This is a genomic window from Arthrobacter sp. Edens01 (assembly GCF_001307035.1).
Taxonomy (GTDB): Bacteria; Actinomycetota; Actinomycetes; order Actinomycetales; family Micrococcaceae; genus Arthrobacter_B.
Genome location: NZ_LKIU01000005.1, coordinates 367,567 through 480,575, shown reverse-complemented (window position 1 = coordinate 480,575; position 113,009 = coordinate 367,567). Strand labels below are relative to the sequence as shown.

At 65.4% G+C, this 113,009-nt stretch carries 104 protein-coding genes, 3 tRNA genes, 1 pseudogene and 1 riboswitch (1 of these 109 running past the window's edge); of the genes and pseudogenes, 24 read left to right on the top strand and 84 right to left on the bottom strand.

The window, feature by feature from the left end; translation table 11 throughout:
* From AO716_RS08345 to dapA, 3 genes are all read right to left on the bottom strand, one after another.
* Nucleotides 1–2,525, bottom strand: partial view of an FtsK/SpoIIIE family DNA translocase gene (locus AO716_RS08345; RefSeq protein WP_082413591.1) — the 5' portion only. 328 nt of this gene lie to the left of the window's left edge; the window shows 2,525 of its 2,853 coding nt (coding positions 1–2,525); the start codon lies at nt 2,523–2,525; its stop codon lies beyond the left edge, outside the window.
* Between the two features lie 111 nt (nt 2,526–2,636).
* Nucleotides 2,637–4,328 carry a ribonuclease J gene (locus AO716_RS08340; RefSeq protein WP_055240457.1) on the bottom strand — a complete coding sequence of 564 codons (1,692 nt, stop codon included), beginning with the start codon at nt 4,326–4,328 and terminating at the stop codon, nt 2,637–2,639.
* Nucleotides 4,329–4,334: 6 nt separating this feature from the next.
* Entirely contained in the window at nt 4,335–5,255 is a 921-nt protein-coding gene (gene dapA / locus AO716_RS08335; RefSeq protein ID WP_055240456.1) for a 4-hydroxy-tetrahydrodipicolinate synthase, read from the bottom strand.
* Between the two features lie 90 nt (nt 5,256–5,345).
* Between dapA and AO716_RS08330 the strand changes: the two genes are divergently transcribed.
* Complete coding sequence (locus AO716_RS08330; RefSeq protein ID WP_055240455.1) at nt 5,346–6,518, top strand: heparan-alpha-glucosaminide N-acetyltransferase domain-containing protein; 1,173 nt, start codon at nt 5,346–5,348, stop codon at nt 6,516–6,518.
* Nucleotides 6,519–6,531: 13 nt separating this feature from the next.
* Here AO716_RS08330 and AO716_RS08325 read toward each other — a convergent pair whose 3' ends face one another.
* Genes AO716_RS08325 through AO716_RS08290 form a run of 8 tightly spaced genes read right to left on the bottom strand, consistent with a single transcriptional unit; the run spans nt 6,532 to nt 12,902 of the window.
* The gene (locus AO716_RS08325; RefSeq protein WP_055240454.1) at nt 6,532–7,017 is read right to left on the bottom strand and encodes a hypothetical protein; all 486 of its coding nucleotides are present in this window, start codon (nt 7,015–7,017) and stop codon (nt 6,532–6,534) included.
* Between the two features lie 10 nt (nt 7,018–7,027).
* Nucleotides 7,028–7,786 (bottom strand): 4-hydroxy-tetrahydrodipicolinate reductase, encoded by a 759-nt coding sequence (dapB, locus tag AO716_RS08320; RefSeq protein WP_055240453.1) that lies wholly within the window; start codon nt 7,784–7,786, stop codon nt 7,028–7,030.
* A gap of 16 nt (nt 7,787–7,802) precedes the next feature.
* Nucleotides 7,803–8,243 carry a molybdenum cofactor biosynthesis protein MoaE gene (locus tag AO716_RS08315; RefSeq protein WP_055240452.1) on the bottom strand — a complete coding sequence of 147 codons (441 nt, stop codon included), beginning with the start codon at nt 8,241–8,243 and terminating at the stop codon, nt 7,803–7,805.
* On the bottom strand, nt 8,233–8,730 hold the full coding sequence (locus tag AO716_RS08310) for a molybdenum cofactor biosynthesis protein B (protein ID WP_152969916.1): 498 nt from the start codon (nt 8,728–8,730) through the stop codon (nt 8,233–8,235). Before AO716_RS08310 ends, AO716_RS08315 begins: the two co-directional genes overlap by 11 nt.
* Entirely contained in the window at nt 8,727–9,221 is a 495-nt protein-coding gene (moaC, locus tag AO716_RS08305) for a cyclic pyranopterin monophosphate synthase MoaC (protein ID WP_055240450.1), read from the bottom strand. The genes AO716_RS08310 and moaC overlap by 4 nt, the downstream gene beginning before the upstream one ends.
* A 24-nt stretch (nt 9,222–9,245) precedes the next feature.
* Entirely contained in the window at nt 9,246–10,493 is a 1,248-nt protein-coding gene (gene glp, locus AO716_RS08300; protein WP_235472037.1) for a gephyrin-like molybdotransferase Glp, read from the bottom strand.
* Between the two features lie 45 nt (nt 10,494–10,538).
* Entirely contained in the window at nt 10,539–11,348 is an 810-nt protein-coding gene (locus tag AO716_RS08295; RefSeq protein ID WP_055240448.1) for a tyrosine-protein phosphatase, read from the bottom strand.
* A 27-nt stretch (nt 11,349–11,375) separates the two neighbouring features.
* Nucleotides 11,376–12,902 (bottom strand): molybdopterin-dependent oxidoreductase, encoded by a 1,527-nt coding sequence (locus AO716_RS08290; protein WP_055240447.1) that lies wholly within the window; start codon nt 12,900–12,902, stop codon nt 11,376–11,378.
* A gap of 144 nt (nt 12,903–13,046) precedes the next feature.
* On the opposite strand from AO716_RS08290, the gene moaA reads away from it, so the two are divergent.
* Nucleotides 13,047–14,165 carry a GTP 3',8-cyclase MoaA gene (moaA, locus tag AO716_RS08285; protein ID WP_082413438.1) on the top strand — a complete coding sequence of 373 codons (1,119 nt, stop codon included), beginning with the start codon at nt 13,047–13,049 and terminating at the stop codon, nt 14,163–14,165.
* Nucleotides 14,166–14,426, top strand: coding sequence for a MoaD/ThiS family protein (locus tag AO716_RS08280; RefSeq protein WP_055240446.1), 261 nt, complete (start codon nt 14,166–14,168; stop codon nt 14,424–14,426).
* A gap of 100 nt (nt 14,427–14,526) precedes the next feature.
* Here AO716_RS08280 and AO716_RS08275 read toward each other — a convergent pair whose 3' ends face one another.
* From AO716_RS08275 to truB, 8 genes are all read right to left on the bottom strand, one after another.
* Nucleotides 14,527–15,921, bottom strand: coding sequence for a M16 family metallopeptidase (locus AO716_RS08275; protein WP_082413437.1), 1,395 nt, complete (start codon nt 15,919–15,921; stop codon nt 14,527–14,529).
* Nucleotides 15,922–18,144: a polyribonucleotide nucleotidyltransferase gene (locus tag AO716_RS08270; RefSeq protein ID WP_055240445.1), complete on the bottom strand. Its 2,223-nt coding sequence runs from the start codon at nt 18,142–18,144 to the stop codon at nt 15,922–15,924.
* A 325-nt stretch (nt 18,145–18,469) separates the two neighbouring features.
* Nucleotides 18,470–18,739 (bottom strand): 30S ribosomal protein S15, encoded by a 270-nt coding sequence (gene rpsO, locus AO716_RS08265; protein ID WP_055240444.1) that lies wholly within the window; start codon nt 18,737–18,739, stop codon nt 18,470–18,472.
* A 133-nt stretch (nt 18,740–18,872) separates the two neighbouring features.
* A complete protein-coding gene (locus AO716_RS08260) occupies nt 18,873–19,862 on the bottom strand; it encodes a bifunctional riboflavin kinase/FAD synthetase (RefSeq protein WP_055240443.1) in 990 nt (329 codons plus the stop codon).
* A 97-nt stretch (nt 19,863–19,959) separates the two neighbouring features.
* The gene (locus tag AO716_RS08255) at nt 19,960–20,616 is read right to left on the bottom strand and encodes a DUF4345 domain-containing protein (protein ID WP_055240442.1); all 657 of its coding nucleotides are present in this window, start codon (nt 20,614–20,616) and stop codon (nt 19,960–19,962) included.
* A 94-nt stretch (nt 20,617–20,710) separates the two neighbouring features.
* A complete protein-coding gene (locus AO716_RS08250; RefSeq protein WP_055240441.1) occupies nt 20,711–21,154 on the bottom strand; it encodes a hypothetical protein in 444 nt (147 codons plus the stop codon).
* On the bottom strand, nt 21,151–21,525 hold the full coding sequence (locus AO716_RS08245; protein WP_152969915.1) for a hypothetical protein: 375 nt from the start codon (nt 21,523–21,525) through the stop codon (nt 21,151–21,153). The genes AO716_RS08250 and AO716_RS08245 overlap by 4 nt, the downstream gene beginning before the upstream one ends.
* On the bottom strand, nt 21,526–22,446 hold the full coding sequence (gene truB, locus AO716_RS08240) for a tRNA pseudouridine(55) synthase TruB (protein WP_082413436.1): 921 nt from the start codon (nt 22,444–22,446) through the stop codon (nt 21,526–21,528).
* A 107-nt stretch (nt 22,447–22,553) separates the two neighbouring features.
* On the opposite strand from truB, the gene AO716_RS08235 reads away from it, so the two are divergent.
* On the top strand, nt 22,554–23,702 hold the full coding sequence (locus AO716_RS08235; RefSeq protein WP_055240440.1) for a pyridoxal phosphate-dependent aminotransferase: 1,149 nt from the start codon (nt 22,554–22,556) through the stop codon (nt 23,700–23,702).
* 86 nt (nt 23,703–23,788) lie between these two features.
* Here the strand turns inward: AO716_RS08235 and rbfA are convergent, their stop codons facing one another.
* From rbfA to rimP, 5 genes are all read right to left on the bottom strand, one after another.
* Nucleotides 23,789–24,265 (bottom strand): 30S ribosome-binding factor RbfA, encoded by a 477-nt coding sequence (gene rbfA / locus AO716_RS08230; protein WP_055240439.1) that lies wholly within the window; start codon nt 24,263–24,265, stop codon nt 23,789–23,791.
* Nucleotides 24,266–24,438: 173 nt separating this feature from the next.
* Nucleotides 24,439–27,306, bottom strand: a complete 2,868-nt coding sequence (gene infB / locus AO716_RS08225) for a translation initiation factor IF-2 (protein WP_055240438.1) — start codon at nt 27,304–27,306, stop codon at nt 24,439–24,441.
* Nucleotides 27,307–27,438: 132 nt separating this feature from the next.
* A complete protein-coding gene (locus tag AO716_RS08220) occupies nt 27,439–27,696 on the bottom strand; it encodes a YlxR family protein (RefSeq protein ID WP_235472100.1) in 258 nt (85 codons plus the stop codon).
* 189 nt (nt 27,697–27,885) lie between these two features.
* A complete protein-coding gene (nusA, locus tag AO716_RS08215) occupies nt 27,886–28,857 on the bottom strand; it encodes a transcription termination factor NusA (RefSeq protein WP_055240437.1) in 972 nt (323 codons plus the stop codon).
* Nucleotides 28,858–29,484, bottom strand: a complete 627-nt coding sequence (gene rimP, locus AO716_RS08210) for a ribosome maturation factor RimP (protein ID WP_055240436.1) — start codon at nt 29,482–29,484, stop codon at nt 28,858–28,860. It lies immediately after the preceding gene.
* Between the two features lie 105 nt (nt 29,485–29,589).
* Here rimP and AO716_RS08205 point away from each other — a divergent pair, with 105 nt between their 5' ends.
* Together AO716_RS08205 and AO716_RS08200 are read left to right on the top strand one after the other, a co-directional pair.
* Complete coding sequence (locus tag AO716_RS08205) at nt 29,590–30,660, top strand: DUF4439 domain-containing protein (RefSeq protein WP_055240435.1); 1,071 nt, start codon at nt 29,590–29,592, stop codon at nt 30,658–30,660.
* 136 nt (nt 30,661–30,796) lie between these two features.
* Nucleotides 30,797–31,780, top strand: a complete 984-nt coding sequence (locus tag AO716_RS08200; RefSeq protein ID WP_055240434.1) for an aminoglycoside phosphotransferase family protein — start codon at nt 30,797–30,799, stop codon at nt 31,778–31,780.
* A gap of 21 nt (nt 31,781–31,801) precedes the next feature.
* On the opposite strand, the gene AO716_RS08195 is transcribed toward AO716_RS08200, so the two are convergent.
* From AO716_RS08195 to AO716_RS08110, 18 genes are all read right to left on the bottom strand, one after another.
* The gene (locus tag AO716_RS08195) at nt 31,802–32,599 is read right to left on the bottom strand and encodes a sulfite exporter TauE/SafE family protein (RefSeq protein ID WP_055240433.1); all 798 of its coding nucleotides are present in this window, start codon (nt 32,597–32,599) and stop codon (nt 31,802–31,804) included.
* Between the two features lie 8 nt (nt 32,600–32,607).
* Nucleotides 32,608–34,407 (bottom strand): proline--tRNA ligase, encoded by a 1,800-nt coding sequence (locus AO716_RS08190; protein WP_055240432.1) that lies wholly within the window; start codon nt 34,405–34,407, stop codon nt 32,608–32,610.
* Between the two features lie 118 nt (nt 34,408–34,525).
* Nucleotides 34,526–35,413 (bottom strand): hypothetical protein, encoded by an 888-nt coding sequence (locus AO716_RS08185; protein ID WP_055240431.1) that lies wholly within the window; start codon nt 35,411–35,413, stop codon nt 34,526–34,528.
* A 77-nt stretch (nt 35,414–35,490) separates the two neighbouring features.
* Nucleotides 35,491–36,342: a DUF4081 domain-containing GNAT family N-acetyltransferase gene (locus AO716_RS08180; RefSeq protein WP_235472036.1), complete on the bottom strand. Its 852-nt coding sequence runs from the start codon at nt 36,340–36,342 to the stop codon at nt 35,491–35,493.
* A 10-nt stretch (nt 36,343–36,352) separates the two neighbouring features.
* A complete protein-coding gene (gene ispG / locus AO716_RS08175; protein WP_055240429.1) occupies nt 36,353–37,519 on the bottom strand; it encodes a flavodoxin-dependent (E)-4-hydroxy-3-methylbut-2-enyl-diphosphate synthase in 1,167 nt (388 codons plus the stop codon).
* 124 nt (nt 37,520–37,643) lie between these two features.
* Entirely contained in the window at nt 37,644–37,937 is a 294-nt protein-coding gene (locus tag AO716_RS08170) for a YciI family protein (protein WP_055240428.1), read from the bottom strand.
* Between the two features lie 20 nt (nt 37,938–37,957).
* Nucleotides 37,958–38,410 (bottom strand): hypothetical protein, encoded by a 453-nt coding sequence (locus AO716_RS08165; protein WP_055240427.1) that lies wholly within the window; start codon nt 38,408–38,410, stop codon nt 37,958–37,960.
* A gap of 66 nt (nt 38,411–38,476) precedes the next feature.
* The gene (locus AO716_RS08160; RefSeq protein ID WP_055240426.1) at nt 38,477–39,109 is read right to left on the bottom strand and encodes a MarR family transcriptional regulator; all 633 of its coding nucleotides are present in this window, start codon (nt 39,107–39,109) and stop codon (nt 38,477–38,479) included.
* Between the two features lie 63 nt (nt 39,110–39,172).
* The gene (locus AO716_RS08155; RefSeq protein WP_152969913.1) at nt 39,173–40,516 is read right to left on the bottom strand and encodes a M50 family metallopeptidase; all 1,344 of its coding nucleotides are present in this window, start codon (nt 40,514–40,516) and stop codon (nt 39,173–39,175) included.
* Nucleotides 40,517–40,537: 21 nt separating this feature from the next.
* Entirely contained in the window at nt 40,538–41,719 is a 1,182-nt protein-coding gene (gene dxr, locus AO716_RS08150; RefSeq protein WP_055242030.1) for a 1-deoxy-D-xylulose-5-phosphate reductoisomerase, read from the bottom strand.
* A gap of 164 nt (nt 41,720–41,883) precedes the next feature.
* Entirely contained in the window at nt 41,884–42,561 is a 678-nt protein-coding gene (locus AO716_RS08145) for an NAD(P)-binding oxidoreductase (protein ID WP_055240424.1), read from the bottom strand.
* A 78-nt stretch (nt 42,562–42,639) separates the two neighbouring features.
* Nucleotides 42,640–43,458: an HpcH/HpaI aldolase/citrate lyase family protein gene (locus tag AO716_RS08140; protein ID WP_055240423.1), complete on the bottom strand. Its 819-nt coding sequence runs from the start codon at nt 43,456–43,458 to the stop codon at nt 42,640–42,642.
* Nucleotides 43,459–43,519: 61 nt separating this feature from the next.
* The gene (locus AO716_RS08135; RefSeq protein ID WP_055240422.1) at nt 43,520–44,068 is read right to left on the bottom strand and encodes a MaoC family dehydratase; all 549 of its coding nucleotides are present in this window, start codon (nt 44,066–44,068) and stop codon (nt 43,520–43,522) included.
* Nucleotides 44,061–44,702 (bottom strand): CoA transferase subunit B, encoded by a 642-nt coding sequence (locus AO716_RS08130; RefSeq protein ID WP_055240421.1) that lies wholly within the window; start codon nt 44,700–44,702, stop codon nt 44,061–44,063. The genes AO716_RS08135 and AO716_RS08130 overlap by 8 nt, the downstream gene beginning before the upstream one ends.
* Nucleotides 44,702–45,508 carry a CoA transferase subunit A gene (locus AO716_RS08125; RefSeq protein WP_055240420.1) on the bottom strand — a complete coding sequence of 269 codons (807 nt, stop codon included), beginning with the start codon at nt 45,506–45,508 and terminating at the stop codon, nt 44,702–44,704. Before AO716_RS08125 ends, AO716_RS08130 begins: the two co-directional genes overlap by 1 nt.
* Nucleotides 45,509–45,551: 43 nt before the next feature.
* The gene (locus AO716_RS08120; RefSeq protein WP_055240419.1) at nt 45,552–46,715 is read right to left on the bottom strand and encodes an acyl-CoA dehydrogenase family protein; all 1,164 of its coding nucleotides are present in this window, start codon (nt 46,713–46,715) and stop codon (nt 45,552–45,554) included.
* Nucleotides 46,702–48,804 carry an acetyl/propionyl/methylcrotonyl-CoA carboxylase subunit alpha gene (locus tag AO716_RS08115; RefSeq protein ID WP_055240418.1) on the bottom strand — a complete coding sequence of 701 codons (2,103 nt, stop codon included), beginning with the start codon at nt 48,802–48,804 and terminating at the stop codon, nt 46,702–46,704. The genes AO716_RS08120 and AO716_RS08115 overlap by 14 nt, the downstream gene beginning before the upstream one ends.
* A gap of 4 nt (nt 48,805–48,808) precedes the next feature.
* On the bottom strand, nt 48,809–50,413 hold the full coding sequence (locus AO716_RS08110; protein WP_055240417.1) for a carboxyl transferase domain-containing protein: 1,605 nt from the start codon (nt 50,411–50,413) through the stop codon (nt 48,809–48,811).
* A 151-nt stretch (nt 50,414–50,564) separates the two neighbouring features.
* On the opposite strand from AO716_RS08110, the gene AO716_RS08105 reads away from it, so the two are divergent.
* The gene (locus AO716_RS08105; protein WP_055242028.1) at nt 50,565–51,179 is read left to right on the top strand and encodes a TetR/AcrR family transcriptional regulator; all 615 of its coding nucleotides are present in this window, start codon (nt 50,565–50,567) and stop codon (nt 51,177–51,179) included.
* 36 nt (nt 51,180–51,215) lie between these two features.
* Nucleotides 51,216–51,683: a GNAT family N-acetyltransferase gene (locus tag AO716_RS08100; RefSeq protein ID WP_082413434.1), complete on the top strand. Its 468-nt coding sequence runs from the start codon at nt 51,216–51,218 to the stop codon at nt 51,681–51,683.
* Nucleotides 51,684–51,773: 90 nt separating this feature from the next.
* Here AO716_RS08100 and AO716_RS08095 read toward each other — a convergent pair whose 3' ends face one another.
* Genes AO716_RS08095 through pdhA form a run of 3 tightly spaced genes read right to left on the bottom strand, consistent with a single transcriptional unit; the run spans nt 51,774 to nt 55,332 of the window.
* A complete protein-coding gene (locus tag AO716_RS08095; protein WP_055240416.1) occupies nt 51,774–53,165 on the bottom strand; it encodes a dihydrolipoamide acetyltransferase family protein in 1,392 nt (463 codons plus the stop codon).
* Nucleotides 53,162–54,184: an alpha-ketoacid dehydrogenase subunit beta gene (locus tag AO716_RS08090; RefSeq protein WP_055240415.1), complete on the bottom strand. Its 1,023-nt coding sequence runs from the start codon at nt 54,182–54,184 to the stop codon at nt 53,162–53,164. The genes AO716_RS08095 and AO716_RS08090 overlap by 4 nt, the downstream gene beginning before the upstream one ends.
* On the bottom strand, nt 54,181–55,332 hold the full coding sequence (gene pdhA, locus AO716_RS08085; protein WP_055240414.1) for a pyruvate dehydrogenase (acetyl-transferring) E1 component subunit alpha: 1,152 nt from the start codon (nt 55,330–55,332) through the stop codon (nt 54,181–54,183). The genes AO716_RS08090 and pdhA overlap by 4 nt, the downstream gene beginning before the upstream one ends.
* 169 nt (nt 55,333–55,501) lie before the next feature.
* Here pdhA and AO716_RS08080 point away from each other — a divergent pair, with 169 nt between their 5' ends.
* On the top strand, nt 55,502–55,978 hold the full coding sequence (locus tag AO716_RS08080; protein ID WP_055240413.1) for an Lrp/AsnC family transcriptional regulator: 477 nt from the start codon (nt 55,502–55,504) through the stop codon (nt 55,976–55,978).
* 128 nt (nt 55,979–56,106) lie between these two features.
* On the opposite strand, the gene AO716_RS08075 is transcribed toward AO716_RS08080, so the two are convergent.
* Together AO716_RS08075 and AO716_RS08070 are read right to left on the bottom strand one after the other, a co-directional pair.
* A complete protein-coding gene (locus tag AO716_RS08075) occupies nt 56,107–57,729 on the bottom strand; it encodes a cation acetate symporter (protein ID WP_055240412.1) in 1,623 nt (540 codons plus the stop codon).
* Nucleotides 57,726–58,097: a DUF485 domain-containing protein gene (locus AO716_RS08070; protein WP_055240411.1), complete on the bottom strand. Its 372-nt coding sequence runs from the start codon at nt 58,095–58,097 to the stop codon at nt 57,726–57,728. The genes AO716_RS08075 and AO716_RS08070 overlap by 4 nt, the downstream gene beginning before the upstream one ends.
* Before the next feature lie 225 nt (nt 58,098–58,322).
* Here AO716_RS08070 and AO716_RS08065 point away from each other — a divergent pair, with 225 nt between their 5' ends.
* The 4 genes from AO716_RS08065 to AO716_RS08050 are packed head-to-tail and all read left to right on the top strand — an operon-like array spanning nt 58,323 to nt 62,156.
* Entirely contained in the window at nt 58,323–59,519 is a 1,197-nt protein-coding gene (locus AO716_RS08065) for a sensor histidine kinase (RefSeq protein WP_055240410.1), read from the top strand.
* A 19-nt stretch (nt 59,520–59,538) separates the two neighbouring features.
* Complete coding sequence (locus tag AO716_RS08060; protein WP_055240409.1) at nt 59,539–60,288, top strand: LytR/AlgR family response regulator transcription factor; 750 nt, start codon at nt 59,539–59,541, stop codon at nt 60,286–60,288.
* Entirely contained in the window at nt 60,285–60,662 is a 378-nt protein-coding gene (locus tag AO716_RS08055) for a hypothetical protein (RefSeq protein WP_055240408.1), read from the top strand. The genes AO716_RS08060 and AO716_RS08055 overlap by 4 nt, the downstream gene beginning before the upstream one ends.
* 6 nt (nt 60,663–60,668) lie before the next feature.
* Nucleotides 60,669–62,156: a cation acetate symporter gene (locus AO716_RS08050; protein ID WP_055240407.1), complete on the top strand. Its 1,488-nt coding sequence runs from the start codon at nt 60,669–60,671 to the stop codon at nt 62,154–62,156.
* Nucleotides 62,157–62,232: 76 nt separating this feature from the next.
* On the opposite strand, the gene AO716_RS08045 is transcribed toward AO716_RS08050, so the two are convergent.
* From AO716_RS08045 to rpsB, 6 genes are all read right to left on the bottom strand, one after another.
* Complete coding sequence (locus AO716_RS08045; RefSeq protein WP_200907610.1) at nt 62,233–62,811, bottom strand: DivIVA domain-containing protein; 579 nt, start codon at nt 62,809–62,811, stop codon at nt 62,233–62,235.
* Nucleotides 62,812–62,921: 110 nt separating this feature from the next.
* Entirely contained in the window at nt 62,922–63,887 is a 966-nt protein-coding gene (locus tag AO716_RS08040; RefSeq protein WP_200907609.1) for a phosphatidate cytidylyltransferase, read from the bottom strand.
* A complete protein-coding gene (gene frr / locus AO716_RS08035; protein WP_055240405.1) occupies nt 63,887–64,444 on the bottom strand; it encodes a ribosome recycling factor in 558 nt (185 codons plus the stop codon). The genes AO716_RS08040 and frr overlap by 1 nt, the downstream gene beginning before the upstream one ends.
* A gap of 180 nt (nt 64,445–64,624) precedes the next feature.
* On the bottom strand, nt 64,625–65,356 hold the full coding sequence (pyrH, locus tag AO716_RS08030; RefSeq protein WP_055240404.1) for a UMP kinase: 732 nt from the start codon (nt 65,354–65,356) through the stop codon (nt 64,625–64,627).
* A gap of 155 nt (nt 65,357–65,511) precedes the next feature.
* On the bottom strand, nt 65,512–66,351 hold the full coding sequence (tsf, locus tag AO716_RS08025) for a translation elongation factor Ts (RefSeq protein WP_055240403.1): 840 nt from the start codon (nt 66,349–66,351) through the stop codon (nt 65,512–65,514).
* A gap of 139 nt (nt 66,352–66,490) precedes the next feature.
* Nucleotides 66,491–67,348, bottom strand: a complete 858-nt coding sequence (gene rpsB, locus AO716_RS08020) for a 30S ribosomal protein S2 (protein ID WP_055240402.1) — start codon at nt 67,346–67,348, stop codon at nt 66,491–66,493.
* Between the two features lie 479 nt (nt 67,349–67,827).
* On the opposite strand from rpsB, the pseudogene AO716_RS17025 reads away from it, so the two are divergent.
* Nucleotides 67,828–68,358: pseudogene (locus AO716_RS17025) on the top strand (M23 family metallopeptidase); the annotation flags it as partial.
* Nucleotides 68,359–68,442: 84 nt separating this feature from the next.
* Here the strand turns inward: AO716_RS17025 and AO716_RS08015 are convergent.
* The 13 genes from AO716_RS08015 to dusB all read right to left on the bottom strand — a co-directional run bounded on the left by AO716_RS08015 (nt 68,443) and on the right by dusB (nt 81,625).
* A complete protein-coding gene (locus AO716_RS08015; RefSeq protein ID WP_055240401.1) occupies nt 68,443–69,627 on the bottom strand; it encodes an acyl-CoA dehydrogenase family protein in 1,185 nt (394 codons plus the stop codon).
* A gap of 196 nt (nt 69,628–69,823) precedes the next feature.
* Nucleotides 69,824–69,897: transfer RNA gene (locus AO716_RS08010), tRNA-Ile, on the bottom strand.
* A gap of 99 nt (nt 69,898–69,996) precedes the next feature.
* Nucleotides 69,997–71,178: a glycosyltransferase gene (locus AO716_RS08005; protein ID WP_055240400.1), complete on the bottom strand. Its 1,182-nt coding sequence runs from the start codon at nt 71,176–71,178 to the stop codon at nt 69,997–69,999.
* A gap of 45 nt (nt 71,179–71,223) precedes the next feature.
* Nucleotides 71,224–72,156, bottom strand: coding sequence for a DMT family transporter (locus tag AO716_RS08000; protein ID WP_055240399.1), 933 nt, complete (start codon nt 72,154–72,156; stop codon nt 71,224–71,226).
* Nucleotides 72,157–72,180: 24 nt separating this feature from the next.
* A complete protein-coding gene (locus tag AO716_RS07995) occupies nt 72,181–72,813 on the bottom strand; it encodes a CDP-alcohol phosphatidyltransferase family protein (protein ID WP_152969912.1) in 633 nt (210 codons plus the stop codon).
* A gap of 33 nt (nt 72,814–72,846) precedes the next feature.
* Nucleotides 72,847–73,638 (bottom strand): phage holin family protein, encoded by a 792-nt coding sequence (locus tag AO716_RS07990; protein ID WP_082413433.1) that lies wholly within the window; start codon nt 73,636–73,638, stop codon nt 72,847–72,849.
* Nucleotides 73,639–73,745: 107 nt separating this feature from the next.
* Entirely contained in the window at nt 73,746–75,179 is a 1,434-nt protein-coding gene (locus AO716_RS07985; protein WP_055240397.1) for a sugar porter family MFS transporter, read from the bottom strand.
* 209 nt (nt 75,180–75,388) lie between these two features.
* Nucleotides 75,389–76,546 (bottom strand): NADP-dependent malic enzyme, encoded by a 1,158-nt coding sequence (locus tag AO716_RS07980; RefSeq protein WP_055240396.1) that lies wholly within the window; start codon nt 76,544–76,546, stop codon nt 75,389–75,391.
* Between the two features lie 322 nt (nt 76,547–76,868).
* Nucleotides 76,869–76,941, bottom strand: a tRNA-Asn gene (locus AO716_RS07975).
* A gap of 123 nt (nt 76,942–77,064) precedes the next feature.
* Nucleotides 77,065–77,137, bottom strand: a tRNA-Asn gene (locus AO716_RS07970).
* Nucleotides 77,138–77,188: 51 nt separating this feature from the next.
* On the bottom strand, nt 77,189–79,126 hold the full coding sequence (dnaG, locus tag AO716_RS07965) for a DNA primase (RefSeq protein WP_055240395.1): 1,938 nt from the start codon (nt 79,124–79,126) through the stop codon (nt 77,189–77,191).
* 36 nt (nt 79,127–79,162) lie between these two features.
* Nucleotides 79,163–80,446: a deoxyguanosinetriphosphate triphosphohydrolase gene (locus tag AO716_RS07960; RefSeq protein WP_055240394.1), complete on the bottom strand. Its 1,284-nt coding sequence runs from the start codon at nt 80,444–80,446 to the stop codon at nt 79,163–79,165.
* A 6-nt stretch (nt 80,447–80,452) separates the two neighbouring features.
* Nucleotides 80,453–81,625 (bottom strand): tRNA dihydrouridine synthase DusB, encoded by a 1,173-nt coding sequence (dusB, locus tag AO716_RS07955; RefSeq protein ID WP_055240393.1) that lies wholly within the window; start codon nt 81,623–81,625, stop codon nt 80,453–80,455.
* A gap of 779 nt (nt 81,626–82,404) precedes the next feature.
* Here dusB and AO716_RS07950 point away from each other — a divergent pair.
* On the top strand, nt 82,405–83,853 hold the full coding sequence (locus tag AO716_RS07950; RefSeq protein WP_055240392.1) for a short-chain fatty acid transporter: 1,449 nt from the start codon (nt 82,405–82,407) through the stop codon (nt 83,851–83,853).
* On the opposite strand, the gene AO716_RS07945 is transcribed toward AO716_RS07950, so the two are convergent.
* Complete coding sequence (locus AO716_RS07945) at nt 83,828–85,309, bottom strand: YibE/F family protein (RefSeq protein WP_082413432.1); 1,482 nt, start codon at nt 85,307–85,309, stop codon at nt 83,828–83,830. The two genes, AO716_RS07950 and AO716_RS07945, sit on opposite strands and share 26 nt — an antisense overlap.
* Nucleotides 85,310–85,463: 154 nt before the next feature.
* Between AO716_RS07945 and AO716_RS07940 the strand changes: the two genes are divergently transcribed.
* From AO716_RS07940 to AO716_RS07930, 3 genes are read left to right on the top strand one after another with little or no spacing between them, the layout of a single operon-like run.
* A complete protein-coding gene (locus AO716_RS07940; protein ID WP_055240391.1) occupies nt 85,464–86,144 on the top strand; it encodes an ATP-binding cassette domain-containing protein in 681 nt (226 codons plus the stop codon).
* The gene (locus AO716_RS07935; RefSeq protein ID WP_055240390.1) at nt 86,144–88,267 is read left to right on the top strand and encodes a YhgE/Pip family protein; all 2,124 of its coding nucleotides are present in this window, start codon (nt 86,144–86,146) and stop codon (nt 88,265–88,267) included. The genes AO716_RS07940 and AO716_RS07935 overlap by 1 nt, the downstream gene beginning before the upstream one ends.
* 39 nt (nt 88,268–88,306) lie before the next feature.
* Nucleotides 88,307–88,870, top strand: coding sequence for a TetR/AcrR family transcriptional regulator (locus AO716_RS07930; RefSeq protein WP_055240389.1), 564 nt, complete (start codon nt 88,307–88,309; stop codon nt 88,868–88,870).
* A 75-nt stretch (nt 88,871–88,945) separates the two neighbouring features.
* On the opposite strand, the gene AO716_RS07925 is transcribed toward AO716_RS07930, so the two are convergent.
* The 3 genes from AO716_RS07925 to AO716_RS07915 all read right to left on the bottom strand — a co-directional run bounded on the left by AO716_RS07925 (nt 88,946) and on the right by AO716_RS07915 (nt 92,393).
* Nucleotides 88,946–89,851: a GNAT family N-acetyltransferase gene (locus AO716_RS07925; RefSeq protein ID WP_055240388.1), complete on the bottom strand. Its 906-nt coding sequence runs from the start codon at nt 89,849–89,851 to the stop codon at nt 88,946–88,948.
* A complete protein-coding gene (locus AO716_RS07920) occupies nt 89,851–91,239 on the bottom strand; it encodes a glycine--tRNA ligase (RefSeq protein WP_055240387.1) in 1,389 nt (462 codons plus the stop codon). Before AO716_RS07920 ends, AO716_RS07925 begins: the two co-directional genes overlap by 1 nt.
* A 155-nt stretch (nt 91,240–91,394) precedes the next feature.
* Nucleotides 91,395–92,393: a DMT family transporter gene (locus AO716_RS07915; RefSeq protein WP_055240386.1), complete on the bottom strand. Its 999-nt coding sequence runs from the start codon at nt 92,391–92,393 to the stop codon at nt 91,395–91,397.
* Nucleotides 92,394–92,526: 133 nt separating this feature from the next.
* Between AO716_RS07915 and AO716_RS07910 the strand changes: the two genes are divergently transcribed.
* Nucleotides 92,527–92,757, top strand: coding sequence for an RNA-binding S4 domain-containing protein (locus tag AO716_RS07910; RefSeq protein WP_055240385.1), 231 nt, complete (start codon nt 92,527–92,529; stop codon nt 92,755–92,757).
* A gap of 4 nt (nt 92,758–92,761) precedes the next feature.
* On the opposite strand, the gene AO716_RS07905 is transcribed toward AO716_RS07910, so the two are convergent.
* Nucleotides 92,762–93,415 carry an alpha/beta hydrolase gene (locus AO716_RS07905; RefSeq protein ID WP_055240384.1) on the bottom strand — a complete coding sequence of 218 codons (654 nt, stop codon included), beginning with the start codon at nt 93,413–93,415 and terminating at the stop codon, nt 92,762–92,764.
* A gap of 112 nt (nt 93,416–93,527) precedes the next feature.
* Between AO716_RS07905 and AO716_RS07900 the strand changes: the two genes are divergently transcribed.
* The gene (locus tag AO716_RS07900; protein ID WP_055242021.1) at nt 93,528–94,400 is read left to right on the top strand and encodes an SGNH/GDSL hydrolase family protein; all 873 of its coding nucleotides are present in this window, start codon (nt 93,528–93,530) and stop codon (nt 94,398–94,400) included.
* Here the strand turns inward: AO716_RS07900 and AO716_RS07895 are convergent.
* Genes AO716_RS07895 through AO716_RS07885 form a run of 3 tightly spaced genes read right to left on the bottom strand, consistent with a single transcriptional unit; the run spans nt 94,397 to nt 97,424 of the window.
* Nucleotides 94,397–94,951 carry a DUF3995 domain-containing protein gene (locus AO716_RS07895; protein ID WP_082413431.1) on the bottom strand — a complete coding sequence of 185 codons (555 nt, stop codon included), beginning with the start codon at nt 94,949–94,951 and terminating at the stop codon, nt 94,397–94,399. The two genes, AO716_RS07900 and AO716_RS07895, sit on opposite strands and share 4 nt — an antisense overlap.
* Nucleotides 94,952–94,974: 23 nt before the next feature.
* Nucleotides 94,975–96,111, bottom strand: a complete 1,137-nt coding sequence (metX, locus tag AO716_RS07890) for a homoserine O-acetyltransferase MetX (RefSeq protein WP_055240383.1) — start codon at nt 96,109–96,111, stop codon at nt 94,975–94,977.
* The gene (locus AO716_RS07885; RefSeq protein ID WP_055240382.1) at nt 96,108–97,424 is read right to left on the bottom strand and encodes a bifunctional o-acetylhomoserine/o-acetylserine sulfhydrylase; all 1,317 of its coding nucleotides are present in this window, start codon (nt 97,422–97,424) and stop codon (nt 96,108–96,110) included. Before AO716_RS07885 ends, metX begins: the two co-directional genes overlap by 4 nt.
* A 65-nt stretch (nt 97,425–97,489) precedes the next feature.
* Nucleotides 97,490–97,606, bottom strand: a riboswitch (SAM riboswitch).
* A gap of 124 nt (nt 97,607–97,730) precedes the next feature.
* On the opposite strand from AO716_RS07885, the gene AO716_RS07880 reads away from it, so the two are divergent.
* Both AO716_RS07880 and AO716_RS17260 read left to right on the top strand, forming a co-directional pair.
* Complete coding sequence (locus AO716_RS07880; RefSeq protein WP_055240381.1) at nt 97,731–98,372, top strand: VOC family protein; 642 nt, start codon at nt 97,731–97,733, stop codon at nt 98,370–98,372.
* Nucleotides 98,373–99,200: 828 nt separating this feature from the next.
* The gene (locus tag AO716_RS17260; protein ID WP_152969911.1) at nt 99,201–100,199 is read left to right on the top strand and encodes a hypothetical protein; all 999 of its coding nucleotides are present in this window, start codon (nt 99,201–99,203) and stop codon (nt 100,197–100,199) included.
* 55 nt (nt 100,200–100,254) lie between these two features.
* On the opposite strand, the gene AO716_RS07870 is transcribed toward AO716_RS17260, so the two are convergent.
* Both AO716_RS07870 and AO716_RS07865 read right to left on the bottom strand, forming a co-directional pair.
* Nucleotides 100,255–102,102 carry a glycoside hydrolase family 2 protein gene (locus AO716_RS07870; protein WP_055240379.1) on the bottom strand — a complete coding sequence of 616 codons (1,848 nt, stop codon included), beginning with the start codon at nt 102,100–102,102 and terminating at the stop codon, nt 100,255–100,257.
* A gap of 7 nt (nt 102,103–102,109) precedes the next feature.
* Nucleotides 102,110–102,889 carry a CPBP family intramembrane glutamic endopeptidase gene (locus AO716_RS07865; protein WP_055240378.1) on the bottom strand — a complete coding sequence of 260 codons (780 nt, stop codon included), beginning with the start codon at nt 102,887–102,889 and terminating at the stop codon, nt 102,110–102,112.
* Nucleotides 102,890–103,041: 152 nt separating this feature from the next.
* On the opposite strand from AO716_RS07865, the gene hutH reads away from it, so the two are divergent.
* Together hutH and AO716_RS07855 are read left to right on the top strand one after the other, a co-directional pair.
* A complete protein-coding gene (gene hutH / locus AO716_RS07860) occupies nt 103,042–104,631 on the top strand; it encodes a histidine ammonia-lyase (protein ID WP_055240377.1) in 1,590 nt (529 codons plus the stop codon).
* A 10-nt stretch (nt 104,632–104,641) separates the two neighbouring features.
* Nucleotides 104,642–104,950: an acylphosphatase gene (locus tag AO716_RS07855; RefSeq protein WP_055240376.1), complete on the top strand. Its 309-nt coding sequence runs from the start codon at nt 104,642–104,644 to the stop codon at nt 104,948–104,950.
* 208 nt (nt 104,951–105,158) lie between these two features.
* On the opposite strand, the gene AO716_RS07850 is transcribed toward AO716_RS07855, so the two are convergent.
* The 8 genes from AO716_RS07850 to AO716_RS07815 all read right to left on the bottom strand — a co-directional run bounded on the left by AO716_RS07850 (nt 105,159) and on the right by AO716_RS07815 (nt 112,958).
* Complete coding sequence (locus tag AO716_RS07850; RefSeq protein ID WP_152969910.1) at nt 105,159–105,902, bottom strand: hypothetical protein; 744 nt, start codon at nt 105,900–105,902, stop codon at nt 105,159–105,161.
* A gap of 152 nt (nt 105,903–106,054) precedes the next feature.
* Entirely contained in the window at nt 106,055–107,140 is a 1,086-nt protein-coding gene (locus AO716_RS07845; protein WP_055240374.1) for an NAD(P)/FAD-dependent oxidoreductase, read from the bottom strand.
* Nucleotides 107,133–107,933 carry a protein phosphatase 2C domain-containing protein gene (locus AO716_RS07840; protein WP_055240373.1) on the bottom strand — a complete coding sequence of 267 codons (801 nt, stop codon included), beginning with the start codon at nt 107,931–107,933 and terminating at the stop codon, nt 107,133–107,135. Before AO716_RS07840 ends, AO716_RS07845 begins: the two co-directional genes overlap by 8 nt.
* Nucleotides 107,934–107,953: 20 nt before the next feature.
* On the bottom strand, nt 107,954–108,850 hold the full coding sequence (locus AO716_RS07835; protein WP_055240372.1) for an aminoglycoside phosphotransferase family protein: 897 nt from the start codon (nt 108,848–108,850) through the stop codon (nt 107,954–107,956).
* 122 nt (nt 108,851–108,972) lie between these two features.
* A complete protein-coding gene (gene gatB / locus AO716_RS07830; RefSeq protein ID WP_055240371.1) occupies nt 108,973–110,490 on the bottom strand; it encodes an Asp-tRNA(Asn)/Glu-tRNA(Gln) amidotransferase subunit GatB in 1,518 nt (505 codons plus the stop codon).
* Nucleotides 110,490–111,992 carry an Asp-tRNA(Asn)/Glu-tRNA(Gln) amidotransferase subunit GatA gene (gene gatA, locus AO716_RS07825; protein ID WP_055240370.1) on the bottom strand — a complete coding sequence of 501 codons (1,503 nt, stop codon included), beginning with the start codon at nt 111,990–111,992 and terminating at the stop codon, nt 110,490–110,492. Before gatA ends, gatB begins: the two co-directional genes overlap by 1 nt.
* Before the next feature lie 8 nt (nt 111,993–112,000).
* Complete coding sequence (gene gatC, locus AO716_RS07820) at nt 112,001–112,297, bottom strand: Asp-tRNA(Asn)/Glu-tRNA(Gln) amidotransferase subunit GatC (protein ID WP_055240369.1); 297 nt, start codon at nt 112,295–112,297, stop codon at nt 112,001–112,003.
* A 166-nt stretch (nt 112,298–112,463) separates the two neighbouring features.
* Nucleotides 112,464–112,958, bottom strand: a complete 495-nt coding sequence (locus tag AO716_RS07815; RefSeq protein ID WP_055240368.1) for a GNAT family N-acetyltransferase — start codon at nt 112,956–112,958, stop codon at nt 112,464–112,466.
* Nucleotides 112,959–113,009 lie beyond the last annotated feature (51 nt).

Here is a 113,009-nt window from a genome sequence, read left to right as displayed (position 1 = left end):
CGCCCGGCCTTGGCGAAGCCGACGCGCAGCTTGCGCTGGAGCATGGACGTTGACCCGAACTGCGTGGTCACGACCAGTTCGGTGGCCTGCAGCAGCACGTCGAGGTCGTCTCCAATGTCGTCGTCGATCTGCTTCTTCGGCGCAGTAACGGTGACGTCCTCGCGGTAGGTTGCCTGCAGCTGGGACTTCACGTGTTCAACTACGCGGTGGATCTCGGATTCAGTGACCCATGCGCCCTGCACACGGATCGGCTTGTTGGACCCCATGGGCAGGAACAGGGCGTCACCCTGTCCCAGGAGCTTCTCTGCACCGGGCTGGTCCAGAACCACCCTCGAGTCGGTGACGGAGGATGTCGCGAAGGCCATCCGGGACGGCACGTTGGCCTTGATCAGGCCGGTGACGACGTCCACCGAGGGACGCTGGGTGGCGAGGACCAGGTGGATGCCGGCGGCACGGGCCAGCTGGGTGATGCGCACGATCGAGTCTTCGACGTCCCGCGGGGCGACCATCATCAGGTCGGCGAGCTCGTCCACGATTACCAGCAGGTAGGGGTAGGGCTTCAGCACGCGCTTCGAGCCGGCCGGCGGCACAACCTTGCCGTTGCGGACAGCCTTGTTGAAGTCGTCGATGTGCTTGTACCCGAAGTTCGCGAGGTCGTCGTAGCGGGTGTCCATTTCCCGGACCACCCACTGCAGGGCTTCGGCGGCCTTCTTCGGGTTGGTGATGATCGGGGTAATCAGGTGCGGCACGCCTTCATAGGCGGTCAGTTCCACGCGCTTGGGGTCCACCATCACCATGCGGACCTCGTCCGGGGTGGAGCGCATCAGGATCGACGTAATCATCGAGTTCACGAAGGATGACTTGCCTGCACCGGTGGCGCCGGCAACCAGGAGGTGCGGCATCTTGGCCAGGTTGGCGACGACGAATCCGCCTTCAACATCCTTGCCGACGCCCATGACCATCGGGTGCTCGGTCTTGCGGGCAGCGTTTGACCGCAGCACATCGCCCAGGACCACAACTTCCTTGTCCGCGTTGGGAATCTCGATGCCGATGGCGGACTTGCCCGGGATGGGCGAGAGGATGCGTACGTCAGAGCTGGCGACAGCGTAGGAAATGTTCTTGGACAGCGCCGTCACGCGCTCAACCTTGGTGCCTTCGCCGAGTTCGATCTCGTAGCGGGTAACCGTCGGTCCGCGGGAGAAGCCGGTGACCTTGGCGTCCACGTTGAACTGCTCGAGGGTGCGGGTCAGGGCCGCGACGACGGCGTCGTTGGCTTCCGAGCGTTCCTTGGCGGGCGGGCCGGAGGGCAGGAAATCCGAGGGCGGCAGCGTGTAGGTGACGTCCCCGGAGAGCTGCAGCTGCTCGGTGCGCTGGGGAATGGGGGTCGACGGCGGCACGTGGGCCACCGGACGGGACGGCACCGGAGGAACGGGCGGGGCTGCCACGAGCGAGGCAGCCGCCTCCGGGACCAGGGAAATGGCTTCAGTGGGAGGCTCGGTGTCCTCGAGTCCCTGCTGGCGGCGCAGCTTCTGGGTGGCCAGCTCGGACTTCGTGGGCCGGCGCACGCCCGGCGGAACGGCCGGCTCGGCAGCGGCTTCCGCTTCCTTGCGTTCCTCTTCGTCCCGCAGCAGGGCTGCTTCGAACGCTTCGTCGCCGGCGTAGCCGTCGCTGTGCTCCGGTTCCGCTTCCTTTCGGCCCCGGCCGAAGCGGCGTTCCTTCTTGGGTTTGGCGGCCCGGTCGGACTCATAGAGGTAGCTCTGGTCGTGGGCCTCGGGATCGTCCTGCGCCAGGTCCTGGCCCATGAGGTGTTCGTAGAGGGCGCGCAGCCGCAGCGGAATGTGCCGGAAGGGCGTGGCCGTGACGATGAGGATCGAGATGAAGACCAGCAGGGAAAGCAGGATGATGACCGGCCACTGGGTAATGGCTGTTGAGAGCGGGCCGGCTACCAGGAATCCGACGATTCCCCCGGATACCCACAGCCGGTCGAAACCGTCGGACAGGGCCGGTGCCCCGCCAATGATGTGGGTGATGCCGGCACCGGAGCACAGCATGATGGTCAGTCCGATGCTGATCCGGCCGTTGGCGCGGTGCCGCTCCGGATAGCGGAAGAGGCGCACGGAGGCCGTCAGGAGCATAAAGGGAAGAACCACGGCCATCCAGCCAAAGGTACCGGCGGCGGCTGCGTGGATGATGTCCGCCACCGGACCGCGCAGGGCCCACCATTCGACGGTGGCGACGAGCAGTGCGGTGAGGATCAGGAAAAAGCCGGTTCCGTCGCGGCGGATTTCCCGGTCCGGAACGACGTCGGTGCCCAGCTTGCGGACGCCGGCACCAACAATGCGCGCAATGCCCATCCAGGCGCTCTGGACCACCCGCAGCGGAAGCGGGAGTGTCTCTTCGGGCTGGGCCTTGGCGGCGGAAGGGCGGCTGGAGGACTTCCCGCGCTGCGCAGACTTCCCGCTGCTGCGGGCTGGAGTCCGGCTGGAGGAACTGCCGCGTGCGGCAGGGGAAGTACGAGTCGCCATACCTGCCACGCTACCGGACGGCGGGGACAAACCGCCGAATATACGCGCCTTGAGGGCGCTCTTCCTTCCCCGGATTCACTGAGGAATACGGGGAAGGAAGGCGCCGGCTGCCTACGCTTCGAGGACTACCGGAACGATCATCGGCCGGCGGCGCAGCCTGCGGTTGACCCAGGTTCCCACCACGCGGCGGACAACCTGCTGCAGCTGGTAGGCCGTGTGGTCACGGTTGGACGTCACAGCCTCTTCCAGGGCCTTGCTGATCTTGGGCTTGATCTCGTCGAATACTGCATCGTCTTCGGCGAAGCCGCGGGCGTGGATCTCCGGACCGGACACGATGGTGCCGGTGCTCCGGTTCACCACGGTGATGACGGAGATGAAGCCTTCCTCGCCCAGGATCCTGCGGTCCTTGAGGTCGGTGTCAGTGATTTCGCCGACGCTGGAGCCGTCTACGTAGACGAAGCCGCACTCGATGGCGCCGACAACCTTCGCTTTGCCGTCCACCAGGTCAACCACGGTGCCGTCGTCGGCCAGGATGATGTTCTGCTCCGGGACGCCGGTCTGGACTGCCAGCTTGCCGTTGGCAATCAGGTGCCGGGTCTCGCCGTGCACCGGCATCGCGTTCTTCGGCTTGAGGATGTTGTACGTGTAGAGCAGCTCGCCGGCCGAGGCGTGGCCGGAAACGTGGATCTTGGCGGTGCCCTTGTGCACCACGTCCGCGCCGAGCTTCATCAGGCCGTTGATCACGCGGAACACGGCGTTCTCGTTCCCCGGGATCAGCGAAGATGCCAGGATGACGGTGTCACCCTTGCCGATGCTGATCCGGTGGTCGCCGTTGGCCATGCGGGACAGGGCTGCCATTGGCTCGCCCTGCGAACCGGTGGACATGAGGACCAGCTTGTGGTCCGGCATGTTGTCCACGTTTTTCAGGTCCACCAGGATGCCCTCGGGGACGTGCAGGTAACCCAGCTTTTCCGCGATGGCCATGTTGCGGACCATGGAGCGCCCCACGAAGCAGACCTTGCGCCCGTGGGCTGCAGCGGCGTCGAGCACCTGCTGCACCCGGTGGATGTGGGAGGAGAAGGACGCGACGATGATGCGCTTCTTGACCTTGCCGAAGAGCTCTTCGAGCACCGGCCCAATCGCGCCTTCCGGGGAGGTGAAGCCCGGAACGTCCGCGTTGGTGGAGTCGGCCATGTACAGGTCCACGCCTTCTTCGCCCAGGCGGGCGAAGGCGCGCAGATCAGTGATGCGTCCGTCCAGCGGCAGCTGGTCCATCTTGAAGTCGCCGGTGTGCAGCACATTGCCTGCGCGGGTGCGGATGAAGACTGCCAGGGCATCCGGGATGGAGTGGTTGACGGCCACGAATTCGCATTCGAACGGGCCGAACTGCTCAACCTGTCCTTCCTTCACCGTGAGGGTGAACGGCTTGATGCGGTGTTCCTGCAGCTTCGCCTCGATCAGTGCCAGCGTCAGCTGCGAACCGATCAGCGGAATGTCCTTCTTCAGGCGCAGCAGGTAGGGAACCGCGCCGATGTGGTCCTCGTGGCCGTGGGTGAGCACAACGCCCACGACGTCGTCCAGCCGGTCCTCGATGTAGGAGAAGTCCGGCAGGATCAGGTCGACGCCGGGCTGTGTCTCTTCCGGGAAGAGCACGCCGCAGTCAACGATGAGCAGTTTGCCGTCGATCTCGAAGACGGCCATGTTGCGGCCGATTTCTCCGAGTCCTCCCAGCGGAACAATTCGTAGGGTTCCGTCTTTGAGGCGGGGAGGGGTTTGCAGAGCGTTGCCCGCAGTTTCAATCATGTTTTATTACGCCTTGTCCTGGGAAAAGTCCCATCCTGCTTCGGCCAGGTCCGCCAGGACAGCTTCCATTTCAATGGCATCGGGAGCCACCAGCGGCAGGCGTACTGCGGCGTCGGGAATCACTCCCTGCATCTTCAGGATCTGCTTGGCGGAAATGGCACCTGGTATGTGTGTCATTACGGCTCGCACTACCGGATCCAGTTCAAAGTGGATCCTGCGGGCCTTGTCGAAATCTCCTGCGGCGGCCGCGTCCACGAGGGCACGGAACGCACCGGTGGCAACGTGGGCGCTGACGCTCACTACGCCGACCGCTCCGGCCACCATCCACGGCAGCGTCAGTCCGTCGTCGCCGGCGTAGACATCCAGGCTCGTGTTGGCCAGGACCCGGGTCACGGCGGCAAAATCGGCCTTGGCATCCTTGAGAGCCAGGACCTTGGGGTTCTCCGCGAGACGGAACATCGTCTCAGTGGCGATGGGAATCCCGGCGCGGCCCGGGATGTCGTAAATCATGATGGGCAGATCCGTGGCCTGGGAAACGGCATCGAAGTGCGCAATCACGCCTGCCTGCGTCGGCTTGTTGTAATACGGCGTCACGACCAGCTGGCCGTCGGCTCCGGCGCGCTCGGCGCGGCGTGCCATCTCCACGGAGTGTGAGGTGTGGTTGGTGCCGGTTCCGGCGATGACCTTCGCGCGGCCGCCGACCGTCTGGGCTACAACCCGGAAAAGGTCTTCCTTTTCGCTGTCCTCCAGGGTGGAGGTTTCACCGGTGGTACCTGAGATAACCAGACCGTCGCAGCCGTCCTCGACCAGCTTGTTGGCAAGGAACGCAGTGGCGTCAAAGTCAACTTCACCGTCGGCGGTGAAAGGGGTAACCATGGCGGTCACCAGGGTTCCAAACGGACGGGAACGAATATCAGAGTCTGCCATGGGTAAAACGTTACCTGTTGGAGCAGTGAATGGGACAAACGGACACCTCCGGAGCCCGGCGGCGCTGCGGGGCTGTGAGACGATTCTTCGATGAGCAGAACACGTCTGACGGGCATCGATGCGGCCCGCGGGGTGGCACTGCTGGGAATGATGTCCACCCACATCTTCCCGCTGTATGACCCCGAAACGGGCTCCCCCACGTTCGTGGCGCTCGTTTTCTCCGGACGAGCCTCGGCGCTCTTTGCTGTGGTGGCAGGAATCGGGATCGCGCTCCTGACCGGAGGCCAGAACCCCGGCGCCGGCCGTTCCCCCGGACAGAACCGCCGGGGCATTGCCGCCCGTGCGCTGGTGATCGCGCTGATCGGGCTGCTGCTGGGTGGCCTGGACACGTCGATCGCCATCATCCTCTTCCATTACGCGGTGCTGTTCCTGATGGTGCTCCCGTTCATTTCAATGCCGCTGGGCAGGCTGGCAGCCTGGGCCGGTGCATGGATCTGCCTCTCCCCCGTCCTGGCCTATCTGGTCCGGCCCTGGCTGAATGAGAATGTCAGCCCGCCTGAGGTTGGCGGGAATATCACCTGGGAGCATTTCCTGGAACCGGCAACGCTCTTTGCGGACGTCTTTTTCACCGGGGTGTATCCAACGGTCCAGTGGCTGAGCTACCTGCTGGTGGGAATGGTGATCGGCCGGCTGAACCTGGGTGCCCTCGGAGTACAGGCGGGACTGGTCATCGGCGGAATCTTCGCAGCGGTCGCTGCCAAGTTCGTGAGCGCGTACCTGCTCGTCGACGCCGGCGGTTTCGCCGAACTGCTGGGGACCGAATCCGGCCAGCGCTGGCCCATCGGCCGCATGATGGAAGTGAACCTGACCGGGGTTGACCAGTCCGGGTCCTGGTGGTGGCTGGCGGTCAGCGCCCCGCATTCGGGTACCACACTGGACCTGCTCCACACGTGCGGCACGGCTGCCGCCGTCGTTGGGGTCTGCCTGCTGCTGACCAGGGCGCGGCCGAACCTGCTCCTGCCGCTCTCCGCTGCGGGAGCCATGACGCTGACTCTGTACAGCATGCATATCTGGGTGATGGCGCTTGTTGATGCCCAGGAGCCGGCCCTGGAACCTGTCTGGGTCTTTTGGCCGCAGGCGGCGGCCGCAGTCCTGATCGGCATCGCCTTTGCCAAACTGGGCTCCCGCGGTCCGCTGGAGACCGTCGCTTCGGGCGCTTCACGGCTTGCCCGGGACGGAACGCTGGCGGAGAACCGCCGCTGAGGAAGCCGGCTTCTCAGGCAGCGGGCTGTCCCGAACCGCTGAAGAGCTTGCCTGCCTGGCGCATGGACGCGCGGGCGCGCTTGCGGTCGCCGGCGGCGTCATAGGCGCAGGAGAGGCGGAACCAGGCGCGCCACTGTTCAGGTGCGGCTTCGACCTCGGCCTGGTACTTGGGGAACTCGGCGTCGGCTGCTTCACGGACGATCCGCCCTCCCGGAGTGCGCGGGAGGTCATCCACGGGAAGGCCGCCCTCATCAGCGAGGATCCGTGCCATCTTTTCGGTCTGTACGCCAAAGAGCAGTTCACGAACCAGCGCCCAGACACCAACGGCGGGCAGCACAAAGTAGGCGGTTCCCATGGCCTTGGCCACCAGTCCGTCAGAGGTCATGAGGAGCCAGCCCCGCTGGGCCACCACAAGGATGTAGAAAACCAGGAGTACGGTGACCAGCAGGACGCCGATCTTGGCCTTGTTATGGAACAGTCCGGAGAAGAAGGTGGACAACAGTGTTTCCTTAGGCGTTCAGGTTGAGGTAGCCGTCGAGTCCGACGGTAAGGCCCGGGTGCGCGGCAACTTCGCGCAGCCCCAGGAGGACACCGGGCATAAATGACGCCCGGTCGTAGGAATCGTGGCGGATCGTGAGCTGTTCGCCCTCACCGCCCAGCAGGACTTCCTGGTGGGCAACCAGGCCGCGCAGGCGGACGGAATGCACCCGGATGCCGTCGACGTCGGCGCCCCGGGCTCCGGGGAGCTCCTTGGCGGTTGCATCGGGAGACGCGGGAGTTCCGGCTTCGGCGCGCGAAGCTGCCATCAGTTCGGCGGTACGCACGGCGGTGCCCGACGGCGCATCCACCTTGTTGGGGTGGTGCAGCTCCACGATCTCAACAGATTCGAAGTAGGGCGCTGCCTTCGCTGCGAATGCTGAGGCGAGCACTGATCCGAGTGCGAAGTTCGGCGCAATCAGCACACCGGTTTCGGGATGCTCAGAGAGCAGGTCCTCCAGCCGCTGCAGCCGGTCCGCGCTCCAGCCGGTGGTGCCGACCACCGCATGCATGCCGTGTTCCACGGCGAAGCGGACGTTGGCTTCGGTGCTGTCCGGGACGGTCAGGTCCACCACGTACTGGGCGCCGGCGGAGACCAGGGTCTGCAGGGAATCCCGGCGCCCCAGGGCAGCCACTAATTCCATGTCCGGTGCCGCTTCGACGGCTTTAACGGCTTCGGAGCCCATGCGCCCGGTGGCTCCAAGCACCGCGACGGGCAGTTTATTGCTCATGGTTCCAGATTACCGGTCAGGCCGGGGCGTCGCTGACGCCCACCCATTCCACCGTTCCGTCGGCGAAAACCTGTTCCTTCCAGATGGGCACCTCGGCTTTGATGGTGTCCACCAGTTCGGAGCAGGCGGCGAAGGCGGTTCCCCGGTGCGCCGAGGCAACAGCAGCCACGAGCGCGGCGTCGCCGATTTCAAGCGGCCCGGTCCGGTGTGCCGCCCAAATGCGCACTCCGTCATATTTGGCCGCAATCCGTGCTGCTACATCCGCGATCACTGCTGAGGCGCTGGGATGGGCACTGTAGCCAAGGGAACGGACGTCCCGTCCGCCGTCGTGGTTGCGGACAATCCCGCTGAAGGTGACGACTGCACCTGCCTGTGGTGTCCAGGCCTGGGCATACGCGCTCTCGGTGTCCAGGACCTCTGTCCCAACCGCTGCTGCGACTACTTCGCTAGTGCTCATTGATGCCCTCCAGCTGGCCGCAGATGTGTCCAAGAATTGGTTCCAGAACGGCAAGTCCGTCCGTCACGCCGGACGGGGATCCGGGCAGGTTCAGGACGAACGTCTTTCCGGCCGTTCCGGCGTAGCCGCGGGTCAGCGCCGCCATTGGCGTCTTCGTAAGCCCGTCCGCGCGGAGGGCCTCCATGACCCCGGGCATCTGCCGGTCAAGCAGCGGCAGCGTCTGTTCCGGGGTGGCATCAGTAGGGCTGACGCCGGTCCCGCCGCTGGTGAAGAGTACTGACGGTTCCAGGGCAAGCATGCGCTGCAGCGCCTTGCCCACCTCTTCGCCGTCGGGCACGACTTCTGCCAGCACAACATCGTAGCCGTGTGTGTAGAGCCAGTCCTGCAGCAGGGGTCCTGCCTGGTCTTCGTACACACCGGCTGCGGCACGGGTGGAAGCTACCAGGATGGCCGCTGTCCGCCGCGGAACCGTCTCATTTCTTCTCACAGGCTCCAGTCTCCGCTCTTGCCGCCGGACTTGGCGAGCACCATGATGTCCGAAATCACCGCATGCTTATCCGCTGCCTTGACCATGTCGTACAACGTCAGGGCCGTAACGGACACAGCGGTCAGTGCTTCCATTTCGACGCCGGTCAGGGCCTTGGTCTTTACAGTTGCCTTCATGACCACGGCGCTCTCCCCCGGTTCAAAGTCGACGGTGACCTTGGTGATGGGCAGCGGATGGCACAGCGGGATGAGGTTTGAGGTCTGTTTGGCGGCCATGATGCCTGCCACACGGGAAACCGCGAAGGCGTCGCCCTTGGGCAGACCGCCGTCGGTGAGCAGGCGGACCACCTCCGCAGTGGTCTTCAGCACCGCCTGAGCGGTGGCTTCGCGGGATGTCTCAGTCTTTGCCGAGACATCCACCATGTGGGCGGTTCCGTCGGCACGGACGTGCGTGAGCGCCGGTGAGTCCCCGGACAGTTCTTCCCCGGACATTCTCGGGTCCTTTCAGTGGAGCGGTTAGTCCAACAGCCATACTGTCACTTCTGACCCGGCCTTCACCTGTTCGGTGTCGGCAGGTATCAGGACCAGCGCGTTGGAAGCGGCCAGGGCATGCACCAGGTGGGACCCGGGACCGCCAACGAGTTCCACTCTTCCGCCGGCGTAGGTTCCCCGCCGCACCTGGAGCTTTCCCTTCGGGCTGGAGGCGTCGCCGGCCAGGACAGCGCTGAGCGTTCTCCGGGGGGACGGAATGCCCGTCACCGCCGTGAGCGCCGGGCGCAGGAAAACTTCAAAGGAAACCAGGGCACTGACCGGATTTCCCGGGAACCCCAGAAACGGGACGCCGTCCACGGAACCGATTCCCTGCGGACCGCCCGGCTGCATGGCAACAGAGCAGAACGTCACGCCTTCGGCGGCCAGCGCGAGCCGGACCACTTCATAGGCGCCCTTGCTGATACCCCCGGAGGTCAGCACCAGATCCGCCTGGCCGCGGTCGAGCTCTTGGCGCAGGGCAGCGAGGAAGTCCTCCGGTGAGTCCGCCAGGATCCTCGACCGGACAACCTCCGCTCCGGCACCGGCGAGGCTGGCAGCCAGCAGGGTGGTATTCGCGTCATGGATTTGGCCGGGAGCCAGTTCCCCGCCCGGCTCCACTACCTCGTCTCCGGTGCTCAGCAGCAGCACCCGGACCGGCGCGTAGACCGGAACTTCTGCGATGCCCAGCGCGGCCAGCAGTCCCAGCTGCGCCGGCCCCAGGCGGGCTCCTTCCGGCAGCGCTGCGGCACCGGCCGGGATGTCGCTTCCCGCCGCGCGGACGTACTGCCCGGCAGGCACGCCTGAGGGCAGCCCGACAATGGCTCCGGCACGCTCCTCAGACGCAAAGAAGGCATCCGGAACCGCATTTTCAATCGGCACGACGGCGTCCGCTCCGGCCGGGAGCATTGCGCCCGTCATGATCGGGGCGGCGGAGCCGGGATCCAGATCCGGGGCGGGGACGCCGGCCGGGATGGGCTGGGAGACCGGCAGCTGAACCAAGGCCCCTGCCGGGGCGTGCGCCAGGTCAGCGGAACGGACCGCGTATCCGTCCATCTGGGAGTTTGCGAACGGCGGGAGGCTGCGCGGGGCCCTGATTGTCTCGGCCAGGATCCTGCCGGAGGCTTCAGCAAGGGAAAGCGTCTCCGCCCGCCGCCTCAGGTGATCCGAAAGCAGGGCGCGGACGGCTTCGCGGTGTTCCTCCACCGGACGTGCCCGGCTGCCTGTGCTGCTCACGTTCCTCCTGTGGAACCTCGTCCCCGTCATGGTCTGCGCAAAAGTCTATGCCGCCGGATGATCCTGGTCCCGCAGCCGGGCGCGGAGTTCGAAGAGCTCTGCGTCCGTAAGTCCACCGGAACGGAGGTAGCCGGCCGAAGAGCCGTGGTGTTCCTGCACCCAGGCCAGGGCGGTGCGGATAGCGTCAGCCGGAGCCCGGGTTACCAGGGCCACGATCTGCTCGTTCACGGGGACACCCATAGAGGCAACCATGCCCAGCATCCGCTCGGACCATTCCCCCGCCAGGCTGCGTTCGCTCTGCTGATAGTCGGCAATGACGGCGTCCTGTTCAACACCTACGGCATCAAGAACCAGGGCAATGGACACTCCCGTGCGGTCCTTGCCTGCGGTGCAGTGGACCAGCGTGGAACCTTGTGCGGACGTTATGGCCCGGGCTGTCGCTGCGAACTCGGGCGCTCCGTGCTCGAGCATGCCGGTGTAAACCTCGCCCAGGTCCGGCAGCCGGTCCAGCGCGGCCTGGACTGCCCGGGCGGCGGCTTCAGGGTGCAGACCCGCCCGCTGCATTGCTTCCTGTGCTGTGCCGGTGAAGGCCCCCTCAAGCAGCGGCAGATTGACCTTGGTGAACTCCACGGAGACAGGCAGCCGGTCCGGTGCCATCTGCGCTTCCGCCGGTGTCCGGAAGTCGACGATCACGCTGATCCCAGAGCCGGAGAGCTGCTGAAGTCCCTGCGGGGTCAGGTTACTGAGCGCATCCGACCGGTAGAGGACGCCTGGCTTCGTTCTGCCGCCGCCGGCCAGCGGCGTTCCTCCCGTGTCCCGGAAGTTGTAGGTACCTTCGAGGTTGCTGACTGCCATCCGTCGACCCTAGCGGACATGCAGGCCCTAGGCAGCCTGGACGCGCACCGTATGCAGGCCGGTGGCGCCGTCGGGCACTACCGGGCGTTCAGCTGCATCCTGGACGTTGCCGTTGGCGTCGAGCGCCCGGACGCTCAGGGTGTGCTCTCCCTCCGGAAGATCTACCTCCGCCGCGAACTGGCGCCAGGTATCTGCCGAAATGCCGGCGGCGAGGCGGGCGTCCAGCCATTCGCCGTCGTCGACCTTCACCTGCACAGCGCTGATCCCGGTGTGCTGGGCCCAGGCAACCCCGGCAACCGTGGTCTTCCCGGCGTTGATGTTTTCGCCCCGGCCGGGTGTATCAATCCGCGAGGACAGCTTGACCGGCCCGCGTTCTGACCATCCCCGGTCGGTCCAATAGGCAGCCTCGTCGGCGAAGCGTGAGACTTTCAGCTCGGTGACCCATTTGGTCGCGGAAACGTAGCCATACAGACCAGGCACAACCATTCGCACCGGAAAGCCGTGCTCGGGCGGCAGCGGTTCGCCGTTCATTGCCACGGCCAGCAGCGAGTCCCGTGCATCCGTCAGTGCTTCCAGGGGCGTCGTGGCCGTCCAGCCGTCCGCGCTTCTGGAAAGCACTGTGTCCGCGCCCGGCTGCACCCCCGCTTCAGCGAGGAGGGTCCGCACCGGCCAGCCCAGCCATTTTGCGTTGCCAATCAGGGAGCCGCCCACCTCGTTGGACACGCAGGCAAGCGTGATCCAGCTTTCCTGAAGTGGCTTCGCCATCAGCTCCGCGTAGCTGATCTCAACCTCGCGGTCCACCATCCCGGTGACCCGCAGGCTCCACGTATCCGGATTGACCAGGGGCACCCGCAGAGCGGTATCTATGCGGTAGAAAGCCCCGTTCGGGGTCACCAGCGGCTCCGCCCCCGGGACCCCCAGGTCCGCACCGGCAGGAATCGCCTGAGCTGGCTGGACCGGCGCCGGCAGCTGCAGGTTGGCCCGCAGGTCCTCCACGGCCACCTGGGAGCTGCGTGAAGCTACGGCCAGCCCGCCGCCGACGGCCGCAACCGCTGCTCCCCCGCCCACTGCCCGCAGCACGTCCCGCCGACTGGCACCGGCGTCGCTTGGTGGTGCCGCCTCATACCTGCGGATTCTTGCCGCCAGCGCCCGCAGCACCAGCACACCCGCAAGCCCTGCGGCCAGCGGCGGCAGCAGCGCGAGCGGGCTGAACTGCGCGCGGGACAGCACGGCAGCGGCGCCCAGGACACCAAACGCGCCAAGGACGGCAGACCCCGCAGGCGGGCGGGCTTTCTCAAGGACACCGCAGGCGGCACCGATCAGCAGTATCAGGACCAGCATTGAGGCCAGCAGTGCAATCTTGTCCGAGGTCCCGAATACCGCAATCGCCCAGTCCTTGACCGGGCCGGGAACTGCGTCGATGACCACCGAGCCGACGGCGGTAACCGGTGAGAGCGACGGGCTGAGGGCAGCCGCAGCAAGCTCTCCCGCCGCCACGGCAATCCCGGCCGCCACCATACCGGCTGCCGCTGCCCAGCCCCGCTTCCCTGGCATGTGCCGCTCTCCCTTCGGCCGCAGCCTGTTCCGCGCACCGCAGGCACGCCTATCCCGCCCGATTATGGCAGGGGTACCTGATGAGTTTGTGTGAGCCGCTGTGCCGTCCTAGAGACGTGATGTGAAACCGCCTACACTCGGGGGATGGGAATTGAGCTCGGCATGCCCGCCTTCACACCGCCGCGGCCCGCCGCGGGAGGAGCAGGCGTCCTGGCGGGCGCAGGCGTTCCGGAGCAGCTGGACGGACTTGTTGACCGCTATGGACGCCGGGCTACGGACATGCGGCTGTCCCTGACGGATAAGTGCAACCTGCGCTGCACCTACTGCATGCCCGCCTCGGGCCTTGACTGGCTGCCCAAGGACAAGGTGCTGACCGCCGCGGAAATCATCCGGCTGGTGGGAATCGGCGTCAACGGCCTGGGCGTCCGGGAGCTGCGGCTGACAGGCGGGGAGCCGCTCGTGCGGGCAGACCTGGTGGAAATAGTCGGCGGAATCCGGGCCAACCATCCGGACCTTCCGGTTTCCCTGACCACTAACGGACTGGGTTTGGACAAAAAGGCGTCAGCGCTCAAAGAGGCGGGACTGACCCGCATCAACGTTTCCCTGGACTCACTGCATCCGGGTACCTTCGCCCAGCTCACCCGGCGCCCCTTCCTGGACCGGGTCCTGGCCGGCGTCGAGGAAGCAGCCCGCGTGGGCCTGGGACTCATCAAGATCAATGCCGTACTGATGCGCGGCATCAATGACGCTGAGGCACCCGCGCTCCTGGACTGGGCCGTACAGCACGGATTCGAGCTGCGGTTCATCGAACAGATGCCCCTGGACGCGGACCATGGTTGGACCCGCGAGGGAATGATCACCGCTGCTGAAATCCGCGCCCTGCTGGAGGAACGCTTTGTCCTCACCCCCGACCCGCGCAACCGCGACGGCGCTCCGGCCGAACGGTGGGAAGTGCGGCACCGTCCCTCCCCCGCTGAGGTTGCCGGCGTCGTCGGGATCATTGCCTCGGTGACCGAACCGTTCTGCGCCGACTGCCGCCGCACGCGCATTACCGCGGAGGGAAAGGTGCGCAGCTGCCTGTTCTCCCACGAAGAGACAGACCTGCTGGAACTGCTCAGGAGCACCGGTGACGACACCGCCGTCGCGCGCCGCTGGCAGGAAGCCATGTGGGGCAAGCCAAAGGCGCATGGAATGGACCATGCCGGACTGGGCGCACCGGATTACGTGCAGCCCGAAAGAACTATGAGTGCGATAGGTGGCTAAGTGCTGATCCGCTATTTTGGCGCTGCGAAGGCAGCCGCGGGAATCGAAGAGGAAACCCTGGACGCCGGTCCCCTGCAGCTCGGTGAACTGCTGGAAAAGCTGGCCGCGCTGCATCCCGATGCCCCGGAAGGAACTCCCGTCCTGCAGACCGTGATCGGGCGCAGCACGTTTCTGGTCAATGAGGTTGCGGCCCGGAACCGCACTCTGCTGCTGGGTCCCGGGGACACCGTGGACATCCTTCCGCCCTTTGCCGGCGGTTAGACCCTCAGCCCCTCCACCCAACAAAACAATCGAGATAGCAGAAACTGCCCGAATGAGCGTTCATACGGGCAGTTTCTGTCATCTCGATGAGGGGAAGAGGCTAGAAGCCCAGGTCCGCCGGAGAGTTGAAGGGACCCACCACGGTGATGGTCCGCGGGGCTGCTGCAAGTTCGGCGGCGAGCTCCTGGACCTGTTCGGCCGTGACGGCACGGATCCGTGCCAGGGATTCTTCGATGTCCACGTATTCGCCGCGGACAAGCTCGGCGCTGCCCAGGCGGGACATCCGCGAACCGGTGTCCTCCATGCCCAGCACCAGTCCGCCGGAAATCTGACCCAGTGCGCGGGCCAGTTCCCCGGGTTCGACGCCGTCCGCTGCCAGGCGCTCGAGTTCTGACTGCAGCAGGTCGATGACCTGCCGGGTCTTGGCCGGAGAGCAGCCCGCATACATGCCGAAGTATCCGGCATCGGTGTAGGCCGCGGAGAAGGAGTACGTCGAGTAGACCAGTCCCCGCTTCTCGCGGATCTCCTGGAACAGACGGGAAGACATGCCGCCGCCCAGGATGGTGTTCAGCACGCTCATGGCGAACCGGCGGCTGTCCGTGGCCGTCAGCGAGGGGCAGCCCAGCACAATGTTGGCCTGTTCCACCGGGCGGTTGATGACATGGATGCCGCCCCCGCCGGTGATCTGCGCCGGGGTGGTGTCCCTGCGCGGGGCAGGTTCGGCCGTCTCGTCCAGTTCCCAGCCGGCACGCTTAAGCGCGTCCAGGACCAGGGACACCACAATCTCGTGCTCAAGTCCTCCGGCTGCCGTGACCACCAGGGTCTCGGGCCGGTAGTGGCGCCGGTAGTGCTCCAGCACTGCCTCGCGCGGCACCGCCTTGATCGCTTCCGGGGTGCCGCCGATGGGCCGGCCCAGCGGGTGGTCGCCCAGCACGGCTTCGGCGAACTTCTCGTGGCAGAGATCCGCGGGGTCATCGGCGTCCATCGCGATTTCCTCGAGGATGACGTCGCGTTCCTGCTCCAGCTCCTCGGCATCGAGCACGGCTGAGGTCACCATGTCCGCAATGACGTCAATGGCCATTGGCAGGTCGGTGTCCAGCACGCGGGCGTAGTAGCAGGTGGTTTCCTTCGCCGTCGCGGCGTTAGATTCTCCTCCTACCTCGTCGAACGCAGAGGCGATGTCCATGGCGCTGCGCCGGGACGTGCCCTTGAACAGCAGGTGCTCCAGGAAGTGCGTGGAACCGTGCCGGCCTTCGGCCTCGTCACGCGAACCTACGCCAACCCAAAAGCCGATGGTCGCGCTGCGCTGGCCGGGCATTGACTCGGTGAGCACACGTACGCCGCCGGGAAGGACGGAACGGCGCACGACGGCGCCGGCCGGGTCACCGATTTCCAGTGCCGGATCGCCCGCCCGGGATGTCAGGGGAAATGGGACAACCGTCCCGGTGCGGGAAAAACCCGCGCCGGAACGGCTGTCTGCAGTGTTTTCAGGCATCTACTCTGCTGTCTCAGCAGCCGCTTCGCCCTCGGCGTCGTCTTCAGCAACAACCGGCGAGAGCGACAGCTTGCCGCGGTCGTCAATCTTGGTGATTTCAACCTGGATCTTCTGGCCGACGGAGACAACGTCATCCACGTTGTCAACGCGCTTGCCGCCCGAGAGCTTGCGCAGCTCGGAGATGTGCAGCAGGCCGTCCTTGCCCGGGGTCAGGGAGATGAAGGCACCAAAGGTGGTGGTCTTCACAACGGTGCCCAGGTAACGCTCGCCCAGTTCGGGAACCATCGGGTTGGCAATCGCGTTGATCGCAGCCCGGGCAGCCTCGGCGGACGTGCCGTCCGTGGCGCCGATCAGGACCGTGCCGTCATCTTCGATGGAGATGTCAGCGCCGGTGTCTTCCTGGATCTGGTTGATCATCTTGCCCTTCGGGCCAATGACCTCGCCGATCTTGTCCACGGGGATCTTCACCGAGATGATCCGCGGAGCGAACTCGGAGAGCTCATCCGGGGTATCGATCGCGGCGTCCATGACACCGAGGATGTGCAGGCGGGCTTCGCGGGCCTGCTTCAGGGCTGCGGCCAGGACCGAGGCGGGGATGCCGTCGAGCTTGGTATCGAGCTGGATGGCGGTAACGAACTCGGAGGTACCGGCAACCTTGAAGTCCATGTCACCGAAGGCATCTTCGGCGCCGAGGATATCGGTCAGGGCTGCGTAGCGGGTCTCGCCGTCAACCTGGTCGGAGACCAGGCCCATGGCGATGCCGGCAACCGGAGCCTTCAGCGGCACACCGGCGTTGAGCATGGACAGCGTCGAGGCGCAGACCGAACCCATTGAGGTGGAGCCGTTGGAGGACAGTGCCTCGGAGACCTGGCGGATGGCGTACGGGAACTCTTCACGCGACGGCAGCACCGGCATGAGCGCACGCTCTGCCAGGGCACCGTGGCCGATTTCGCGGCGCTTGGGCGAGCCCACGCGGCCGGTCTCACCGGTGGAGTACGGCGGGAAGTTGTAGTTGTGCATGTAGCGCTTGCGCGTTACCGGCGACAGCGAGTCAATCTGCTGTTCCATCTTGAGCATGTTCAGCGTGGTGACGCCCAGGATCTGGGTTTCGCCGCGCTCGAAAATTGCCGAACCGTGAACGCGGGGCAGAACCTCAACCTCGGCGGTGAGCTGGCGGATATCCGTCAGGCCACGGCCGTCGATGCGGATCTGGTCCTTGAGGATGCGCTGGCGGACAACCTGCTTGGTGACCGAGCGGAACGCTGCGGAAACTTCGTTCTCACGGCCTTCGAAGCGCTCGGCCAGGGAAGCCTTGACTTCGTCCTTCAGGGCGTCGGAAGCGGCGTCGCGCTCCTGCTTGTCAGCGATGGTGAAGACCTCTGCCAGCTTGGCGGCGGCAGCAGCTTCAACAGCTTCGTAAACGTCGTCCTGGTAATCCAGGAAGATCGGGAACTCTACAGTCGGCTTGGCGGCGCGTGCAGCCAGGTCGGACTGTGCGTCGCACAGAACCTTGATGAACGGCTTGGCGGCTTCGAGGCCTTCAGCAACAACCTCTTCGGTCGGGGCGGTGGCGCCCTCTTCCTTGATGAGGTTCCAGGCGTTGTCCGTGGCTTCGGCTTCAACCATCATGATGGCGACGTCGTCACCGGCAATGCGGCCGGCAACCACCATGGAGAACACAGCGCGCTCCAGCTCGGAGTGCTTCGGGAACGCGACCCACTGGCCTTCGACCAGGGCAACGCGGACGCCGCCGATCGGGCCGGAGAACGGCAGGCCGGAAAGCTGGGTGGACATGGAGGATGCGTTGATGGCAACCACGTCGTAGAGCACGTCCGGGTTGATCGCCATAACGGTGACAACAACCTGGACTTCGTTGCGCAGGCCCTTGACGAATGCCGGGCGCAGCGGGCGGTCCATCAGGCGGCAGGCCAGGATGGCTTCGGTGGACGGGCGTCCTTCACGGCGGAAGAACGAGCCCGGGATGCGGCCGGCAGCGTACATACGCTCCTCGACGTCCACGGTCAGCGGGAAGAAGTCAAAGCCTTCACGCGGGGACTTGCCGGCAGAGGTTGCCGAGAGCAGTGCGGTGTCTTCGTCGATGTAGACCATCGCGGAACCTGCGGCCTGGGCTGCGAGGCGGCCGGTTTCGAAGCGGATAACGCGCTTGCCGAAACGGCCGTTGTCAATTACGGCTTCTGAATACTGGATTTCGGGACCCTCCATAGAGAGTCACCTCCGTTTCTTTGATGCGGAGGCACCCAGCACCGTCCCATGATTCCCTTCCCTCCGCGGATGCGGGGCTGGGGATTCAACACCCGGTCTTCGATCGAGGTCCACGGGCTGTTGCTCCCGGAGACCACTACCGAGGACCGCGAATGCTGCGATGCTGGCTGACTCCTGTATTTGTTTTTTCTTTTACTTCGGTAGTGCCGGTACAGCTTGGGGCAGGTGCGCTTCCGGACTAACCCGGTGTCCATGTCTGCCTGGCTGTACCCTGCGCTAAAGGGCGGCCCTGCGCAGTTACGCAGGAACCGCCCTCAAAGCAGAACTAGCGGCGCAGGCCGAGACGCTCGATGAGCGCACGGTAACGCGTGATGTCGGTCTCGCGCAGGTAACCCAGCATGCGGCGACGACGGCCAACCAGGGCCATCAGGCCGCGGCGGGTGTGGTGGTCGTGCTTGTGGGTCTTCAGGTGCTCGGTCAGGTCCGAAATACGACGGGACAGAACAGCAACCTGAACCTCGGGGGATCCGGTGTCACCTTCGGTGAGAGCGAATTCCTTGATGATTGCCTGCTTGACGGCGGGATCGAGTGCCAATGTAACTCCTACAGTTGTGCCGTGAGGCCCGAATCAGCACTTCGCTGCCGGGAACCCTGTGCCGCCTGCGCATAAACGCGGCAGACACAAAGAAATTCAGCCGCCACGGACCGCAGCCGAATTTTGCTCCAGTTTACCCGGCGACGGGGCCTTCTGTCGAAAGGACCTCGCGGGTGCGCGCCACGTCAAGGCGCATCTGCTCGATTAGTGCCTCCGGGCCCGTGTACGCGACCATTCCCCGAAGCCGGTCCACGAATTCAACCCCCACGGTCTGGCCGTACAGGTCGAAATCCTCCACTGCTTCCTGCGGGCGGTCAATGACGTGAGCCTCCACCTGGCGGCTGACGCCGTCGAAGGTGGGGTTTGAACCCACTGAGATGGCCGCAGGCCAGCGGGTTCCGGCAGAATCCACGAGCCAGCCGGCGTAGATGCCGTCGGCCGGAATAAGCCCGGTGGATTCCGGCGCCAGGTTCGCCGTGGGGAAGCCGAGTTCGCGTCCGCGGGCGGCGCCGTGAACCACAGTGCCGCGCATACGGTGGGTGCGGCCCAGCAGGCGTGTTGCCGTGCGTACGTCCCCGGCAGCCAGTGCTTCACGGATCCACGTTGAGGAGCAGCGGCGCCCCTGGATGTCCCCGGGTCCTTCCGGAAGGGCGTCGAAGTCGTCGACCGCCACAACATCAAAACCCAGCTCGGCACCGAGCTCGCGCATGGTGTCCAGGTCTCCGGTGTTGCCGCGTCCAAACCTGGCGTCATGGCCCAGCACCACGGCCACGGCGTGCAGCCCGTCAGCAAGGAACCTTCGGACAAACTCCTCAGCGCTCAGCGCCGCCAGGTCCAAGTCGTAGTGGACCATCAGCAGGCCGTCGAGCCCGGTCTCCGCCAGGGCTTCGGTCCGGTCTGCGGGCCCCATAATGAGCACCGGGGCGCTCTCCGGACGGTGGACGGCGGCGGGGTGCGGGTCAAAGGAAAGTGCGACGGCGGCTGCACCGCGGTCGCGTGCGGTCTTAACCAGGCGCGAAAGAACGTGCTGGTGGCCGAGGTGGACGCCGTCGAAATTGCCGATCGTAACTACTGTCGGACCAAGGTCGGACGGCACCTCCGCAAGGTCATTCCAGTAATACACCCGAGCTCCTTACCAGCGGACAGTCATCCATGAATGCCTCCGGACAGCGCTGGCTGCGCGGAAGGCTTCATCCATTATGGCGGAAAAGGGCTCCCGGTTACGCACCGGTTCCAGCCGGGGCGCTGCCGCCTTCTGAACCGTGGTGGATTTCCCGCCGCAGTTCACTGGTCTTGGCGATAAACCGGTGCCAGACCAGCAGGGCCGGAGGAAAGGCCAGCTCCACGATCATGAGGATGATCAACGTGAAGTGCGGGGTGCCCGAAAATGCCCACGACAGCACCCGGCCTATACCGCCCAGGAAGACCATCAGGCAGACCAGCCACAGCATGTTTGCCCACTGGAACTTGATGGCGATGGCTATGAACGCGGCGCCGACGCCAATCATCATCGCGGAGAAGAAACGGAACTGGCTCTCCAGGGACGCGTTGACCGCTCCTCCGCTGGTTTCGGCCACGCCGGCGGTGCCGGTAATGAGGTAATAAGCGCCGATCGCGGCGATCACGACGCCGACGCCGACTACGACGGCCCGGAAAACACCCCAGTCGTCGCTGCTCTTCCAGGTCTTGCTGCCCGCTGCGGCAGCCTTCGGTCCCCTTTTCGGCGGGCGCGCACCCACTTTTCCGCCCCGGCTGTCAGCTGCCGGACCGGTGCCCGGTGCTGTTGCCGCGTCCGGGCGGGAATGTTCCGTCTGCTGCCGCGGCGTAGCTGCGGCCCTGCGCGGGTTTTCTTCCGGTCCCGATGCTGGGATTGTCATTGTCCTGCCCCCTGACGGGATTCGCGGCGCGCCTGTCACAGCGCAGTTTTCCACATCGTCTCACGACCGGAAGCCCACAAGAACCCCGGTGCGGCTAGGCGTGTTGGCGGTTCCGGTGCTTGTAAAGCCAGAGCAGGCCCACGATCGGCAGGACCAGCGGCACAAACCCGTAGCCCATTCCGAAACCGGACCAGACGGTGTCATCCGGCAGTGCGGCCGCGTCCAGGAGCCCGAAGAGTCCTACCGCCACGACGCCCGCCATTTCGATGCTGACGGCAGCGACGGAGACCTTATAGGAGGTCTCCCCCGACTTGGCCAGGGACACCGTTGCCACAATGTAGACGACGGCGGCAAACGCGGAGAGCAGGTAGGCCAGCGGCGCCTCTTCGAACTTGGTTGCAATCTGGAAGGCGGCACGTGCCGTAGCGGCAAGCGCGAAAACCCCGTAGACGGCCACGATTAGCCTGCCCGGTCCGGCGTTGCGTGCCGCCGGAGCGGCGGCATCGGCGTCGGGCCTGGGCTTGATCAGTTTCTTCATGCCAGCGGCACTCCATCCCAAATCTGTTCCATCCGGAACAACATTACGAACACCGTGATTCCCACTGCACCCAGCACGAGGTTGCTCCACCGTGACCGGTCCATGAGGGACCACCAGACAGCTCCGATCGGAATCACCGCGGCGGTGAACAGGTATCCCCAGAACTCCCACGCGGGGCCGTTCAGCGTCTCTCCGCCGGTCTGGCGGATGACGGCGGCAATCGCGTAGACGATCAGGAACAGCTCGACGGCGGCCGCGGAGAGAATTGTCAGGTCATTGGGGCCGTGGCGCAGCACAGCAGCACCCACGCACAGCACGGTGGATACGAGACAGACAATCGTCCCGACAATGAACAGGGGGTCGATGACCACTTAGGACCTTTCGTTTCCCGGAGCGAAGACCAGCAGCGCCCGGGCAGTGTCAGCTTTGTCCGCCAGCAGGCCGATCAGTTCGCCGTCCGGTGCGAAGGCTGCGACCGGCACCGGTTCGCCGTCCGCCAGGGGAACACCGGAGGCGCTGATGCGGCGGCCGTGGGAAATGTTGTCGGCTTCCTCGGAAGTCAGTTCCCGCACCGGGAACAGCGCGCGGGCAGCGTCGTTGAGCTCAAGCAGGGACAGGTCCTCGGCCAGCTGTTCCAGCGTCGAGGCCCGCTCCTCCGTGTAGGGACCGACTGAGGTTCGCCGCAGGGCGGTCAGGTGGCCCCCAACGCCGAGGGCGGCTCCGAGGTCCCTGGCCAATGCACGGATATAGGTTCCGGAGGAGCACTCAACCGTGACGTCGACGTCGCGCAGTTTTCCGCCGTGCTCCCGGCGGATGTCATGGATCTCGAACCTCGAGACGGTAACGGGCCTGGCCGGGAGATTCACTTCTCCGCCGGCGCGGACTTTGGCATAGGAGCGTTCCCCGCCGACTTTGATGGCGCTGACGCTGCTGGGAACCTGCTGGATATCCCCCGTCAGGTCGGCGACCGCTGCGCGGATTTCCTCGTCAGTGACGGCAGCGGCGATCGTCTCGGCGATAACCTCTCCCTCGGCGTCGTCAGTGATGGTGGACTGGCCCAGCCGGATGGTGGCGTCGTAGGTCTTAGAGGTTCCCACAATGTAGGTCAGCAGCCGGGTGGCCTTGTTAATGCCCACCACCAGCACACCTGTTGCCATGGGGTCCAGGGTTCCGGCATGGCCGACTTTCCTGGTCCCGGCGAGCCTGCGCAGACGGCCCACCACGTCATGGCTGGTCCATCCCTGCGGTTTGTCCACAATAATTAGTCCTGAACGGACCTGCCCGGAATTCACGCCTTTCAGTATATGCGCGGCGCAGGTACTGGTTCTCCTGCTGGCCTGGCTCCGGGCAGCGGCCCGGCCTCCGGGACTGCGGAGCGTGCCGGCTGTAGCATGCGGTTATGTCTCAGCTCGCTGCCCACGTGCGTTCCGTTGACCCGAACCAGATCCGCGAAATAACGCAGGCAGCATGGGCGACCCCCAACGCGGTAGTGCTCAGCATCGGAGAGCCGGGGTTCCCCACTCCGGTGCATGTGCTGCAGGCTGCACAGGAAACCCTCGCCCGGGACGAGACGGGATACACACCGAATGCGGGCATTGCCCCGCTGCGGGCAGCGTTCGCGGAACGGGTATCTGCGCAGACCGGGCAGGACACTGACCCGTCCCGGATCTTCGTCACCTCGGGGGCCCAGCAGGGACTGCATCTGGCGATGAGCATGCTGCTGGATGCCGGGGATGAGATCCTCATCCCCAATCCCGGCTACCCCACCTTCGCCATGACGGCCAGGCTGCTGCATGCCGTGCCAATGGAGTACCCGCTTCATCCGGCCAATGGCTTCCAGCCGCAGATCGAGGAGATTGAGGCGAGAATCACTCCCCGCACCCGGGTGCTGCTGCTGAATTCGCCCTCTAATCCGCTGGGCGCGGTCTTCAGCCCGGACCTGACCCGCGAGCTGGTTGAGCTGGCACGCCGCCGGGGACTCTGGATTCTCTCTGACGAGTGCTACGAGGCATTCACCTACGATGTGCCGCATGTTTCCCCGCTGGCTTACGACGGAGCCAACGGCGGACGTGTCATAGCTTCCTACACGCTGTCCAAGACCTATGGGCTGACCGGGCTGCGCGTCGGGGCGCTTGTGACGCCTGCGGGACTGGAAGCGCAGCTGAGCACGGTGATGGAGTCGATCGTCTCCTGTGTGGCCTCACCCTCGCAGTACGCCGCGCTGGCGGCACTGACCGGCCCCCAGGACTATGTGCGCGAAGCTGCCGCGCATTACCGAGGCAACAGGGATGCGGCGTCGGCAATCCTGGAAGCCAAGGGAATACCGTTCCTTGCCGCTCAGGGCGCCTTTTACCTTTGGGCAGATCTCTCGCACGTTTCCGGAGGCGACATCCGCACATGGACCAGACAGTTCCTGGCGGAAGAAGGAGTTGCCGTAGCTCCCGGAACCGCATTCGGTTCCATCGGCGAAGGGTGGGTCCGGATTGCCCTGTGCGGCCGGCGGGATGAACTGGTCGCCGGGGTCACCCGGCTGCCCGGCGTTGGCTGATCCCGGCTCTTCCACGATTCATACGGCATGCAAAAGGAGCGGAACCCCATCCGGGGTGCCGCTCCTTTTCCTGAAACCTGTTCGCGCTAGCTGCGCGCGTCGGAGTCCTCTGCCGGTGCGTCCTGCAGGTCCTCTTCGTCGTCGTCTTCGTCCCTGCGGTAGGGATCGGCGTCGCCGGCGTAAGCTGCACCCTGCTTCAGCGCGGCGAGTTCTTCGTCGCGCTTCTTGGCTTCCCGGATCAGTTCCTCCAGGTGGCTGGCGTTCACCGGGATCTCGTCAGCGACGAACTCCAGGGTCGGAGTGAGGCGGACAGTGATGTTCTTGCCCACCTCCGAACGCAGGACTCCGCGGGCGGAATCCAGGGCAGCCTTCGTGTCAGCCTGCTGGGCCTCGTCACCGAAAACCGTGTAGTAGACGGTCGCGTGCTGCAGGTCATTCGTAACGCGGGCGTCGGTGATGGTCACGAATCCCAGCCGGGGATCCTTGATCCGCCGCTCGAGCGCCTGGGCAACTACCACCTTGATGCGGTCAGCGAGTTTCGCAGCGCGTGCTGGATCTGCCATTACCTCTCCTTCAATAAAGATGTGGGTTCGCGGCAACGGGGACCGGTAGGGCCGCCGTCGCGCGCTGAAATGCCCCTTGGCCCGGCAGGTGACTGCCGTGGCCGGACGGGGCGACGCGGGCCGGAGGGCCCGCAGGCAGGGGCCGCCGCGAACGGCGGCCCCTGGCCGGGATACTAGACCCGCGGCTTCTCGCGCATCTCGAAGGTCTCGATGATGTCGCCTTCCTTGACGTCGTTGAACGACCCCAGACCGATACCACACTCGAAGTCCGTGCGGACCTCGGTTGCGTCGTCCTTGAACCGCTTGAGCGAATCAACGGTGAGGTTCTCGCCAATGACCTTGCCGTCGCGGGTAACCCGCGCCTTGGCGTTGCGCCGGATAACACCGGAGCGGACGATCGAGCCGGCAATGTTGCCGAACTTGGAGGAACGGAAGACTTCGCGGACCTCGGCGGTGCCGAGCTGCACTTCCTCGTACTCCGGCTTGAGCATGCCCTTGAGGGCCAGCTCAATGTCATCGATTGCTGCGTAGATGACGGAGTAGAAGCGCATGTCCACGCCTTCGCGCTCGGCCAGGTCGGCCACACGCTCGGCAGGCTTGACGTTGAAGCCGATGATGATCGCGTTGTCCACGGTCGCCAGGTTGACGTCGTTCTGCGTGATGGCACCGACGCCGCGGTGGATGACGCGCAGCTGCACGCCGTCCCCAACGTCGATCTTGAGCAGGGAGTCTTCCAGGGCTTCCACGGCACCGGACACGTCACCCTTGAGGATGAGGTTAAGGGTGTCAACCTTGCCGTCAGCAACGGCCTGGTCGAAGTCCTCAAGGCTGATGCGCTTGCGGCGCTTGGCCAGTGCGGCGTTGCGGTCTGCAGCTTCACGCTTCTCAGCGATCTGGCGGGCAGTACGCTCGTCGTCGGTCACGAAGAAGGTGTCGCCTGCACGCGGAACGTTGGACAGGCCGAGGACCTGGACCGGACGCGAAGGTCCGGCTTCGGTAACGGTGTCGCCGTTCTCATCGAACATCGCACGGACGCGGCCGTGTGCGGTGCCCGCCACGATCGTGTCGCCGACACGCAGCGTACCGGACTGGACCAGGACGGTCGCGACGGCGCCGCGGCCCTTGTCCAGGTTCGCTTCGATGGCAATGCCTCGAGCGTCCTTGTCCGGGTTGGCACGCATGTCCAGGGCAGCATCTGCGGTGAGCAGCACGGCCTCGAGCAGGGCGTCGATGTTCAGGTTCTGGCGTGCCGAGACCTCAACGAACATGGTGTCGCCACCGTATTCTTCCGGAACCAGGCCGTATTCGGTCAGCTGGCCGCGGACCTTCTCCGGGTTGGCGCCTTCCTTATCGATCTTGTTCACGGCAACCACGATCGGCACATTTGCTGCCTGTGCGTGGTTGAGGGCTTCAACGGTCTGCGGCATAACGCCGTCGTCCGCTGCCACAACCAGAACAGCAATGTCGGTGACCTTCGCACCACGGGCACGCATGGCGGTGAACGCCTCGTGGCCCGGGGTATCGATGAAGGTGATGGCCCGCTCAGTGCCTTCGTGGTCGAAGGCGATCTGGTAGGCACCAATGTGCTGGGTAATGCCGCCGGCTTCGCCTTCAACCACCTTGGTGTTGCGGATGGCATCCAGCAGGCGGGTCTTACCGTGGTCAACGTGACCCATGACGGTGACTACCGGAGGACGTGCCTCGAGTTCGTCGTCGCCTTCGGCTTCCAGCTCTGCTTCGAAGTCGATGTCGAAGCTGGAAAGCAGTTCGCGCTCTTCGTCTTCGGGTGAGACAACCTGGATCTTGTAACCCAGTTCCTCGCCGAGAACGCCGAACGTCTCTTCGTCCAGGGACTGGGTGGCCGTGGCCATTTCACCGAGGTGGAACAGCACGGTGACCAGCGCTGCGGGGTTTGCCTCAATCTTGTCAGCGAAGTCCGTGATGGACGCGCCGCGGCGCAGCCGGACAACCGTGTTGCCGTCGCCGCGGGGTACCGAAACGCCGCCCAGCGACGGAGCTGACATCTGCTCCAGTTCCTGCCGCTTTGCCCGCTTCGACTTGCGCTGCTTGCCGCGTCCTGCGCCGCCCTTGCCGAAAGCACCGGCAGTGCCGCCGCGTCCGCGGCCGCCCTTGCCGAAGCCGCCGCCAACGGGACCGCCGCCGGTGCCCGGAGCTCCGCCGGGTCCGCGGCGGGGTCCGCCTGCACCCGGACGTGCCGGGGCTGCGGGCCGCTCAGTGCGGTTGGGCATCATGCCCGGAGTAGGACGGTTTCCACCGGCACCGCCGGGACGCGGAGCACCCGGACGCGGTGCGCCGGGACGGGGTGCACCCGGACGCGGAGCGCCCGGACGGGGACCGCCGGAGCCGGCTGCCGGACGCGGTCCTGCTGCGCCGGGAGTGCCGGTGCGCTCGGAATCATCGCGGCGCTGGCCGGGACGGGGCATTCCCTGGGATGTTGCAAACGGGTTGTTGCCGGGACGGGGACCGCCCTGGCCACGCTCGCCGTCGCCGCGTCCGCGGGGACGGGGCATGCCCTGGGAAGGTGCAAACGGGTTGTTGCCCGGACGCGGGCCGGAAGCTCCGGGCCGCGGGGCACCCGGGCGGGGTGCGGAAGAGGAATCCGCTGCCGGTGCTGCCGGAGCAGCAGGCTTTTCTGCAGCCTTCGGAGCCGGAGCTGCCGGTGCTGCCGGAGCGGGGGCCGGTGCTGCAGGCTTGCTCTCTGCCTTAGGGGCGGGAGCAGCCGGGGCTGCCGGTGCCGGAGCAGCCGGCTTTTCAGCGGCGGGAGCCGAAGCTTCCGCCGGTGCTTCAGCGGCAGGGGCGGCCGGAGCGGGTGCTGCCGGACGGGGGCCTGAGCTGGCCGGCTTGGATGCCGGCTTGGATGCTGCGTCGGGGAATGCACCGCGCAGCTTCTTGACTACGGGCGCTTCAATGGTCGAGGACGCGGAACGGACGAATTCGCCCAGTTCCTGCAGTTTTGCAACTGCGTCCTTCGAAGTAATGCCGAGCTCTTTGGCGAGCTCGTGTACGCGGACCTTGGCCACATTTCTCCTGTCTCGGTCCGCACCGAGCCAGGCACGAACCGTCTATTTGCTGCGGGCTTCCACTGCGGATGCAGCAGGGCCCATCACAGAGCACAACAAAGTACTCATCGCTGGGTACTCATCGGGTTTCCATCAGATTTCTGACCCGCTTTCAGGTTGGACGGTTTCGAGGGGGTTCCGGGCCGGACCCGCCTCTTGAGCTTCAAACCACTGTGCCACTGCCGAGGGATCAGCCTGTGCCCGGAAGGCACGGCCAAAGGCCCGGCGTTTCACAGCGGTTGCAAAGCATGCTGCGTCGGGGTGCAACCAGGCGCCCCGGCCAGACATACGGCGGCTCTCATCAACAAGGACGGCATTCATGCCATCCCCAGAATCCAGTGCCAGCCGCATCAGTGCAGCCTGGTCATCCTTCTTCCTGCAGCCAATGCACGTTCTCTGCGGAACGTGCCCTGATCCTGCCGCAGGCCGCACCGAATTCACGGGCTCCTGCGGTTGCTGGAAGGCGGACGGTGACCCGGCCATGAACATTCTACCGCGTTTCTTTTCTCTTGCCTTCATCCTGCCTGCGGAAGGAAGAAGTTAGGCGGACTTTGCGTCGGAGACGATGTCGATGCGCCAGCCCGTGAGCTTGGCAGCGAGACGTGCGTTCTGCCCTTCCTTGCCGATCGCCAGCGAAAGCTGGTAATCAGGGACCACCACGCGCGCCGAACGGGTGTCGGCATCGGTGATCGTCACGGAGTTCACGCGTGAAGGCGAGAGAGCGTTGGCAATAAATGTTGCCGGGTCTTCGCTGAAGTCAACAATGTCGATCTTCTCGTCGTGCAGTTCCGTCATGACGGCACGCACACGCGAACCCATTTCACCGATGCAGGCGCCCTTGGCGTTGATGCCCGGTACGTTGGCCTTCACGGCGATCTTGGTGCGGTGGCCCGCCTCGCGTGCCAGGGCGACGATTTCCACGGACCCGTCCGCGATCTCCGGAACTTCCAGCTCGAAGAGCTTCCGTACCAGGCCCGGGTGGGAGCGGGAAAGCGTGATCGACGGTCCCTTGAAGCCGCGGCGAACGTCGACGACGAAAGCACGCACGCGCGATCCGTGCAGGTACTTCTCCCCCGGTACCTGCTCGGTCGGCGGCAGCAGCGCTTCAACGGAACCAAGGTTTACCTGGACCATGTGCGGGTTATTGCCCTGCTGGATCTGACCGGAAACCAGTTCTCCTTCACGGCCCTTGAACTCACCAAGGATGTTGTCGTCTTCGACGTCGCGCAGCCGCTGCAGGATGATCTGCCGGGCCGTGCTCGCTGCGATTCGGCCAAATCCGGCAGGCGTGTCATCGAACTCGCCCACGGCCTCGCCGTCGTCGTCGAGCTCTGTGGCCCAGATGGTCACGTGGCCGGACTTGCGGTCCAGTTCGGCGCGGGCATTCTCCTGCGAGCCGGTGGTCTTGTGGTAGGCGACCAGCAGTGCCTGTTCAATCGTGGGGATCAGCTTGTCCAGCGGAATTTCGCGTTCCGCTTCCAGCAGCCTCAGCGCACTCATATCAATATCCATTTAGGCCTCCTCGGCTGTGCTTTTCATTCCGTCGGCGTCCTCGCCAGCCGGTTCGTCCTCAAGGTGGGCGAATTCAATCTCCACCCGTCCCTTGGCTATCTGGTCAAATGCCAGGTGCGTCTTCTCGCCCTGCTTCGCCTTCATTCCCTTTTTGACCGCGATTTCGGGTATCAGCGTGATTCCCTTGTCGTCGACCTCAATCAGGCGTCCGGTAATGCCGTCGCCGCGAACAGGGGTCACCGAGACCATGCGGCCGGCATTGCGCCTCCAGTGCCGGGGCTCCGTCAGGGGACGGGAAACGCCGGGCGAGGAGACTTCCAGGCTGTAGGGGCGTCCGTCATCGTTCGGGTCCTGGTCCATGGCATCCGAAAGAACGCGGGAAACGTCTGCGATGCGGTCAAGGCTCACACCGCCGCTCTCCGTCTCCGGAAGGTCCACAATGACGTGAACGGTGCGGTGGGCACCGGCGATCCTGATTTCGATGTCCTCAAGGAAGAGGTTCTCACCGGCAACTGTGGGAGCCAGATAGTCCTTCAGCCTTTGCGTCTCTGCTGCGACCTCTGCACGCTGTGCGTTCTTGCGGTAGTTAGACGACGTGTCTTTTTTAGGGCTGGGGCGACCCGCCATTACTGCCTCCCACTAGATGTTGTTGTAGCTCCTAGCCTACCGACTTTCCGCGGCCGCCGGGTCACCGCCGCAGGTGGGGACGCGTTCGTGGCATGATCGAGTGTTGTGAACAAGCCCCGTACCGCCCCGCGGCCGTCAGCTGCGCGCCCGTCACGGGCTGCCGCCGCTGCCGGCTTTCTGCGGCGTACCCTCGCGCTGGGCCTGCTGGCCTGCGTGATTGCCGGATTGGGGCTGACCGCAGGATCCGGAGCAGAGCCGGAACGTCCGCGCAGCTTTTCAGAGCAGGCGCTGAATGAGGCGTTCGCCACTTCCCGGGTTTTAGCTGCAGAGGCGGAGTCACGAGCAGCCGCCGCCCAGGGTCCCCGGGCTGCTGCACTGCTGGATGCGGCGGACACGCTCAGCCGGCAGTCACTGCTGCTGACCAGTCCCGGCGGAGCTGCAGCGCTGCGGGAATCAGAGGGTGTGGAGGAGCAGTCCTTCACGAAGGCACTTCAGGATTCGGCACGGAAGAACCTGGCCGCCGCTGGCCGGGCAGACTATGGAACGGCTCGGCTGCTTGCCTCGACCGGGACCGGGCAGCTGCTGCTCTCACAGAACCTCGCCGAGGCCCTGGGCGAAACCCCGGAACCCGTCCAGGAAAGCGGATGGACCCCCGTGCTCAACGAAGACGGGCAAACCAAATGCACCAACGACGGCGCGGGGTCCGACCGCGCTGAAATCCGGGAACGGCCCGGTGCGGCAGAGTCGCTGCAGGCGGTCCTCGATGCTGAATTCGGCGCGGCGTACGCCTACGAGGTTGCGCAGGCCCAGGCCGGGAGCGCCTTTACGGTACTGGGCAGCACACCCGCCAAACTCAGGGAAGCCCATCTGGAAGCCGGGCTTGAGGGAGCAAAGCGCCTGCCCTCGCTGTGCCTGCCGGAAATCACGCCTGTTCCGGCGTATGCGCTGTCCCCTGGTTTCCTGGCGAATCCGGTTACCTCCCTGGAGGAGCTGGAAGAAGCAATGCCCACTCTCTATGCCGAACTGACCGGCACGAGCGACGGCGCTGTGCGGGCCTGGGCGATCGACCGGCTGGTTGCCAGCTCCCTGTTCCTCTACGACGGCGCAGCCGAGATACCACCGGCCCCCGGGCTGGATGCTGAACCTGCTGCGCTTCCCTGGGCTGCCCAGGGCTAGGAGCCGGCCGCCCAGCCCTGCACTGGCACGGTTGGGGACGGCCCCCTAGGCTGGGTTGGTGGCCGCACCAGTCATGAGCCTGCCCCGCAGGCAACACCCCCGGCCACGCAATCCAGCCTGCAGGAGGCGCCCCCCCATGGCATCAACCGTCGTTGTACCCGAGGCACTGCGCCGGCGCTACGGGCGCTCGCGTGAAGGCCGGGACTGGGTCGACAGCCTTCCCGACCTCGTAGACGCGGCCTTCGCTGCCTTCGGTCTTCAGTTTGACGGCACTGCCGGTACCGCAGGCTGGCACGGTCACGGAGCGCTGGTGCTGCCCGTGCTGGCCGCAGACCGGTCTCCGGCGGTTCTCAAGCTGCCCTTCCCGCATCCCGAAGCAGCAGCCGAGGCACCGGCCCTGCACCTCTGGGCGGGCCGCGGGGCGGTGCGCCTGCTGGGACAGGACCCCACGGGAAGCGCTTTGCTGCTGGAGCGGCTCATCCCGGAAGTAAGCCTGCTCCAGGCCCCCATGGAAGACGCGGTACAGGTCTGGGGCGGACTCATCCGGCAGCTGGGCATCCCGGTTGCGGACGAGCCGGAGTGGGCCGGGATTCCCTCCGCAGCGGAGCGGGCCGAACAGCTCTCGGATGAATTGCCGGCGGAATGGGAGGACCTGGGACAGCCCTTCGAACGCTGGCTGTTGGAAGAAGCGCTGGCCGTCTGCCAAACGCGGGGCATAGTGGGACGGCGGAGCAGCCGCGATGTACTGGTGCATGCGGATCTGCACTTTGGGAACGTCCTGGCACGTCCGGCCGGCGGGTACGCGGCAATTGATCCGCAGGCTGTCTGCGGCGAGGCGGAGTACGCCGTCGCACCCATGCTGTGGAACCGGCTGCAGGACCTGGACCCGGCTGCGCCGGAAGCAGCACTGCTGCAGCGGCTGCAGGACCTTTGTGCCGCCGGCGGACTGGACGCCGAAGCCGCGGCTGAGTGGAGCATTCTCCGTGAAGTCGCCAACGCCGTGGACTATCTCCGGGACGGAATGGCTGGGGATGCGCAGCGCTCCCTGTGGGTCGCCTCGGCGCTGGCGGGAAAGGCCCATCCCGGGCTGCCGCCGGTGAGCGAGCTGCCGGCCGCCTAGCCTGCAGCAGGAAGGCACCGGCTAACCCTGGAAGTTCTCCATCCAGACGTCCGTGCCGAGCTTGATGATCAGCGCGCCAACCACCACCAGGAACACGATCCGGATAAACTTGCTGCCCTTCTTCACGGCCATGCGGGCACCGATGTAACCGCCGGTCATGTTGGCCAGGCCCAGGATGAGCCCCACGCCCCACAGCAGTGAACCGTGCGGCAGGAAGAACGCCAGGGCACCGATGTTGGTGGCCATGTTGACGATCTTGGCCTTCGCGCTGGCCGCCAGGAAGTTATACCCGAGCAGCGTCACCATGGCAATGATCAGGAAAGACCCGGTGCCCGGACCAATGAGGCCGTCGTAGAAACCGATGACGGCGCCGATGGCACCGGCAGTGATGTAATGCCGGTTCCCGGAGTGGCGGAGCTTGGTCAGCTCTCCCACAGTGGGCTGCGTGGCAGTAAAGACCGCCACGACAATCAGTGCCGCCACAATGATGGGTTTGAAGACCGAGGACGGCAGCGATGCCGCCAGCACCGCTCCCCCAAAGCTGCCCGCCAGCGCGACGCCGGCCATGGGCAGCGCGGTTTTGAGGTCCGGATGGGCGCGCCGGTAGTAGGTGATGGCGCTCGTGGTGGTCCCGAACACGGACCCCATCTTGTTGGTCGCCAGAGCCTGTACCGGCGTGATGCCGGGGACCAGGAGAAGCGCCGGCAGCTGCAGCAGTCCGCCGCCGCCCACAACGGCATCGACCCACCCTGCGGCGAGGCCCGCCACCACCACAAGTGCGATGGTGGCGAGCGTTATGTCCTCAAGCCCTGAGACCACCTACGGACTCAGCCGCGGACGGCGCGGAGCACATACTCCACGGCCTCGGCCACCGGAACATTCTCGGCCTCGCCGGTGGCGCGGTCCTTGATTTCGACGACGCCGTCAGCCAGCCCGCGGCCGACCACCAGAATGGTCGGAACGCCGATCAGCTCGGCATCGCCGAACTTCACGCCCGGGGAAACCTTGGGGCGGTCGTCGTAGATGACCTCCAGCCCGGCAGCTTCCAGTTCCTCGGAGATCTTGGCTGCGGCTTCGAAGATCTCCTCGCCGCGGCCGGTGGCAACAACGTGCACGTCAGCCGGGGCCACGGAACGCGGCCAGATGATGCCCTTGTCATCGTGGTTCGACTCGGCCAGTGCGGCAACGGCGCGGGTGACGCCTACACCGTAGGAGCCCATGGTGACGGTGGCGAGCTTGCCGTTCTTGTCCAGCACCTTTAGGCCCAGGGCCTCGGCGTACTTGCGGCCCAGCTGGAAGATATGGCCCATTTCGATGCCGCGGGCGGCTTCGAGCGGACCGGAGCCGTCCGGCGCTTCGTCGCCCTCGCGGACTTCCACGGCCTCAATGACGCCGTCCCAGCCGAAGTCGCGTCCCGCGACCAGGCCGATTACGTGCTTGCCCTGGGTGTTGGCTCCGGTCACCCAGCGGGTTCCGGAGACCACGCGCGGGTCCACGAGGTAAAGCAGCCCGGTGGCGGATTCGCTGCCGAGCACGGCTTCGTCCAGGGACAGGCCCGGGCCGATGTACCCCTTGACGAGTCCCGGGTTCTTCTTCAGGTCTTCGTCGGTGGCAGCTTCGATGCCCAGCTCGCCGCCAATTTCCAGGTGCGCACCGATGTTGGCTTCGATCCGCTTGAGGTCCACGGCACGGTCACCGGGAACCCCGACGACGACGATCTGCCGCTCTCCGGTGGGCAGCGTCACCGCGAGCACCACGTTCTTGAGCGTATCTGCGGCGGTCCACTCGCCGTCGTCCTTCGGGAAGCGGGCGTTGACGTCCGCTACCAGGGTGTCGATGGTGGGGGTGTCGGGAGTGTCCACAACCTGTGCGGCCGGAGCGCCGGTGTAGTCAACCGGTTCCGGGGCGACTGTGGTGACCGCTTCGACGTTGGCTGCGTAGCCGCCGGCGGAACGGACATAGGTATCCTCGCCAACCGGGGTGGGGTGCAGGAACTCTTCGCTCTTCGATCCGCCCATGGCGCCTGAAACAGCGGAGACAACTACGACGTCGAGGCCCAGGCGTTTGAAGATGCGCAGGTAAGCACCGCGGTGCGCCTGGTAGCTGGCCTCAAGTCCTTCGTCATCAATGTCGAAGGAGTAGGAATCCTTCATGATGAACTCGCGGCCGCGGAGCAGTCCGGCACGCGGCCGTGCTTCGTCGCGGTACTTGTTCTGGATCTGGAACAGCGAGACCGGCAGGTCCTTGTAGGAGTTGTAGAGGTCCTTGACCAGGAGGGTGAACATCTCCTCGTGCGTCGGCGCCAGCAGGTAGTCCGCGCCCTTTCGGTCCTGGAGGCGGAACAGGTTTTCGCCGTATTCGGTCCAGCGGTTCGAGGCTTCGTAAGGCTCACGCGGCAGCAGTGCCGGGAAGTGGACTTCCTGGGCGCCGATCGCTGCCATTTCCTCGCGGATGATGGTCTCAACCTTGCCCAGGACGCGCAGTCCCAGCGGGAGCCAGGAGTAAATGCCGGGAGCGGCACGGCGGATGTATCCGGCCCGGACCAGCAGGCGGTGGCTGGCGACGTCGGCGTCGGCCGGGTCTTCGCGCAGGGTGCGCAGGAAAAGGGTGGAAAGTCGAAGGACCACGCGTCGAATCCGTTTCTGCAGCTTGGGCTGCACGCTAAGGAAGAAGTTCTCCCTACTAATCTAGCCCCTGGCAGCACGTGCACCGGACAGGGCAAGCCCGTGGCGGTGCAGGCCTCACCTAGAGGACTGCCACACCAAGTTCGGTGAGGACGGCATCAATCAGCACCGCGGCTTCCCGCGCTGCCCCCTCAGGGTCCTGCGGAGCCGGGATGGAAACCACCACGCGCACACTGCCGGTCCGGGCGCTCACCGCCACAAGCCGGGTCTGCCCCGCGGCACCGCTCACCCTGGTGTCCAGCGCGAGGGTCTCCTCTGCCGTCGTGGATATCTCCAGCCGGGTGTTGGTGACCGTGACCGTGGTGCCATCCCTGGACATCCGCACGTCCGCGCAGTCTGACAGGACTGCCTCATCGATGAAGCCAAGGGTGTCAAGGATTGAGCCGTCGCCATAGGCAGCCACGTTCAGGACAGTGGGAGCCTCGCCGGGCACTCCGTAGGCGAGCCCGGCCAGGGCCGCGCCCTGGACCGCTTCCACCGATTCACTGACCGCCAGCCCGGCACAGACAGGCGGGTCAAAGGTCACTTCTCCGGACGTTCCGGTCGCCGCTGGAAGGATCTGCCTCAGCGTTGCCTCATCCAGGACTTCGCCGTCGAGGTAGAGTGCACGGTCCACCGCCGCGACTGCTGCCTGCAGCCTCGCGGCACTGAACACCGGGTCCGACGTACCGTAACCACTTACCGGAGCGCTGGACTGCCCGGGCCCGGCAGTCCGCCCGCTACCGGCGTCCGTGCCGCGCCTGTCCTCTTCCGTTTCAGGGGACTGGTCCTGCAGCGCTCCTGAGGATGATGAATCTCCGGGCGCAATGAGGCCGGACGGAGAGGGTACAGGCCCGGCCGGAACCGTTACGGAAGGAGCCGTGGATGCCCCGTCTCCTCCCCCGCCGGAACACGCCGTCAGCATCAGGGCTGCAGCCAGCAGGCAGGTTCCGCGGCGAAGTGTTCTCATAGTCGTCCCAGCCTAGGACGCGCCGTTTGGCAGCGTAAGGCCGCCTGCCGGAAGGAACCGTGCAGGCCGGCGGATCGCTAGAAGAGGATCGTGGCGAACGTTCCGACCTGCCGGAAGCCCACTGATTCGTAAGTGGCCCGCGCAGGGGCGTTGTAGTGGTTCACATAGAGGCTGGTCTGCGGCGCGATTTCCTGCGCAAACTGAACAACGGCGGACATATAACCGGCGCTCAGGCCCCTGCCCCGGTAGGCAGGGTTCATCCAGACCCCCTGCACCTGGACGGCGCTGCTGGAGACCGTGCCCAGCTCCGCTTTGAAGATGACCTCACCGGAGGCATCGAACTCGACCAGGGCATGGCCCTTTTGAATCAGGGAGAGGACCCGCTGGCGGTAGTGCCGGCTGCCTCCGGCCACCGGTGAATACCCCACTTCTTCCTCGAACATTGCCGTACACGCAGGGAGGAGCCGGTCAAGGTCCTCCGGCCGGGCTTTGCGCAGCCCGGGTGCCGGCTTCACCGCGGACGGACCGGTTATTTCCAGCAACGGCTGGTCGCTGCGGACGTCGAACGGCCGGGGCAGGCTGTGCTGCAGCACGGACCAGAGGGACAAAACCGCTTCGGCCGGCCCGAACAGGGAGGAAAAACGCCGGCCGGTACGGGCCAGGTAGGCGCCAATTTCAGGACCGGTGTCAACCGTTACGGCAGTGGGCACTACATTGACACCGGCCCAGCAGGCGGCGGTGAGCTCACCGCCGTCGAACACTCCCAGCACCTGGCCGCCGGCCGCCGTCGGAGCGGCGGTGCCGGTGGCTTCAAGGTGTGAGAGGAGGAAGGTATTGGCTACCGGGTCGGCGGCAGCAAGGCCGGTGAGGGCCGCCGTGTCGGCAGCACCGAGGATGCGCAGGGTTCCTGTCGCGTTGCCGCTGCGCATCGTCTCTGTCCTAGCCGACGGTAACCATGGGGCCACCCGTGCCAGCATCCTCGCCATCGGCTTCCCCCATATCCTCGGCGATCCTCATCGCTTCTTCGATCAGGGTCTCAACAATCTGGTCTTCGGGAACAGTCTTGATGACTTCGCCCTTGACGAAGATCTGTCCCTTTCCGTTACCGGAGGCTACACCCAGATCGGCCTCGCGCGCTTCTCCCGGGCCGTTTACGACGCAGCCCATAACGGCTACACGCAGCGGCACCTCCATGCCTTCCAGCCCTGCGGTGACCTGCTCTGCGAGGGTGTAGACATCCACCTGGGCGCGGCCGCAGGAGGGGCAGGACACGATTTCGAGCTTGCGGGGCCGAAGGTTCAGCGACTGCAGGATCTGGTTGCCCACCTTGATCTCCTCAACCGGCGGGGCGGAGAGGGAGACACGGATGGTGTCGCCAATGCCCTTGGAGAGCAGCGCACCGAAAGCGGTGGCGGACTTGATGGTGCCCTGGAAAGCGGGACCTGCTTCGGTCACGCCCAGGTGCAGGGGCCAGTCGCCGCGCTCGGCGAGCAGCTCGTAGGCACGGACCATAACCACGGGGTCATTGTGCTTCACGGAGATCTTGAAGTCGTGGAAGTCGTGTTCCTCGAACAGGGAAGCTTCCCAGACGGCAGACTCGACCAGTGCCTCGGGGGTGGCCTTGCCGTACTTGGCGAGCAGGCGGGGATCCAGGGAGCCGGCGTTGACGCCGATCCGGATGGATACGCCTGCGTCCTTGGCCTCTTTCGCGATCTGCTTGACCTGGTCGTCAAACTTGCGGATGTTGCCCGGGTTCACCCGGACTGCGGCGCAGCCGGCTTCGATCGCGGCGTAGACGTACTTCGGCTGGAAGTGGATGTCCGCAATGACCGGGATCTGCGACTTCTTGGCGATGATGGGCAACGCGGCAGCGTCGTCGGCGCTGGGGCAGGCCACGCGCACAATGTCACAGCCGGACGCCGTCAGCTCGGCGATCTGCTGGAGCGTGGCGTTGATGTCCGTGGTCGGGGTGGTGGTCATCGACTGCACGCTGATCGGGAAGTCGGAGCCGACGCCGACGGAGCCCACCTTGATCTGGCGGGTTTTGCGCCTCGGGGCAAGGACGGGCGGCGGTGCTGCTGGCATTCCAAGGTTGACCGAGGTCAAAACATCCTCCATGTGCCCCCAGGGGCAGGTATTAGTCTGTGGCGGCGGGGATAAGTGCGCCTGTCCTATTATCCACCTGCCTGCGGCACCGTGTGCAGCAGACAGGTGGAATATCACTCAGGGCTTAGCCCGCCAGGTGCGCGAAGGCACCCGTAACCGGCTTCCACTCGGTGGTCTTCAGTCCGGAGATGCCTCCGCCGACGGCCAGCGGGTCCTGCTTGAGGAGGCTGTTGAGCTCTTCCTCGTCCGCAGCGGCGAAGATCAGCAGTGCTCCTGCACCGTCCGTGAACGGGCCGCTGGCCAGAACCTTGCCCTCCTCCACCAGGCTTGCAAGCCACTCGCGGTGGGCGGGGCGGTGCTCGTCACGCTGCGCTGCTGATTCGGCGTCGTACACATATTCAACGGCAAAGATACTCATGTTTTCCACCCTAAGGGATGTCAGGCCCGCCCCAGCGCCACCCGTACGGCCACGGCAATGCCCACCGCCCAGAGCATGGAGGCAAGGGTTCCAATGATGAACCGCTCGGCGGCAGCAGGTGTTTCCTTCAGCTCGGCGTACCGGCCCAGCCCCTTGATGGCCACGACGTACGCGATTGCCACAGGTTCATCGGCCAGGACTGCGGTGGCAACGGCGATTCGTTCCAGGAACCCGATAACCAGTCCGCCCCGCAGGATCACCGGGCCGGGCGGGAGCGGCGGGCGGCGGGGCAGCGGCGGGATGGCAGGCACGCCGTGCAGTTCATGCGCCTGGTCGGCAGCCGGGTCATGTGCCGGATCACGGCCGGGACGGGATGCTTCCACCGCACGGGCCAGCTTGAGCACGCCACTGGTCACAGGCCAGCCTCCGAGGGCCGCCGCCGCTAGGCCAAGCACGATCCAGAGCAGGTCCATGGAACTCCTTGTCTTCTTCGAGATGGCAGAAACTGCACGTCTCGGCGCTGTAACGGGCAGTTTCTGCTATCTCGGCGGAGAACCGGCTGCCCGGTCCGCCCGCTCAAGAAGTACCGCTGCTGCGGGACGTGCGGCCCATTCCTCCTGCCAGCCGGCCCGCTGTACGGCGTTACTGACCGCCTGGGAACTGACCCCGAGCATACGTGCTGCCGCGCTTTGGGCTCCCCATTTGTGCGGGTCGACGTGTTCCAGGATCCGCCACTCTGCTTCACTGCGTCCGCACACCAGGCGGGCGATCAGCACCAGCACGGCTTCGGCATGGGCTGCGGCTTCCGCTGCGGAAGGTCCCGCATCCGGGGCAGCAGAAACGGCGATCGGCGGACGGTCGCCGGTTTTCTTGGCGCGTTCGACGGCGGCGCGGGCGGCGATGAAGGCTGCGCCTCCCGCTTCACGGGAAGACCGAGGAAGGGGCAGCCCCACGGTGCCCACCCCGATCCCCACGGACCAGCCGCCCTGGCGCAGGGCCAGCAGGGCGGCGTCGACCACCGCGTCCGGCGAGGAAACGACCGCCTGCGCCTCATCCCCTACCGTGCGCTCAAACGGCAGCTCCATGCCCAGGGGGCGGAGCAGCTCCAGCAGCTCCGGCACCCGGTCCTGGCTGCTGCGGCTGCCTTTCTGGTCTATTGTGAGCACGAACATGATGAAACCTTATTCGGTTGTAAATCGAATTACAACCCAAATTGATTTCAAACCAGTTTGAAACTAGAACAGGCTGACGGGTTTCACGATGTCCGCATAGATCAGCAGTGCACCCATGCCCATGAGCAGCACCGCTACGGCGTAGGTCACCGGCAGGAGCTTGGCCATGTCGAAGGGCCCCGGGTCCGGCCGGCGGAACAGCTTCGCCACTCCGCGCCGCAGGGATTCCCAAAGCGCGCCCGCCACGTGTCCGCCGTCCAGCGGCAGCAGCGGAATGAGGTTGAACACGAACAGGGCCAGATTCACGCTGCCCACGAGCCCAATCAGCGTGGCCACCCGGTTCTGTACCGGGGCCTGTTCCATGGAGGAGATCTCGCCGGCAATCCGGCCAACGCCCACAACGCTCATGGGCCCGTTGGGATCGCGTTCCTCGGAAGAGAAGGCGGCCTGCGCCACGTCCGCGATCCGCTGCGGCAGGTTGATGACGACGCCGGCGATTCCCTGCAGGTTCTCGCCTACCATCGGCAGTACCTCGGTGGCGGGCTGACGGACCAGCGCGGTCTGCGAACCGACCCCGATAAAACCAACTTCCTGCGTCACCGCGTTGCCGTCGGCGTCCAGCTGCGGGGTGCCGTCCTCCGCTGTCACAGGACGTTCCGTGAGCAGCGGCGTGATGGTGGCTTCTGCTTCAACACCGTCGCGCTCGTAAGTCACGGTGACGCTGCGCCCGGCAGCTTCCCGGATCAATTCTGAAAGCTCGGTCCAGTCGGACACCTGTTTGCCGTCGAACCCGGTGATCTTATCCCCCGGCAGCAGCCCCGCTTCGTGGGCCGGAGCGGCGGGATCCGCATCCGTGCACTCTGTCTGGCCCGCGGCGGCCTGGCTGCCGCTGATAACGCATTCATTCACGGACGCCAGGGTGGTGGTGGCCTGCGAGGTGCCAAAACCCATCAGCAGCACGGCAAACAGCACGACGCCGATCAGCAGGTTCATAAACGGCCCGCCGAGCATGATGATGATCCGCTTCCAGACGGGAAGCTTGTAGAAAACCCGGTTCTCATCCCCCGGTTCGAGCCGGTCGGTCTCGGCCTGGCGGGCGTCAACTGCCAGCTGCTGGAACATGCCCGTGCTGGACCGGCGAACGTCGCCGTCCTGCGTTTCCTTGTTCGGCGGGAACATGCCGACCATTGAGACATAGCCGCCAAGCGGCAGCGCCTTGACACCGTATTCCGTCTCCCCGCGCCTGCGTGAGAACACGGTGGGACCAAAACCGATCATGTACTGGGTGACGCGGACCTTGAACGCTTTGGCAGGCAGCAGGTGGCCAACCTCATGCAGCGCGATTGAGACCGCGATGCCGACGGCCACGAACAGCACGCCCAGGATAAAAAGTAAAACGCTCAACAGACTTCCTTAGGATGCACTTTCTCAGCCTCTGCCGATTCGGGCCCGGGCTGCGGAACGGGCCCACTTTTCAGCCGCCAGCACTGACTGCAGCGTCAGCTCGCCGGACGCGGTGTGCTCGGCCAGGACCGCGGAGATCGTATCAACTATGTCTGTGAATCCGATGAGACCGTCATGGAAGGCATCGACGGCTTCTTCGTTGGCAGCGTTGTAGACGGCCATGCCGGTTCCGCCCGAAGCGGCTGCCTCCTTGGCAAGCCGGACGGCCGGAAATGCTTCTTCGTCCAGCGGTTCGAAGGTCCACTCTGTGGCCTTGGTCCAGTCGCAGGGCGCGGCGGCACCGGGCACCCGCTCCGGCCAGCCCATGCCCAGGGCGATGGGCAGCTTCATGTCCGGCGGCGAGGCCTGGGCGATTGTGGAGCCGTCCGTGAACTGGACCATTGAATGGACAATGGACTGCGGGTGGACCACGACGTCGATCCGGTCCAGGGGCACGTCGAAGAGCAGGTGCGCTTCGATCACTTCCAGGGCCTTGTTCACCATGGTCGCGGAGTTTGTGGTGACCATTCGGCCCATCTTCCAAGTGGGATGGGCCAGGGCCTGTTCCGGGGTCACGTCGGCGAGCTCTTCGCGGCGGCGGCCGCGGAAGGGGCCTCCGGAGGCTGTGACCACCAGCCGGTCCACTTCCTCGAATGTCCCTGACCGAAGAGCCTGGGCAAGCGCGGAGTGTTCAGAATCGACGGGCACCAGCTGGCCCGGCCGTGCGGCCTGCTTCACCAGGGCGCCACCAACAATGAGCGATTCCTTGTTGGCAAGGGCCAGCATGTGCCCCGCCGCGAGTGCCGCGAGCGTAGGTTCCAGGCCGATGGAACCTGTCATTCCGTTGAGGACCACTTCGGCTTCAGGCCAGGCCGCGACGGCGGTCGCAGCGCCTGCGCCCACGAACAGTTCGGGGTCGTAGCCGGTCACCCCGGCGGACGTGCTGGCCCTGGAGATGGCGTGCCTGAGCGCAGCGAGGTCAGCCGCGGCGCAGCCAACGGCGGCGGCCCGCGTGTGGACTGCCTGCTCGGCCAGCAGGTCAAGGTTGTTGCCGCCTGCAGCCAGCGCCACGATCTGGAACCGCTCCGGCGCGGCGTCGGCTACCGCGATGGCCTGCGTGCCGATCGATCCGGTCGAGCCAAGCAGCACCACACGCCGTGGAACCATTTCGCCGCCGGACGGATCTATTGAGCTGGGTTCGGCGGTAAACGATCCACTGGGTTCAGGTAGCTGCATGCCTTCCAGTATCGCGCACCCGGGCCCGCTTCGGGGCAGCACACCCGTCGGTTCCGGCAATGCCCGGCGGGGCCCGCCGCCGGAAACCGGGACTGCTAGAGGGCCAGCGGCAGTGCCGCGACTGCGTCCGGGATCGGATACATGCCCGTCACAACACCGAGCGCCTGTCCGCTGCCGCGGCCCGTGGTGGCCAGCTCCGCCAGGACGGCTGCGACGTCCTGGCGCGGAACTGTGCTCTGCGGGACATCCGGTGCCAGTTCCACCAGGCCCACCGGGTCGCCGTTGGTCAGCGTCCCCGGGCGAATGATCGTCCAGTCAAGCTCATCGCGGGCCATGAGGTCTTCCTCCGCCGCGAGCTTGGCCGTCAGGTAGGCATACATGGCGTCCGCCAGTCCCTCAGGACGCTGCCCGCCGCTGACTGCGTCCGTCCCGGCCGAAGACACCTGGATCAGCCGCGGAACACCGGCCTGCTCGGCGGCCTCGGAGAGCATCACCGCTCCGGCACGGTCAACGCTGTCCTTGCGCCCGGCGCTGCTTCCAGGTCCCGCTCCCGCAGCGAAGATCGCCAGGTCCGCACCGGTCAGTACCTGGGTCAGGTCTTCCAGCGTGCTGTTCTCCAGGTCCAGGACCACCGGGGCCACATGGTCCGCTTCCAGGTCCGCCGCCTGATCGGGGTCGCGGATCAAACCCGCAACATCATGGCCGGCCGCTACCAGGAGACGACCGGTTTCGCGTGCAATCTGCCCGTGGGCTCCAGCTATGACTATGCGCATACCCCAGTATCAGCGGCTGCACCCCGGTGAGTCCCGCGTTTGCCCAAACTTTCCACCCGCCGGGGACCAGACCGCCGCTCAGCCGGGAATGCCGGCGCGGCGCAGCGTCTGTTCTGCCTGCCGCAGCAGCGGTCCGTCGATCATTTCACCGCGGAAGCTGAAGACGCCGCCCTGCCCCTTGGCTGCTTCGAGGAGATCCCGGGCGCGTGCTTTCTCTTCCTCGGAAGGGGCATACACACTTCGGATTGCGGCCACCTGGCCAGGGTGGATGCAGGCTTTTGCCGCGAACCCGGACGCGGCGCCGTCGCGCGCTTCTTCTTCCAGCCCGGCGGTGTCGGCGATGTTCCCGTAGATGGAATCAATCGCTCCCTTGCCGTAGCCTCCCGCTGCCAGCAGGACGGCGGAGCGCGCATGGACTGCCACAGGCCGGTACGAGCCATCGGACCGGCGGCTCGATTCCCCGCCCAGCGAGGCCAGCAGGTCCTCGGCACCCCACATCAGTGCTGCAACGTTCTTCTCACGGGCGATTTCCGGAGCCCTGAGTACCCCCAGGGCCGTTTCCACCAGGGCCACCACGGACAGGTGCCGCAGGCTGTGCCCGATCTTGCCTGGATCCTCCGCCTTGGCTGCCATCACCCAGCGGTAATTCGCAGCGGCGAGCGCCTCGAGGTCTGCGCGGAAGGAGGTGCTGTCCACTGGGTTGACCCGCACGATGGTCTTCTCCGGATCCAGCGCCGAGGCAGCCAGGTTTTCCCTCGCCTGTTCCTTGTCCTCGAACGCGACCGCATCTTCGAGGTCCAGAATGACGGCGTCGGCGCGCTGCGCGGCCTTTTCAAACCGTTCCGGCCGGTCCGCAGGGCAGAACAGCAGGGCAGGGCCCATGGGGAAAGTGGTCATTGGCGTACTCCTTACGTGGCGTCCAGCGGCTTTTCCAACCTACATGGCCTCCCGGAAATGGTCAGTGCAGGACGCCGCCCGGGGCACCGCTTTGGCGGTATCCGTCCGACGTCCACATCAGCGCGCTCCGCGTGAAGGTGGCCACCACTGTGCCGTCCTGGTTGCGCCCTGTGTGCTCCAGTGCCACGATCCCCTGCCCCGGGCGTGACCCGGAGAGCCGCTTACCGGCGACCCTGGTCTGCGAGTACAGGGTGTCCCCGTGGAAAAGCGGGTGGGGGAAGGCGACGTCGGTCAGTCCCAGCTGCGCCACCAGTGTGCCCTGGGTCAGCTGGCCTACGGACTGCCCAACCATCACGGCCAGGGTCAGCATCGAGTTGACCAGCCGCTGCCCAAAGGGCTGCCCGGCTGAGTAGGCAGCATCCAGGTGCAGGGCCTGCGGGTTCATGGTGAGCGTGCTGAAGAGGACGTTGTCCGCTTCAGTCAGGGTGCGGCCCGGCCGGTGCTCGTAGACGGTCCCGGGCTCAAGTTCATCAAAGAAGAGCCCGCGCTGAACCACCACCTTCGCTGCCGCGGTTTCGTCCGGCGCGGCTCCCCCGGCGGTGTCAGACACCAAGGGAGACCTCCAGCGGCGCACCGGTGGCGGCAACGACGTCCTCCACGCTGACCCCGGGTGCTGTCTCACGCAGCACCAGTCCTTCGGAACCAACCTCAATGACAGCCAGGTCCGTGACGATGAGGTTCACACAGCCCTTGCCGGTCAGGGGAAGGGAACACTGCTCCACGATCTTCGGCCGGCCGGACCGGTCCAGGTGCTCCATCATGACGATCACACGCTTGGCGCCGAACACCAGGTCCATGGCACCTCCCATGCCCTTGACCATTTTCCCGGGGATCATCCAGTTCGCCAGGTCCCCGTTGGCCGCTACCTCCATGGCGCCCAGGACGGCCACATCCACGTGGCCTCCCCGGATCATGCCGAAGGACTGGGCAGAGTCGAAGAACGCTGCGCCGCGGTTGACCGTGACGGTTTCCTTGCCGGCGTTGATGAGGTCCGGATCAAGTGCAGCTTCTTCCGGGTAGGGCCCGACGCCGAGAATCCCGTTCTCCGAATGCAGCACCACCTCCACTCCCTCGGGAATGTAGTTCGGAATCAGGGTCGGCATGCCGATGCCCAGGTTCACGTACTGTCCGTTTTCGAGTTCCCGGGCCACCCGGGCCGCCAGTTCGTTGCGTGTCAGTGCCATTAGGATCCCTCCCCTGCCAGCGCTGTTTCGGGCGCTGCCGTTGCCGGTGCCGCCTTGGCCTGCGCGACGGTCCGCTTCTCTATCCGCTTCTCCCCGGGACCGGTCAGCACAACCCGCTGAACGAAGATGCCGGGCACGTGGACCTCGGCCGGATTGATCTCCCCAGGTTCCACGAGTTCTTCGACTTCCGCGATGGTGGTTCTGCCCGCCATGGCGCACAGCGGGTTGAAGTTCATGGCTGAGGCGTGGAAGACGAGGTTGCCGTGCCGGTCGCCCTTCCAGGCATGGACCAGCGCGTAGTCCGGGGTGAGGGATTCCTCCAGGACATACTCCCGTCCGCCGAAGCTGCGGACTTCCTTCGGCTCCGAGGCCACAGAAACCAGCCCCTCGGCGTCGTACTTCTGGGGCAGCCCGCCCTCGCTGACCTGCGTCCCGACTCCTGCGGCGGTGAAGAACGCCGGGATGCCGGCGCCGCCCGCCCGCAGCTTCTCGGCCAGGGTTCCCTGCGGGGTGAGGACAACTTCCAGTTCGCCGGCCAGGAACTGGCGGGCGAACTCCTTGTTCTCCCCCACGTAGGAGCTCACAGTGCGCCGGATGCGGTGGTCTCCAAGGAGCAGGCCCAGCCCCCAGTCATCAACCCCGCAGTTGTTGGAGACTGTTTCGAGCCCGTCTGCGCCCTGGGCGTGCAGCGCTGAAATCAGTACTTCCGGGATGCCGCAGAGCCCGAACCCGCCTACCGCCAGGGAGGCGCCGCTGGGAATGTCCGCCACGGCTTCTTCCGCCGTGGCTACTGTCTTGTCAATCATGATGTGTCCGTCCGTTAATCGCCGTTGACCAACTTGTGCCGGCTCAGAGCCCCAGTTCCCGGGCAATGAGCATGAGCTGGACCTCGGAGGTGCCTTCACCTACCTCCAGGATCTTTGAATCCCGGTAATGACGCGCCACTGGGAATTCATTGATGAAACCGTAGCCGCCAAAGACCTGGGTTGCATCCCTGGCGTTGTCCATCGCTGCTTCACCGGCAACCAGTTTTGCCATCGCGGCCTGGACCTTGAACGGTTTGCCTGCCAGCATCCTGGCCGCGGCGTCATAGTAGGCCAGCCGGGCATTATGGGCGCGGGTCTGCATTCGGGCGATCTTGAACGCAATTGACTGGTTGCTCCCAATGGTGGTGCCGAAGGCAACACGCTCGCCGGCATAACGCACGGCCTCGTCCACGCAGCCCTGGGCAGCGCCGGTGGCAAGGGCCGCGATCGCGATGCGGCCTTCGTCCAGGATCTGCAGGAAGTTCGCAAAGCCGCGGCCTTCGGCGCCCAGCAGGTTCTCCTGCGGAACCCGCACGTCAGCCAGCGTCAGCGGGTGGGTGTCGGAGGCGTTCCAGCCCACCTTGTTGTACGCCTTCTCGACCGTGAAACCCGGGGTACCGGAGGGCACAACGATGGTGGAAATATGCTTGCGGATGCTGCCGTCGGGGTTTTCCGACGTACCGGTGACCGCGGTAACGGTGACGAGCGAGGTGATCTCCGTACCGGAGTTGGTAATGAACTCCTTGCTGCCGTTGATCACCCACTGTCCGCCGTCCAGCCGGGCGGTGGTCTTGGTTCCTCCCGCGTCGGAGCCTGCTTCGCTCTCGGTCAGGCCGAATCCGGCGAGCGCTGTGCCCTGGGCCAGGCCAGGCAGCCACTTCTGCTTCTGTTCCTCGGTGCCGAACCGGTAGATCGGCATGGCGCCCAGGGACACTCCGGCCTCGAGCGTGATTGCCACGGACTGGTCCACCCGGGCCAGCTGCTCGAGGGCCAGGGCCAGGGCAAAGTAGTCCCCGCCCATGCCGCCGTACTCCTCGGGGAAGGGCAGACCGAACAGGCCCATCTCCCCCATCTGTTCGACGACCTTGTAGGGGAAGGAATGCTCGGCGTCGTGCAGTGCAGCCACGGGAGCGACTACTTCGTCCGCGAATTCCCTCACTGTGTCTGACAGCGCCTGGTGTTCTTCACTGAGCTCAAAGCTGGGCATGGCCTGCTCCTTGGGTAGGTGGTTCGGTTTCGTCCAGCGGCGTTACGGTGGCCAGGACCTGCCCGGCCTTGACCAAATCTCCCGGCCGCAGGGCCAGGGAGACCCGTCCCGCCACGGGGGCGCTGAGCTGGTGCTCCATCTTCATGGCTTCAACCCCCAGCAGCACCTGGCCGGCTTCGACGGTGTCCCCGTCTGCGGCTGCCACGGTTACGACGGTGCCCGGCATCGGCGAGCGCAGTACCGGATCGGCAGCCCCTTCGGTCTTTCCCGCAGCCGCGAGCTGGTTCCGCAGCCGCTCGGTACGGTCCGGCAGATCCAGCACGGCGGTGTAGCCCTCCCTGGAAGTCCAGAGAACCTCCGAGCCGCCGGCACCGGGGACGAGGGCAAAGTGCAGGGTGTGCACAACACCGTCCAGCTCCAGGCGCAGCAGGCTCCCGTCCACCTCAAGGCCCGCTGAGCGCTCCGGTCCCCCGTCGATGTTCAGCCGGGCAGCATCCGGCGATCCGAGCACTTCTGCAGTGCGCTCCGTGCCAGCGGCCGTTACCGCCACGGAAAGCGGACGCGGGCCCCCGATCCGCCAGCTGTCCGCCCGGTTCCAGGGGGCCGCGGCTCCTGCCAGCTTGCCGTGCGTGCCGTGCACGCCGCCCCGGAGCCCAGCCAGCTTTAACAGCGCGGCGGCAGCAAGTTCCAGGTCTCCGGGTTCCTGGAAAGCCAGTTCCGGCAGGCGCCGCTCAATGAGTGTGGTGTCCAGGTCCCCGGCCTGGACGGCAGGATCAGCCAGCAGCAGGCGCAGATATTCGATGTTGGTTCCGATGCCCAGGATGACGGTCCCGGCGAGCGCCGCGTCCAGCCGGTCCATTGCCTGCTGCCGGTCAGCTCCCCAGGCGATGACCTTGGCAAGCATCGGGTCATAGCTGGAGGAAACCGTCTGCCCGGCCAGCAGACCTGAGTCTGTCCGCACTCCTGCGCCGGCGGCTTCGCGCAAAAGGTCCACCCGTCCGGCTGTCGGCAGGAACCCGGCCGCGGGATCTTCGGCATAAACACGTGCTTCCACGGCGTGCCCGTCCAGCCGCACCTCGGCCTGGGACAGCTCCAGCGGCTCACCGGCAGCGATCCGGACCTGCCACTCCACCAGGTCGATTCCGGTCACCATCTCCGTGACCGGGTGCTCGACCTGCAGCCGGGTATTCATTTCCATGAAGAAGAACTCGTCCGGTGCCTCACCGGACACCAGGAACTCAACGGTCCCGGCTCCGGTGTAATCCACCGACCGGGCAGCTTCGCAGGCAGCTGCCCCGATCCGTTCCCGGGTGGCTGAATCGAGCAGGACCGACGGCGCTTCCTCGATGACTTTCTGGTGCCTGCGCTGGAGTGAGCACTCACGCTCCCCGAGGTGAATCACGTTCCCGTGGGTGTCGGCCAGCACCTGGACCTCAATGTGCCTGGGTGCGGAGACCAGCCGTTCCAGGAACAGTGTGTCGTCTCCGAAGGCGGCTGCCGCCACGCGCCGGGCCGAAGCCAGCGCCCCGGGCAGTTCATCCGGGGCGCTTACGGCGTGCATGCCCTTGCCGCCGCCGCCCGCCGACGGCTTGATCAGGAGCGGGTAGCCCACGGCGTCCGCAGCAGCGAGCAGGTCCGCATCGCTCAGTCTGGGTTCCGCGATGCCCGGGATAACAGGCACCCCGTAGCCGGACACATGGTTCTTGGAGGCAATCTTGTCCCCCATCAGTTCAAGGGCTTTGACCCCGGGGCCCATGAAGGCGATTCCGTTCTCCGCCAGGAGCCTTGCGAAGGACGAGTTTTCGCTGAGGAAACCGTAGCCGGGGTGTACAGCCTGCGCTCCGGAGGCACGGCAGGCAGCCAGCACGGCTTCGGCGTCCAGGTAGCTGCGGCGCGGATCGGCTGGACCCAGGCGCACCGCGGTGTCTGCTTCACGGACGTGGCGGGCACCGGCGTCGTCGTCGCTATAGACGGCCACACTGCGGATGCCAAGGCGCCGGAGTGTCCGGATGACGCGGCAGGCGATTTCGCCGCGGTTGGCAACCAGTACGGTGCCGAACGCGGTCAGTGGTTTGTTCTCCATGGTCATCTGCTCACATCCGGAAGAGGCCGAAGGAAGTTTCGGGAAGCGGTGCATTGGCGCAGACATCCAGGGCCAGTCCAAGTACGGTGCGGGTGTCAGCCGGGTCGATGATGCCGTCATCCCAGAGCCTGGCCGTGGAGTAGTAAGGACTTCCCTGGGCGTCGTAATCCCGGCGGATGGGTTCCCGGAATGCTTCTTCGTCTTCGGAGCCCCATTCCTCTCCGCGGGCTTCAAGGGCGTCCCGGCGCACGGTCGCCAGGACTGAAGCGGCCTGGCTTCCTCCCATCACTGAGATCCGGGCCGCCGGCCACATCCACAAAAAGCGCGGCGAGTAGGCACGGCCGCACATGGAGTAGTTGCCGGCGCCGAAGGATCCGCCGATCACGACGGTCAGTTTGGGCACCCGGCAGGTGGCCACCGCGGTAACCATCTTGGCGCCGTGCCGGGCGATTCCCCCGGCCTCGTAGTCCCGCCCGACCATGAACCCTGAAATGTTCTGCAGGAAGATGAGCGGGATGCCCCGCTGGTCGCACAGCTCGATGAAGTGCGCACCCTTTTGCGCGGACTCACTGAACAGCACCCCGTTGTTCGCCACAATGCCCACGCGGTGTCCGTGCAGCCGTGCGAAGCCGGTCACCAGCGTGGTGCCGTATTCCTTCTTGAACTCGTGGAAGGAGCTGCCGTCGACAATGCGGGCAATCACTTCACGGACGTCGTACGGGGTCTGCAGGTCGGCGGGCACAGCCGCATACAGTTCCCGGGGATCCACGGCGGGTTCTACCGCCTCGACCGGCTCCCAGGCACGCCTCGGGTCAGGGAAGGTCTCCGCAATGTTCCGGACGATTTCGAGGGCATGGGCGTCATTTTCGGCAAGGTGGTCGGTGACTCCGGAGGTCCTGGAGTGCAGCTCCCCGCCGCCCAGTTCCTCCGCGGTGACGACTTCGCCAATGGCTGCCTTCACCAGCGGCGGTCCGCCCAGGAAGATCGTGCCCTGGTTGCGGACAATGACTGTCTCGTCACTCATGGCCGGCACGTAGGCCCCTCCCGCAGTGCAGGATCCGAGCACGGCTGCAATCTGCGGGATCTTTTCTGCCGACATGCGGGCCTGGTTGTAGAAGATCCGCCCAAAGTGATCCCGGTCCGGGAACACCTCATCCTGCAGCGGCAGGAACGCTCCGCCGGAGTCCACCAGATAAATGCACGGAAGCCGGTTTTCCAGGGCAATTTCCTGTGCCCGCAGGTGCTTCTTTACTGTCATGGGATAGTAGGTGCCGCCCTTGACCGTGGCGTCGTTGGACAGCACCATCACGTGCCGTCCGTGGACCAGGCCGATTCCGGCAATCAGTCCGGCAGCAGGACTTTCGTCGTTGTACATTCCGTTCGCCGCCAGCGGGGCGATCTCGAGGAACGGACTGCCGTCGTCGAGCAGTGCTTCGATGCGTTCGCGCGGGAGCAGTTTCCCCCGGGCTGTGTGCCGCTCCCGGGACCGGGGCGGACCGCCCTCGGCAGTCTCAGCCAGCCGCTTGCGCAGTTCCCCCGCGAGGACCCGCTGGGCTGCATCGTTGGCCGCGTACGACGCCGACGCGGCGTCCAGCGCTGTGGCAAGGGTCTCCATCGACTTCCTTAGGTTGAGCGTCTTCCGGAACTGTGAACCGGATCACAGGTGTTGGTTAATGCACGCTAACTCGGATTAGGTTAGTGGCTATTAACTGACCTGTCCACCACAATAGAAGGGTTGCCCCAAATTGAACCGCGGAAAGGCAGGCATGGATTCCACCAAGAGCACCCCGCGCACCGCTACGGGCAGGAGCGCCGCGAAGGCGTCCCGCCGGGCTGCGATGCTGGACGCCGCGGCCGCGCTTTTCGCCGAGAAAGGCTACAACGGGGTCTCAATCGAAGAGCTGGGAGCGGCTGCGGGAGTCAGCGGGCCGGCGGTGTACCGCCACTTCAGCGGCAAGTCGGCCATGCTTTCAGCCCTGCTGGTCGGGGTCAGCAAGGACCTGCTGGAAGGCGGCATCGCCGTCGTGGCTGAATCGGATACCGCGGAAGCAGCGTTGAGCGGACTGATCGAATTCCAGGTGGACTTCGCCCTGCGCCAGCCGAACGTCATCCGGGTCCAGGACCGCGACCTTGCCAGCCTCCCCGAAGACGACGAGCGCGCTGTGCGCCAGCTCCAGCGACAGTACGTTGAAGTCTGGGTGGACGCCATCTCGGCCCTTCACCCAAACTCCGGGCTGCCGCTGCTGCGCCACCGGGCGCAGGCAGTGTTCGGCCTGATCAATTCCACCTCCCACACCCTCACCAGCAAAACCACCGCCCGCGAGACCGTCAAACTCCGCGCCCTGCTCGAACGCATGGCATGGGCAGCCCTGAATGCCTAGTACGCTGGAGAAAACCCCCGAGCAGAAAGACCTGCCGTGATTGAGCTTCGTGCCGTAGAACCGGGCGACGTTGATGAGTTCTTCACCCATCAGCTGGACCCGGGCGCCAACCATATGGCTGCCTTTGCCGCCAAGAATCCCTCAGACCGGGGTGTCTTTGATCTTCACTGGCAGCAGATCCTCAGTGATTCCGGCGTGACCGTGCGCACGATCGTTGCCGACGGCGAAATCGTTGGTTCCATCCTGGCCTACCGCGACGGCGCCGTCCCGGAGATCAGCTATTGGATTGACCGTTCCCGCTGGGGACAGGGAATCACGACGGCGGCGGTGGGACTTTTCCTCGAAGAGTTCCCTGAGCGCCCCATCCGGGCACGTGCCGTGGCCGACAACGTCAGCTCCATCCGCATCCTGGAACGCTACGGCTTCAAGGTCATCGGCGAAGCACAGACCTTCGCCAATGCGCGCGGTGCCGTGGTCCGCGAACTGGAACTCGAGCTGGCGTAGACTGGCCGACCATACTGCAGCAGGGCCCCTCTCCCGGACGGTGGAGAAGGGCCCTGTGCAGTTTAAGCGGCCGACGCGGCGGCTCCTGGGTCAGTCCATCGCCAGGACCATCGCCGGCTCGGCGAGCACGTCTCCGATGTCCCGGAGGAAGGCGGCGCCTTCGGCCCCGTCCACCAGCCTGTGGTCAAAGGACAGGCTTAGGGTAGTCACCTGGCGCAGCGCAATTCCGCCCTCGTACTCCCAGGGCTGGCTCCGGACCGCACCCAGGGCCAGGATCGCGGCCTCCCCCGGGTTCAGGATCGGTGTCCCGGCATCCACTCCAAAGACCCCCACATTCGAGATGGAGACGGTGCCCCCGGACAGTGCCGCAGGCGGCGTGCGTCCCTCCCGGGCGGTGCGTGCCAGATCCGAAATGGCCAGGGCCAGTTCCCGCAGGCCAAGGTCCTGGGCATCCTTGATGTTGGGTACCATCAGGCCGCGGGGGGTTGCCGCGGCAATCCCGAGGTTGACGTAGCGGTAGCGGACGATTTCACGTGCTGGTTCATCCCAGCGGGCGTTCAGCTCAGGGTGCCGGCGCAGCGCCAGGCACACAGCTTTGGCGGCTAGGACAAGCGGAGTCAGCCGCACGCCGTCGTACTCCTTGCGTGACCTGAGCTTCTCCAGCAGCTGCATGGACGCCGTGACGTCCACCGTAAGGAAGACGGTGGCGTGCGGCGCGGTGAAGGCGCTGGACACCATCGCCGCGGCGGTGTGCTTCCGGATCCCGGCGATCGGGATCCGCTCTTCGCGGCCCTGCCCCAGATGCGGGGCGTCGGCAACCACCGGCGGCACGGCCGTCTCAGCCGTCACGGATTCTCCGGAACGTCCACGGTCCGCCAGCCTGGCGGCCTCCACATCCGCCCGGAGGATCCTGCCCTGCGGGCCGGTCCCGGTCAGCAAAGCGAGGTCAATACCCAGATCGCGGGCTAGTTTGCGCACCGGGGGCGTGGAACGCGGCCGTTCCCGGACCGGGGCGTCAGTGATCACCGCGGCGGGAGCAGGTGCTGCGGCCGGTGCCGGTGCTGCCGCCGGGGACGGAGTCCGAGCCGGAGCCGGAGCCGGCGGCGTCGGTTCCGCCGGCGCTGCAAGCCCGCGGCGTGCCCGTCGTGCGGGGCGTCCGGCGCGGTCCGGTTCAGCGCCGTACCCCACAAGGGTGGGCTGGCGGCGCTGTGGTTCCGGCGCAGCCGGTACAGGTACGTCAGTATCGATGACGTCGAAGCTGATGATGGGTTTGCCTACCTCAACAACAGTGCCCTCGGCCTCGTGGAGCCTGGCCACGACCCCCTCGAAGGGAGACGGCAGCTCCACCACGGCTTTCGCCGTCTCCACTTCCGCAATGACCTGGTTGAGCGTGACCAGCTGGCCCTCGGCCACCCGCCAGGAAAGGATCTCGGACTCGGTCAGGCCTTCACCCAGGTCCGGCAGCCGGAATTCCCGGATCATCCGCGGACTCCTTCCAGGACGGCGGCGGTCTCCAGTGAGTTGGGCCGGCGCATCACCCGGTCAACCCCGTCCAGGATCCGGTCAAGGTCGGGAAGGTGGTGCTTTTCCAGCCGTGCGGGCGGGTAGGGAATATCGAACCCGGTCACCCGGACGGGTGCATGTTCAAGGAAGTCGAAGCAGCGTTCCGTGATGCTGGCGGCGATCTCGGCGCCAAGGCCCCCGGACTGGGCAGCCTCATGGGTCACCACAAGCCGGCCGGTCTTGCGCACCGAGGCCTCAACGGCGTCGTAATCCACCGGGGCCAGCGAGCGCAGATCGATCACCTCCACTGAGATTCCCTCGTCCCCGGCCGCCGTCGCTGTATCAAGCGCCGTCATAACCAGCGGACCGTAGGCCACCAGCGTCACGTCCGTCCCCGGTGCTGCAACACGGGCTGAGCCCATCGGCAGCGCACCTTCGAGGGTCTGTTCGACGTTCCCCTTGGTGTGGTACCGGCGCTTGGGCTCGAAGTAGAGCACCGGGTCGTCCGAGGCAATCGCCTGCCGGATCATGGTGTAGGCGTCCTGCGGGTTGGACACACTGACCACCCGCAGCCCGGAAGTGTGGGTGAAGTAGGCCTCCGGGGACTCCGAGTGGTGTTCCGGTGAGCCGATGCCGCCGCCGAAGGGCACGCGGATGGTCAGGGGTAGCTTCACTGCGCCCCTGGTCCGGTAATGCATCTTGGCAACCTGGGAAACGATCTGGTCGAAAGCCGGATAGATGAACCCGTCGAACTGGATCTCAACAACCGGGCGGTAGCCGCGGTAGGCCAGTCCGACGGCGGTGCCGACGATGCCGGATTCGGCCAGCGGGGTGTCCATGACCCGTTTGGGGCCGAACTCGGCCTGCAGTCCATCCGTTATGCGGAAGACTCCGCCAAGCTTGCCGATGTCCTCCCCCATCAGCACGACCTTTGGGTCTGCCGCCAGGGCGTCGTGCAGTCCGGCAGTGATCGCGCGGCCGAAAGTCATGCTGCTCATCGGGTGTTTCCTTCCGCCGGGACATCCATCATTGCCAAGTAGGCCCCATAGTGTTCCTGCTGCCGGTCCAGCCAGCTGTTCGGCTCGGCGTAGACGTGCGCGAAGACGTCCTGCGGCCCCGGATCAGGCATGGTCAGGCAGGCCTCGCGGAGCCCGCCCGCCAGCGCATCGGCGTCGGCATCCACGGAGGCGAGGAAGGCACTGTCTGCTTCTCCCTCGTTCTGCAGGAGGGTGCCAAGCCGGGTAATCGGATCGCGGCGCCGCCAGTCCTCAAGCTCCGCCGCATCACGGTAGCGGGTGGGGTCATCAGCGGTGGTGTGCGGACCCATCCGGTAGGTGACGGCTTCAATGAAGGTTGGGCCTGCGCCGCTGCGGGCACGGTCCAGTGCCTCGCGGGTAGCGGCGAGGACGGCCAGGACGTCGTTCCCGTCCACCCGGATGGAGGGTATGCCGAATCCCGGTGCCCGGTTGGCAATGGGAATGGCGGCCTGCAGCCCAACCGGTTCCGAGATGGCCCACTGGTTGTTCTGGCAGAAGAAGATGACCGGCGCCTGGAAGCTGGCGGCAAAGACCATCGCCTCATTGACATCGCCCTGGCTGGTGGCGCCGTCGCCGAAGTAGCTGATCGCCGCGTCGTCGGCACCGTCCTGGGCGATACCCATGGCATAACCCGCGGCGTGCAGCGCCTGGGCGCCGATGATCACCTGCGTGGGAGCCATGTTCACCGAGTACGGGTCCCAGCCGCCTGCTGCGTTGCCGCGCCAGACGCGCATGAGGTCTGCGAACTCCACTCCGCGGCAGTAGGCCACTGCGTTCTCGCGGTAGCTGCTGAATACAAAGTCGGTTGGGCGCAGCGCCCGGGCGGATCCGATTTGGGAGGCTTCCTGTCCCAGGAGCGGGGGCCACAGCCCCAGTTCTCCCTGCCGCTGGAGCGACGTGGCTTCGGTGTCGATCCGCCGTACCAGGACCATGTCCCGGTACAGGCCGCGGAGGATCTCCGCGTCGACGTCCTGGACCCAGCGGCTGTAGAACGTGTCAGCCACGCGCGTGCCGTCGGGCCGGATGAGCTGAACATATGGATCGTTCGGTTCCGTCCCGGTGTTTTCGGGATGGTCTACCGGGATATGCAGGGACACTTTGATACGCATCCTTTCGTGTTGGGGCCCCGGGGGTGGTGGGGTCCGAACCTGATGCCGGGCGCCGTTGCCCAGATAGGATGTGACCCTACTCACACAGCGCAGGCAGCACAACCACATGCGCTCCGATTGCGCATACTGCCCTGCTTCGGCGTTTCACCCCGTGCTAGCGTTGCGCACTATGCAGATTCTGGACTCCACCGACTTCCGCGTCCTGCGGGCCATGGCTACGGATCCCCGGCGGACCGTGGTCGCCCTGGCCGGCCGGCTGGGGATCTCCCGCAACACGGTCCAGGCGCGGCTCTCACGGATGGAAAAGAAAGGTGCCTTCCTCTCCTTTGAACGGCGGATCAACCCGGTGGCCCTGGGGTACCCGCTGATGGCTTTCGTCCATGTGCATGTCCAGCAGCAGCGGCTGGCAGAGATCACCGCTGATCTTTCCGCTGTACCGGAGGTCGTGGAGGCCCACGGACTGACCGGAGCTGCGGACCTGCTGCTGCGGATTGTGGCGCTTGACGCCGAAGACCTGTTCCGGGTCAACAAGGCGATCCTTTCCGTGCCCGGCGTCGAACGTTCCGACACCACCCTGGCGATGGGTGAGCTGATCCCCTACCGGGTGGCCCCGCTGCTCGACCGTGGACCTGCCGCCGGCGAATAGCCCGCTTCGGGGGCCCGCAGGCGGGCCGCCGCGGCGTCGCACCCATGCCGTACTGCCACCAGCTTCCAGGCACGGCAAAGGGCGCCTCCCCAGGAATGGGGAGGCGCCCTTCTTACCGTGCGGTAAACCTAGTGGTCCACTGCCTTCTCGGCGCCAACACCGGTGAGCGAACGGACTTCCATTTCCGCCTGCTTTTCCGGAGACTCGTCATCCTTGCTGGTGACAGTGCCCAGGAAGCCCAGGAAGAACGCCAGCGGAATCGAGACCAGGCCCGGGTTGTTCAGCGGGAAGATCGCGAAGTCGGCTCCGGCGATCATCGAGGTTTCAGCACCGGAGACAACCGGCGAGAAGATGATCAGCAGGATGGCCGAGCCCAGGCCGCCGTACATGCTCCAGACAGCACCGCGGGTGTTGAAGCGGCGCCAGTAGAGCGAGTAGATGATGGTGGGCAGGTTGGCACTGGCCGCGACGGCGAAGGCCAGGGCGACCAGGAAGGCAACGTTCTGCCCCTGGGCACCAATGCCGCCCAGGATTGACACGACGCCGATCACCAGCACGGTCCGGCGGGCAACCTTCACCTCGCCGTCGGCATCCACCTTGCCCTTGCGGACAACGTTGGCGTAGATGTCGTGGGCGAAGGAGGCAGCTGCCGTGATGGTCAGGCCGGCCACAACAGCCAGGATGGTAGCGAATGCGACGGCGGCGATCAGTCCCAGCAGGACCGGCCCACCCAGGGCGAAGGCCAGCAGCGGAGCAGCGGAGTTCACGCCGCCCGGAGCTCCTATGATGGTCTCCCGCTCAATCAGGGCAGCGGCGCCGTAGCCGAGGACCAGGGTGAACAGGTAGAACAGGCCGATCAGCCAGATGGCCCAGACTACGGAGCGGCGGGCTTCCTTGGCGGTGGGAACCGTGTAGAAGCGCATCAGCACGTGGGGCAGGGCTGCGGTGCCAAGCACCAGGGCCAGGCCGAGGGAGATGAAGTCCAGCTTGGAGGTTTCAGACTTGCCGTACTGCAGTCCCGGATCGAGGATCGCGGCGTTGCCGGACATCTCGACGGCGGAGCCAAGCAGTTCGGAGAGGTTGAAGCCGTTGATGGCCAGGACCCAGACGGTCATGACGCCCGCACCGGCAATCAGGAGGCAGGCCTTGATGATCTGCACCCAGGTGGTGCCCTTCATGCCGCCGACCAGTACGTAGATGATCATGAGTCCGCCGACGACGGTGATCACCAGGGACTGGCCGAGCTTCGAGTCGATGCCCATGAGCAGGGAAACAAGTCCGCCGGCGCCGGCCATCTGGGCCAGCAGGTAGAAGAAGCAGACAGCCAGGGTAGTGGTAGCCGCGGCGATGCGGACCGGGCGCTGCTTGAGCCGGAAGGAAAGCACGTCGGCCATGGTGAACTTGCCGGTATTGCGCAGCATTTCGGCTACCAGCAGCAGGGCCACGAGCCAGGCAACCAGGAAGCCGATGGAGTAAAGGAAGCCGTCATAGCCGTTGATGGCGATGGCTCCGACGATGCCAAGGAAGGACGCTGCAGAGAGGTAGTCGCCGGCGATGGCGGTGCCGTTCTGCGGGCCGGTGAAGGAACGCCCGGCTGCGTAGTAGTCGGCTGCGGTCTTGTTGTTGCGGCTGGCACGCAGCACCACCACAAGGGTCACGGCCACGAACAGGCCGAAGATCAGCATGTTCAGCCAGCCGGTTTCCCGGACGGCGTCGGCGGTGACGGCGGCGGGGATGTAGAGGGTGTTCATTTGGTCTCCTCGGGAAGGGACACGCCTTTGGCCTCCAGCTCGCCGCGCAGTTCGGAGGCGATCGGATCGAGGCGGCGGTTGGCGTAGCTGACGTACCACATGGTGATGCCGAAGGTGCTGACGAACTGCAGCAGGCCCAGGATCAGACCGATGTTGATGTTGCCAATGACCGGAGTGGACATGAAGTCGTGCGCGTAGTCAGCGAGCAGCACGTAGGCGAAGTACCAGACGAGGAAGACCACGGCCATGGGAAAGATGAAGCTGCGCTGGCGTTTGCGCAGCTCCTGGAACTGCGGGGACCGCTGGACTTCCCGGAAGTCGACCGGCGCCTCGCTTTCGGGGTGTGAATGTGGCTGGTGTTCAGCCATCTCTCCTCCTTGGGTTGGGCACGTGCGGCGGTACGGCACTGATACCGCGGATCCATCGGGGACCTGCGACCGCCAGCACGCCGGCTGTGATGGGCATCACTTTTCCAATGCGGATGCATCCGGTGCCACTTATCGCGCACCTGTGTCGGTGAACGGGCCCATCCGTGCGCCAAACGGCATCCCCGGAGCCGTTGAGGGGCTGCAGGACTGGGTAGTCTGGGAGCCATGCCCGCCGCCTTGGAAGTCGCTCTGGTCTGCGCTGTTGCCGTCCTGACGCTCGCAGCCGTGGCTGCGCTGGGCTATCGGCTGAGCCGCTCCCAGCGGGACCTGGGGTCCGACGCCGAGCGGGCAGCCTACGCGACCCTGCACACGGCGTCGCTCGCTTCGCGCCACCTTCGGGCCGGACTCACGCCGGCCGGAGCCTCCCGTGCCAGCCGGCACCTGCGCGGCCTGCTGCGCTGCGAGACCCTGTTCATGACCGACACCGGCGGTGTTCTTGCCTGGGAGGGCGTGCTGGCGGACACGCCGCAGCGGCGGGAACGGATCTTCTTCGCCGCACGGGGGGTGCTTGAATCCGGACGGACCAAGGTGTTCCGCGGACCCGCCCTGCGGGCGCTGGGGCTGCAGGACGGCGGGGAGCTGCTGGTTTGCCCGCTGCGCGCCAACGGCCAGGCGGTTGGCACCCTGGGCATCTTCGCGCCGTCGATCAGCGCCGGGCTCATCCGAGCAACCAACGACGTCGCCGACTGGGTTGCTGCCCAGGTGGAGCTGGCGGAGCTGGATGCGTCCAGGGCGCTGCTGATGGAGGCAGAGGTGAAGGCGCTGCGCGCACAGATCAGTCCGCACTTTATCTACAACTCGCTAAACGCCATTGCCTCCTACATCAACACCGATCCGCAGCGGGCACGCGAACTGGTGGTGGAGTTCGCGGATTTCACCCGGTATTCCTTCCGCCGCCACGGAGACTTCACCACGCTCGCCGAGGAGCTGCAGTCCATTGACCGCTATCTGCTCCTGGAACGGGCACGTTTTGGGGAACGGCTCAAGGTGAGCCTTCAGATCAGTCCCGAAGTCCTCGGCACGGTGATTCCGTTCCTGTCCCTTCAGCCCCTGGTGGAGAACTCGGTGCGGCACGGCCTGGATTCAATCGACGGCGAAGGCCACATCACCATCTCCGCCCGTGACGCCGGTGCCCTCGCCGAAATCACTGTGGAGGACAACGGAGTGGGGATGGATCCACAAAAACTGCAGGCGCTGCTCGCCGGGCACGCCGACGGCGACCACGTGGGACTGCGGAACGTTGACCTCCGGCTGCGCCAGGTTTACGGGGACGCGCACGGTCTGGTGATCGACACGGCGGAGGGCGCCGGAACCCTGATCACCATGCGCATCCCCAAGTCGCAGCCGGGGCATCAAACGTAAAGGAAGTAGTCTGGATCACATGCCCAAATCCGCAAAGCAGCTGACCGTGGTGGTCGCCGACGATGAAGCTCCCGCCGTCGACGAGCTGGCTTTCCTGCTGGGCCGGGATTCGCGCATCGGCACGGTCCTGCGTGCTTCCAGCGGCGCCCAGGCACTGCACGCCATCGAGACGGCCGACGTCGACGCCGTGTTCCTGGACATCCACATGCCCGCCCTGTCCGGACTGGACATCGCCAGGGCGCTGGCCCGCAAGGAGCGGGCTCCCGCCGTTGTTTTCGTCACCGCCGACGAGGACCATGCCCTTGATGCCTTCGATCTGGCAGCACTTGATTACCTGCTCAAACCGGTCCGTACTGAACGCCTCACTGAATCGGTGCGCCGGATCAGCGAGGCGCTGGCAGGCTCCGGAACAGAGAGCGCCGAGGACGGCGACGTCGTTACCGTGGTGCAGGGTGCCACCACCCGGATGATCCGCCGGGAGGATATCCGCTATGTGCAGGCACAGGGCGACTATGCCCGCCTCCACACCGAAGAGACCAGTTACCTGGTCCGAATTCCGCTGGCCGAGCTTGAAGCCCAGTGGGCGGACGCCGGGTTCCTGCGGATCCACCGTTCCTATCTGGTGGCCCGCAGCCAGATCACCCAGGTGCGGCTCAACGCAGGCAGGGCGAGTATCCGCATAGGCTCCGACGAACTTCCGGTGAGCCGCCGGCATCTGCCCACGGTCCGCAGCACGCTGGCTTCGGGCCGGGTCCGGCCTTCGGCATGAGCGGCGAGAACCGCCCGCAGCGGGTCCGGGTCACTGCTCCCCCGCGTCCCGGAGCTGTCCCCCCGGCGTTTCCCGTCGCGCGGGAACTGGATGAGCAGTCCGAGGTCGGCGAGGTTTTCCTCTCCTCCCTGATCCGCTCACAGCTGCGGCTGGCACTGGTAGTGGCGGGCGGTTTCGGGCTAATCCTGCTGGGCGTCCCCCTGGTGCTGGCCCTGTTTCCGGAGATAGGGGCCTTGGAACTGCTGGGCATTCCTGTCCCCTGGGTGCTGCTGGGGTTTGGGGTGTATCCGCTGGTGATCATCAGCGGCGCGCTCTACGTGCGCAGTGCCAACCGGAACGAGAAACGTTTCCAGGACCTCCTGGATGAAGGGTAGCGCCAGGTGACATGGGAAGTCAGCCCCGGCGTGGGCTACACAGCGCTGGCCGCAGTCACCTTGGCAACACTGCTGATCGGCGCGTACGGCCTGCGGATCTCCCGGACGACCGGCGATTTCTACGTTGCTTCCCGGACGGTCAAGCCGTGGTGGAATGCATCCGCGATCGGCGGTGAGTACCTATCCGCAGCCAGTTTCCTCGGGGTTGCCGGGCTGGTGCTGGTCTCCGGCGTGGACGCACTCTGGTTCCCGATCGGCTACACCGCCGGCTACCTGATGCTGCTGTTGTTCGTTGCAGCACCGCTGCGGCGCTCCGGCGCGTACACCGTTCCCGACTTCGCCCGTGCGCGCCTCGACTCACTGCCCGCGCGCCGGGTCACGTCCCTCCTGGTGGTCGCCGTGGGATGGCTCTACATTGTGCCTCAGCTGCACGGGGCAGCACTGACGGTGGGCCTGACCACCGGGCTGCCGGGCTGGGCGGGGTCCGCCGCCGTCGTCGTGATCGTCTGCCTGAGCGTGCTCAGCGGCGGGATGCGCTCCATTACGTTCGTGCAGGCATTCCAGTACTGGCTCAAGCTGGTGGCGCTGGCCGTTCCGGTCCTCTTTATCCTCTTCCGGCTCGGCGCAGACGGCGTGTCATGGACCAGTTCAGGCGCCGCTTTCGACTTCGGGACCGACACGGCAGTCGCCGACTCGGTCTACCGCAATGTTTCACTCAGTATTGCCCTGCTGTGCGGAACGCTGGGGCTGCCGCACGTCCTGGTGCGCTTCTACACGAATCCCGACGGCGTGTCCGCCCGGCGCACCACGCTGATCGTGCTGGGGCTGCTGTCCGTTTTCTACGTGTTCCCCACGCTGTACGGCATCCTGGGCCGCACCTACCTGCCTGACCTGGCCGGGGATGGCAACGCGGACGCAACGGTGCTTCTGCTGCCTGCGCAGGTGTTCGACGGCGCGCTCGGAGACCTGCTGGCGGCCTTCGTCACTGCCGGGGCCTTCGCTGCGTTCCTGTCCACCTCCAGCGGACTGATCGTGTCCCTGGCCGGTGTGATCAGCCAGGAGTTCTTCCGGGGCAGCATCCGTGGTTTCCGAACAGCTACCCTGCTGGCCGGTGCGGTTCCGCTGGGCCTGGCCCTGCTGACCAACACCCAGGCGCTGGCCGGCAGCGTGGGAATGGTCTTCGCGTTTACTGCATCAACTTTGTGCCCGCTGCTGCTGATGGGGATCTGGTGGCGGCGGCTGACCGCTGCCGGAGCGGTTGCCGGGATGCTGACCGGTGCGGTGCTGTGCGGCGGCGCGATTGTGGCCGGAGGTGTGTTGTCAGTGTCCGGCGGAGCGGTTCCCGTGTGGCTTGAGCAGCCGGCTGCGTGGACGGTCCCGGCGGCCTTCGCCGTCACCGTCCTTGTATCCCTTCGCGGGCCGGGGACCATTCCAGCCGGAACCGCACGTTTCCTGGCCCGGCTGCATACCCCGGAACGCATTCTGCGCCCCTGACCTAACGCCGAGAGGCCAGTTAGGGCTCCTACCAGCGCTGGTAAGAGCCGTAACTGGCCTCTCGATGAAAAGAGAGTTAGTCGATGGCGGCCATAAGCTCGACGACGCGGTCCAGGAAGGCATCCACCTGCGTTTCCTCGTAGCCGGCGTCGCCCTTGGCTTCGCGGAAGACTGCCCTGCGGACCACATCAACGGAAAGCGGGCGGTCGTGCTCGAAGTAGCCAAGCAGTTCGTTGCAGAGCGCATCGACGTCGCGAACGTTGTAGCTGTGCGCGCGCTTTTTGGTGGGGCGGCGGAACCGCTCCCCCGGCTTGCGGTGCAGCCGGGCGCGCAGCACGGCGGAGGTCCGGCCGATCTGCAGGAGCCAGGCTTCCTCGCCCTTCTCCTGGATGAGGCGGTCGCGCTCACGCTGGGCGAAGACGTCTTCGAGGCGGTCCAGGGCGGCGTCGACGGCCTGAGCCTCGTAGCCTCCCTTGGCCGGATCGAACGCCATTGAACGGACGTGGCGGCTGGTGATGACCTTTGCTCCCGGTGTCTCTGAGTTGTAGTAGTTCCGGGCCTTGGTCAGGAAGTCGTCGACCTGGCGGACGTTATAGCCGTATTCTCTTCGGCCCACACGCTCAAAGGGGGCACTCGCCTGCCTCGCATCGTTCATGTTCAACTAATCCTTTGGTGTCAAGTCTTCTTCCGCCACGGGATGCGGGACCGTCGAAAATATCTTACGTGTTCGCCGGCCGAGACCTGGGCAGGACTCCCCGGGGAACCTTACATTGAGCCCGGGACCAGCAGCACGGACAGCAGGAATACCACGGGTGAGGCAAAGACCACCGAATCCAGCCGGTCCATCGCGCCGCCGTGTCCGGGCAGCAGATTGGACATGTCCTTCACGCCGAGCTCGCGTTTGATCATCGATTCGGAGAAATCACCGGCTGTTGCAGCCGCGACTGTTGCGACAGCAAGCACCAGGCCAAACCACCACGGCTGGTCCAGGAACAGGACCGATGCCAGGATGCCGACCACGGTGGCGCCGGCGGCTGAACCGCCAAAACCTTCCCATGATTTCTTGGGACTGATCTTCGGCGCCATGGGGTGCTTGCCGAGGAACGCGCCCACCAGGTAGCCGAACGTATCATTGGCCACTACCAGCAGCAGCAGGACAGCCACGCGGATCTGGCCCTCCGGTTCGCGCAGCAGCAGCAGCGCGAAGCTGAGCAGGAACGGAATCCACAGCAGCACAAATACACCGGCGAGGATGCTCCGCAGCGCGTCCTGGGCCGTATCAATGCTCCGCCACAGCAGCACCGCGATTCCGGTTCCGGCAAGCGCGAAGGCCAGTGCTTCGGTACCGCCAAAATAGGCCGCCAGCGGTATGGCTACCGCTCCCACCAGGACCGGCACATGCGGAACCTTGATCCCGCGGACCTCCAGCGCACGGGAGACTTCCCAGACGCCGACGGCGGAAAAAGCCGCAGCGATCACGGCAATGGCAACCGGGCTGAACAACAGGCCCACGAGCAGCGCCCCGAGCAGCACTACGCCGACGGCGATGGCTGCGGGCAGGTTCCGCCCGGCTTTCGAGGGTTTGCGCTCCTTGGCTGCTTTCCGCGTGCGGGCAGCTGAGCTGCGGGCCCTGCGGCTGGCGGGACCGTCCATGTCCGTGCCCTTCGCTGCCGGGTCTGCCTCAGGAGACGGTTTTCCGCCAGCCTGGGTAGAAGGCTGGGATTGGTTCATCAGACCTCGAGCAGCTCGGCTTCCTTGCGCTTGAGCAGCTCATCGATCGAGTCGGTGTGAGCCTTGGTCAGGGCGTCCAGGTCCTTCTCGGCCCGGTTGCCGTCGTCTTCGCCGATCTCCCCGTCCTTGACCAGGCGGTCCAGGGCATCCTTCGCCTTGCGGCGGATGTTGCGTACGGAGACCTTGGCGTCTTCGCCCTTGCCGCGGACAATCTTCACGTATTCCTTGCGGCGGTCCTGAGTCAGTTCCGGCATGATGACGCGGATGACCTTGCCGTCGTTGGAGGGGTTGGCACCAACTTCCGAGTCGCTAAGTGCACGCTCGATCGCACGAAGCGCGGTGACGTCGTACGGGGTGATCAGCAGGGTGCGTGCATCCGGCGTCGCGAAGGAGGCCAGCTGCTGCAGCTGGGTAGGGGAACCGTAGTAATCGACCAGGACTCTGGAGAAGAGTGCGGGATTGGCGCGGCCGGTGCGGATTGTCGAGAAGTCCTCCTTGGCAACCTCCACAGCCTTGTCCATCTTGTCGGCTGCCTCTTTCAAGGTCTCTTCGATCACGGTGTCTCCTCATTGCAGGGAAAAGGCCAGTGCCGGAAATACTTGCAGTAAATCTTGCAGTACATACCGGGCAGCGGCGTGGTTTGGACTCTTCTACCATCCTAACCCGCGCGGCTCCCGCGGCGGCACCTGCGGCGATGCCGCACGGCGACCGGGCGGAAGCCGCTCCGGGAAGGAGTGTCAGTTTGAAACTACGGTGCCGATCTTTTCGCCGCGGATGGCCCGGGTCACGTTGCCTTCACCTTCCATGCCGAAGACCACCATGGAGAGGTTGTTGTCCTTGCACATGGTCATAGCCGTCTGGTCCATGACGCGGATGTCCTGGCGCAGCGCGTCGTCATACGTGAGGGTTTCAAGGCGCTGCGCATTGGGGTCCTTGTTCGGATCTGCCGTGTAGACCCCGTCTACGCCTGACTTGGCCATCAGGACCTCGTCGGCGTGGACTTCCAGTGCGCGCTGGGCGGCCACTGTGTCCGTGGAGAAGTACGGCAGGCCTGCCCCGGCGCCGAAGATGACTACGCGGCCCTTTTCCAGGTGGCGGATCGCGCGGCGGGGAATATAGGCTTCAGCGACCTGGCCCATGGTGATCGCGCTCTGCACCCGCGTCTCCACGCCTGCCTGTTCCAGGAAGTCCTGCAGCGCCAGGCAGTTCATGACCGTGCCAAGCATGCCCATGTAGTCGGCCCGTGAGCGGTCCATGCCGCTTTGGGAGAGTTCTGCACCGCGGAAGAAGTTGCCTCCGCCGACCACGATGGCGGTCTCTACCTCACCTACGGTCGCGGCGATCTGCTTTGCCACGGAGCGGACCGTTTCCGGATCAACACCCAGTTTCCCTCCCCCGAACACCTCGCCGGAGAGCTTTAGCAGGACGCGGCGGCGCGGAGTGTCGGTTTCTGTCAGGGCGTGGTCCATGATGCCTCCCGGGGCAATGCTGGTGCGTGAACTTGTCAGCTGTTTCAAGAGTAATAAGGGGATTTGGACAGGCAAAAGGGGTGGCCACCTTTCGGTGGCCACCCCCTCTATGCCATCATTTCGCGTCCGCTGTGCGTTCGCGTATTTTCGGTGCCTTAGGCTCCGACGCGGAACCGGGCGAAGGCGGTCGGCTTGACGCCGGCTTCTTCCAGAACAGCGCCTACGGTCTTCTTGGCGTCCTTGGCGAACGGCTGGTCCAGCAGCACGATCTCCTTGAAGAAGCCGGTCAGGCGGCCTTCGACGATCTTCGGCAGTGCAGCTTCGGGCTTGCCCTCGGCGCGTGCGGTCTCGTCAGCAATGCGGCGCTCGTTCTCGACGATGTCCGAGGGAACTTCGTCCCGGGTCAGGTAGGTCGGAGCATATGCCGCAGTGTGGACTGCGATGTCGTGGGCTGCGGTGAAAGCTGCGTCGCCTTCGCCGTCAACGGCGAAGAGCACGCCAACCTGTGCAGGCAGATCCTTGGAGGTCTTGTGCAGGTAAGCGTCAACGGTCTTGCCCTCGACGCGTGCAACGCGGCGGACAACAACCTTCTCGCCCAGGATTGCGCCTTCTTCGACAACAACCTCGGACAGCGGCTTGCCGTCCACTTCGTAGGCCAGGAGGGTCTCGGCGTCAGCGGCAGCGGACTCGATGGCTGCAGCCAGAACGCGGTCGGCGAGTTCGATGAACTTGGCGGACTTGGCAACGAAGTCAGTCTCGCAGTTCAGTTCGACCATCACGCCAACGGTTCCGTCGATGACCTTGGCAGCAACCAGGCCTTCAGCGGTGGAACGGCCTTCGCGCTTGGTAGCACCCTTCAGGCCCTTGATGCGGATGAGCTCCATGGCCTTGTCGGCATCGCCGTTAGCCTCGTCGAGAGCCTTCTTCACATCCATCATGCCGGCGCCGGTGCGCTCGCGCAGAGCCTTGATATCAGCAGCGGTGTAGTTCGCCATTTGGACTCCAGTCCTCCCGTAATAAAAGTATTGGTGCAGTTCCGGCTATGCGGCGGGCCGGGGTTCCGGCCCGCCGCATAGGCGAAGGTCCCGCAATGGCAGCTGCTGGAAAGCAGCTGCCATCACAGTGAAAATCGAATTACTTTGCTTCTTCAGCGGGAGCTTCGGCGGCGGGAGCCTCCGGAGCAGCCTCAGCGGCCGGAGCCTCAGCAGCGGCTTCAGCGGCCGGAGCAGCTGCGCCTTCGAGCAGTTCGCGCTCCCACTCAGCCAGCGGCTCAGCCGGGGCTTCGGTGTTGCCGGACTTGTTGTGGCGGGCGATGAGGCCCTCGGCAACGGCGTCGGCGATAACGCGGGTCAGCAGGTTGACGGAGCGGATGGCGTCGTCGTTGCCCGGGATCGGGAAGTCGACATCGTCCGGATCGCAGTTGCTGTCCAGGATGGCAACAACGGGGATGTTCAGCTTCTTGGCCTCGTCAACTGCGAGGTGTTCCTTCTGGGTGTCCACGATCCAGACCACGGACGGAGCCTTGGTCAGGTTGCGGATACCGCCCAGGTTGGATTCCAGCTTGGTCAGTTCACGCTTGAGGAGCAGGAGCTCCTTCTTGGTGTGACCGGAGGAAGCAACATCGTCGAAGTTGATTTCTTCGAGTTCCTTCATGCGCTGGATGCGCTTGGCAACAGTCTGGAAGTTGGTCAGCATGCCGCCGAGCCAGCGCTGGTTGACGTAGGGCTGGCCAACACGGGTGGCCTGCTCTGCGATGGCTTCCTGCGCCTGCTTCTTGGTGCCGACGAAGAGCACGGTGCCGCCGTGGGCGACGGTGGCCTTGACGAACTCGTATGCACGGTCGATGTAGGACAGCGACTGCTGGAGGTCGATGATGTAGATGCCGTTGCGCTCGGTGAAGATGAAGCGCTTCATCTTCGGGTTCCAACGACGGGTCTGGTGACCAAAGTGAACGCCGCTGTCGAGCAGCTGGCGCATGGTAACGACGGGCATGTCGTCACTCCTTCCGGCAGCATGCGGCGCTTGGCGCACGCGAAGAAAGCTGCCTATTGACGGTTAATAGAAGCACCCGGCGGGTGCTGCTCCTGGTGCCCATCAGCCTCCTGCCCGGAACAGGCAGTTGGCGTGTGTACCTTTCCGGTGTTGACCGGACCGCAGGAACACACCCGCTTTTCCCTTGCGGAAAACGCGGATAATTGGAGCACGCGTAGTCAGCCTGAGGCGCGTCTTCCTGCTCCCATCCTGACTTTCCGGGCGGTTCTCCGGCGCCAGTGGCGGCAGGAGGGAACTTTCCCGGTTGGGCAGGGAGGATCAGCGCGCAGCAAACTGCTTCGTCAAGTGTACTACAGCGGCGGAGCCCTTCCGGCCGCTCCTCCTCCACAGCAGCCGATACCTCCGCGCCCCGGGAACGTGTGTCCACTTCGGGCGGTCCCCCGCCCCTCCAGCCGCGTCCCGGCGGGTGGACTGCCGGCATGAGTGTTTCTCCGGTTTCCCGTCCGCTGCCTGGTTCCGGCGGGCCGGCGGCCCGGCTGGCTGCCTGTGTTCTGGTACTGGCCGCCGCAGTCTTTGCCGCCTGCGCAGCATTGTGGCCGCCGGGCACGGGCAAGACTTCCGCAAGCGCCGCATCTGCCCTGTCCTGGCAGTGGCCGCTGGACCCCGAACCGCAGGTTGTCCGCCGGTTCGATAAGCCTGCCCAGCGCTGGCTGGCCGGGCACCGCGGAGTGGATCTCGCAGCCGGCCCCGGAAATGCGGTCCTGTCCCCGGCCGCAGGGACGGTCCGGTTTAGCGGCCGGGTGGTGGACCGGGGAGTCCTCACGGTCGATCACGGCGGGGGCCTGCTGAGCAGCTTCGAACCGGTTTCGGGTTCCGCTGCTGTTGGGGACCGGGTGGAGCCCGGGCAGGTCATCGGCGAGCTGGAAACGCGGCAGGCCGGCGGCCCGGAAAACAACAAACCGCACTGCCCCGGCAGCTGCCTGCATTGGGGAGTGCGGCTGGACGGGGAGTACGTTGATCCACTGCGCTTCGTGATGGACCGGCGGCCGAGCGTACTGCTGCCGCTCGGCGCCGGTCCTTCAAGCCCGCGCCTGCTATACGAAGGCGGCGACGCCGGTAATGGCGCGGCCAGTCACAAGCGTATTGATCTCGTAGGTTCCTTCATAGGAGTAGATGGCTTCGGCGTCTGCGAAGATCTTGGCCATTCCATAGTCGGTGACAATTCCGTTGCCGCCCAGGATGCTGCGGCCCAGCGCCACGGACTCACGCATCCGTGCTGTAGTGAAAGCCTTCGCCAGAGCTGACTGCTCATCCTTGGCCCGGCCCTCGTCTTCAAGCTGGGCCAGCCGCACCATCATGCCCATGGAGCTGACGGTGTTGCCCAGGATCTGCACAAGCTGTTCCTGGACCAGCTGGAAGGAGGCAAGCGGCTTGCCGAACTGCTCACGCTCAACCGCGTAGCGGCGGGCAACGTCGAAGGCAGCCATCTGCTGGCCCACGGCCTGCCAGGCGACAGCCAGGCGGGTGACTTTGAGGACCTTGTTCGTGTCGCGGAAGCTATTGGCGCCCTTGAGGTGGAAATCGTCGCTGACAACCACGTTATCCAGCACGATGTCGGCGTTCTGGACGGTGCGCAGGGCGATTTTGTTTTCGATCTTGGTGGCGGTGTACCCCTCGGTCTTCGTGTCCACCAGGAAACCCTTGACCTGGTTGTCCGCTTCGTCGCGGGCGTAGATGACAACCCAGTCCGAGAAGGTGGCGTTGCCGATCCAGCGCTTGGCGCCGTTCAGGATCCAGTTCGAACCTTCGCGGCGCGCGGTGGTGCGCGTTCCGCCTGCGACGTCGGAACCGCCCAGCGGCTCGGTGAGTCCAAATGCGCCGATCTTCTTGAGCGCATAGATGTCCGGAAGCCAGGCTTCTTTCTGCTCCTCGGATGCCAGCGCTTCGATGGAGCCGGTGAAGAGTCCGTCATGCACACCCATGAAGGTTGCGAAGGAGGTGTCCGCGCGGGTGAACTCAGCGTGGCACAGTCCCGCAAAGAGGTTGGAGTAACCCTGGCGGTAGACCGGTGACACAACGTCGAGTTCCGCCAGCTTGGGAATCATGTGCATCGGGAAGGTGCCGGCATTCCACCAGTCGTTGGCGTAGGGCTTCACCTCTGTTGTCAGCCAGGACCGGACCTCGTGAAGGCGGTCGCGCTCCTTGTCGCTGAGCAGGTCCTCGAATGCGTAGAAGTCGCCGTCCGCGTAGGGGAGGTTATCGACGTCGATAGTTGCCATGGAATGTCCTTCGCTGATCCAGTGTGATCCGGGCCGGGAAGCCGGCTGACCCCTATGTTACCCGCCAGTAACATCGGGCACAATCCCCTGGGCCGGGCAGACCTTGGCAAAGAAAAACACCCCGGTCCGAGGACCGGGGTGTTTGGGTGCAGTGCAGCCGTTCTGCCTGGGAAGAAACGGCGGCTGCCTTCACGGGTAGGGCTGGTGGGGCTTGAACCCACGACCCACGGATTATGAGTCCGCTGCTCTGACCGGCTGAGCTACAGCCCCGTGTACTGCACCGTTCCTGACGGGCAGTAGTGCCATCCTAATCGGCAGCAGCCCCAGGCGCCGAATCGTTCGCCGTCCGGGGTTGCACTCGCCGCTCCGCTAGATGCCTTCGGCGCGGTAGAGCTTTTCGAAGGTGGCAAGGGTGCTCTCGAGGCTGTGGGAATCGACCATGGCACGGCTGTGCCGGCCCATCTTCGCCCGCTCGTCTTCTGAAAGCTCCAGGATTTCGGTGATCCGCTTGGACACCTCGGTGCTGTTGCCTGGTTCAAAGAGGTAGCCGTTTTCGCCCTGCTCCACCAGGTGCGGAAGCGCCATGGCATCCGCAAGGAGCACAGGCGTGGAGGCGGACATCGCCTCGAGGGTCACCAGTGACTGCAGTTCGGCAGTTCCGGGCATGCAGAAAATGTCTGCCCGAAGGTAGGCCTGCCGCAGCTCCTCGTCGCTGACCAGTCCGCGGAAGGCAACGCGGTCCTCGATGCCGAGTCGCTTGGCCTGTGCGATCAGTGCCGACTTCACCTCGCCGCCGCCAACAATCTCGGCGTGGACGTTCAGCTCCGGCGGGGTCTTGGCGACGGCGTCGATCAGCACGTCAACGTGCTTTTCCTCCGCCAGACGGCCCACGAAGAGCACCGTGGGGTGGTCCGGACGGTCGATCGACTCGCCCGGCCGCGGCTCGTAGGTTGAAGCGTCGATTCCGTTGGACAGCGGCATGACGTCCGGCAGGCGGGCGTACTCGACCATCGCCTTGGCTGCCAGGGGCGTGGGCGTGGTAACGACTGCCGCCTGGCCCATGACCTTGCCCATGTCCCGCCAGGAGTTCCGGGCCACGATCCGCTTGAACCACTTCGGGAACGGCAGGAAAGGATCAAGATTTTCCGGCATGAAGTGGTTGGTTGCAACCACCCGGATGCCGCGTTTGCGGGCTTCGTAAAGGGTGTACTCCCCCACCATGTAGTGGCACTGGATGTGTACGACGTCGGGCTGGACCCGGTCCAGAAGCATTGAAATATGCTTCTTGATTTCCCACGGAAGGCAGATCCTCCAGTACTCGTGGGTGGGCACTCCGTGCGAACGGAGCCGGTGGACGGTCCAGAGGCCGTCTGTCTCGGAATGGCTCGGTCCGCTTTCGGGGCTCGGCGCAAGGACGTGCACGTTGTGGCCGCGTCCGTGCATGCCCTGGGCCAGCCGGAATCCGAACTGGGCAGCACCGTTGAGGTGGGGCGGGTAAGTGTCGCAGGCGATCAGGATGGTCAGCGGTTTATCTGCCGGTTCCTCGGTCACGAATGAAGTCCTCTATTGAAGTTGCAGCGGTCGGGTCAGGCGGTGTCAGGGCTTGTTCGTAGGCGTGGCCCGGGTGGACACGGGCTTCTGCCTTCGCTTGTTCATTGCCCGGCGCTTAATGACGTCCGGGTGATAGCGGGACAAAGCGACCACCCCAACAATAGCAATGACCGCGCAGACACCCATCGCGACGCCGAGCACGGCGGGGACATCGGGGCGAAGTTCGTTCAGCACACCAATCCCAATGGCGATCCCCACCATCGGATCGATCACCGTCAGTCCCGCTATGACAAGGTCCGGGGGCCCGCTCGAATAGGCACTCTGCACGAACCAGGCGCCCAGCCCGCCGGCCACGGCAATACCGACGATCGTGTACCAGGGCACGTTCAGGAGAAACCTGCCGTTGGGGTCCAAGAGGTCCGCGGCAATGGTCTTGGTCAGGACGGCAACGAAACCGAAGAGGATGCCTGCCCCGAGAATGTGGGCGATTGCTCCGAGCCGCTTGCCGAAGACCAGGTTGAGCATGCCGAAGAAGGCCACCACGACGGCGAGGATCAGGACGATGACGATTTCCTGCCGCGCTTCCACCACCGGTTCGGACCGGGTGGCACCCACTGCCAGGAGCACAAAGAGCATGCTGCCCAAAACGCAGGCCACGATTGAAACCACTGTCACGCGGTTCAGCCTTAGGCCCTGATCCCGGGAGTTCACGATCGTGGTGATAACCAGTGCCAGGGATCCGATGGGCTGAACCACCGTCAGCGGTGCCATCGCCAGCGCCGCGACGTTCAGGCCAGTCCCCACGCCCAGCAGAAGGAGGCCGAAGAGCCACCGCGGGTTGCGCAGCAGCCGGCCGAGCCCAGCACTGTTGAGGCTCAGGCCGCCGGTGTCCGCGCTGACGGCACTCCCCTGCCGCTGCGCCCCGAACGCGAGGAACACGGCACTGGCCAGCGCGCAGGCAATCGCTATGCCGGTCACGCCGGTGACTTCCGGAATTCTGGTTTACGCACCATATGCGTCCTTGGCTGCCGGTACCTGCCGGTTCCTGTACTTCCGCCAGGACGCCTGCATATAACCAACGAACGCTGCCAGATGGCCAATGCAGCCAAGTATCAGGACAGTATTGCCGGCCACTGCCAGCCAGTCATAGTCAAAGCCGGGGACCTTCTGGAGCAGCAGCATCGGGGCTCCGACCAGCAGCAGTGCCGTCCGGATCTTGCCTATGTTGCTGACCGGCAGGTTGGGGCTGCCGCAGAACAGGACCAGGGAATTAATAATCAGGATGATGTCCGGGATGACGATTGCAAGGATGAACCAGCCCGGAGCGATCCGGTCCACTACGAACACCGTGGCAACGATGATCAGCGCCAGCCGGTCAGCCACGGGGTCCAGCCATTTCCCGGCTGCCGATACCTGGTCCAGCCGGCGCGCCAGGTAACCGTCAACCCAGTCGGTGGAACCCACGATCACCAGCGTGATGAACGCTGCGCCGTAGTTGTCCTGGACGATCAGCCAGACGAATAGCGGTACGCCAAAGAACCTCAGGATGGTGATCAGGTTGGGGATCGTCCAGAAAGTATCAAGAACCCGCTCTCCCCGGCCCGGTCGTGTCCCGGCGCCGATGAGCCTGATCACAGGTATTCTCCTTCTGCCTTCCTCAACAAATCGCTATTTTCGCGCCAGCCTGCGCAGCAGGATCCCCATGGCCAGCAGGGAGGCCCCCAGGACCGCCAAAGGCTGCTTGCGTTCACGGAACATGGCACCGACCTCATCGGCCAGGCCTTCGCCCTGGGCTCCTGCCGCAGAGCTCCCGTTCTTCCGGTCCGCCGCACGGCGGGCCTTGAGGTCCTGCATCTGCTTCTTGACGTCTGCCTTCTCGCCGAGTCCGTCCCGGACCGCGGCCATGTGTTCGCGGCGCTGGCGCAGCCGGATGCGAAGCTCCTCGGGCGTCGGCTTCTGCACGGCATCCTCAGCCTTCTCCTGCTTGCCTTCTTCCGGCTTTTCCTTCGGCTTCCTGGGCGCATCAAGGGTGGACGGATCGAAGCTCCGGCCTTCCTTGAGGACGCCGAGGTCATAGCGGATTCCCCGGAGCGCGTCTTCGGGGAGCAGCGGCATGGTCTTCTTGAAGCGGTTTACGCCAACAAGGGCAGCAACTGCAGCGATCACCAGGAAGAGAGCGGCGACCAGCAGGGCAGCGAGCCACGCGGGCATCACTGTGGCAAGGCCCAGGATGGCCGCGGCGATGAGTGCAACACCCAGTGCGGCAAGGAAAAGAAGCGCGACGACGAGGAACGCCGCTGCGACGCCTGCCTTGATGCCCTTCTGCTTCATCTCCGCCAGGGCCAGGGACAGTTCGTCGCTGACCTGGCGGGGCAGCAGCCTCGCCATCACCTTGGAGAGGCCCACGAGGGAGGAGCTTCCATTAGCCCGCTGGGTCCTGGTGCTTGCGGAGCTGTTCATCGGCCCTGCCTCCGTCTGCTCGTTACTGTTCGCCGTTGCCATTACCCAAAATTACCATTCTCCTCAGGTTTCACTATCAGTTGCGCGCATCGCCCCAGCACCACCAGTCACAGATGGTCCCTGTTCTCCTCAAGCTCACGTCCCGAGAGCTCGGGAAGCTTGGTCTTCACGAACCAGAACGAGACCACGGCGAAGATCGTGAAGATTGCGTACATGATCCACAGGCCGAAGTTCTCGCTGACCCAGGGGAAGGAGAGCGTCACGATGAAATTGAAGATCCAGTTGACCATGGTGCTGAGCCCGAGGGCCAGGGAACGGATGTTGTTCGGGAAGATCTCTCCCAGCGTCACCCACATGACCGGTCCCCAGGTTGCTGCAAAGAAGACCACGAACAGGTTGGCGCCGATCAGGGCGATGGCACCCCAGGGCTGCGGCAGGACGACTTCACCGCTGCTGCTGTCAGCCTGGAAGAAGGAGACTGTGGCTGCCAGCAAACCGACAAACATGCCGATCGAGCCGGTCATAAGCAGTTTCCGCCGGCCCACCCGGTCGACGAACGCGATGGCGACGATGGTCATCAGTACGTTCACCACGGACGTGATGACCGACGTCGTAAATGAGTCCGACTCGCTGAAGCCAACCGACTGCCACAACGTAGTGGAGTAGTAGAAGATCGCGTTGATGCCCACCAGCTGCTGCAGGGCGGCAATCGCCATGCCGACCCAGAGGATGGGTTTGAGCCCGAGCATGGTCCCGCGCAGGTCGGAGTAGGTTGCCCTTTCCTCGTTCTCGAAGCTGTCCCGGATTTCGCGGATCTTCCGGTCCGTGTCCTGCACACCGGTTATGTCACGCAGCACCCGGGCGGCGTCTTCGTCCCGGTTTTTTCGCACCAGGTACTGCGGAGACTCAGGAATTGTCAGGGCCAGGACACCGTACACGATTGCCGGGAACACCCCTACCAGGAGCATCCAGCGCCAGGCGGCCATGCCCCACCACAGCTCGTTGAACGCGCTTCCGGCGGTGTTTGCCAGCCAGGCATCCGAAAGGAGCGCCGCGAAGATACCCAGGGTGATCGCCAGCTGCTGCACCGATCCAAGCGCGCCGCGCCATTTCGCCGGCGCCACTTCGGCGATGTATCCCGGCGCAATAACTGACGCGGTACCGATGGCCAGGCCGCCAATTAGCCGCCACAGCATCAGGTCCCACACGCTGAATGCCCAGGCGGAACCGATGGAGTTGGCCGCGAACAGGACAGCAGCCGTCACCATGACGGTTTTGCGTCCCAGCCGGTCTGCCAGCTGTCCGGCAAACCAGGCACCGATCGCGCAGCCGAGCAGCGTGATGGCTACGGTGAATCCAAGGACACCCGCACTAAGCGAAAACTCGCCGCCGATCGCGTCAACGGCACCGTTGATCACGGCCGTATCAAAACCGAAGAGCAGACCGCCTACGGCAGCGGCAACGGTAACGGCAATGACCTTGGCCGGATGCGCAACATTCCCGGCACTTCCCCGGCTAGGGCCTGTCTGACTGGCGCCCATCGATTCCTCGGCTTTCCTAGTACTGGGAAATAACCAATAAAGCCTACTCCAACACTAAGCATGCTTTGAGTTGGTGGGAACTGCACAGGGAGTATTCAGCGTTCCGCAGCCAACGCGCAACGCCGGGCACCCGAACCGCGGGCAGGCACAACGACGGCGCGTCCCCGGATTCAGGTCCGGGGACGCGCCGCGAGTGGGTTCCGGAGGACTTACTCCGCTGCCGATGCCACGGCTGCCGCGACGGCCGGCGCAACGCGCGGATCGAGCGGACTGGGCACGATGTGTGCAGCGCTGAGATCATCCCCCACCAGGTCAGCGATGGCCTGCGCAGCTGCGACCTTCATGGCCGATGTGATCCGGCGGGCACCGCTGTCCAGTGCCCCGCGGAATACACCGGGGAACGCCAGTACATTGTTGATCTGGTTCGGGAAATCGCTGCGCCCGGTGGCAACTACTGCGGCGTAGCGGGAAGCAACATCGGGATGGACTTCCGGATCCGGGTTGGAGAGCGCGAAGATGACGGCGTCAGGGGCCATAGTGGCCAGGATGTCCTCCGGCACGGTACCGGAGGAAACGCCGATGAAGACGTCTGCGCCTGCCAGTGCCTCTGCCGGACCGCCGTCGAGGTTCCGGGGGTTGGTCCGTCCGGCCAGTTCTCCTTTGGCACCGTCCAGCGCCCTTGACTCGGAGAGGATTCCGCGGGAATCAAGCACAATGACGTCCTTCACTCCGGCTTCGAGGAGGATGTTCGCGCAGGCGACGCCGGCGGCACCGGCACCGCTTACCACCACACGCAGCCCTGACATGTCCCTCTTGATGACCCGGGCGGCATTGGTGAGGGCTGCCAGCACCACGATCGCCGTACCGTGCTGGTCATCGTGCATCACCGGGCAGTCCAGTGCTTCGATGAGCCGGCGTTCGAGTTCAAAGCAGCGCGGAGCGGAGATGTCCTCCAAATTCACGGCACCGAAGCTGGGCCGCAGCCGCACCAGGGTTTCAATGATCTCGTCGACGTCCGTGGTTTGAAGGACCAGCGGAATTGAGTTCAGCCCGGCGAAGGTCTTGAAGAGCGCGGATTTGCCTTCCATGACCGGCAGCGATGCCGCTGGGCCAATGTTTCCCAGGCCCAGCACGGCGGTGCCGTCACTGACCACAGCCACCAGACGGGATGCCCAGGTGTGGGTCTGCGCCAAAGAAGGATCTGCGGCGATTCCGCGGCTCACCTCTGCGACTCCGGGCGTGTAGGCGATCGAGAGCGCGCGAATCGAATCCAGCGGCTGCTTCGTTTCCACCGACAGCTTTCCGCCTTCGTGGGCCGCGTAAATCTCCTGCTGGCTGATGGCTGCTGATGCAACGGTAGAGGTCATGGTTGTACTCCTGATGTAGGAACAGAGAGGAACCGCGTCTGCGTAGCCTGCTGGATCAGCGGCCTCACGTGCGCGAAACGTAACAGAGCAGTAGGGCTCCGGTATGGGCATCAGGATAGGTACGCCCCTGGCGCCTGCAGCACCGGACAGTTGTGGTTCCAGTGCCCTTTGCAGCGGCAGACCCCCAGTGTAGCCACGATCACGGGGAGATCCGCAAACCATGCGGTCTCGGCGGCGCGGCTCCGCGTTCCACGGGCAGTGAATGGTCCCGGACGCGGCAAAGGCCCGTAACAGTGTTCCTGTTACAGGCCTTTGGCAGTTGCTCCCCCGACTGGACTCGAACCAGTAACCCTTCGATTAACAGTCGAATGCTCTGCCAATTGAGCTACGGGGGAAAGCGGCGACATCAGTCTACAGGAACCGGAGGCTGTCACCGACCGCCTGCCCTGCCTCCCGCCCCGGACATCGAAGCAGGAAGAAGGCTCCTGACCTGTTTGTGCAGGTCAGGAGCCCATTTGCTCCCCCGACTGGACTCGAACCAGTAACCCTTCGATTAACAGTCGAATGCTCTGCCAATTGAGCTACGGGGGAAAGCGCGACTATTACTTTACAGACGAAGCGCCTAGAAACGAAATCCGGACTTCACTGCATCTCGCGCAGGGCCCGGCGCTGCATTTCCAGCTCCATCAGCTCACGGTTCAGCTGCTGGAACAGGGCCGGATCCGCGTTTGGATCAAGCCGCTGCAGCTGTCCCAGTTTCTCTGCCTTCAGGTGCGTGACCTGCAGTTCGAACAGCCGGTTGAGGATGTCACGGCAGTAAAGCGCCAGTGCATCAGCGTCCCGTGCAGGGATGGGTGTCACGGCAAGTTCGCTCACGAACCCGCGCAGTGCGTCCGGCAGCTCCTGGCGGACCTGTTCCACCCAGGCAGCAGCTGAACCGGGTACATCCCCGGCTGCACGGACGGCGTTATGGACGGCAACGTAGGCCGGAACGGTGAACCGGGCGGCCTTGAACCGTTCCCACTGGCCGGCGTCCAGGAGCCCGGGCTGCTGCAGGACAACTTCCAGGGCCTGGCGTTCCATGCGTGCGGCCGGATCGTTGGGGTCTGGCCGGGTGAAAGCCTGGTGCGCCGGATCTTCAGCCGGAGGCGTGTGGGTGCTGCGGTCCCGCGCGGTCTCCTGGCCGCCGTGCTGGGAGCGCTGGTTGTGCTGATTGTGCTGGCTGTTGGGGTCGCGGGATTCCCGCTGCCGCTTGGCGGCGGCATTGACTGCCCGCAGGACGTCGTCCACTTCGCTGCCCAACCAGCCCGCAAGTTCACGGGCGTATGCCGGACGCATCGCCGAATCGCGGATTTCAGCGACTACGGGAGCGGCTGCCCGCAGGGCGGAGATCCGGCCTTCGACGGTGTTGAGGTCGAACTTGGCCAGGGTGGAGCGGATCGCGAACTCAAAGAGCGGGCGGCGGGAACGAATCAGTTCCGCCACGGCGGCGTCGCCCTTCTGCTGCCGGATGTCACACGGGTCCATGCCGTTGGGGTCCACGGCCACAAAGGTCTGCGCGTTGAAGCGCTGGTCTTCCTCAAACGCACGGAGCGCTGCCTTCTGGCCGGCGGCGTCGCCGTCGAAGGTAAAGATGACCTCTCCCCCGGTGCCGTCATCGGAGAGCAGCCGGCGGGCGATCTTGATGTGGTCGGTGCCGAAAGCCGTACCGCAGGTGGCGACGGCGGTGGTAATCCCGGCGAGGTGGCAGGCCATCACGTCGGTATAGCCCTCCACCACCACAAGCTGGCGGTCCTTCGCAATCGAGCGCTTCGCGAGGTCGATGCCGTAGAGCACCTGCGACTTCTTGTAGAGCGGAGTCTCCGGGGTGTTCAGGTACTTGGGGCCCTGATCATCCTCGTAGAGCTTCCGGGCACCGAAGCCGATGACGGCGCCGGTGAGGTCGCGGATAGGCCAAATGAGCCTGCCGCGGAACCGGTCATAGAACCTGGAGGCGTCCTGCCCGGTGGAGAACATGCCTGTCTGGGCCAGCTCATCCCGGGTGAAGCCGCGGCCGGTGAGGTGCTTCAGCAGCGAGTCCCAGCCCTGCGGCGCGTATCCGACGCCGAAGTGTTCGGCTGCGGCGGGGTCGAAACCGCGTTCAGCCAGGAAACCGCGGGCAGCAGCGGCGCCGGGGGTTACCAGCTGTTCGCGGAAGAACTCCGCCGCAACCTTGTGCGCATCAAGCAGCCGCTGCCGCTTGCCGACGTCTTCGCGGCGCGGGCCGGTGCCGCCGTCTTCGTAGTGCAGTTCGTAGCCGAGGCGGGCGGCGAGCTTCTCCACGGTTTCCGAGAACGTTCCGTGGTCCATCTTCTGCACGAAGGAGATGACGTCGCCGCTCTCCCCGCAGCCGAAGCAGTGGTACGTGCCGACCTGCGGCCGGACGTGGAAGGACGGTGAGCGCTCGTCGTGGAAGGGGCACAGCCCCTTGAAGGAACCAATGCCGGCGGACTTCAGCGTGACATACCCGTCCACTACCGCCTTGATGTCGGTGCGGGAACGTACTTCATCAATGTCTTCGCGTTTAATCAGGCCGGCCATGGTTCTACCTTATTCCCCGGCACCAAACCGGACCGGCTACCAGAGCGCGGGAACCGGCCCAACCAGGCGTTCGTGCAGGGCCAGGGCAGAACCGTCTGTGAGGGACGCGACCTGGTCGATGACCACGCGCAGCCGCGCGCCGTCGTCGGGCGCTTCCCGCCAGTCCGCAGCGAACATTGGTTCCAGGTGCCGGTCGCCGGTGGCGGAGAGCTGGGCAACCAGGTTGGTGAGGACCTCGCGCTGGCGTTCGTACAGCGGCTGCCGCTGGTCCGTGGTCATCACAAAAGTGGTGGCAAGGCCCTTCATCACGGCGATCTCCAGCTGCGTTTCCTCCGGGACCACCATCTCCGCGTTGTACCGGGTCAGCGGATCCGGACCATAGATGTCCCGTGTGGCGTTCAGTGCACTGGAGCAGAACCGGCCGATCAGCTGGCTGGTCATGTCCTTCAGCGCCGCCATCGCGCGGCGGCTGCCGTCGGCTTCGCGCACCCAGACCGCTTCGGCTTCCAGCCGGGCCAGTGCAGCGTCAACGGCAGCAGTCCCTGCGGTGGGTACGTACCACTGCTGGGTATAGCCGATCACGCGTGCGCGCTGGTCGGGATTGTCCAGCCACTTGAGCTGGACGTGCCCGGCAACAATTGCGTCCTCGACGTCGTGGACGGAGTAAGAAATGTCATCCGCCAGGTCCATGACCTGGGCTTCGAGGCAGGAACGCCCGGGAGGGGCCCCGTCGCGGAGCCAGGTGAACACCGGCAGGTCATCCTCATAGACGCCGAACTTGGTGGTGCGGTGCCCATTCACCAGCGGGGCGTCGACGGCGGACCACGGGTACTTGCAGGATGCGTCCAGGCTGGCACGGGTCAGGTTCAACCCTGCCGGGGAGCCGTCCGGCGCAATGATCTTGGGTTCCAGGCGCGTGAGCAGGCGCAGGGTCTGGGCATTGCCCTCAAACCCGCCGATCGCGTGGGCAATGTCGTTCAGTGCAGTTTCACCGTTGTGGCCAAAAGGCGGGTGCCCCAGGTCGTGGGAAAGGCAGGCGGCGTCCACGACGTCCGGATCGCAGCCCAGGGCGTTGCCGAGCTCGCGGCCCACCTGGGCTACCTCCAGGCTGTGGGTCAGCCGGGTGCGGACAAAGTCGTCCGTGTCCGGTGCCACCACCTGGGTCTTGGCTCCCAGCCGCCGGAGCGCCGAGGAGTGCAGTACCCGGGCACGGTCACGGCCAAACTGGGTCCGGTGCGTGCTCTTGGCCGGCTCGGTCACCCAGCGCGCCAGGTCGACATCGGTGTAGCCGGCGGTACGGAAAACCTGCGGGAGGGTCATTGGTTCTTAGCCACCTGATACGTCGAGTTCGGCTGCCGCAATGATGGCTTTCTGGGCGGGGTTGAGCTCCCGGCCGTCCAGCCAGCCTTCCGGCAGGGCTGTCTTCTTGGGTGTGCCGGCCCGGCCGCGGGGGCCTTCGGCATCCGCACCCGGGTAGGGTGCCGTGGGATCAAGCTCCGCCAGGAGCCCCCGCAGGACTTCAAGGGAAGGCACAGTGGCCAGCTTAGCCCGCAGCTCTCCCCCCACGACGTAGCCCTTGAAGTACCAGGCCATGTGCTTGCGGATGTCCCGAAGGGCAATCACTTCGTCACCGAAGGTCTCCACCAGCAGTTCGGCGTGGCGGTAGACGCTGTCTGCGACTTCCTTCAGGCCCGGGCGGTGCCGTTCAGCGCTTCCTTCGAAGGCAGCCTGCAGGTCGGCGAAGAGCCAGGGGCGGCCCTGGCAGCCGCGGCCGATGACGACGCCGTCAACACCGGTCTGCTCCACCATCGCGATGGCGTCCTCAGCGGACCAGATGTCACCGTTGCCCAGCACGGGTACGTCCGGGAGGGATTCGCGCAGTTCGGCGATGGCGTTCCAGTCGGCCTTGCCGGAGTAGAACTGTGAGGCGGTGCGGCCGTGCAGCGTGACTGCGGCAACTCCTGCATCCCGGGCAATCTTTCCGGCTTCACGGAACGTGAGGTGGTCCTCGTCAATGCCCTTGCGCATCTTGATCGTCAGCGGGACGCCGCCCTTGGACGCCTCCCGGACGGCGGTCTGGACAATCGCAGTGAACAGGTCCAGCTTCCAGGGCAGGGCCGAGCCGCCGCCCTTACGGGTGACCTTGGGAACGGGGCAGCCGAAGTTCAGGTCAATGTGGTCGGCACGGTCTTCCTCCACCAGGATCCGGATGGCGGCACCAACGGTAACCGGGTCAACGCCGTAGAGCTGGACGGAGCGGATGGACTCGTCATCGTCGTGCTCGATGATTCGCATCGATTCCGGCGAGCGCTCCACCAGGGCACGCGAAGTAACCATTTCGGTCACGTAGAGCCCGCCGCCGTACTCACGGCACAGCCGTCGGAACGCCTTGTTGGTGATCCCCGCCATCGGCGCCAGGATCACCGGCGTATCAACGGTCAGCCGGCCGAGTTTCAGCGGCGGCAGTTCAAGCCTGGTCTTAGTCGTTGCAACGCTCACCTTCCTATTCTCGCAAGCGGGTGCAAATCCTGCTGACCTTTGCCGCAGGCTGTTGGTGCCGAGCGCAGGGTTGGTCCCGGGTCGGAGCGGATTCCGGCCTGGTCCAGCGCCTTGCGTCCCGGCTTTGGCGGCCCGCCTGGCAGGGTGCCTGTCCGTTTGGAGCCCGGCCGGCCCGGGGCCCTGCCGGTCTGCTGTCCGCTTACTCCGGTGCCCCGCCTATCCGGAGCCCAGCCTTGCCTGAATGTCCGTTTGCCCCGGTCCCCGGTTGCTCCGGTGCCCGGTTGCTCCGTTTCGGGACATTCCTGCGTTAGGGGCAGCCGGGGGAAGGGGTTTTCCTGCACTTTGGGACTTTCCCGCCGTATCGGGACACCTCAGGGAGCCGTATTCCTCCGTTTTGGGACTTTCCTGCCGCTTGGAGACTTTCCTGCGCGGCGCGGCGGCAGGATTGTCCCTCCGCGGCAGGATTGTCCCTTCGTGGACGATTTGTCCCAAAACGCAGGATCGCTGGGTCCAGGAACACCGCACCCCCGAACGCCGCATTCAGCAACGCTGCGTCCCGCATGCGGCCAATCGCGGCCAATCACGGCCAATCACGCGCCAATAATGCACGACGCCGGCACGACCGTTTCCGGGTTCCCGGCCCGGGTTCGGGGCCGGGGTATTGACTGTCCGCCGGAGCCCTTTCTACGGTGCAGGAGGCCTGCCGGCCCCTCCGGGACTGGCAGGCCTCCCGGCTTCAACGCCGCAGCCGGGAAGCACCGAGAAGATGGAGTCTCACCATGCCAACGGCCACAGAGCGGTCTGCCGGTTCCGAGAAAGGGCTCGCCAGGGTTGCCCAGGCACTGGCCCGCTGGACGGAAAAGTGGTTTCCCGACGCCTACATCTTCGCGCTCGGCGGTGTGGTGCTTATTGGGCTGGCAGCACTGCTGAACGGTTCCTCGCCGCAGGCGGTGGTGGATTCGTTCGGAGACGGTTTCTGGGACCTGACCGCGTTTACGCTGCAGATGTCCATGGTGGTCCTGACCGGCTATGTCGTGGCCACATCTCCCCCGGTGGCGCGGCTGATCGCCTGGCTCGCCCGGATACCCCAGGCGCCTGCCACCGCCGTGAGCTTCGTAGCGTTCCTCTCCATGTCAGTCTCCGTACTGAACTGGGGACTCAGCATCGTCTTCGGCGGACTCCTGGCCAGGGCCATCGCGCGCCGCAGGGACCTGCACGTCGACTACCGTGCGCTCGGCGCCGCAGCGTTTATGGGCCTGGGCGCCGTCTGGGCACTTGGCCTGTCTTCCTCTGCCGCCCAGCTCCAGGCCACGGCCGCCTCCCTTCCGCCGGCACTGCTGCAAATCACTGGAGTCCTCGACTTCGGCAAGACCATCTTCACCTGGCAGTCGATGCTGACCTGCGTTCTTTTGATCGCACTGACTACGGTGATCGCCCACTTCTCTGCTCCCCGCGGCAGTGCCATCCGAACAGCCGAGGATCTGGGCATTGACCTCAATGACCAGCCCGAACCTGCGTCGAAGCGGCAGCGCCCCGGGGAGTGGCTGGAGTACTCCGCGATCCTTCCTGCGCTGATTGGTCTGCTGACGGCCGGATGGGTGGTATCTTCCTTCGCTACCAAGCCATTCCTGAGTGTCATTTCCAGCCTGAACGCCTATCTGCTGGTTTTCCTGGTGCTCGGCCTCGTGCTGCACCGCACACCGCGCAACTTCCTCCAGGCAGTCACCAAAGCTGTTCCCGCCACGGCTGGAATCCTGGTGCAGTTCCCGCTCTACGCGTCAATGGCCGCCATCCTCACCGAGGCCGAGGGCGCCGGCGGCCTGACTCTCTCCGAGCACCTGGCCGGTTTCTTCACCGACGTCGGCTCCGGCGGCGCCTTTGCCGTGGTCATTGCGGTCTACACAGTGATCCTGGGGATCTTCGTTCCCTCCGGCGGCGGCAAGTGGCTGGTGGAAGCACCGTACGTGATGCAGTCAGCCACGGACGTGGACATGAACCTGGGCTGGACCGTGCAGATCTACAACATCTCCGAGGCCCTGCCGAACCTGATCAACCCATTCTTCATGCTGCCCCTGCTCGCCGTACTGAAGCTGCGGGCACGGGACCTGGTGGGGTTCACGTTCCTGCAGTTCATTCTTCACCTGCCGGTGGTGCTGCTGCTGGTCTGGCTGCTCGGCATGACCTTCACCTTCGAGCCGCCGGTCATTCCCGAGCCGGCAGCTCAGTAGCCGGTCCGGCGACACCTGCGGTTCCCGGGACATCAGCGGGGCCGGGGACAGCAGCCGGTCCGGAGACAGCAACGGGTCCGCGGCCGGAAGCACGCTGCGCCCGGGCAAGGCGCCGGGCACCGCGCCGGGTGCCGGCGTCGTCGTGGGCTCCACCGGAGACAACGGCGTCGTCGCCGTCCACAGAAACGGCGGCGTCGGCCACTCCCCCGGCCCCTTCCCCTTCGGCTTCCGGGGAACGGGAGATGCCCACTGCCTTGACCACCAGGACCGCGACGGCGGTGGTCACCGGGATGGCCAGCACGAGGCCGATCGAACCGACCAGTGTTCGGATGACTTCCTCGGCCAGCTCGCCGCTGGTAAGGGTCTCTGCCAGCGTGCGGTCGTAGAGGGACACCAGGATCAGGACCGGGAGCGCAGCACCGGCGTAGGCGAAGGCGATGGTGTACACCGTGGAGGCGATGTGGTCCCGGCCCACTCGCATGGCGCCGGCGAACAGCCGTTTGGCAGAGGCACCGGGAGCGAGTTCGTACATTTCCCAGACCGCCGAGGACTGGGTGATGGTCACGTCGTTGAGCACACCCAGTCCGGAGATTATGAGCCCGCACAGGATGATCCCGGAGATGGAGAGTTCGTCGGACGCGTTGATCAGTGCGTAGGCGTTCTCATTGTCGACGCCGACCAGGTGTGCGGCATCCGTGGCCCACGCTGCCAGCCCGGCGGTGATGGCGAGGCCAAAGAGCGTGCCGAGCAGCGCCGTCGAGGTCCTGGCACTGAAACCGTGGGCGAAATACAGCACCCCGATCATGATCACGCTCGATCCGACCAGTCCCAGCAGCAGCGGCGGTTTGCCCTCCACCAGTCCGGGGAGGATGAACCCGGCCAGCACGGCATAGGCGCCGCCAAGTCCAATGAGGGCGCGCAGTCCTCGCCAGCGCGCGACGGCGATGACAACGCCGGCGTACAGCACGGCCAGGGCCGCGATGGGAACGCTCCGGACGAAATCCATAAAGATGTAGGGCGGCGCACCGCTGTCCACCATGACGTCTTCGAGGTTGAGGTAGCGGATGGTGTCCCCGGCCTCGATCTCATTGGTCTTGGCGATTTCCGGGGGGACTTCCACCGGGACGGCGGCACCGCCGGATGAGGGCAGCGCATACGCCACCTGGCACTGCGGGGCCTGGGCTCCCGCCTGCGTGAGGGTTGCTGCCGAAGGGCAGTCTTCCTCCAGCACCCGCTGGACCGAACCGGTGTCAATACGAACGCCGTCGGCCGTTGCATAGGGATCAGCCACAGTGACCTCGCCGGTGTCTCCGCTGGGCCACAGGGCCACCATGCCGGCGAATGCCAGCAGCCCCAGGGGTACCAGGATCCACGCCAGCAGGCGGTTCGCCCGACGCCGTGCTGCGAGCGCAGCGCGCGTGGGTGTGCCCGGAGCGGGCAGGTGACTGTGTCCCATACTGGTCCTCACTGGTTCTTGGGGTGACCGGATGGCCGGACGGGGTAGGCACCCCTATTCTCCCTATGCCGTGCGCTGATTGCCGAATCGGTAATTCACCGGCATCCAACAGGGTTAGACTGACTGGTCAGTACAAAAACAGAAAGGCACCTACGTGCAACCGCTTATCTCAGCGGAGGGGCTCAGCCTCGCCGCCGCGCGGGGCCGCGTCTACGGCCCGCTAAGTTTCACCGTGGCCGATCCACTCAGCGTGGTGTGCGGCCCCGCCGGCAGCGGCCGGACCAGCCTCCTCCTCACCCTTGCCGGACGGATGAAAGCCGGCAGCGGCTCCCTCGAGGTCCTTGGCCATGCCCTCCCCCGGGCCGCCCGCCAGGTCCAGAAAGAGACCGCGATTGCCGGGTTCCGCGACATTGATGACCTGGAGCCCGGCGTCACCGTCGGCCAGGCCCTCCGCGAGCGCCTGGCCTGGCTCGCACCGTGGTGGCAGTTCGTTCCCAAGGTTTCTGACCGCCAGGCCGCCCGGGCCTGCGGCCCCGTTTTCGGCAGCAGCACGCCGGTGCCGGCCGGGAACACCGTGATCTGGAACCTCGGAGAGGCAGAACAGTTCCTGCTGCGCATCTCCCTGGCCATGCTGTCCCGTCCCCGCGTCCTCTTCGTTGACGACATTGAACAGGTCCACAGCGAAGAGGCACGTGCCCTGGTGACGGAGCGGCTGGCGGCCCTCGCGGCAGACGGCACCGCCGTCGTCGTTGGTGCTGCGTCCCTGGAAACACGGTTGTGGAGCGGTCTCGAGATCCAGCCCTCCGCACTGCTCATCGCCGAGGAGGCGCACTGATGTTTGCTCTCTTTTCACCCGGCACCGAACTCAGCCGGTTCAGGCGGGGAACCCTGCCCAAAATCGCCGTAGTGGTGATGCTGTTCATTCCGCTGATCTACGGCGCGCTGTATCTCTGGGCCTTCGACTCCCCGGACAAGCACCTGGACGGGCTGTCGGTCGCCCTGGTCAATGAGGACAAGGGGGCAGACCGGGACGGGGAAGCCCTCAATGCCGGAGACGAACTTGAAACAAAACTGCTCGACGGCGCTGACCTGGACTGGCATTCAACGAACGCTGCCGATGCTGCCGCCGGAGTCTCCGACGGCACGTACTACCTCTCGCTGACCATCCCGGAGGATTTCTCCGCCAGCGCCGTGTCCGTGGGCACGGACAACCCGGTGGCGGCAAAACTCAAGGTCGACTACAACGACTCCAACAACTTCCTGGCCGGCGTGCTCGGCAAGCAGGCAATGGCACAGGTGCAGGCCGCTGTTTCCTCCCAGCTGGGCAATCAGGTTGCCTCCACGCTTCTTGTGGGCCTGAACGACGCCGGTTCCGGCCTCCGCGACGCCGCCGCCGGCGCCGGTGAACTGAGCGAAGGAATCGACTCCGCCGTCACCGGAGCGGGAGAGCTGACCGCAGGTCTGGGCAGCCTGGCCGACGGCACGGTTACCCTGCAGGACGGAGCCTTCAGGCTTTCTGCCGGAGCAGGCACGCTGGCAGCCGGACTGACCGACCTGTCCTCCGGCACCGCAGCCCTCTCCGCCGGAAGCAGCAACCTGTCTGCGGGGGCACAGTCCCTCTCGGCCGGCACAGCCACCCTGTCCGACGGCGCTGCCGATGTGGCCTCGGGCGCACAGACGCTGGACACCAGCCTTTCCGCGCTTTCGGGCAAACTCGGAGACGCCGTCCCGCAGGCCGGTCAGCTGAACACGGGTGCGGCCCAGGTCTCCTCCGGACTCGATCAGCTCGTCGCCGGACTGGCCGCACAGGATCCTGACAACGCACTGCTGGCCCAGCTGATGCCGCTGGCCGAGGGCGCACAGCAGGTCGCCTCCGGCACCGAATCACTGCAGGCCGGCATTGGACAGGCCGCCGACGGCGCCGGAAGGCTGGCAGCCGGCAGCTCAGACCTCGCCGCCGGAGCCGCCCAGGTCTCCGCAGGCGCACAGTCCGCAGCCGACGGCGCTGCGGCGCTGTCCGCGGGTGCGGCGGACCTCACTGCGGGCGCTTCCCAGGTGGACGACGGCGCGCAGGCAGCAGCCCGGGGCGCCGCTGAACTGAACGCGGGCGCAGCCACCCTCAGCGGAGGCACCACCGACCTGGCGGACGGAGCCGGAAAACTGGTTGACGGCGGCACCTCGCTCTCCGAGGGCGCCGGCGAACTGTCGGCAGGCAGCCACACCCTTGCCGATGCACTGGCTGACGGAGGCAGCGCCCTCCCCCAGGATGACGGCTCACTCATCGATGCCAAAGCCGCAGTAGCTGCTGATCCAGTTGAACTGGACGCCGGTTTCGCTACCCAGGCGGACAGCTTCGGCGAAGGCTTTGCGCCCTTCTTCCTGGCCCTGGCCACCTTCGTGGGCGCACTGATTACCTGGCTGCTCCTCCGCGCACTTCCCACCCGGGCACTGGCTGCCGGTGTCTCCGGATTCCGGGCAGCGGCAACCGGGCTCATCCCTGCCCTGGCCATTGGCCTGGGCCAGGTACTGATCATGATGGCCGTGATGGTCTGGGGCCTTGAGATCCATCCCGCCTACCTGCTGGGCACGGGTGCCTTCCTGTACCTGACCACCGTTGCGTTCCTGGCGCTGCAGCAAATGCTCATCATCGTGCTGGGCACAGCAGCAGGACGTGTGGTCTCGCTGGTGCTGCTGATGCTGCAGCTCAGCTCCTCCGGCGGTACGTACCCGGTGGAAACCACACCGGCCTTCTTCCAGGCCCTGCACCCGTTTATGCCCGCAACCTACGTGGTCAACGGACTTCGTGCGCTGATTACGGGCGGAGTTGATGCCCGTATGTGGATCGCCGTGGCGTTCCTGGGCATCCTTACTGCCATGTGCGTAGCGGTGAGCTCGCTGAGCGCTGGCCGGCAGCGCATGTGGACGATCAAGCGCCTGCATCCTGAGCTGCACCTCTAAGATCGAAGGGAACCACCGGAGAAACAAAGGACTCATTGCATGCCACGGGTATCAGGCACCAAACGGTCGATTCTGGATGCCGCCCTGGAGCTGGCGTCGCTGAACGGGATAACGGGCACCACCATGGAAGACGTTGCCGTGCGCGCCGGCGTCGCCAAGGGAAGCGTCTATTACAACTTCTCTTCCAAGGACAAGCTCTTTGAACAGCTGCTCCTGGACGGAGTGGGCGCTCTGGCGGAGACACTGCGGCAGGCCCGCGAGGGCAGGTCCGGTGCTCCTGCCCTGAGTTCAATGATTACCGCCATGCTCGAGGTGATTTCCGGGAACCAGCCCCTGGCCAAGCTCATCGCGGCCGAGATCTTCCGGACGGACCGGTCCTGGCAAACCCCGCTCCAGCTGGTCCGCCGGGAGGCGCTGGCCGAGTTTGTGGCAGTGATCAGGCAGACCCACCCGGAACGCCCGGATGCTGAACTGATGGCTGGCACCGTCTTTGGCGCCGTACTGGTGGGCGGCATCGAGTGGCTCGTCTTCGCTCCGGAGCGCAGCCTGGGGGAAGTGGCCGACTCGGTGCTGTTCACACTCTCCGGACAGCTGACTGCCTGAGAACACCCAAGAAACAACGACGGCGCCGGACCCCTGGGCGGGATCCGGCGCCGTCGTTGTTAAATAAAGGACGAATCAGCTGCTGACGATCAGCGTGTCCGCACCGTCCTGCCGTGCGGCGCCGGCGGCCAGGAGCGGCTCCAGGACACGAACCAGAGCTGTCATCGAGTCATCGACCTCCAGCTGCACCGGGTACTGGTAGGCGAGCATGGCCAGCAGTGAGGCCACTGCGGCTTCCGCCTCGGATTCCTCCAGCCCGGTATCCCAGCCCAGCAGCACGTCCGCCGGGGCGTCGGTGCGCTCAGAGGTGTAGCTCACGGCGAAAGCCGCGATCTTCCCGCCTTCATGCTTGGGCTTGTCCCGCAGCACCACGGCACCGGACGCGCCGGTGGCCTCCTGCAGCAGCATCTGCTGGGCACGGCCGATTCCCATGTCCGCCCGGTCCCAGTCATGGACGGCGTTGTAGAAGTCAGCGACGGCGCGGGTCAGTTCCACCGATCCGGTCGCCGCTTCTTCCAGCTGCGGACCGTGGTCCTCGAAGACGGGCAGCTTGATCTTGCCCGGTTCAACGATCACCGCGCGGGAACGCTGGATGGGCTCCATCCCGGCGGCGGCAGCAAACGCCGCACCCGGGGTATCCGGAGATACCTTGGCACGGAGCTTCGTGACGCCCGACGGCGCACTCTCGGCTTCCTTGCGCAGCATGCCCAGGAGGGTGGACCCGAGGCCGGCACGCCGGTTCTCCCGGGCTACCTCGATGTACACCCACAGCCGGTCCGGGTGCAGGCTGGTCTCGTAGACCACCCCTGCAGCCACCGGCACGCCGTCGTCCTCCGCCACGATGCAGCGGCTCCACGGCTCGTTGGCCGACGGCCGCAGGACAGAACGGAAGTGCGCGGCTTCACCGGTCTCGGGGTCGCCCCAAAGCTGGATCAGCGCCAGGTCGTCGTCCTCGCGCCATTCACGGAAGGAGATCGCCATTACGCGCCGATCAGCCGTTCGGCGAGGTAACCCTCAACCTTGTCCAGGCTCACGCGCTCCTGGGCCATGGTGTCCCGCTCGCGGACGGTTACGGCCTGGTCTTCGAGCGTGTCGAAGTCCACGGTGATGCAGAACGGGGTACCGATCTCGTCCTGGCGGCGGTAGCGGCGGCCAATGGCACCGGCGTCGTCGAAGTCGATGTTCCAGTTCCGGCGCAGCTGGGCGGCCAGTTCCTTCGCCTTCGGGGACAGGTCTTCGTTGCGGCTCAGCGGAAGCACAGCAGCCTTGACCGGGGCCAGGCGCGGATCCAGGCGCAGGACGGTGCGCTTGTCCACGCCGCCCTTCGCGTTCGGTGCCTCGTCCTCGGTGTAGGCGTCCACCAGGAACGCCATGAAGGAACGGGTCAGGCCGGCGGCGGGCTCAATGACGTACGGCGTGAAGCGCTCGTTGGTGGCCTGATTGAAGTAGCTCAGGTCAGTGCCGGAGTGCTTCGAGTGGGTGCCAAGGTCAAAGTCGGTGCGGTTGGCGATGCCTTCCAGCTCGCCCCATTCCGAGCCCTGGAAACCGAAGCGGTATTCAATGTCCGTAGTGCCCTTGGAGTAGTGGCTGAGCTTCTCCAGCGGGTGCTCGAACAGGCGCAGGTTCTCCGGGTCGATGCCCAGGTCCGTGTACCAGTTCTTCCGGGTTTCGATCCAGTACTTGTGCCATTCCTCATCCGTGCCGGGCTCGACGAAGAATTCCATCTCCATCTGCTCGAACTCGCGGGTACGGAAGATGAAGTTGCCCGGGGTGATCTCGTTGCGGAAGCTCTTGCCGATCTGGCCGATCCCGAACGGCGGCTTCTTGCGGGAGGTGGTGAGCACGTTGTTGAAGTTCACGAAGATGCCCTGGGCCGTTTCCGGACGCAGGTAGTGCATGCCTTCTTCACTGGCCACCGGGCCCAGGAAGGTCTTGAGCAGGCCGGAGAATTCCTGCGGCTCCGTCCACTGGCCCTTGGTGCCGCAGTTGGCGCAGGCGATGTCCGCCAGGCCGTTGTCCGGTGCGCGGCCCTTCTTCTCTTCGTATTCCTCTTCGAGGTGGTCAGCGCGGTAGCGCTTGTGGCAGCTCAGGCACTCAACCAGCGGGTCGGAGAAGACCTCAACGTGGCCGGAGGCTTCCCAGACGGCGCGCGGGAGGATAACCGCGGAATCCAGGCCTACGACGTCGTCGCGGCCGCGGACCATGGACTGCCACCACTGCTTCTTGATGTTTTCCTTCAGCTCGACGCCGAGGGGCCCGTAATCCCAGGCGGAACGCGAACCACCGTAGATCTCACCCGACTGGAAGACGAAGCCCCTGCGCTTAGCCAGGGAGATGATCGGATCCAGTTTGGATTTGGTCGAAGCCATGGAATGGTACCGCCGTTCTTTCTTCTCGCGCAGGCCGCTGGGTGCGGTCCGCTTCTGATCCCTTACCCGCTCAGCCTCCCGCGCGGAAGTGCGCGGGGCATGGCGGAGGGCAAAACCTATAGATACCAGCTTAAGGTCACGGCAGCGAAAGGCTGCTACCGGCGCGCTCGCGGCCGCCTGCGCCCCGTGCCGAGACGGACACCGGGCATGTTCCAGGGAAGGGTCGCGACGACAATCGCTGCCAGTGTGAGCGCGGTACCGAGCACGGTGGCGGCCACCACCACTGATCCCGGTGCCGGCACGAAGATGTCCAGCAGCAGGGAGCCGATCAGCTGCCCGCCAATGAGCCCCAGGCTGGTCAGCAGGACGCCGAGCGATTTGACCAGCATGGCGCTGACGCCAATGAAGATGCACCCCATGGGCCCGCCGAGGTAGTACCACCAGGTGTCCGGCAGGGGGTTGCCGAATCCGGCTACGGCTACCTTGATAAGCCAGAGAACCAGCAGTGCAGCGAAGCCGGACACAAAGTTCAGCAGAGTCGCGGTGATGGGTGTGCCGTAGTGCATCCCCGTGGTGCCGTTCATGGCCTGCTGGAAACTCATGGCCATGCCGGCGCTCAGCGGCAGCAGCACGGCCAGGAGCCAGTCCCCCGTTCCGCCGGTATCGGTGAGCTTTGGGCTGACGGCCCACGCGACGGCGGCGATTGTCAGGACCGCGCCGACCACCCGCATAAGGGTGAGCGTCTTTTTACCGCCGGGACCAATACCCATCCGGTCCACCACCAGCCCGGTGAGGGTCTGGCCGGCGACCGTGGCGACGGTGAACACCGCGACGCCAAGCAGGGCAATGGTCATGGTCTGGGTCAGCACGAACCAGGCGCCGATCACGCCAGCCACAATGTAGACCCGCGGGAACCGCCGTTCACGCAGGGCGGGCAGGATCTGTGCGAAGCCCGCCCGGCCCCTTGGCAGCACAGCGCTGACCAGGATCATCACGGCCAGGCCCACGCCGAAACTCACCAGTGCCGCAGCAAGGGAATCATCCAGTGCGGTGCCCAGCGCTCCGTTGATCCGGGACTGGGCAGGGATGGCTATCCCCGCGGCAAGGGCAACTGGAAGTCCGACGGCGGCAGGAAGGCGGGCAGGCTGGGACACCGTCTCACAGTACAACCGGGCACGCATTCTTCCTCAAACCTGTCCGCTGCCGTGCCGCCCTGACCGGCACCCGGGTGCGGCAGGCACCCGGGCCTGTGCCGGCGTCGTGCGCTTTGTCCGGCAGAATAGTCCCATGAGCTCAACCGAATCCCAGGACCTGCCCATCCGCGATGACATGATCCGCCTTGGCCAGGCACTGAAACTTGCCAACCTTGCCGAGGACGGCATTGAGGCCAAGGAACTGATCGAGAACGGGATGGTGAAGGTCAATGGCGAGATCGAGGAACGCCGCGGCCGGCAGCTCCACTCCGGCGACACCATCGAGGTGAACAGCCAGGCCATCCGGATCGTCTCAGGCGGCTGACTCCTTACCGGGAGCCGAGGACCGTGTGTGTAAGGAACTCGCGCACGTGTCCGAGTTCCTGCATGTTGATGCCGTGGCCCATGCCGGCGTAAAGCACCTTCGTGAGCTTGGTGTGGCCGTTCAGCCAGGCGTGGGTGTACTCGATGCGCTCGGCGTCAATGACCGGGTCGGCCTGGTCCCGGCCCCAGAAGAACGGCACTTTCAGGGCGGCAAGTTCCTCGTCATGGAAGAACCCGTTGCCTTCGGCCGGCACTACAAACCCTGAAAGACCAACGACGGCGGCGAACTCTTCGGGGCGGTGCCGCAGCAGCGTGCTGGCCACCGCCATGCCCATGGAGAATCCCAGCAGGGACACACTGCTGTGCTGTTCCCGCATTCCGTCCAGCCAGTCGGAGACGTCCTGGACAGCCGAAACCACACGGTCCACGGAGTAGTCCGGCTCGTGCATCAGCGGGAACCAGGAATAGCCCGGCCCCAATGCCTGCGGCGCACGGACGGAAGCGATGGTGAATTCCTCCGGCAGGTGCCCCGCCAGGCCCATAAGGTCTTCCTCGTTGGCCAGGTAGCCGTGGAAAAGGACCAGCAGCGGGGTCCCTGCCCGCTCCTCCTCGGGCTTTGAAAACAGCACAACAGGGTTCCAGGGAGAGATTTCAGTCATAAATGCCATTCTGGCATGCAGTCCGGGCAACCTACGGTCGCGTAGCCAGGCGCTGACCGGCAAGTATGGTCTGGTGACCGAAAATGTGCAGCCAGTCCCCACCGAGCAACCGATTCCTGAGCCCGCAGGGCACCCCTCGCCTCAGGCTCATCCGTTCAACCGGTACGTCGCGATCGGGGACTCTTTTACGGAAGGGATCGGCGACCCGAGCCCGGAGAGTCCCGGAGGGAACCGCGGCTGGGCCGACCGGCTGGCGGAGGAACTCGCAGCCGGCCATCCCGACTTCGCTTACGCCAACCTCGCCATCCGCGGACGGCTGCTCAACCAGATTGTTGCCGAACAGCTTCAGCCGGCCATCGATTTGAAGCCGGATCTGGTGACCATCTGCGCCGGCGGCAACGACGTCATCCGTCCCGGAGGGGACCCGGACCGGCTCGCCGAAACCATGGACTCCACCATCGCCCGGCTGCGGGAAACCGGAGCCACCGTAGTGCTTTTCACCGGCCCTGACATTGGCGCCACGCCAGTTCTGGGAAGCGTCCGCGGCCGCGTCGCCATCTACAACGAGAACCTCCGTACGGTTGCCGTCCGGCACGACGCCGTCATTGCTGACATGTGGGCGCTGCGGGAGCTGGGTGATCCGCAGATGTGGGCTCCCGACCGGCTGCATTTCTCTCCCCTGGGGCACCAGACCATCGCCGCGATGGTGCTGGAGACGCTGGGCGTGCCGCACACGCTGGAACCTGCCCGGGTCAAGGAGCTGCCGCCCAAGAAGTGGCGGACGGCGCGTTCCGAAGACCTGGTCTGGGCCCGCGAGTACCTGGTCCCATGGGTGGTGCGCCGGGTGCGCCGCCGCTCTTCAGGGGACGGCATTTCCCCCAAGCGCCCGGACGCGGGACCGTTCTTTGGCACCCGGATGCCGCAGGGCTCCTCCGAGGCCGCCGGCACTGAAGCTGCGGGGGCAGCGCCGGCCAGCCAGGACTAGCCTGCTCCGGGGTTCTCATGGGCCGGGCCTGCGTGCCCCGGGCCGGGCCGCTGCGGGTGCCGCCTCGATAGCCACAAGTAGGCCAGCAGTGAAGCTCCCCAGGCCAGGAACAGCGGGTCCCACAGTAAGGCGTGGCCTCTCAGCCCCTCGATATCGGCGTTGGGCCCTGCCGGGATCCAGCCTGCCAGCACTGCCGAGGCGGCTGCCGTGTTCACCCCGCCGTAGAGAATCAGTCCGGCTCCACCTGCCCAGCTCAGGGCACGGACGAGGCGAGGAAAGGGAAACCTGCCGTACGCGGCGGCCAGTGGAATAACTGCTGCCGCGGCCTTGGACAGTGCGGCTGCGCCCAGCACCAGCGCGGACTGCGCCGGGGTTTCTTCGGCAGCCTGCACGGCGAACCGTCCCACCGTAGCCAGCAGCCACTCCCCGCCCACGGCCCAGTACACACTGAACCCCGCGTGGACGAGCCCCAGGATGCAGGCTGCCCACAGGAAGCTGACGCCGTGCCGGCTTCCGGCCGGGGCCGGCCGGGTCCGTGCCGTACCGTTCATCCACTTATGGTGCGGCGCAGTTCCTAGGCGAAGAAGTCCTGCTCCAAAACTTCCCTGAGCTGCAGCACATCAGTTAGGAATCCGTCATGGCCGATCGGGGCGCTGATGAGGTGCACGCTGTTATCCCCGGGCAGTGCCGCCGCCAGTTCAAAGGACTGCTCGGGGAAATACAGCCGGTCCGAATCCACCGCAGCTACCAGGAACTGTGACTCAGTAGCCGCGAGCGCTTCGGTAAGGCTGCCGCGCCCGCGGGCGACGTCGTGGCTCATCAGCGCCTCGGTGAGGATGACGTAGCTGTTCGCGTCGAACCGGCTGGCCAGCTTCTGACCCTGATGATCCAGATAGCTCTCCACCTGGTAACGCCCGCGTTCCGCCGGCAGTGCCGCCCCCAGCGGGTCCTCCCCCGGCTGCGGCGTCCTCCCGAAGCGGTACTGCAGCTCGGCCTCGGAGCGGTAGGTGATGTGCGCAATCCGCCGGGCCAGGCCCAGTCCGGCCAGCGGGGCACGGCCGTTGTAGTAGTCCCCGCCGTTGTAATCCGGGTCCAGCCGGATGGCTGCCACCTGGGCCTGGGCAAAGGCAATCTGCTCACCGGTGCTTGCCGCCGTCGCGGCTATCACTGCGCACCGGGCCACCCGCTCCGGCTCCGTGACGGCCCATTCAAGTGCCCGTGCACCGCCCAGGGATCCTCCCAGGACCGTATGCCAGCGGCGGATTCCCAACTGGTCGGCCAGGCGCGCTTCGGCGTGCACGGAATCCCGGATTGTCACGAACGGGAAGCGGGATCCCCACGGAAGTCCTTCCGGGTCCGCCGACGCCGGGCCCGTGGACCCGTAGCAGCCGCCGACCATGTTGATGGAGACAACGTAGAACCTGTTGGTGTCGATGGTCCTGCCCGGGCCCACCAGCCCGTCCCACCAGCCGGGCTCGTCCGTGCTGCCCTGCGCTACGTGGGTGCTGCCGGTCAGGGCATGCGGAATCAGGACGGCGTTGGACGCGTCACTGTTCAGCGTCCCCCAGGTCTCGTAGCCAAGGACCACGTCCGGGAGCACCCCTCCCGTTTCCAGTTCAAGGTCACCGATTGGGGCATACTGCAGCACCCCGTCGAGTGTGCGGACGGAGTGCTGCGGTGCCGGCGGATAGGTGGTCACGCTGTACTTCATGCTCCCTTGGCTGCGCGGAAACCGGCGTCGAGGTCCGCGATGATGTCATCAATGTGCTCAAGTCCCACCGAGAGACGCACCAGTCCAGGGCTCACGCCCGCTGCTGCCTGCGCCTCGGCGCCAAGCTGGCTGTGAGTGGTCGACGCCGGGTGGATCACCAGGGAGCGCACGTCTCCCACGTTCGCCACGTGGGAGTGCAGCTCCAGCGCATCGACGAAGCGTTTACCGGCTTCCACACCTCCCTCGATCTCGAAGGACACGATCGCTCCGGTTCCGCGGGGGCCGTATTTCCGGCCGCGTTCGTACCACGGGCTCGACTCAAGGCCTGCGTACGCAACTGAGATGACGTCGTCGTGCGCTTCCAGCCACTGTGCGACGGCGGCGGCGTTTTCAACGTGCCGCTCCATGCGCAGGCTCAGCGTTTCCAGGCCCTGTGCCAGGAGGAAGGCGTTGAACGGGGACAGCGCGGAGCCAAGATCCCGCAGCAGCTGCACGCGTGCCTTGAGGATGTAGGCCAGGTTCGCGCCCAGCACGCCGTTGGCCCCAAGATCGCGGGCGTAAACCAGGCCGTTGTAGCTCTCGTCCGGGGTGTTGAAGCCTGGGAACTTCTCCGGATCCGCACCGAAGTCGAAGTTGCCCGAGTCCACAATTGCGCCGGCGATTACCGTGCCGTGCCCGCCCAGGTACTTGGTCGCCGAATGCACCACGATGTCCGCTCCCCATTCGATGGGCCGGATGAGGTACGGCGTGGACAGGGTGCTGTCCACGATCAGCGGGATACCTGCCTCATGCGCGACGGCGGAGATCCCCTCAATGTCCAGCACGTCCTGGCGGGGGTTGGAAACAACTTCCCCGAAGAACGCCTTGGTGTTGGGACGGGCCGCTTCCCGCCACTGGTCCAGGTTGTCCGGGTTGGCGACGAAGGTGACGTCGATTCCGAACTTCTTGAACGTGTGCTTGAAGAGGTTGTAGGTGCCGCCGTAGAGGCTGGGGCTGGCCACAACGTGGTCCCCGGCCTGCGCCAGGTTGAGGATCGCGTAGGTTTCGGCCGCCTGGCCCGAGGCGAGGAGGAGCGCTCCGAGTCCGCCTTCCAGGGACGCGATACGGTTCTCCACCGCTTCCTGGGTGGGGTTGCCAATCCGGGTGTAGATCGGTTCCAGCTCAGCCAGTGCGAACCGGTTTGCTGCCGCTTCGGCGCTGGGAAAGACGAAGGAGGAGGTTTGGTAGATGGGCAGGGCGCGCGCGCCGGTAACGGCGTCGGGCTCTTGACCTGCATGGATCTGGCGGGTTTCGAAGGACCAGTTGGCAGACATTGTGCTCCCTTTATGACCAGGGGCCCCACCGGGTGTGGTTCGGAGTACACCGAAGCGACACGTGTGGCCCGCGCTTGCCGGTACGCCTGTTTGCGTACGGCCAGGTCTTCACCCGGGGCACCCCACCGCGGTTGGAGGGTTGCCGGCCAGCAAGCCGGGGCTATCTGCTGGCACTCATGACCTGTACCCATAGAACCAACCCCCCAGCAGTTGCGCAACCCATATGACGCAGCATGAAAAAGACGTGTTACCCGGCTTAGGCTTGCCTTAGTCGAGACACAGGTCACAACGTGCCAAGATGTTCGCATGCGCCTGGATCACGTCTCTTATGCCTGCGAATCCGACGGCCTGCTGGCCACCACGGAACGCATTGCTGCTGCCCTTCAAACCGACTTCGTCAAGGGCGGGGTGCACCCGCGCTTTGGCACCCGCAACATGATCATTCCCCTTGCCAACCACCAGTACCTTGAGGTTGTTGAGGTACTGAACCATCCGGCCTCGGACAAGGCTCCGTTTGGGCAGGCCGTGCGCGCACGCTCTGAAGCCGGCGGCGGCTGGATGGGCTGGTGTGTTGCCGTGGAAGACCTGGCTCCCTTCGAAGAACGCCTTGGCCGCTCTTCCGTTCCGGGCAACCGCAAGTTCCCCGACGGCCAGGAACTTACCTGGCGCCAGATCGGCATCAACGGACTGATTGCAGACCCGCAGGTTCCGTATATGCTCCGCTGGGATGAGGATAAGGCCGACCTGCATCCGTCCCGTGCCTTCGCTGGAACCGTCTCCCTTGAGTCGCTCACGATCGCCGGCTCTGCCGAACGTGTGACCGAGTGGCTGGGTATGCCGGTTGAGAAGCCGCTGGAATCCGTGGACGTCACCTGGGTCTCCCCCAAGGGCACCCCGGGCATCATGTCTGTCACCTTCGCTACGGAGAAGGGTCTCGTCGAGATCTAGTTCTGGGTTGATTCGCTCCGGTTTGTGACAATCGCTCCGGTACGCCGGGGACGATTTTTCCCAAACTGGAGCGTTTTCAGCATGGGTGAGGTGCTTGCCGATTTCTCTCCGCTTCGGGACATCCCTGCGATTTTGGGACACCCCTGGCACAATTTCGCTCCGCTTCGGGACAACTCTGCCTGTTTGGGACAACCCTGCGCAGCGCCGCGGCAGGAAAGTCCCAAACTGGCGGGCAAGTCCCAATGTGGAGGGTTTTCGATGCGAGACCGTTTCGTGGATGCAGCCCGCAATCCCCCGAATTCGAGGACCCCTCAACACACAGCCGGTCTACGGTCTCCCCGAACTGTTTCAGAGTGCCGGGCATTGGGACGTATTTTCCGCGGGTTTTCCGTGCAAAAAGACGTTCTTCCGTTCTGAGGCTTTAGCCTGCCGTTTCGACTCAACGGTCATCAAATACCCGCTGCCTTGTGACTTCCCGACTGTTTCGGGCTCAGCGGCCAGCAAATACCCTCCGCTTTGAGACTTTCTCGCTGGTTCAGACATGACATGCAAGCAGATCCCTGCACTGCGGGACTTCCCTGCACCACGGGACACGTGATCAGTGCGTTTCCCTCCGCTTTGAGACTTTCCCTGCCAGTTTGGGACTTTCCTGCGCGGCGCGGCGTCAGGAAAGTCCCAAACTGGCAGGCATGTCCCAAACTGCAGGGTTTTCGTTACGACCCGGCCTTCGCTTCCGCCCACCGACTCCACCGTTTCCCCACGGCTTCGTTTTCCACAGATCGACCTTTCCAAGACCACACCCAGCTAGAAGAGCAGCATGGTTGGCGCATGTCGTTGAACTTCTTGTTTGCAGCCGAGGCGGATCTGGACGGAACGTGCCGCCGTACCCTCGCACGCAGATGCACTTCCGGCGAGCTGGTACGCCTACGACAGGGCGTTTATGTCCCGGCATCCGACTGGCGAAGCCTGGCGCCCTGGGAACGTGAACGAGTCCGGCTGGCCGCAGCTGCTCAGACCGGACAATCCCAGCGGGTCCTCATACAGCAATCAGCGGCAACGATCTGGGGCATCCCCACCGTTGGACCATCACCGGAAGTCATGTTCCTTGCACCAGCCGATACACACGGACGCAGCCGCGGAGACCTTCGGTGGGCTGAGCGTGAGCTGCTGGAGCCGGTCGCATCCATCGACGGCATAGCCGTCACGGGCAGGGCCCAGACAGCACTGGACATGGCTGCGTATCTGCCCTTTGAACACGCCGTTCCAGCTATGGACCATGTTCTCCGTCCGGACCACTGCCAGGGATTGCCGCCCCTGGAGAGGACTGCCCTGCGGGACCTCGCACAGGGGCTGCGCACCCACACCAAACGTGCCCGTGCCCGGCGTGTCATCGACTTCGCGGATGCCCGCTCCGAATCGCCCGGTGAGTCCTATTCACGGGCGTTGCTGCATCGCTATGGTTTTCCCCCACCAGACCTGCAGCGTGAGTTTCGTTCGTCTGGAGGACAGCTGCTTGGCCGAACGGATTTCTTCTGGGAGGAGCAAAATCTGGTTGGGGAATTCGACGGCGCCGTCAAGTATGGTTCTTCGGTAAACGGCGGGATACTGCACACCCAACAGGCACTCGTAAAGGAGAAACGACGCGAGGACGCTATCCGGGCTACCGGCGTTCGATTCGTGCGCTGGATGTGGGTTGAGGCCAGCCGACCGCCAGATCATCCCGAGGGACTCGCACAGTTGCTGATTCGGGCAGGACTCCCGCGCTCACGAAGATTGGGCAAACTTGGAACAACCTCGCCACCGCCCGGCGCACGCCGGTCAGCATGACAGTGTCCTCTCTAACCTGCCGCTACGCGGTTGCGCCTATGAGGCCGCGACCCTTTCAATTTCCGGAGAAAGCACGCACCAGGTCGGCGTTGACGGCACGCACCACATTGGCGTCGAGCTTCAAGACACGGCGGTCATAGGTCAGCAGGCCGTTGACCTCGTCCTCGACGTCGGTGAGCTGGGTGTACACGGTCGCAGCCAGTCCCTGCTGCAAGGCAGGCTCGATCTGGGTGCGGTGCAGCGCGGTGTATGCCCGTTCGAGTTCGGCGCTGCTGTGCAGGGTCTTGCCGTATCCGAACACCTTGTTGTTCCAGGTGTGTCCCTCCACAGGAAGACTGAAACCGCCGTATTCGGAGAGCACAATCGCCCGGGGATCACGCTGCCAGCGCCGCCGGATGCGGAACGGGACGGCGTAGACGTGCAGGCTCTTCGCGTCGCCGGCACCCTGGTCGTGCCAGCCGCTGGCATGGTCTATGCTCCGGGTGGGGTCGAGCGCGCGCAGCTCCGCAGCAATGTCCGCTGCGTCGAACTGCCCCCAGCCCTCGTTGAACGGAACCCAGACGGCGATGCTGGGAACACTCCTCAGCAGTTCGACGGCGCTGCCCATCTCCCTGCGGAACGCAGCACGTCCGGCGGGGTCGCTGCGCCCGAACCTCACATACCGCCGATCGCTGCGGCTCCCTCTGCCGGGCAAGGGCACCGGTTCCGGGGCCCGGCCTTCGCCCATTCCGCCATTGACCATGTCCTGCCAGACAAGCATGCCGATCCGGTCACAGTGGTGGTACCAGCGCAGCGGCTCGATCTTGATGTGCTTTCGCAGCATGCTGAAGCCCAGGTCCTTGGCAGTCTGGATGTCGAACACCATTGCCTCGTCCGACGGCGGCGTATAGAGGCCGTCGGGCCAATAGCCCTGGTCCAGCAGGCCGGCGTGCAGGTATGGCTTGCCGTTCAGCAGCAACCGCTGGTGCCCGGCCGAATCAGGTCCGGTCCCAAACGTCCGCAGGCCGAAGTATGACTGAACCTCGTCGGTGCCCAGTCGGACCCGTACGTCGTACAGGAATGGATCCTCCGGACTCCACAGCCGAGGGTCCGGCAGGGCCAGCCGTATGGGTTCCCCGGGAATGTACGCGGCCGCTGCCACAGCGACCCCGTCGGCATAGACCGTCACTTGGGCAGGCAGGTCGCGGACCGCTTTGTCAGAGTCGAACGCACCGCCGTCCGCGGCGCCAGACTCGACGTCGGCACCGTCCACGGCACCAGCTTCCCGGGCACTACCGCCTGCAACCACAGTGATTTCGACGCCGTCAAGGGAGTCCAGCGGCGTGATCACCACGTCGCGGATCCAGGTCTGCGGGACCTTCTCCAGCCACACGGTCTGCCAGATGCCTGACTGCGCCGTGTACCAGATGCCTCCGCGTTCCAGCTTCTGTTTGCCGCGGGAAGCCCCGTTGGTGTCAGTGCCGTCCAGCACCCGCACCACAAGCTCCTGCTGACCTGCCCCCAGCAGGCCGGTGACATCGAAGGCGAAGGGGAGGTAGCCGCCGTCGTGCGTTCCTGCTTCCTGCCCGTTAACGTAGACCGCGCAGCTCTGGTCAACCGCCCCGAAATGCAGCATGACCCGTTCCCCCGGTCCGTCCGGGAGGGCGAACGTCCGCCGGTACCAGAGGGCATCGCCCGGCTGGAGCTGGCGTTCGACGCCGGAGAGCGACGCCTCGGGCGAGAACGGCACCAGGATCTTTCCGTCCCAGTCCTCCGGCTCAGCGGTCCGGGAAGCGGAGGTGAAGGCGTAGTCCCAGTAACCGTTGAGGTTGGTCCAGCCGCTACGAACCAGCTGGGGCCGCGGGTATTCGGGCAGCACGTTCTCCGGGTCCAGGGCTTCGCCCCAGGGTGTCAGCAATGGCATGTAGGGGTTAGTCTCCAATTCCAATGGCGGATCCGAAGAGCGCGAACCCGACAAATCCTGCAATATCAACTAGCGCATGGGCGATGACCAAAGGCATCACGCGCTTGGTTTTGTAGTAGGCGTACCCGAAGAGCAGTCCCATCAGGAAATTGCCAATCCCGGGACCGATGCCCTGGTACAGGTGGTAGCTGGCCCGGATCAGGGCGCTGGTCAGAATCATGGCGGGTACGGACCATCCCAGCGCGCGCAGCCGGGTGAACAGGTATCCGACCACAATGACCTCTTCGAGGACCGCATGGCGCATCGCGGACAACACCAGGACCGGAAGGGTCCACCAGTACGTGTCCAGGGCCGCCGGGACGATGGCCGTGGTGATGCCCATTGCCCGTCCTGCGGCGTAAACGCCCAATGTCCCGACGCCGATGACGGCCGCGAGTGCGAAGCCGAGCCCAAAGTCCAGCAACGGCCGGGAGAAGGTGAAGCCGATCCGCCGGAACGCTGAGCGCCCCGGTTCGGTCAGCAGAAACAGGACCAGCGCCACCGGGACCAGCGAGAAGAAGATGCCCAGCAGCTGGTAGACGAGGTCAAAGAGCGGGCTGTCATTCAGCACCGGGTTAAGCGTGGTGGTCTGTCCCTGCAGCGGCCCCTGTGTCATCTTGTCCAAGAGGCGCACGACGGCGTACACGCCCGACTGCCCCAGGGACAGTCCCAGTACGATCAGGATTTCGACTTTGAGCCTGCGCCGCGTCCCGGCGTCGGGCACGGAGTCAGCAGAGGCGGAGGGCATGTGCCTATTGTGCCTGATCGAGTTCCCGGGCCGCTGGCCCCGCACTTGCGGTTAACCGCCAAGTGCATTTCACTGATTGAAATGCCAATACCACTGTGCGGCATTTCAGCGTACGACGCTGAGCGTCGGCAGCGAACAGACAGGAAGATGTCTTGGTTCTTTTTTCTCAGGATTCCGCTCCGGGGACAGCCCTGACCGTGAACATCGGCACCGGGCCACTGGACCCGGAAGCCGTCCTTGCCGTCGCCCGGCAGAACGCTCCGGTCGCCCTCACCTCCGAAGTTCTGGCAGCGATGGAGTCATCCCGGTCCGTCATCGAGTCACTGGCCGCTGATTCAAAACCCCACTATGGCGTCTCCACGGGCTTCGGGGCACTGGCCACCAAACAGATTCCCGCCAGCCAGCGGACTGCACTCCAGCGGTCCCTGGTCCGCAGCCACGCGGCGTCGTCCGGACAGGAAGTAGACCGCGAGGTAGTCCGTGCGCTGATGCTCGGCCGCCTGGCAACCCTTGCGACAGGGCGGACCGGAGTGCGTCCCGCGGTTGCCCAGGCCTACGCCGGCCTGCTCAACGCGGGAGTGACTCCGATCATCGGTGAATACGGTTCGCTCGGCTGCTCCGGTGACCTGGCGCCTCTCTCCCACTGTGCCCTGGCCCTGATGGGCGAGGGACGGGTGCGCGACGCCGACGGGCGGGAACAGGACGCAGCCGAGGCCCTGGTGTCGGCTGGCCTGGAACCCCTGGAGCTGCAGGAGAAGGAGGGCCTTGCGCTCATCAACGGCACGGACGGCATGCTGGGAATGCTCACCATGGCAATCGCGGACCTGCACCGTCTGCTGACCATCGCGGACGTTGCGGCAGCCATGAGTGTTGAAGGACTCCTGGGAACCGACGCAGTTTTCGCCGCTGACCTCCAGGCCCTGCGCCCGCAGCCCGGCCAGGCCGAATCCGCAGCGAACATCCGTGCCGTGCTGCACGGGTCAGTCCTGGTGGAGGAACAGAAGACCGGAACCTTTACCCGGGTCCAGGATGCCTATTCGCTGCGCTGCGCGCCCCAGGTTCACGGGGCGGCCCGGTCTACCCTGGCCCATGCCGAGCATGTTGCAGCCTGTGAGCGTGCCTCCGCTGTGGACAATCCCGTTGTGACCGTCGACGGACGGGTGGAGTCAAACGGCAACTTCCACGGAGCTCCCGTGGGCTACGTCCTGGATTTCCTGGCCATCGCCGTTGCGGACGTTGCGTCCATGAGCGAACGGCGCACAGACCGGTTCCTGGACCGCAACCGCAGCCACGGCCTTAACGCTTTCCTGGCCGACGATCCCGGCGTTGATTCCGGCCACATGATTGCGCAGTACACCCAGGCCGGCATTGTCTCGGAACTCAAGCGGCTGGCCGTCCCCGCCTCCGTGGATTCAATCCCGTCCTCTGCCATGCAGGAAGACCACGTCTCCATGGGATGGGCAGCGGGATTGAAGCTCCGCCGGGCCCTGGACGGGCTGGCCCGGGTTCTGGCAGTGGAGGTGCTCACCTCCGCACGGGCACTGGACATGCGCGACGGCGGTCTGGCCACTTCGCGCAGCGCTCCGGTCTCGACGGCGGTGCGAACCGCGGTGCGTTCCGTAGTGCAGGGGCCTGGCCCCGACCGTTACCTTGCCCCCGAGATTGAAGCCGTCTACCGGCTGGTGGCCGGCGGAGCGTTGCTGGACGCAGCCAACGGTGTGCTGGAAGAGCCGCTGCACTAGGCTTCGGGACATGAATTCACCGCAGAGCCCGTCAGGCAGCGCCAGGGACCAGATCCGGGTTACCGCCCGTGTAAGCGGTCTGGTTCAGGGCGTGGGGTTTCGGTACCGGGTGATGCGCCAGGCGCTGAAGCTGGGGCTGACAGGAACTGTCATCAACCAGGCCGATGGCTCCGTGGCAATCACCGCAGAGGGCTTGCCGTCAGCCCTGGACGGACTCATGGAATGGGTTCGTTCACCTTCGGCGCCCGGAGCCGTTGAGAACGTGGAGGAACGCCACTCCCCCGCCACCGGTGAGTTCAACGGGTTCGACGCCGGCTAACCCCAAGTTTCACAAAAACGAGTCCAGACATGAAGAACGCCGGCAGACTGTGGGTTGGTTGGGGGGAACAACCCTAGTCTGCCGGCGCCGGATAGTTCACTACGCTATCCATTCATCACTCGCACCCTTATGAGGTACTAACTACGTTAGGACAGCGGTCTGGAAAGCTCCTGTCAGCAAGCTGGCAACTCCCTGAGAGTGAGACCGGCTAAGCCGCCCGCTTCAGTCCAGACTCCGCCTGCTTGGCCGGCCGCTGGTGGTGGACACCAGTCCCCGGCTTGATCTGGCGCGGCTTGCTGCCCTTTTTCTTTTTGGCAGCTGCCTTCTTGTTCACCACAGATTTGCTCACGGTCGGATGGCCGGCTTGCGGACGGCCGGCGGCCGGCTTGTTTGCCTTTGCCTCAACGGACGCAGCCTTGCCATCCTGCTGGCTCACGCCTGGCTTGACCGTCTTGGCCTGAACGGGTGCTGCCTTGGCGGCCGGACGGCTCACATCGGGCTTGCTGAGGGGCTTGTGCGCAGCCGGAGCGGACTCCTGCTGAGCAGCAGAGTCCAGTCCGGCAGTGGCCGGCACCGCCGCCGGCCAGGCTGATGCCGGACGGCTGCCGGACCAGGACGGGGCCAGCGCAAACTTCAGTTCTTCTGCCGCGAACCGCGTTGCGTCCACGAAGACAGCGGCGGCGTGGTCCTGCGGGGCATTTTCGGTCCGGCGGACAGCGGAGCGCTTCACCAGCCGGTACAGGGCTGAAGCGACCACCAGGATGGCCACGCCGGTGCCGTACATCAGGGCAAGGGACAGGGCCAGGGAAGTCGTGCCGCCGGAAAACGAACCATAGCCAGCGACCGCCAGGACCAGCCACACGACGCTCACGGCGGTGATCACGGAACGGGCTTTGACGTAGAAGGGACGCTGCTGCACACCGGCGAACTGCGGCGGCAATATTTCTGGCACTGACGAAACCTCTCAAAAGCACAAACAGCAGGGCTGGAATGGGAAAATGGCCGGAGCCGCCCTGCCCTACAACTCTAGGTTTAGGTGCGTCCTGCTTTGACCATTCACAGGCCGTTTCACCGATTCGTTACACCGTTAAGATGAGATTTTCGTCACAGTCCCGTACGGGCTGGAGAAAGGGCCCCGGAGACGTCCAAAACCGGGTCCCGGCCGAGCAGCTGGGCAGCGGCAAATTCAGCAATTCCCGAAGAGGTTTGGAAGCCGTAGCCACCCTGCCCGGCGAGCCAGTAAAACCCGGGAACGGCGTCGTCGAACCCCACAACGGGCAGTCCGTCCGCTGCCTCAGTCCGCAGCCCGGTCCAGGCCCGGACGGTGCGTCCAAGCTCCAGGCCGGTCAGGGTATTGACCAGGGAGATGAGCTCGGCAATGTCCTCGGGCCGGTGCCGGGCGTCCTCAGCGGGACTGGGTACGGCTTCGGACGGCGAGATCAGCACTCCCTCGAGGTCCGGCCGGTAATAGAAGGTGTCTTCCGCGCTGGCGACCATCGGACCGTCTGCGGCAGGCGGGTTGCCTGCCTCCACAATTGCTGCTGTCCGGCGGTAGGGCTGCAGCCCGCGTTCACGGACGCCGAAGAGCGCGGCGACCGGGTCGGCCCAGGCTCCTGCAGCATTCACCACTACTTCTGCCGTGAAGGACTCTCCGCCCGCGGTGACGGTCCACAGACCGTCACCGGTCCGGCTGGCAGAGTCCACGCGGCGTCCCGTGAGGATGCGTCCGCCGGAGGATTCGATCCGCGCGCGGTGCCAGTCCAGCAGGATGTCGGTGTTGCAGGAGACAGAGGTGGTGTCCAGTCCTGCGGCTTCGAAGGTTCCGGTGCCCAGTTCCGGAGCAAGTGCCGCTGCCTCCGCGATGGTCACGGGGTGCATGTGCCCGCTGGCACGGTCACGCACGTCTTCTTCGGTGCCCACAAGCATAAAGGCCCGCGGTACCAGGATCGGTTCGGGAAGGTCTGCCTCGAGTTCACGGATCAGGGCCAGCGTTCTCACGGTCAGGTCCTGCACAGCCGGCGGCCCGTAGCTGGGAATGAGCTGCCGCGCGGAGCGTGATGAGGTGTGGTAACCGAGTTCATTCTCGGCTTCAAGGAGTACGACGCCGGTGTCCCCGGCGATGCGGGAGGCGAGGGACAGCCCGGCTATGCCTCCGCCAATAACAAGGACCGGAGTTTTGGCCTTATGCACCGGGCACCACCGTCAGGATGGTGGCGTCGTCGGCTTTTTCCCCTACTGCCGCCTGCCGCTCGCGCAGTTCAAGCAGCAGCTGCTGCGCACCGAGGGGAGTCGAGGCGGCCCGGAGGAAGCTGCAGGGACTGTCCACCAGGCCCAGGTCCACAGCACGCCACGCGCCGTCGGATGCCAGCACCACCCGGCGCGGCGCAGGCAGCCGCACCAAATGGGCGTGCTGTACCGCTTCCGGTTCACGCCGGGCCACCCACAGCCTTCCCGGGGTGTTGCGCAGCTCCCGGTCGCGGCGCAGAAGTTCCCGCGCCTGGTCCGGATCGGCCGGGCGTTCGCGGTGGACCCGAAGGTCTGCAGGTTCACTCGTCACATGCACCACGGATGTATCCTCCAGTTCCACCGCCACATGGCAGTCCGCTAGTACCAGCACTTCAACTCCGTTCCCGGTGAGCTGTGCCAGGGCCAGGGCAGCGCTGGGAAAACGGGTGCGTTCGCTGCCGGCCTGTTCCTCTGCCACCCTATCCACCCTGCGGAGTGCTTCGGCCAGCACACCGCCGGCTGCCGAACCAGTGTCTGCCGGGCCAGTCACCGCTACGGCGCTCTCCGCCAACAGCAGGTCCAGTGTCCGCGCATACCAGGAAGGATTGGACGCCCCGGGCAGGTCCAGCTCCGGAAGCAGCGAGGTAGCGCCGTCGATCACCCAGGCACTCGATGCTGAAAACCCGCAGCTGTCCTCTGTGACGTGCCCGTCGCCTTCAGTCTGGACGCGGACGGAGTGTCTCCAGGAGATGGGCATAGCTCATTCTGGCACGGCCCCTACAGCCAGGAGAGATCGTCGGTAAGGATCTCCATGAGAGTCTCCGATCCCACCAGGTACAGGCCCGGATGGCGCTGAGCACCGGCCAGCAGGTTCGAAGCCACGCACAGCGCCCAACCGCGGGCCCGCAGCCAGACGAAGGGATCGCCGTCGTACTGCGTTCCCAGTGCACTGCGGAAGGACCGCCTCCCTGCCGCGTCAAAAACCAGCCAGGCAGCGGCAAGGTCTGCTGCCGGGTCCCCTGCGGTGAGATCCCCGAAATCGATGATGGCCTGGAGCGTTCCGTCCCTGGCGATCAGGTTGGCGGGGTGCAGGTCCCCATGCAGCCAGAGCGGCACCGAATTCCAGCCCGGCAGCTGCACTGCTTCAGCCCACAGTTCCCCGATGCGGGCGGCACGCGGGACCATCCCGGCGTGAAGGCGCTCCTGGACCGCTTCGTCCCTCGACAGGAGTGGCCCGCCAACCACCGGGTTGCGCGGGTAATCCTGGGGTGCCGGCCGGTGAAAGGCATTCAGGAACTCTGCGAGCGGTCTGGCCAGGGATTCGTTGCGGTCCCGCGGCTGCAGGGAGACGTCCAGGCCATCGAACCAGGCGCTGACGGTCCATGGATAGGGATAAGACTCCTCCGGCACACCCGCGTAGACCGGGGTTGAGGTGTCCGTCTGCAGTCCGGCGGTCAGCGCAGGCAGCCACTGCTGCTCCTTGGCCATCAGGGCGGCGGCGTCTTCCCGCCGGGGCAGGCGCACGGCGTGCTCCCCGCCCAGCCTGAAAACGTGGTTGACCCATCCGTCGCCCACCTCAAGGAGAGGGAGGTCGGCCAGGTGCGGCTGCTGGTTCTGCAGCAGGCCGCGCACCAGGCCCGCATCCACCCTGAGCTGGGACGGAACGCCGGGCATGCCAGCACCCTACCCCGGTGCCGTGGGTTCCGGGAGGGGTATTAACGCCGGGCGGCCCCGTTCCGGTGCATCAGGCCGCATGGGCCGTCAGCACCGGGCCGGGGCCGGCACGGTGGAGAGCGTTAGGCGGAGACGCCCAGACGTTCCAGGATCAGCTCACGAACGCGGCCGGCGTCGGCCTGTCCGCGGGTTGCCTTCATAACGCCGCCGACGATCGCGCCCACAGCCTGGATCTTGCCGCCGCGGATCTTGTCCGCGACATCCGGCGCTGCTGCCAGGGCGGCATCGATGGCTTCGAGCAGGGCACCGTCGTCGGAAACGACGGCGAGACCGCGCTTCTCAATGACTTCCTCCGGAGTGCCTTCGCCGGCGAGCACGCCGTCGAGCACCTGGCGGGCCAGCTTGTCATTGATCTTGCCGGCCTGGACCAGGCGGTCCAGTTCAACGATCAGTTCCGGGGTGACGCCGGTATCCACCGGATCCACTTCGGCTTCCTTGGCGCGGCGGGCAACTTCACCCATCCACCACTTGCGTGCCACCTGGGCGGAGGCACCGGCTGCGATAGTCTCCTCGATGGCTTCCATGACGCCGGCGTTGACCACATCGCGGAACTCGGCATCGGAGTATCCCCAGTCGGCCTTGAGCCGCTTGCGGCGCTCGGCCGGCGGCTCGGGCAGGCGGGAGCGCAGCTCCTCGATCCACTCTTCGGTGGTGACCACGGGCAGCAGATCGGGTTCCGGGAAGTACCGGTAGTCATCGGCGTCGGACTTGGGCCGGCCCGAAGTGGTGGACCGCGTGTCCTCGTGCCAGTGACGGGTTTCCTGGACAACCTTCTCACCGGAGTCCAGCACGGCAGCATGCCGCTGGATTTCGAAGCGGACGGCGCGTTCGACTGCGCGCAGCGAGTTCACGTTCTTGGTCTCGGAGCGGGTGCCGAACTTTTCCTGGCCGTGCGGGCGCAGCGAGACGTTGGCATCACAGCGGACGTTGCCGCGTTCCATCTTGGCGTCGGAGACACCGAGGTTCTTCACGATTTCCCGGATGGCTGCCACGTAGGCCTTGGCGAGCTCGGGTGCGCGGGAACCGGCGCCCTCGATCGGCTTGGTGACGATTTCCACCAGCGGAACACCGGCTCGGTTGTAGTCCACCAGGGAGAAGTCGGCGCCCTGGATGCGTCCGGCAGCGCCGCCCATGTGGGTGAGCTTTCCGGCGTCCTCTTCCATGTGCGCGCGTTCGATCTCGACGCGGAACACGGTTCCGTCCTCCAGCTCAACGTCCAGCCAGCCGTCGTACGCAATGGGGTCTTCGTACTGGGAGGTCTGGAAGTTCTTGGGGGTATCCGGGTAGAAGTACTGCTTCCGGGCAAAGGTGCAGGATTCGGCGATCTTGCAGTTCAGCGCCAGGCCAATCAGGATCGAGTACTCCACTGCCTTCTTGTTGACCACCGGCAGCACGCCGGGCAGGCCAAGGTCCACGGGGGTGACGTTGGTGTTCGGCACATCACCGAACTCGTTCGGGGCGTCGGAGAACATCTTGGTCTTGGTGTTGAGCTCCACGTGGACCTCGAACCCGAGTACCGGATCGTACTTCTCCATGGCCTCGTCAAAAGGCACGGTTTCTTCCATGGTGTGCACGGACATTACTTCACTCCTCCGAGTACGGGTGCCGAGGCCAGCAGCGGGCCGCCCCACTTCTGCTCCAGCAGGCCTTCAAGTGCCGCACCGGCACGGTAGAGGCGCACGTCTTCACGGGCGGGTGCCAGGAACTGGATGCCAACCGGCAGACCGTCGGCCAGGCCGCCGGGGATGGAGATGCCGGGAACGCCGGCCATGTTGGCCGGAATGGTGGCGACGTCGTTCAGGTACATGGCCAGCGGATCATCCAGCTTTTCGCCGAGCTTGAACGCGGTGTTCGGCGAGGTCGGGGAGATGAGCACGTCAGCCTGCGCAAACGCGGCGTTGAAGTCGCGCTGGATCAGGGTGCGGACCTTCTGGGCCGAGCCGTAGTAGGCGTCGTAGTAGCCGGCGGAGAGGGCGTAGGTGCCCAGGATGATGCGGCGCTTGACCTCGTCGCCGAAACCGGCGGCGCGGGTGGCGCCCATAACGCGCTCAATGGTGAGCGGCGGGTCGGCGGGCAGGCGGCGCATGCCATAGCGGACGCCGTCGTACTTCGCCAGGTTGGAGGAGGCCTCCGAAGGCATGATCAGGTAGTAGGCACCCAGGGCGTACTTGAAGTTGGGGCAGGAAACCTCAACGATCTCCGCTCCGGCGTCCTTCAGCAGCTCCAGGGACTCGTTGAAGCGCGCCTGTACACCGGGCTGGTAACCCTCGCCCTGCAGTTCCTTGATAACGCCGATGCGCATCCCGGCCACACTGCCGTTGCGGGCAGCTTCCGCCAGGTTTCCAACGGGATCGGTCAGGGAAGTGGAGTCACGCGGGTCGTGTCCGCCGATGACTTCCTGCAGCAGGGCAGCGTCCAGCACAGTCCGGGAGACCGGGCCGATTTGGTCCAGCGAGGAGGCCATGGCGATCGCACCGTAGCGGGAGACCCCGCCGTAGGTGGGCTTCACACCCACGGAACCGGTGACGGATGCCGGCTGGCGGATTGAACCGCCGGTGTCCGTACCGAGGGCCAGCGGTGCTTCGAAAGCGGCAACGGCTGCTGCCGAACCGCCGCCGGAGCCGCCGGGAATGCGGTCCAGGTCCCACGGGTTGCGGGTGGGACCGTAGGCGGAGTGCTCAGTGGAGGAGCCCATGGCGAACTCATCCAGGTTGGTCTTTCCAAGCATCGGCATGCGGGCGGCACGGATCCGGGAGATCACCGTTGCGTCGTACGGGCTCATCCAGCCCTCGAGCATCTTCGAACCCGCCGTGGTGGGCTGGCCGACCGTGACGATCAGGTCCTTGATGGCAATCGGAACGCCGGCCAGGGTGTGCAGTTCTTCACCGGCGGCACGTGCCTTGTCCACACCGGCGGCAACTTCCAGCGCCTCATCGGTGTTGACGTGCAGGAACGCGTTGATCTCGCCGTCGACTTCAGCGATCCGGTCCAGGTGGGCCTGGGTGACCTCGACTGCGGAGACCTCGCGGGAGGCGAGCTTGTCTGCCAGGACGGCAGCGGGAGAGGTAATCAATTCACTCATGGAAGTCTTTACTCCTCATCCAGGATGGCAGGGACCTTGAAGCGGCCTTCGGCGTTGTCCGGGGCGCCGGACAGGGCCTGCTCGTTGGTCAGCGTCTGCCCCACAACGTCCTCGCGGAACACGTTCACCAGCGGGATCGGGTGGGAGGTGGCCGGGATGTCCTCGCCGGCAACTTCGCTTACGGATTTGATCGAATCCACGATGACATCAAGCTCGCCGGCCATTTTATCCAGCTCGTCATCGGTCATCTCAATGTGGGCCAGCCGCGCCAGATGCGCCACAGCCTCACGATTGATCTCAGACATGAGTCTCCCATGCGTCTTATGCAGTATTTTCGGCGTACGCCGGTATCCGTACCAGTCTACGGCGTTTGGGCCCCCGGTTCTGGTGGGCCGGGCACACGGCGGCAGTGCTGCTTTCGGGCAAACCGCAGAGCAGCGCGCGACGCCGGTGCCACGGCGCGTCGGGCAGCTACAGTTCCAGCCGGAATACCCAGAGGATGTAGTCCTCGCCGGGAACCGTCCAGTCCCTCTCGGGCACGCGTTCGAACCCGAGGGAGAGGTACATGCTGTGGGCACCGAGCATGCTGGTCATGCTGGTCAGGGAAACGGCATGGATTCCCTCCAGGCTGCGGGCGTGCTCAACGATCGCATTAACCAGTGCACGGCCAACTCCCCCGCGCTGCACGGCGGGATCAACGGCGAGCATACGGAACTCCAGCTCACCTTCGACCGCGATGTCCGTGTACGGCTGGCCTGCAAAGGTGACCGCCGCCGAGCCCGCCACGACTCCGTCCTTCTCGGCGACCCAGAGTTCGGCGTGCTCGTCGCGGTGCTCTACGTTTTCAAGTTCCTGGACGTAGGGATTGTCGGCCTCAATGAACCCTGCTTTGAGGTACGCCTCACGGGTGATCCGGCGGATGTCTTCATAGTCTGCCGGTGTTGCCCGCCGGACGGTAATGCTCATTGGTGTTACGAATCCTTACGTGGTGGTTGATTTCCACGGTAGATTCTATCT

Coding starts and splice junctions, on each gene's coding strand:
- AO716_RS08340 (WP_055240457.1), bottom strand. CDS start 4,328: ATGATTGAAACTGCGGGCAACGCTCTGCAAACCCCTCCCCGCCTCAAA.
- dapA (WP_055240456.1), bottom strand. CDS start 5,255: ATGGCAGACTCTGATATTCGTTCCCGTCCGTTTGGAACCCTGGTGACC.
- AO716_RS08330 (WP_055240455.1), top strand. CDS start 5,346: ATGAGCAGAACACGTCTGACGGGCATCGATGCGGCCCGCGGGGTGGCA.
- dapB (WP_055240453.1), bottom strand. CDS start 7,786: ATGAGCAATAAACTGCCCGTCGCGGTGCTTGGAGCCACCGGGCGCATG.
- AO716_RS08315 (WP_055240452.1), bottom strand. CDS start 8,243: ATGAGCACTAGCGAAGTAGTCGCAGCAGCGGTTGGGACAGAGGTCCTG.
- moaC (WP_055240450.1), bottom strand. CDS start 9,221: ATGTCCGGGGAAGAACTGTCCGGGGACTCACCGGCGCTCACGCACGTC.
- AO716_RS08295 (WP_055240448.1), bottom strand. CDS start 11,348: ATGGCAGTCAGCAACCTCGAAGGTACCTACAACTTCCGGGACACGGGA.
- AO716_RS08290 (WP_055240447.1), bottom strand. CDS start 12,902: ATGCCAGGGAAGCGGGGCTGGGCAGCGGCAGCCGGTATGGTGGCGGCC.
- moaA (WP_082413438.1), top strand. CDS start 13,047: ATGGGAATTGAGCTCGGCATGCCCGCCTTCACACCGCCGCGGCCCGCC.
- AO716_RS08275 (WP_082413437.1), bottom strand. CDS start 15,921: ATGCCTGAAAACACTGCAGACAGCCGTTCCGGCGCGGGTTTTTCCCGC.
- AO716_RS08270 (WP_055240445.1), bottom strand. CDS start 18,144: ATGGAGGGTCCCGAAATCCAGTATTCAGAAGCCGTAATTGACAACGGC.
- AO716_RS08255 (WP_055240442.1), bottom strand. CDS start 20,616: ATGACAATCCCAGCATCGGGACCGGAAGAAAACCCGCGCAGGGCCGCA.
- AO716_RS08250 (WP_055240441.1), bottom strand. CDS start 21,154: ATGAAGAAACTGATCAAGCCCAGGCCCGACGCCGATGCCGCCGCTCCG.
- AO716_RS08235 (WP_055240440.1), top strand. CDS start 22,554: ATGTCTCAGCTCGCTGCCCACGTGCGTTCCGTTGACCCGAACCAGATC.
- rbfA (WP_055240439.1), bottom strand. CDS start 24,265: ATGGCAGATCCAGCACGCGCTGCGAAACTCGCTGACCGCATCAAGGTG.
- AO716_RS08220 (WP_235472100.1), bottom strand. CDS start 27,696: ATGCGGCTGGCACTGGATTCTGGGGATGGCATGAATGCCGTCCTTGTT.
- nusA (WP_055240437.1), bottom strand. CDS start 28,857: ATGGATATTGATATGAGTGCGCTGAGGCTGCTGGAAGCGGAACGCGAA.
- rimP (WP_055240436.1), bottom strand. CDS start 29,484: ATGGCGGGTCGCCCCAGCCCTAAAAAAGACACGTCGTCTAACTACCGC.
- AO716_RS08200 (WP_055240434.1), top strand. CDS start 30,797: ATGGCATCAACCGTCGTTGTACCCGAGGCACTGCGCCGGCGCTACGGG.
- AO716_RS08185 (WP_055240431.1), bottom strand. CDS start 35,413: ATGAGAACACTTCGCCGCGGAACCTGCCTGCTGGCTGCAGCCCTGATG.
- AO716_RS08180 (WP_235472036.1), bottom strand. CDS start 36,342: ATGCGCAGCGGCAACGCGACAGGAACCCTGCGCATCCTCGGTGCTGCC.
- AO716_RS08170 (WP_055240428.1), bottom strand. CDS start 37,937: ATGAGTATCTTTGCCGTTGAATATGTGTACGACGCCGAATCAGCAGCG.
- AO716_RS08165 (WP_055240427.1), bottom strand. CDS start 38,410: ATGGACCTGCTCTGGATCGTGCTTGGCCTAGCGGCGGCGGCCCTCGGA.
- AO716_RS08160 (WP_055240426.1), bottom strand. CDS start 39,109: ATGTTCGTGCTCACAATAGACCAGAAAGGCAGCCGCAGCAGCCAGGAC.
- dxr (WP_055242030.1), bottom strand. CDS start 41,719: ATGGTTCCACGGCGTGTGGTGCTGCTTGGCTCGACCGGATCGATCGGC.
- AO716_RS08145 (WP_055240424.1), bottom strand. CDS start 42,561: ATGCGCATAGTCATAGCTGGAGCCCACGGGCAGATTGCACGCGAAACC.
- AO716_RS08140 (WP_055240423.1), bottom strand. CDS start 43,458: ATGACCACTTTCCCCATGGGCCCTGCCCTGCTGTTCTGCCCTGCGGAC.
- AO716_RS08130 (WP_055240421.1), bottom strand. CDS start 44,702: ATGGCACTGACACGCAACGAACTGGCGGCCCGGGTGGCCCGGGAACTC.
- AO716_RS08125 (WP_055240420.1), bottom strand. CDS start 45,508: ATGATTGACAAGACAGTAGCCACGGCGGAAGAAGCCGTGGCGGACATT.
- AO716_RS08120 (WP_055240419.1), bottom strand. CDS start 46,715: ATGCCCAGCTTTGAGCTCAGTGAAGAACACCAGGCGCTGTCAGACACA.
- AO716_RS08115 (WP_055240418.1), bottom strand. CDS start 48,804: ATGACCATGGAGAACAAACCACTGACCGCGTTCGGCACCGTACTGGTT.
- AO716_RS08110 (WP_055240417.1), bottom strand. CDS start 50,413: ATGGAGACCCTTGCCACAGCGCTGGACGCCGCGTCGGCGTCGTACGCG.
- AO716_RS08105 (WP_055242028.1), top strand. CDS start 50,565: ATGGATTCCACCAAGAGCACCCCGCGCACCGCTACGGGCAGGAGCGCC.
- AO716_RS08095 (WP_055240416.1), bottom strand. CDS start 53,165: ATGATCCGGGAATTCCGGCTGCCGGACCTGGGTGAAGGCCTGACCGAG.
- AO716_RS08090 (WP_055240415.1), bottom strand. CDS start 54,184: ATGAGCAGCATGACTTTCGGCCGCGCGATCACTGCCGGACTGCACGAC.
- pdhA (WP_055240414.1), bottom strand. CDS start 55,332: ATGCGTATCAAAGTGTCCCTGCATATCCCGGTAGACCATCCCGAAAAC.
- AO716_RS08080 (WP_055240413.1), top strand. CDS start 55,502: ATGCAGATTCTGGACTCCACCGACTTCCGCGTCCTGCGGGCCATGGCT.
- AO716_RS08075 (WP_055240412.1), bottom strand. CDS start 57,729: ATGAACACCCTCTACATCCCCGCCGCCGTCACCGCCGACGCCGTCCGG.
- AO716_RS08070 (WP_055240411.1), bottom strand. CDS start 58,097: ATGGCTGAACACCAGCCACATTCACACCCCGAAAGCGAGGCGCCGGTC.
- AO716_RS08065 (WP_055240410.1), top strand. CDS start 58,323: ATGCCCGCCGCCTTGGAAGTCGCTCTGGTCTGCGCTGTTGCCGTCCTG.
- AO716_RS08060 (WP_055240409.1), top strand. CDS start 59,539: ATGCCCAAATCCGCAAAGCAGCTGACCGTGGTGGTCGCCGACGATGAA.
- AO716_RS08055 (WP_055240408.1), top strand. CDS start 60,285: ATGAGCGGCGAGAACCGCCCGCAGCGGGTCCGGGTCACTGCTCCCCCG.
- AO716_RS08045 (WP_200907610.1), bottom strand. CDS start 62,811: ATGAACGATGCGAGGCAGGCGAGTGCCCCCTTTGAGCGTGTGGGCCGA.
- AO716_RS08040 (WP_200907609.1), bottom strand. CDS start 63,887: ATGAACCAATCCCAGCCTTCTACCCAGGCTGGCGGAAAACCGTCTCCT.
- pyrH (WP_055240404.1), bottom strand. CDS start 65,356: ATGGACCACGCCCTGACAGAAACCGACACTCCGCGCCGCCGCGTCCTG.
- tsf (WP_055240403.1), bottom strand. CDS start 66,351: ATGGCGAACTACACCGCTGCTGATATCAAGGCTCTGCGCGAGCGCACC.
- rpsB (WP_055240402.1), bottom strand. CDS start 67,348: ATGCCCGTCGTTACCATGCGCCAGCTGCTCGACAGCGGCGTTCACTTT.
- AO716_RS08015 (WP_055240401.1), bottom strand. CDS start 69,627: ATGGCAACTATCGACGTCGATAACCTCCCCTACGCGGACGGCGACTTC.
- AO716_RS07990 (WP_082413433.1), bottom strand. CDS start 73,638: ATGAACAGCTCCGCAAGCACCAGGACCCAGCGGGCTAATGGAAGCTCC.
- AO716_RS07985 (WP_055240397.1), bottom strand. CDS start 75,179: ATGGGCGCCAGTCAGACAGGCCCTAGCCGGGGAAGTGCCGGGAATGTT.
- AO716_RS07980 (WP_055240396.1), bottom strand. CDS start 76,546: ATGACCTCTACCGTTGCATCAGCAGCCATCAGCCAGCAGGAGATTTAC.
- dnaG (WP_055240395.1), bottom strand. CDS start 79,126: ATGGCCGGCCTGATTAAACGCGAAGACATTGATGAAGTACGTTCCCGC.
- AO716_RS07960 (WP_055240394.1), bottom strand. CDS start 80,446: ATGACCCTCCCGCAGGTTTTCCGTACCGCCGGCTACACCGATGTCGAC.
- AO716_RS07950 (WP_055240392.1), top strand. CDS start 82,405: ATGCCAACGGCCACAGAGCGGTCTGCCGGTTCCGAGAAAGGGCTCGCC.
- AO716_RS07945 (WP_082413432.1), bottom strand. CDS start 85,309: ATGGGACACAGTCACCTGCCCGCTCCGGGCACACCCACGCGCGCTGCG.
- AO716_RS07935 (WP_055240390.1), top strand. CDS start 86,144: ATGTTTGCTCTCTTTTCACCCGGCACCGAACTCAGCCGGTTCAGGCGG.
- AO716_RS07930 (WP_055240389.1), top strand. CDS start 88,307: ATGCCACGGGTATCAGGCACCAAACGGTCGATTCTGGATGCCGCCCTG.
- AO716_RS07925 (WP_055240388.1), bottom strand. CDS start 89,851: ATGGCGATCTCCTTCCGTGAATGGCGCGAGGACGACGACCTGGCGCTG.
- AO716_RS07920 (WP_055240387.1), bottom strand. CDS start 91,239: ATGGCTTCGACCAAATCCAAACTGGATCCGATCATCTCCCTGGCTAAG.
- AO716_RS07910 (WP_055240385.1), top strand. CDS start 92,527: ATGAGCTCAACCGAATCCCAGGACCTGCCCATCCGCGATGACATGATC.
- AO716_RS07905 (WP_055240384.1), bottom strand. CDS start 93,415: ATGACTGAAATCTCTCCCTGGAACCCTGTTGTGCTGTTTTCAAAGCCC.
- AO716_RS07895 (WP_082413431.1), bottom strand. CDS start 94,951: ATGAACGGTACGGCACGGACCCGGCCGGCCCCGGCCGGAAGCCGGCAC.
- metX (WP_055240383.1), bottom strand. CDS start 96,111: ATGAAGTACAGCGTGACCACCTATCCGCCGGCACCGCAGCACTCCGTC.
- AO716_RS07885 (WP_055240382.1), bottom strand. CDS start 97,424: ATGTCTGCCAACTGGTCCTTCGAAACCCGCCAGATCCATGCAGGTCAA.
- AO716_RS07880 (WP_055240381.1), top strand. CDS start 97,731: ATGCGCCTGGATCACGTCTCTTATGCCTGCGAATCCGACGGCCTGCTG.
- AO716_RS17260 (WP_152969911.1), top strand. CDS start 99,201: ATGTCGTTGAACTTCTTGTTTGCAGCCGAGGCGGATCTGGACGGAACG.
- AO716_RS07870 (WP_055240379.1), bottom strand. CDS start 102,102: ATGCCATTGCTGACACCCTGGGGCGAAGCCCTGGACCCGGAGAACGTG.
- AO716_RS07865 (WP_055240378.1), bottom strand. CDS start 102,889: ATGCCCTCCGCCTCTGCTGACTCCGTGCCCGACGCCGGGACGCGGCGC.
- AO716_RS07855 (WP_055240376.1), top strand. CDS start 104,642: ATGAATTCACCGCAGAGCCCGTCAGGCAGCGCCAGGGACCAGATCCGG.
- AO716_RS07840 (WP_055240373.1), bottom strand. CDS start 107,933: ATGCCCATCTCCTGGAGACACTCCGTCCGCGTCCAGACTGAAGGCGAC.
- AO716_RS07835 (WP_055240372.1), bottom strand. CDS start 108,850: ATGCCCGGCGTTCCGTCCCAGCTCAGGGTGGATGCGGGCCTGGTGCGC.
- gatB (WP_055240371.1), bottom strand. CDS start 110,490: ATGTCCGTGCACACCATGGAAGAAACCGTGCCTTTTGACGAGGCCATG.
- gatA (WP_055240370.1), bottom strand. CDS start 111,992: ATGAGTGAATTGATTACCTCTCCCGCTGCCGTCCTGGCAGACAAGCTC.
- gatC (WP_055240369.1), bottom strand. CDS start 112,297: ATGTCTGAGATCAATCGTGAGGCTGTGGCGCATCTGGCGCGGCTGGCC.
- AO716_RS07815 (WP_055240368.1), bottom strand. CDS start 112,958: ATGAGCATTACCGTCCGGCGGGCAACACCGGCAGACTATGAAGACATC.